107 protein-coding genes and 2 pseudogenes (1 of these 109 running past the window's edge) are annotated in these 115343 nt (G+C 42.8%); 59 read left to right on the top strand and 50 right to left on the bottom strand.

Annotated features, from left to right (window positions below):
- A protein-coding gene (gene bioH / locus KI742_RS18390) for a pimeloyl-ACP methyl ester esterase BioH (RefSeq protein ID WP_285385035.1) crosses the window boundary here: on the top strand, nt 1–204 show its end. The gene continues 564 nt to the left of window position 1, outside the view; only the last 204 of its 768 coding nucleotides appear in the window; its start codon lies beyond the left edge, outside the window; the stop codon is at nt 202–204.
- Between the two features lie 124 nt (nt 205–328).
- On the top strand, nt 329–793 hold the full coding sequence (locus KI742_RS18385) for a hypothetical protein (RefSeq protein WP_005379316.1): 465 nt from the start codon (nt 329–331) through the stop codon (nt 791–793).
- Between the two features lie 104 nt (nt 794–897).
- On the opposite strand, the gene KI742_RS18380 is transcribed toward KI742_RS18385, so the two are convergent.
- A complete protein-coding gene (locus KI742_RS18380; RefSeq protein WP_248487231.1) occupies nt 898–3219 on the bottom strand; it encodes a Tex family protein in 2322 nt (773 codons plus the stop codon).
- Nucleotides 3220–3448: 229 nt separating this feature from the next.
- On the opposite strand from KI742_RS18380, the gene KI742_RS18375 reads away from it, so the two are divergent.
- From KI742_RS18375 to envZ, 5 genes are all read left to right on the top strand, one after another.
- Nucleotides 3449–5329 (top strand): RimK/LysX family protein, encoded by a 1881-nt coding sequence (locus KI742_RS18375; RefSeq protein WP_005384728.1) that lies wholly within the window; start codon nt 3449–3451, stop codon nt 5327–5329.
- Nucleotides 5330–5446: 117 nt separating this feature from the next.
- Nucleotides 5447–5938, top strand: coding sequence for a transcription elongation factor GreB (gene greB, locus KI742_RS18370; RefSeq protein ID WP_005379321.1), 492 nt, complete (start codon nt 5447–5449; stop codon nt 5936–5938).
- Nucleotides 5939–6043: 105 nt separating this feature from the next.
- Nucleotides 6044–6439 (top strand): DUF1090 domain-containing protein, encoded by a 396-nt coding sequence (locus KI742_RS18365; protein WP_005379332.1) that lies wholly within the window; start codon nt 6044–6046, stop codon nt 6437–6439.
- Between the two features lie 129 nt (nt 6440–6568).
- Complete coding sequence (gene ompR, locus KI742_RS18360; RefSeq protein ID WP_005379333.1) at nt 6569–7288, top strand: two-component system response regulator OmpR; 720 nt, start codon at nt 6569–6571, stop codon at nt 7286–7288.
- Between the two features lie 102 nt (nt 7289–7390).
- A complete protein-coding gene (gene envZ, locus KI742_RS18355) occupies nt 7391–8683 on the top strand; it encodes a two-component system sensor histidine kinase EnvZ (protein WP_017820700.1) in 1293 nt (430 codons plus the stop codon).
- A 72-nt stretch (nt 8684–8755) separates the two neighbouring features.
- Here the strand turns inward: envZ and KI742_RS18350 are convergent, their stop codons facing one another.
- The 13 genes from KI742_RS18350 to KI742_RS18290 form a co-directional block, all read right to left on the bottom strand.
- Nucleotides 8756–10144, bottom strand: coding sequence for a uracil-xanthine permease family protein (locus KI742_RS18350; protein WP_047103752.1), 1389 nt, complete (start codon nt 10142–10144; stop codon nt 8756–8758).
- Between the two features lie 232 nt (nt 10145–10376).
- Nucleotides 10377–12458, bottom strand: a complete 2082-nt coding sequence (gene recG, locus KI742_RS18345) for an ATP-dependent DNA helicase RecG (protein ID WP_285385036.1) — start codon at nt 12456–12458, stop codon at nt 10377–10379.
- A 253-nt stretch (nt 12459–12711) separates the two neighbouring features.
- Nucleotides 12712–13395 carry a tRNA (guanosine(18)-2'-O)-methyltransferase TrmH gene (gene trmH / locus KI742_RS18340; RefSeq protein ID WP_017820702.1) on the bottom strand — a complete coding sequence of 228 codons (684 nt, stop codon included), beginning with the start codon at nt 13393–13395 and terminating at the stop codon, nt 12712–12714.
- A 52-nt stretch (nt 13396–13447) separates the two neighbouring features.
- On the bottom strand, nt 13448–15568 hold the full coding sequence (gene spoT / locus KI742_RS18335) for a bifunctional GTP diphosphokinase/guanosine-3',5'-bis pyrophosphate 3'-pyrophosphohydrolase (RefSeq protein ID WP_005379340.1): 2121 nt from the start codon (nt 15566–15568) through the stop codon (nt 13448–13450).
- A 39-nt stretch (nt 15569–15607) separates the two neighbouring features.
- Nucleotides 15608–15880: a DNA-directed RNA polymerase subunit omega gene (gene rpoZ, locus KI742_RS18330; protein WP_005379346.1), complete on the bottom strand. Its 273-nt coding sequence runs from the start codon at nt 15878–15880 to the stop codon at nt 15608–15610.
- Between the two features lie 181 nt (nt 15881–16061).
- On the bottom strand, nt 16062–16685 hold the full coding sequence (gene gmk / locus KI742_RS18325; protein ID WP_005379347.1) for a guanylate kinase: 624 nt from the start codon (nt 16683–16685) through the stop codon (nt 16062–16064).
- A 448-nt stretch (nt 16686–17133) separates the two neighbouring features.
- On the bottom strand, nt 17134–18357 hold the full coding sequence (locus KI742_RS18320; protein WP_047103757.1) for a lipopolysaccharide assembly protein LapB: 1224 nt from the start codon (nt 18355–18357) through the stop codon (nt 17134–17136).
- Nucleotides 18358–18366: 9 nt separating this feature from the next.
- Complete coding sequence (locus KI742_RS18315) at nt 18367–18999, bottom strand: energy transducer TonB (protein WP_005379353.1); 633 nt, start codon at nt 18997–18999, stop codon at nt 18367–18369.
- A gap of 4 nt (nt 19000–19003) precedes the next feature.
- Nucleotides 19004–19411: a biopolymer transporter ExbD gene (locus tag KI742_RS18310; protein ID WP_005379359.1), complete on the bottom strand. Its 408-nt coding sequence runs from the start codon at nt 19409–19411 to the stop codon at nt 19004–19006.
- A gap of 25 nt (nt 19412–19436) precedes the next feature.
- The gene (locus KI742_RS18305; protein ID WP_005379363.1) at nt 19437–19964 is read right to left on the bottom strand and encodes a MotA/TolQ/ExbB proton channel family protein; all 528 of its coding nucleotides are present in this window, start codon (nt 19962–19964) and stop codon (nt 19437–19439) included.
- 9 nt (nt 19965–19973) lie between these two features.
- Nucleotides 19974–21335 carry a MotA/TolQ/ExbB proton channel family protein gene (locus tag KI742_RS18300; protein WP_086046437.1) on the bottom strand — a complete coding sequence of 454 codons (1362 nt, stop codon included), beginning with the start codon at nt 21333–21335 and terminating at the stop codon, nt 19974–19976.
- 3 nt (nt 21336–21338) lie between these two features.
- The gene (locus tag KI742_RS18295; RefSeq protein ID WP_005379365.1) at nt 21339–22103 is read right to left on the bottom strand and encodes a DUF3450 domain-containing protein; all 765 of its coding nucleotides are present in this window, start codon (nt 22101–22103) and stop codon (nt 21339–21341) included.
- Nucleotides 22104–22168: 65 nt separating this feature from the next.
- Nucleotides 22169–24769 carry a TonB-dependent siderophore receptor gene (locus tag KI742_RS18290; protein ID WP_137281641.1) on the bottom strand — a complete coding sequence of 867 codons (2601 nt, stop codon included), beginning with the start codon at nt 24767–24769 and terminating at the stop codon, nt 22169–22171.
- An 820-nt stretch (nt 24770–25589) separates the two neighbouring features.
- On the opposite strand from KI742_RS18290, the gene KI742_RS18285 reads away from it, so the two are divergent.
- The 6 genes from KI742_RS18285 (at nt 25590) to KI742_RS18260 (ending at nt 31861) form a co-directional block, all read left to right on the top strand.
- A complete protein-coding gene (locus KI742_RS18285; protein ID WP_005384771.1) occupies nt 25590–26615 on the top strand; it encodes an ABC transporter permease subunit in 1026 nt (341 codons plus the stop codon).
- A gap of 1 nt (nt 26616) precedes the next feature.
- A complete protein-coding gene (locus KI742_RS18280) occupies nt 26617–27660 on the top strand; it encodes an ABC transporter permease (RefSeq protein ID WP_285385037.1) in 1044 nt (347 codons plus the stop codon).
- A gap of 38 nt (nt 27661–27698) precedes the next feature.
- Complete coding sequence (locus KI742_RS18275) at nt 27699–29525, top strand: extracellular solute-binding protein (protein ID WP_285385038.1); 1827 nt, start codon at nt 27699–27701, stop codon at nt 29523–29525.
- Between the two features lie 9 nt (nt 29526–29534).
- On the top strand, nt 29535–30392 hold the full coding sequence (locus KI742_RS18270) for an ABC transporter ATP-binding protein (RefSeq protein ID WP_005379371.1): 858 nt from the start codon (nt 29535–29537) through the stop codon (nt 30390–30392).
- A 35-nt stretch (nt 30393–30427) separates the two neighbouring features.
- Nucleotides 30428–31267 carry an ABC transporter ATP-binding protein gene (locus tag KI742_RS18265; protein ID WP_104975751.1) on the top strand — a complete coding sequence of 280 codons (840 nt, stop codon included), beginning with the start codon at nt 30428–30430 and terminating at the stop codon, nt 31265–31267.
- 168 nt (nt 31268–31435) lie between these two features.
- Entirely contained in the window at nt 31436–31861 is a 426-nt protein-coding gene (locus KI742_RS18260) for a phosphate-starvation-inducible protein PsiE (protein ID WP_025768316.1), read from the top strand.
- Nucleotides 31862–32036: 175 nt separating this feature from the next.
- Here KI742_RS18260 and KI742_RS18255 read toward each other — a convergent pair whose 3' ends face one another.
- Nucleotides 32037–33014 (bottom strand): hypothetical protein, encoded by a 978-nt coding sequence (locus KI742_RS18255; protein WP_285385039.1) that lies wholly within the window; start codon nt 33012–33014, stop codon nt 32037–32039.
- 446 nt (nt 33015–33460) lie between these two features.
- Between KI742_RS18255 and KI742_RS18250 the strand changes: the two genes are divergently transcribed.
- Entirely contained in the window at nt 33461–34117 is a 657-nt protein-coding gene (locus tag KI742_RS18250) for an inovirus Gp2 family protein (protein ID WP_238844888.1), read from the top strand.
- A 51-nt stretch (nt 34118–34168) separates the two neighbouring features.
- Here KI742_RS18250 and KI742_RS18245 read toward each other — a convergent pair whose 3' ends face one another.
- The 6 genes from KI742_RS18245 to radC (KI742_RS18220) form a co-directional block, all read right to left on the bottom strand.
- The gene (locus KI742_RS18245; RefSeq protein WP_285385042.1) at nt 34169–34669 is read right to left on the bottom strand and encodes a lecithin retinol acyltransferase family protein; all 501 of its coding nucleotides are present in this window, start codon (nt 34667–34669) and stop codon (nt 34169–34171) included.
- Nucleotides 34670–34770: 101 nt separating this feature from the next.
- The gene (locus KI742_RS18240) at nt 34771–35331 is read right to left on the bottom strand and encodes a tyrosine-type recombinase/integrase (RefSeq protein ID WP_213906802.1); all 561 of its coding nucleotides are present in this window, start codon (nt 35329–35331) and stop codon (nt 34771–34773) included.
- A gap of 418 nt (nt 35332–35749) precedes the next feature.
- Nucleotides 35750–36580 (bottom strand): hypothetical protein, encoded by an 831-nt coding sequence (locus KI742_RS18235; protein WP_285385043.1) that lies wholly within the window; start codon nt 36578–36580, stop codon nt 35750–35752.
- A gap of 220 nt (nt 36581–36800) precedes the next feature.
- Nucleotides 36801–37229: a DUF2787 family protein gene (locus tag KI742_RS18230; RefSeq protein ID WP_285385045.1), complete on the bottom strand. Its 429-nt coding sequence runs from the start codon at nt 37227–37229 to the stop codon at nt 36801–36803.
- A 26-nt stretch (nt 37230–37255) separates the two neighbouring features.
- On the bottom strand, nt 37256–37681 hold the full coding sequence (locus tag KI742_RS18225; protein WP_213906804.1) for a DUF2787 family protein: 426 nt from the start codon (nt 37679–37681) through the stop codon (nt 37256–37258).
- On the bottom strand, nt 37678–38154 hold the full coding sequence (gene radC, locus KI742_RS18220; RefSeq protein WP_285385046.1) for a DNA repair protein RadC: 477 nt from the start codon (nt 38152–38154) through the stop codon (nt 37678–37680). The genes KI742_RS18225 and radC (KI742_RS18220) overlap by 4 nt, the downstream gene beginning before the upstream one ends.
- Nucleotides 38155–38381: 227 nt before the next feature.
- Here radC (KI742_RS18220) and KI742_RS18215 point away from each other — a divergent pair, with 227 nt between their 5' ends.
- Nucleotides 38382–38819, top strand: a complete 438-nt coding sequence (locus KI742_RS18215; protein ID WP_285385047.1) for an RNase H family protein — start codon at nt 38382–38384, stop codon at nt 38817–38819.
- Between the two features lie 161 nt (nt 38820–38980).
- Nucleotides 38981–39166 (top strand): AlpA family transcriptional regulator, encoded by a 186-nt coding sequence (locus KI742_RS18210; RefSeq protein ID WP_285385048.1) that lies wholly within the window; start codon nt 38981–38983, stop codon nt 39164–39166.
- Nucleotides 39167–39734: 568 nt separating this feature from the next.
- Here KI742_RS18210 and KI742_RS18205 read toward each other — a convergent pair.
- Nucleotides 39735–40619 carry a LysR family transcriptional regulator gene (locus KI742_RS18205; RefSeq protein WP_285385049.1) on the bottom strand — a complete coding sequence of 295 codons (885 nt, stop codon included), beginning with the start codon at nt 40617–40619 and terminating at the stop codon, nt 39735–39737.
- Nucleotides 40620–40765: 146 nt separating this feature from the next.
- Between KI742_RS18205 and KI742_RS18200 the strand changes: the two genes are divergently transcribed.
- A complete protein-coding gene (locus tag KI742_RS18200; RefSeq protein ID WP_285385050.1) occupies nt 40766–41386 on the top strand; it encodes a glutathione S-transferase family protein in 621 nt (206 codons plus the stop codon).
- 322 nt (nt 41387–41708) lie between these two features.
- Nucleotides 41709–43403: an FAD-binding oxidoreductase gene (locus KI742_RS18195; protein ID WP_285385052.1), complete on the top strand. Its 1695-nt coding sequence runs from the start codon at nt 41709–41711 to the stop codon at nt 43401–43403.
- A gap of 129 nt (nt 43404–43532) precedes the next feature.
- On the opposite strand, the gene KI742_RS18190 is transcribed toward KI742_RS18195, so the two are convergent.
- From KI742_RS18190 to KI742_RS18175, 4 genes and pseudogenes are all read right to left on the bottom strand, one after another.
- Entirely contained in the window at nt 43533–44384 is an 852-nt protein-coding gene (locus tag KI742_RS18190) for an SDR family oxidoreductase (RefSeq protein ID WP_285385053.1), read from the bottom strand.
- 18 nt (nt 44385–44402) lie between these two features.
- A complete protein-coding gene (locus tag KI742_RS18185; protein ID WP_285385054.1) occupies nt 44403–45296 on the bottom strand; it encodes an AraC family transcriptional regulator in 894 nt (297 codons plus the stop codon).
- Between the two features lie 180 nt (nt 45297–45476).
- Nucleotides 45477–46370 (bottom strand): annotated as a pseudogene (locus KI742_RS18180) (amino acid ABC transporter substrate-binding protein); the annotation flags it as partial.
- Nucleotides 46371–46462: 92 nt separating this feature from the next.
- A complete protein-coding gene (locus KI742_RS18175) occupies nt 46463–47080 on the bottom strand; it encodes a cysteine hydrolase (RefSeq protein ID WP_171934530.1) in 618 nt (205 codons plus the stop codon).
- 163 nt (nt 47081–47243) lie between these two features.
- Between KI742_RS18175 and KI742_RS18170 the strand changes: the two genes are divergently transcribed.
- Nucleotides 47244–48134: a LysR family transcriptional regulator gene (locus tag KI742_RS18170; protein ID WP_285385055.1), complete on the top strand. Its 891-nt coding sequence runs from the start codon at nt 47244–47246 to the stop codon at nt 48132–48134.
- A 364-nt stretch (nt 48135–48498) separates the two neighbouring features.
- Here the strand turns inward: KI742_RS18170 and KI742_RS18165 are convergent, their stop codons facing one another.
- On the bottom strand, nt 48499–49803 hold the full coding sequence (locus KI742_RS18165; protein WP_285385056.1) for a hypothetical protein: 1305 nt from the start codon (nt 49801–49803) through the stop codon (nt 48499–48501).
- A gap of 1289 nt (nt 49804–51092) precedes the next feature.
- Entirely contained in the window at nt 51093–52154 is a 1062-nt protein-coding gene (locus KI742_RS18160; protein WP_064377016.1) for a LacI family DNA-binding transcriptional regulator, read from the bottom strand.
- A gap of 231 nt (nt 52155–52385) precedes the next feature.
- On the opposite strand from KI742_RS18160, the gene KI742_RS18155 reads away from it, so the two are divergent.
- The 7 genes and pseudogenes from KI742_RS18155 to KI742_RS23595 all read left to right on the top strand — a co-directional run.
- Nucleotides 52386–54488 carry an alpha-galactosidase gene (locus KI742_RS18155; RefSeq protein ID WP_285385057.1) on the top strand — a complete coding sequence of 701 codons (2103 nt, stop codon included), beginning with the start codon at nt 52386–52388 and terminating at the stop codon, nt 54486–54488.
- A gap of 130 nt (nt 54489–54618) precedes the next feature.
- The gene (locus KI742_RS18150) at nt 54619–56340 is read left to right on the top strand and encodes a solute:sodium symporter family transporter (RefSeq protein ID WP_140367273.1); all 1722 of its coding nucleotides are present in this window, start codon (nt 54619–54621) and stop codon (nt 56338–56340) included.
- 129 nt (nt 56341–56469) lie between these two features.
- Nucleotides 56470–57480: a UDP-glucose 4-epimerase GalE gene (galE, locus tag KI742_RS18145; RefSeq protein ID WP_285385058.1), complete on the top strand. Its 1011-nt coding sequence runs from the start codon at nt 56470–56472 to the stop codon at nt 57478–57480.
- 83 nt (nt 57481–57563) lie between these two features.
- Nucleotides 57564–58616 carry a UDP-glucose--hexose-1-phosphate uridylyltransferase gene (locus KI742_RS18140; RefSeq protein ID WP_285385060.1) on the top strand — a complete coding sequence of 351 codons (1053 nt, stop codon included), beginning with the start codon at nt 57564–57566 and terminating at the stop codon, nt 58614–58616.
- 112 nt (nt 58617–58728) lie between these two features.
- Complete coding sequence (gene galK, locus KI742_RS18135) at nt 58729–59889, top strand: galactokinase (RefSeq protein ID WP_285385061.1); 1161 nt, start codon at nt 58729–58731, stop codon at nt 59887–59889.
- Between the two features lie 187 nt (nt 59890–60076).
- Nucleotides 60077–60268, top strand: coding sequence for a hypothetical protein (locus KI742_RS23600; RefSeq protein ID WP_373417456.1), 192 nt, complete (start codon nt 60077–60079; stop codon nt 60266–60268).
- A gap of 63 nt (nt 60269–60331) precedes the next feature.
- Nucleotides 60332–60629 (top strand): annotated as a pseudogene (locus KI742_RS23595) (transposase); the annotation flags it as partial.
- A 291-nt stretch (nt 60630–60920) separates the two neighbouring features.
- On the opposite strand, the gene KI742_RS18125 reads toward KI742_RS23595, so the two are convergent.
- Together KI742_RS18125 and KI742_RS18120 are read right to left on the bottom strand one after the other, a co-directional pair.
- Entirely contained in the window at nt 60921–62144 is a 1224-nt protein-coding gene (locus KI742_RS18125; protein ID WP_285385062.1) for a site-specific integrase, read from the bottom strand.
- Nucleotides 62145–62347: 203 nt separating this feature from the next.
- Nucleotides 62348–63214 carry a YicC/YloC family endoribonuclease gene (locus tag KI742_RS18120; protein ID WP_005384776.1) on the bottom strand — a complete coding sequence of 289 codons (867 nt, stop codon included), beginning with the start codon at nt 63212–63214 and terminating at the stop codon, nt 62348–62350.
- Between the two features lie 184 nt (nt 63215–63398).
- On the opposite strand from KI742_RS18120, the gene rph reads away from it, so the two are divergent.
- Together rph and pyrE are read left to right on the top strand one after the other, a co-directional pair.
- Nucleotides 63399–64115: a ribonuclease PH gene (gene rph / locus KI742_RS18115; RefSeq protein ID WP_031780917.1), complete on the top strand. Its 717-nt coding sequence runs from the start codon at nt 63399–63401 to the stop codon at nt 64113–64115.
- A 104-nt stretch (nt 64116–64219) separates the two neighbouring features.
- The gene (pyrE, locus tag KI742_RS18110; protein ID WP_285385063.1) at nt 64220–64861 is read left to right on the top strand and encodes an orotate phosphoribosyltransferase; all 642 of its coding nucleotides are present in this window, start codon (nt 64220–64222) and stop codon (nt 64859–64861) included.
- A gap of 84 nt (nt 64862–64945) precedes the next feature.
- Here the strand turns inward: pyrE and KI742_RS18105 are convergent, their stop codons facing one another.
- The 3 genes from KI742_RS18105 to coaBC all read right to left on the bottom strand — a co-directional run bounded on the left by KI742_RS18105 (nt 64946) and on the right by coaBC (nt 67864).
- A complete protein-coding gene (locus KI742_RS18105; RefSeq protein WP_033905948.1) occupies nt 64946–65896 on the bottom strand; it encodes a Kdo(2)-lipid IV(A) acyltransferase in 951 nt (316 codons plus the stop codon).
- 6 nt (nt 65897–65902) lie between these two features.
- Complete coding sequence (gene slmA, locus KI742_RS18100; RefSeq protein WP_005379386.1) at nt 65903–66493, bottom strand: nucleoid occlusion factor SlmA; 591 nt, start codon at nt 66491–66493, stop codon at nt 65903–65905.
- A 171-nt stretch (nt 66494–66664) separates the two neighbouring features.
- A complete protein-coding gene (gene coaBC / locus KI742_RS18095; protein ID WP_285385065.1) occupies nt 66665–67864 on the bottom strand; it encodes a bifunctional phosphopantothenoylcysteine decarboxylase/phosphopantothenate--cysteine ligase CoaBC in 1200 nt (399 codons plus the stop codon).
- 193 nt (nt 67865–68057) lie between these two features.
- Between coaBC and KI742_RS18090 the strand changes: the two genes are divergently transcribed.
- From KI742_RS18090 to KI742_RS18055, 8 genes are all read left to right on the top strand, one after another.
- The gene (locus KI742_RS18090) at nt 68058–69731 is read left to right on the top strand and encodes a methyl-accepting chemotaxis protein (protein WP_186584539.1); all 1674 of its coding nucleotides are present in this window, start codon (nt 68058–68060) and stop codon (nt 69729–69731) included.
- Between the two features lie 114 nt (nt 69732–69845).
- On the top strand, nt 69846–70520 hold the full coding sequence (gene radC, locus KI742_RS18085; protein ID WP_025768320.1) for a DNA repair protein RadC: 675 nt from the start codon (nt 69846–69848) through the stop codon (nt 70518–70520).
- Nucleotides 70521–70822: 302 nt separating this feature from the next.
- Nucleotides 70823–71059 carry a 50S ribosomal protein L28 gene (gene rpmB / locus KI742_RS18080; protein ID WP_005384783.1) on the top strand — a complete coding sequence of 79 codons (237 nt, stop codon included), beginning with the start codon at nt 70823–70825 and terminating at the stop codon, nt 71057–71059.
- A 13-nt stretch (nt 71060–71072) separates the two neighbouring features.
- Nucleotides 71073–71243: a 50S ribosomal protein L33 gene (gene rpmG, locus KI742_RS18075; RefSeq protein ID WP_004410866.1), complete on the top strand. Its 171-nt coding sequence runs from the start codon at nt 71073–71075 to the stop codon at nt 71241–71243.
- Nucleotides 71244–71519: 276 nt separating this feature from the next.
- Nucleotides 71520–71996, top strand: a complete 477-nt coding sequence (locus tag KI742_RS18070) for a hypothetical protein (protein ID WP_025998646.1) — start codon at nt 71520–71522, stop codon at nt 71994–71996.
- A 102-nt stretch (nt 71997–72098) separates the two neighbouring features.
- Nucleotides 72099–72908, top strand: a complete 810-nt coding sequence (gene mutM / locus KI742_RS18065; protein ID WP_213915156.1) for a bifunctional DNA-formamidopyrimidine glycosylase/DNA-(apurinic or apyrimidinic site) lyase — start codon at nt 72099–72101, stop codon at nt 72906–72908.
- Between the two features lie 86 nt (nt 72909–72994).
- Nucleotides 72995–73477 (top strand): pantetheine-phosphate adenylyltransferase, encoded by a 483-nt coding sequence (coaD, locus tag KI742_RS18060; RefSeq protein ID WP_005379411.1) that lies wholly within the window; start codon nt 72995–72997, stop codon nt 73475–73477.
- On the top strand, nt 73464–74399 hold the full coding sequence (locus KI742_RS18055) for a glycosyl transferase family 90 (RefSeq protein WP_213915158.1): 936 nt from the start codon (nt 73464–73466) through the stop codon (nt 74397–74399). The genes coaD and KI742_RS18055 overlap by 14 nt, the downstream gene beginning before the upstream one ends.
- Nucleotides 74400–74429: 30 nt before the next feature.
- On the opposite strand, the gene KI742_RS18050 is transcribed toward KI742_RS18055, so the two are convergent.
- The 3 genes from KI742_RS18050 to KI742_RS18040 are packed head-to-tail and all read right to left on the bottom strand — an operon-like array spanning nt 74430 to nt 77073.
- Nucleotides 74430–75218 carry a glycosyltransferase family 2 protein gene (locus tag KI742_RS18050; RefSeq protein WP_138939696.1) on the bottom strand — a complete coding sequence of 263 codons (789 nt, stop codon included), beginning with the start codon at nt 75216–75218 and terminating at the stop codon, nt 74430–74432.
- Nucleotides 75215–75982: a glycosyltransferase family 2 protein gene (locus KI742_RS18045; protein WP_005395793.1), complete on the bottom strand. Its 768-nt coding sequence runs from the start codon at nt 75980–75982 to the stop codon at nt 75215–75217. The genes KI742_RS18050 and KI742_RS18045 overlap by 4 nt, the downstream gene beginning before the upstream one ends.
- A 35-nt stretch (nt 75983–76017) precedes the next feature.
- Nucleotides 76018–77073, bottom strand: a complete 1056-nt coding sequence (locus KI742_RS18040; RefSeq protein ID WP_213891703.1) for a glycosyltransferase family 9 protein — start codon at nt 77071–77073, stop codon at nt 76018–76020.
- 107 nt (nt 77074–77180) lie between these two features.
- On the opposite strand from KI742_RS18040, the gene KI742_RS18035 reads away from it, so the two are divergent.
- Complete coding sequence (locus KI742_RS18035; protein ID WP_005395798.1) at nt 77181–77588, top strand: diacylglycerol kinase; 408 nt, start codon at nt 77181–77183, stop codon at nt 77586–77588.
- Nucleotides 77589–77599: 11 nt separating this feature from the next.
- Nucleotides 77600–78319, top strand: coding sequence for a 3-deoxy-D-manno-octulosonic acid kinase (locus tag KI742_RS18030; protein ID WP_285385069.1), 720 nt, complete (start codon nt 77600–77602; stop codon nt 78317–78319).
- Between the two features lie 45 nt (nt 78320–78364).
- Here KI742_RS18030 and KI742_RS18025 read toward each other — a convergent pair whose 3' ends face one another.
- The 11 genes from KI742_RS18025 to KI742_RS17975 form a co-directional block, all read right to left on the bottom strand.
- Nucleotides 78365–79321 (bottom strand): polysaccharide pyruvyl transferase family protein, encoded by a 957-nt coding sequence (locus KI742_RS18025; protein WP_285385070.1) that lies wholly within the window; start codon nt 79319–79321, stop codon nt 78365–78367.
- Nucleotides 79322–79348: 27 nt separating this feature from the next.
- Nucleotides 79349–80230: a glycosyltransferase gene (locus KI742_RS18020; protein WP_285385071.1), complete on the bottom strand. Its 882-nt coding sequence runs from the start codon at nt 80228–80230 to the stop codon at nt 79349–79351.
- Nucleotides 80227–80952, bottom strand: coding sequence for a glycosyltransferase family 25 protein (locus KI742_RS18015; RefSeq protein WP_285385072.1), 726 nt, complete (start codon nt 80950–80952; stop codon nt 80227–80229). The genes KI742_RS18020 and KI742_RS18015 overlap by 4 nt, the downstream gene beginning before the upstream one ends.
- Nucleotides 80949–82220, bottom strand: coding sequence for a lipid IV(A) 3-deoxy-D-manno-octulosonic acid transferase (gene waaA, locus KI742_RS18010; RefSeq protein ID WP_285385073.1), 1272 nt, complete (start codon nt 82218–82220; stop codon nt 80949–80951). Before waaA ends, KI742_RS18015 begins: the two co-directional genes overlap by 4 nt.
- Complete coding sequence (waaF, locus tag KI742_RS18005; RefSeq protein WP_285385074.1) at nt 82214–83272, bottom strand: lipopolysaccharide heptosyltransferase II; 1059 nt, start codon at nt 83270–83272, stop codon at nt 82214–82216. The genes waaA and waaF overlap by 7 nt, the downstream gene beginning before the upstream one ends.
- Entirely contained in the window at nt 83269–84258 is a 990-nt protein-coding gene (lpxM, locus tag KI742_RS18000; RefSeq protein ID WP_005384797.1) for a lauroyl-Kdo(2)-lipid IV(A) myristoyltransferase, read from the bottom strand. Before lpxM ends, waaF begins: the two co-directional genes overlap by 4 nt.
- A gap of 126 nt (nt 84259–84384) precedes the next feature.
- Complete coding sequence (gene rfaD, locus KI742_RS17995; protein WP_005379462.1) at nt 84385–85326, bottom strand: ADP-glyceromanno-heptose 6-epimerase; 942 nt, start codon at nt 85324–85326, stop codon at nt 84385–84387.
- Nucleotides 85327–85474: 148 nt separating this feature from the next.
- Nucleotides 85475–87667: a YjbH domain-containing protein gene (locus KI742_RS17990; RefSeq protein WP_206970512.1), complete on the bottom strand. Its 2193-nt coding sequence runs from the start codon at nt 87665–87667 to the stop codon at nt 85475–85477.
- Complete coding sequence (locus tag KI742_RS17985; RefSeq protein ID WP_285385076.1) at nt 87664–88422, bottom strand: capsule biosynthesis GfcC family protein; 759 nt, start codon at nt 88420–88422, stop codon at nt 87664–87666. The genes KI742_RS17990 and KI742_RS17985 overlap by 4 nt, the downstream gene beginning before the upstream one ends.
- A complete protein-coding gene (locus KI742_RS17980) occupies nt 88419–89099 on the bottom strand; it encodes a YjbF family lipoprotein (RefSeq protein WP_285385077.1) in 681 nt (226 codons plus the stop codon). The genes KI742_RS17985 and KI742_RS17980 overlap by 4 nt, the downstream gene beginning before the upstream one ends.
- A 69-nt stretch (nt 89100–89168) precedes the next feature.
- Nucleotides 89169–89387, bottom strand: a complete 219-nt coding sequence (locus tag KI742_RS17975; protein ID WP_285385078.1) for a hypothetical protein — start codon at nt 89385–89387, stop codon at nt 89169–89171.
- Between the two features lie 404 nt (nt 89388–89791).
- Here KI742_RS17975 and KI742_RS17970 point away from each other — a divergent pair, with 404 nt between their 5' ends.
- The 19 genes from KI742_RS17970 to KI742_RS17880 all read left to right on the top strand — a co-directional run bounded on the left by KI742_RS17970 (nt 89792) and on the right by KI742_RS17880 (nt 109205).
- Nucleotides 89792–90310 (top strand): outer membrane beta-barrel protein, encoded by a 519-nt coding sequence (locus tag KI742_RS17970; protein WP_017820722.1) that lies wholly within the window; start codon nt 89792–89794, stop codon nt 90308–90310.
- A 64-nt stretch (nt 90311–90374) separates the two neighbouring features.
- Entirely contained in the window at nt 90375–93077 is a 2703-nt protein-coding gene (locus KI742_RS17965; RefSeq protein ID WP_285385080.1) for an SLBB domain-containing protein, read from the top strand.
- Nucleotides 93078–93301: 224 nt separating this feature from the next.
- On the top strand, nt 93302–94279 hold the full coding sequence (locus KI742_RS17960; RefSeq protein WP_285385081.1) for a Wzz/FepE/Etk N-terminal domain-containing protein: 978 nt from the start codon (nt 93302–93304) through the stop codon (nt 94277–94279).
- Between the two features lie 63 nt (nt 94280–94342).
- Entirely contained in the window at nt 94343–95962 is a 1620-nt protein-coding gene (locus KI742_RS17955; protein ID WP_285385082.1) for an aldolase catalytic domain-containing protein, read from the top strand.
- Nucleotides 95946–96605, top strand: coding sequence for an HAD family hydrolase (locus KI742_RS17950; RefSeq protein ID WP_050914464.1), 660 nt, complete (start codon nt 95946–95948; stop codon nt 96603–96605). Before KI742_RS17955 ends, KI742_RS17950 begins: the two co-directional genes overlap by 17 nt.
- Before the next feature lie 2 nt (nt 96606–96607).
- Nucleotides 96608–97354 carry a 3-deoxy-manno-octulosonate cytidylyltransferase gene (locus tag KI742_RS17945; protein WP_140333029.1) on the top strand — a complete coding sequence of 249 codons (747 nt, stop codon included), beginning with the start codon at nt 96608–96610 and terminating at the stop codon, nt 97352–97354.
- Between the two features lie 177 nt (nt 97355–97531).
- Nucleotides 97532–98569 carry a hypothetical protein gene (locus tag KI742_RS17940; protein ID WP_285385084.1) on the top strand — a complete coding sequence of 346 codons (1038 nt, stop codon included), beginning with the start codon at nt 97532–97534 and terminating at the stop codon, nt 98567–98569.
- Nucleotides 98559–99851, top strand: a complete 1293-nt coding sequence (locus KI742_RS17935) for a hypothetical protein (protein ID WP_285385085.1) — start codon at nt 98559–98561, stop codon at nt 99849–99851. Before KI742_RS17940 ends, KI742_RS17935 begins: the two co-directional genes overlap by 11 nt.
- Nucleotides 99848–101104: a lipopolysaccharide biosynthesis protein gene (locus tag KI742_RS17930; RefSeq protein ID WP_285385086.1), complete on the top strand. Its 1257-nt coding sequence runs from the start codon at nt 99848–99850 to the stop codon at nt 101102–101104. The genes KI742_RS17935 and KI742_RS17930 overlap by 4 nt, the downstream gene beginning before the upstream one ends.
- Nucleotides 101101–101736, top strand: coding sequence for a DapH/DapD/GlmU-related protein (locus KI742_RS17925; RefSeq protein ID WP_285385087.1), 636 nt, complete (start codon nt 101101–101103; stop codon nt 101734–101736). The genes KI742_RS17930 and KI742_RS17925 overlap by 4 nt, the downstream gene beginning before the upstream one ends.
- Nucleotides 101726–102700, top strand: a complete 975-nt coding sequence (locus KI742_RS17920) for a hypothetical protein (RefSeq protein WP_285385088.1) — start codon at nt 101726–101728, stop codon at nt 102698–102700. The genes KI742_RS17925 and KI742_RS17920 overlap by 11 nt, the downstream gene beginning before the upstream one ends.
- A complete protein-coding gene (locus KI742_RS17915; RefSeq protein WP_285385089.1) occupies nt 102687–103553 on the top strand; it encodes a glycosyltransferase family 2 protein in 867 nt (288 codons plus the stop codon). Before KI742_RS17920 ends, KI742_RS17915 begins: the two co-directional genes overlap by 14 nt.
- Nucleotides 103550–104611, top strand: a complete 1062-nt coding sequence (gene rfbB, locus KI742_RS17910) for a dTDP-glucose 4,6-dehydratase (RefSeq protein WP_285385102.1) — start codon at nt 103550–103552, stop codon at nt 104609–104611. Before KI742_RS17915 ends, rfbB begins: the two co-directional genes overlap by 4 nt.
- Before the next feature lie 32 nt (nt 104612–104643).
- A complete protein-coding gene (gene rfbA, locus KI742_RS17905; RefSeq protein WP_285385090.1) occupies nt 104644–105531 on the top strand; it encodes a glucose-1-phosphate thymidylyltransferase RfbA in 888 nt (295 codons plus the stop codon).
- A 13-nt stretch (nt 105532–105544) separates the two neighbouring features.
- Nucleotides 105545–106087, top strand: coding sequence for a dTDP-4-dehydrorhamnose 3,5-epimerase (rfbC, locus tag KI742_RS17900; RefSeq protein ID WP_285385091.1), 543 nt, complete (start codon nt 105545–105547; stop codon nt 106085–106087).
- A 7-nt stretch (nt 106088–106094) separates the two neighbouring features.
- The gene (locus KI742_RS17895) at nt 106095–106841 is read left to right on the top strand and encodes an NAD-dependent epimerase/dehydratase family protein (protein ID WP_285385093.1); all 747 of its coding nucleotides are present in this window, start codon (nt 106095–106097) and stop codon (nt 106839–106841) included.
- Between the two features lies 1 nt (nt 106842).
- Nucleotides 106843–107727, top strand: coding sequence for a dTDP-4-dehydrorhamnose reductase (rfbD, locus tag KI742_RS17890; RefSeq protein WP_285385094.1), 885 nt, complete (start codon nt 106843–106845; stop codon nt 107725–107727).
- Between the two features lie 79 nt (nt 107728–107806).
- The gene (locus KI742_RS17885) at nt 107807–108442 is read left to right on the top strand and encodes a hypothetical protein (RefSeq protein WP_285385095.1); all 636 of its coding nucleotides are present in this window, start codon (nt 107807–107809) and stop codon (nt 108440–108442) included.
- Nucleotides 108429–109205: a hypothetical protein gene (locus tag KI742_RS17880; RefSeq protein WP_285385096.1), complete on the top strand. Its 777-nt coding sequence runs from the start codon at nt 108429–108431 to the stop codon at nt 109203–109205. Before KI742_RS17885 ends, KI742_RS17880 begins: the two co-directional genes overlap by 14 nt.
- Before the next feature lie 57 nt (nt 109206–109262).
- Here KI742_RS17880 and KI742_RS17875 read toward each other — a convergent pair whose 3' ends face one another.
- From KI742_RS17875 to KI742_RS17865, 3 genes are all read right to left on the bottom strand, one after another.
- Nucleotides 109263–110072: a glycosyltransferase gene (locus KI742_RS17875; RefSeq protein ID WP_285385098.1), complete on the bottom strand. Its 810-nt coding sequence runs from the start codon at nt 110070–110072 to the stop codon at nt 109263–109265.
- 2 nt (nt 110073–110074) lie between these two features.
- A complete protein-coding gene (locus KI742_RS17870; protein WP_017820724.1) occupies nt 110075–111082 on the bottom strand; it encodes a sugar transferase in 1008 nt (335 codons plus the stop codon).
- A 239-nt stretch (nt 111083–111321) separates the two neighbouring features.
- Entirely contained in the window at nt 111322–112647 is a 1326-nt protein-coding gene (locus KI742_RS17865; protein ID WP_285385099.1) for an MBL fold metallo-hydrolase, read from the bottom strand.
- Between the two features lie 870 nt (nt 112648–113517).
- Between KI742_RS17865 and tviB the strand changes: the two genes are divergently transcribed.
- Together tviB and KI742_RS17855 are read left to right on the top strand one after the other, a co-directional pair.
- Nucleotides 113518–114798, top strand: a complete 1281-nt coding sequence (gene tviB, locus KI742_RS17860; protein WP_154204889.1) for a Vi polysaccharide biosynthesis UDP-N-acetylglucosamine C-6 dehydrogenase TviB — start codon at nt 113518–113520, stop codon at nt 114796–114798.
- Between the two features lie 43 nt (nt 114799–114841).
- Complete coding sequence (locus tag KI742_RS17855) at nt 114842–115216, top strand: four helix bundle protein (protein ID WP_047009463.1); 375 nt, start codon at nt 114842–114844, stop codon at nt 115214–115216.
- Nucleotides 115217–115343 lie beyond the last annotated feature (127 nt).

The raw sequence follows: 115343 nt of genomic DNA, 5'->3' as shown, positions 1-115343 counted from the left end.
CGCGATGCGTTGACGTCTCTTTCTGTTCCAATGTTGCGTCTTTATGGCCGTTTAGATGGGTTGGTGCCAATTAAAGTAGCTAACGATTTAAGTGAACAGTTGCCTCATACCCAGCAGTTTGTTTTTAATCAGTCCTCTCATGCGCCTTTTATCACCGAACATGACGAATTTTGTGTTCAAATCCGAGAGTTTGCTCACGATTGAGCAAGTACGAGCGGAAATACCTCAAGTTGTTTAAAAAGTGGTCGATATAAAGGCTGGTGAGGTTTTATTAGCCAATAAAGCTAAGCCATATTGACGAGTTGGGCGACTCTGAGGAGGGTTCGCAATGATTGTGTCACCGACCAACGTAAGTGTGCCACTGATCGCCCCATCCGTGAATGTGCAGACGGAACAAGCAGCTCGCGACAATAAAGTCCGAGAGCCTGTAACGCCAACGGTCGCATTGGCCAAAACCAATGCAGAGCGAAAAGTAAAAGGTGATGACAAGCGCCGACGTCAGTCTTCTTGGGATCCTTCAGAGCATCCTGATTATGATATGGAAACGGAAGTCGACACGCGTTATCAAGAAGAGCCGGAAGATACACTAGAACGGCTTTTTAGTTTGCTTGCGCTCAAATCGTATAGTGAAGACCAGGGGAAAGGCTACGCGATCCGCTTTCGCTTACCAAAGCGCATTTTGGATGCTGCGATCAATGAAGGATTAATGGAAAAGCGCAGGAAGGTGATCAAGTTTCATTATGGTCATGCAGTCGCTCCCCATACCCCGTCAGAAGTGATAGCAGTATTATGACGACTCAATATCCTACTCAAACAAAAACGCTCCAAGCAGGTTGACTGATTGGAGCGTTTTCTTTTTAGTTATGAAAGCTCGTTAGCGGTGAAGCCTAGGTAAGATTACTTTTTCGCTTTAGCAAACGCTGCAGCAAATGCACCGCCCATCGCGCTGTTCGATGACGAATCATCACGGCGAGGCTGACGACGCTGCGGTTGGTCATTACGACGCGGCGCTGCTGATGAGCGTTGGCTACGGTTGTCTTGACCCGGTTCGTCGTTCATACGCATCGATAGACCAATACGTTTACGCTGCACGTCAACTTCCATCACTTTCACTTTGACGATGTCGCCCGCTTTCACCACTTCACGTGGGTCAGACACATAACGATCTGTCAGTGCAGAAATATGCACAAGACCATCTTGGTGAACGCCGATATCAACGAAGGCACCGAAGTTGGCTACGTTAGACACCACGCCTTCTAGAATCATGCCCGGTTCCAAGTCAGATACCGAGTTTACACCTTCTGCAAAGGTCGCCGTTTTGAATTCTGGACGTGGGTCACGACCCGGCTTGTCTAACTCTTTGATGATGTCTGTAATGGTTGGAACGCCGAAGTTATCGTCGGTGTAATCGACCGCATGCAGACCTTTAAGGAAGCTTGAATCACCAATCAGTGCTTTGATATCTTTGTTGTTCTTCTCAGAAATCGCTTTGACCACTGGGTACGCTTCTGGGTGAACCGCAGACGCATCAAGTGGGTTCTTACCATCCATAATACGCAGGAAGCCCGCACACTGCTCGAACGCCTTAGGACCTAAACGAGGTACTTTCTTCAAGGTTGTACGTGCTTCGAAGCGGCCGTTCTCATCGCGGAAGTCGACAATGTTCTGCGCGATGGTGCTTGATAAGCCTGCTACGCGCGTCAGTAGCTCCGCAGAAGCAGTGTTCACATCAACACCAACCGCGTTTACACAGTCTTCCACAATCGCATCTAGGCGTTTTGCCAACATAGATTGGCTTACATCGTGCTGGTATTGACCCACACCAATAGATTTCGGATCAATTTTCACGAGTTCAGCCAATGGATCTTGCAAACGACGTGCAATCGACACTGCACCACGCAGTGATACGTCCATATTCGGGAACTCTTTTGCTGCAAGCTCAGACGCTGAGTAAACCGAAGCCCCCGCTTCACTTACGATGATCTTCTGAACTTTCAGGTTGCCACGTTTGATGACGTCTGCGACAAAGCTGTCGGTTTCACGTGAAGCCGTACCGTTACCAATCGCAATCAAATCCACATTGTACTTACGCACCAACTGATCAACGATTTGTGCTGACTTGTCGTATTGTTTTTGTGGTGGGTGAGGGTAGATGGTTTCGGTGGCAAGCACTTTACCTGTTGAGTCGACAACCGCGATTTTTGAACCTGTACGCAGACCCGGATCTAGGCCAAGTGTTGCACGAGGGCCAGCCGGTGCTGCCATCAACAAGTCTTTTAGGTTAGTGGCGAATACTTCAATCGCTTCGATTTCAGCGCGCTCTTTCATTGCGCCCATTAGCTCGGTTTCCATGTGCATCGATACTTTGATGCGCCATGCCCAGCTGATCACTTGCTTACGCCAGGTATCCGCCGGTGCGCTGCTTAGCGTCACGCCATAATGATCGGCGATAATCGTTTCGCAGTAAGACTGACGAGCGCCTTCTTCCTGTTCTGGATCAGCGTTCATTGCCAATGTCAGGAAGCCTTCGTTACGGCCGCGTAGCATCGCCAGTGCGCGGTGCGATGGCACTTTGCTTAGGGGCTCGTTGTGGTTGAAGTAATCTTTAAACTTCTCGCCTTCTTGCTCTTTGCCTTCAACGACTCGTGAGACCAGTTCCGCATTGCGATTTAAGTGGTTGCGAATTTTTTCCAGTAAGTTTGCGTCTTCTGCGATGCGCTCCATGATGATCGCGCGAGCGCCATCCAATGCAGCTTTGGTGTCTGCGATGCCTTTGTCTGCATCAAGGTATTTGCTTGCTTCGCTTTCTGGCTCGGTTTGTGGGTGATTCCAAAGCTGATCTGCGAGCGGCTCAAGACCAGCCTCAATCGCGATCTGACCTTTCGTACGACGCTTGGGTTTGTAAGGTAGGTATAAGTCTTCAAGACGAGTTTTGCTGTCTGCCTGCGCGATCTCTTGTTCTAGCTCTGGCGTCAGTTTGCCTTGCTCTTGGATTGATGTGAGGATGGTTTGACGGCGATCATCCATTTCACGAAGGTAAGACAGACGGCTGTCCAAAGTACGCAGCTGGGTATCATCAAGGCCCCCCGTCACCTCTTTGCGGTAACGTGCAATAAAAGGGACAGTGTTGCCATCATCAATTAGGGTGACAGCGGCGTTGACTTGCTCTGGGCGAACATTCAGTTCTTGAGCAATCATGCGACAGATAGCTTGGCTCATCCGTGTTTTCTCTTTTAATTCGGTTTTGGTTGTATAGAACATTGGGGTCATTCGAAGAATTTGCAATGTTTTAAATTAACGAGGCAAAAATTTACCGGGCGCTGGTGGACATCAGTCAGATTTATGTCAAAACTGTAATTAAATTGAGAACTTATATCCGCAGTTATCGACTAACCTAATTCCACGGTTGTTGATATCACTAAATGTACCTCGGCTTATACGGATAATCATGATGAAAAAAATGTCTTTGGCGTTAGCGCTTACGAGTGCCTTACTTGCCGCCCCGCTTAGTTGGGCGCAGTCTATCTCAGGAACCACACAAGCTCCCGTTTATCAACTCGATAACAAATTGGTACTAGGGCGTGTGGAGAGCGTCTATTACAGTGATATTCCGGAACTAAAAGCGGTGCCATTTATTGGTAAGATTGATACTGGTGCAGATACGACATCGATGCATGCGGAGAATATCCATGTCAGTAGCTCACACCCAGATTACCAAGATTTGAAAGATAACGAGTTACTTTGGGCGATTGTCGATGACTTAGGTGGTACGAAGGCAAAGTGGGACGCCGACAGCTTTAAGCCATATCAAGTAAAGGTTAGCTTTACGGTTCCTCACCCTTATACAGGGAAGGAAATACAGATTACCGATGATCTGGAAAGAGTGAGCGCGATTCGCAGTCGAACAAGCAAAAAGCCCATCCTACGCCCGACAATAAAAATGCCGATGACAATTGCTGGTCACACCGTTGATACGGAAGTCAACCTGACCAAGCGTACGCAATTCTCTTCTCCTATCTTGATTGGTAAAACTTATCTCGATGATAACGCATGGGTCTTCGCTGGTTACGATTATCTTCAAGAACAGCCAAGCGCAAAAATGATTGGCAAAAAAGAGACGGTTGAAGTCGAAGGTGTGCCATATAAGATCAGCATCTCAACTTCTAGCCGTTATACCAACGTCCATGCACTGGACATCAAGGTAGACAAAAAGCATAACGAAGTCTCTTTTATGTTAGAGGGCGAGAATGGCAAGCGTCACCCAATGACATTACCCTTGGTACGAATGCTGAAAACGACCAAAAGCGAGCGTCCTTTAGTCTATTTACCCGTCAAAGTCGGTGAAAATGAAACTCAACGTTGGTTGGTGTATCTGCGTGATCGCAGTAAGTTCAGTTCGCAAATTCGCTTAGGTCGGGACGTCGCGAGTCAGCACTTTGTTATTGATACGGACAGAGAAAATCTACTGGGTGGCGTAGAAAAAACGTTCAAAAGCGCACTCAAATCAAAACCTCTTGTCGTTTCACCAGAAGAACAGGTCACCATTGATGGTTATACCGTCCCTGCTTACCCCACTTTTACTGTGAAAACGCCATTACTGCGTGTAAATGGGTTTGAAGTAACAGAAAAAGGTAAGGATGAATCCGTCACGTTTTATTTAATGAACGATGAGGGGAAAGAAGAAAAAATCACCAAACCAGTGTTGAAAAAGCTCAAGGTTGGCAGCGCGGTTCGCCCTGTTGTCGAAGGAGACTTTCTTCTCGGTAGAAAAGACACATCAATGAAGTTTGCGCTCGATGTGCTTGATGAGGGTGACACTCAACCCTTTTTCGTCTTTGGTCATGACATAGCCAAGGGTGGTGTGTTGCTGAACACTCGCGCAGACCATCTACTAGATGCAAGGCCACTTTTCAAAGCTGGCCATATCGAAGTGGCTGAAGTTGAGGGGATGTCTTTCCCTGTGAAGTTAGACACGGGTGCAGATGTAAGCTCAATCAATGCTAAGAACATCAAGCAGTTTAAGAAAGACGGCAAAGACATGGTGAGCTTTACCTATGAGAACGATCTTGGCATGAAACAGGCGTTTACCAAGCCTGTTGTTGATGTCATGCGTATTAAAGCTAAGAAAGGCGAGAAAGCGAACGTACGCCCTGTGGTTGAAATGCATGTTAAGCTTGGCGAATTAGAGAAGAAGATCCGAGTCAACTTACAGGACCGAGGTCGCTTCCATTACAGCATGATTTTAGGTAAAAACTTCCTAAAACATGGCGCGGTTGTTTCGAGTGATACGAATTACATCGTGACGCAAAAACCGGATTACGAAAAGTAACACTCTGGCCGCCTTATCACCTTGATACCCAAAGCCTGAACAACATTGGATCTTTGGGTATATCATCTCCTTAATGCTGCCAAAGAGCAGCATTTTTTAGTTGAGATAGGAGTTAATTTGAAAACTAAGCTGATTACACGAGAAGGTTACAACAAACTCAAACAAGAGCATGATTACCTTTGGAATGAAAAGCGCCCGGAAATCACCAAGATCGTCACTTGGGCGGCGAGCCTGGGCGATCGCTCAGAAAATGCGGATTACACCTTCAATAAACGTTTACTCCGTCAGATCGACCGTCGTGTCCGCTTCCTTCGTAAATTCCTGCCAGAAGTCACGATCGTTGACTATTCTCCGCAACAAGAAGGCAAAGTCTTTTTTGGTGCATGGGTGGAAATAGAAAATGAGGCAGGAGAAGTGAAAAAGTTTCGTATTGTCGGGCCTGAAGAGATTTATGGCGATGCGAAAGACTACATCTCTATCGATTCACCTATGGCGCGAGCGATGTTGAAAAAACAAGTGGATGAAGAGTTCACGGTACGCACCCCAGAAGGTGAAAAAGAGTGGTTCATCAACTCAATTGAATACACTCAACCGGCCTCGGAAGACTGAGGCTTTATCACCGATTCAAGTCTCATGAAGTTCACTAGAAGTGACTTGGGTCTCAACGTCAGAATATTTGGTATAAAGGCATGGTGCCTTTCTCGGAGAAGTAAAATGAACAAAGCAGTCATGTGTAGTGCTGCACTAACAATAGGTTTCTCACTTTCAGTTTTTGCTCAAGATGAAGTGAAAGGCTGTGACGCTAAAGAGTTAGCGGTAGAGCAGCAGCTTGAGTATGCAAAAGCGCAAGGTAATGAGCATCGCATTAAAGGCTTGGAGCAAGCACTTTCCGCTATCCAGAATGAATGCTCGGAAGGTGAGCTGCGCCAAGAGCTGCAAACAGAAGTGGAAGAAAAGACTAAAGAAGTTGAGGAGCGAGAGGAAGAATTAGTCGAAGCTCAGCATTCAGGGAAAGCAGACAAAATTGAGAAAAAACGTCACAAGCTGGCTGAGGCACAGCAAGAGCTGCTTGAGGCCAAACGTGAACTGGAATGGAATTATGGTCAATAGTAGGTGCTGAAAATACCTGCTAGAGAGAGAATAAAGCGCTTAAGATAAAAAGAGTAACAATTTGCTTGAGCACGTTAGGAAAAACAGTGATACATTTTCGACAATAGACGCTTCTGAAAGGATGTTTCAATGCAAGAAAATCATAAAATTTTAGTGGTTGATGACGATGCTCGTTTACGTGCTCTATTGGAGCGTTACCTTTCTGAGCAAGGTTTTCAGGTACGAAGTGTCGCCAATGGCGAACAGATGGATCGCCTACTAACGCGCGAAAACTTTCACTTAATGGTGCTGGACCTAATGTTGCCAGGTGAAGACGGTTTGTCAATTTGTCGTCGTCTACGCCACGCGAACAATATGTTGCCAATCTTAATGCTCACCGCGAAAGGTGATGAAGTGGACCGCATCGTAGGTCTTGAGGTAGGGGCGGATGATTATTTGCCAAAACCGTTTAACCCACGCGAATTGTTGGCTCGCATCAAGGCCGTATTACGCCGCCAAACTGTAGAGTTGCCGGGTGCACCAAGCACGGAAGAAAAAGTGGTGGAGTTCGGGGAGTTCCGACTCAATCTAGGCACTCGCGAGATGTTCCGCGGTGACGAGGCAATGCCACTCACCTCTGGAGAGTTTGCTGTTCTAAAGGCGCTCGTGATGAATGCACGTGAGCCAATGTCACGAGACAAATTGATGAACATGGCGCGTGGCCGTGAATATTCTGCAATGGAACGTTCTATTGACGTACAAATCTCACGTTTACGTCGCATGTTAGAAGACGATCCGAGCAAGCCGCGCTACATTCAAACCGTGTGGGGCCTGGGTTATGTTTTCGTCCCAGACGGCAAAGAGGTGTAATCTCTTCACTCCATAGCCAGCACTTGGCTATAGCAACTTCAGCCTTCATTACCTTCCCTTTGAAGGCTGAAATTTCGCGATTAGGACCACTAGGAACGTTCCATGCGCATCCGAAGTTCACTGACACAATCTATTCTGCTGTTCATCTCTTTGCTTCTCGCGAGCCAAGTTTTCTCTTACTACGCCGTTTTTAACTACGCGTTGATGCCGAGTTTGCAGCAGTTCAATAAAATTCTCGCCCATGAGCTCAATTTGGTGCTTGATGATGAAGGACCTTTAAAGTCTGATGCACCGTTAAGGCGTCAATTATTAGAAAGATTAGGGGTGACGGTTCACAGCCTTGACAGCGATAAGGCGATTGAATTTCATCACGCAATGTCGATTGATTTGATGTCTGAAGAAATGAGCCAAGAGCTGGGTTCGCCTACAGAAGTACGCTTATTGCTTGGCGATGAAAGTTACATTTTGTGGATGCACATCGAAAAGTTGCCGAACTCCATCATTCGTATTCCGTTATCTGAGCTGCAAGAAGAAGATTTTGCACCGCTGTTTCGTAACAGTTTGATTATGGCGCTGCTGATCATTGCTGGTGGTTGGTTGTTTATTCGTTTGCAAAACCGTCCACTTTTGGCTTTAGAGAGAGCCGCGAAAGACGTCGGTCGAGGTGAGATCCCGCCCCCCTTAGCAGAGAAAGGCGCATCGGAGATTCGCTCTGTAACTCGAGCCTTTAATCAAATGTCGAAAGGTATTCAAGAGCTAGAAGAAGACCGAGCCTTATTAATGGCGGGGATTAGCCATGACTTACGAACACCTCTGACGCGTATTCGCCTAGCAACAGAAATGATGTCTCCTGAGGACAGCTATCTTGCGGAGGGGATCATTAGCGATACGGAAGAATGTAATGAGATCATCAGTCAGTTTATGGATTATCTCAAACCGGTGAACCAAGAATCGTTTGAAGCGGTTGATATCAGTACGATTGCCAGTGACGTCGCCAGTTCTGAAGGTGGTTATGAGGTTGAAATTGAAACAGATCTTAATCTTAACTTGCCGCCAGCCAAAGGAAGCGCGATTGCGATTAAGCGGGCTATCAGTAACTTAGTTGTGAATGCGCTACGTTATGGCAATGGCTGGGTCAAAATCAGCACTGGTGTGACAGCAGATAAGCAGCTAGTGTGGATTTCAGTAGAGGACAACGGACCGGGTATCGAGCATTCTCAAATCGCGAGGTTATTTGAACCCTTTACGCGTGGTGACACCGCTCGCGGTAGTGAAGGCACTGGGCTAGGGTTGGCGATTGTGAAGCGTATAATCAGCCAGCATTCAGGTTCTGTGGTGATGCGTAATCGCAGTGAAGGCGGTTTAATCGCTCAAATCAGCTTTCCTACCAAGTAAGTCGATGGCCCGCACCCTTTAAAACAAAAAGCCCAACCTAAATAGGTTGGGCTTTTCTTATTCTCAATAATCTTAAGACTCTTTCACTTCCTGAGGAAGTTCATCTTCGTCTTCCAGTTTCTCTGGCAGAAGTAGATTTAAAATGATCGCAGTGATACCACCTGCTGCAACACCAGTTGAGAAAATACTCTTAATAAATTCTGGCATAAATTGCAGGATCTCTGGTTTTTGCGCGATACCAAGTCCCATTGAGAAGGATAAGGCCATGATCAGAATTGCGCGGCGATCGAGCTCAACACGAGAGATAATACGTACACCAGCGGCAGCAATCGTACCAAACATGACAATTGTTGCGCCGCCAAGTACTGGCTCAGGAATCAGCTGAACAAAGCTAGCGACGCCAGGAAACAAGCCAAGAATCACTAACATGCCAGAAATAAAGTAACCCACGTAGCGGCTCGCGACTCCTGTTAGCATGATGATGCCGTTATTCTGGCTAAACGTTGAGTTCGGGAAGCTGTTGAAAACGGCTGCGATCGCAGAGTTTAAGCCGTCTGCTAACACACCGCCCTTAATGCGTTTCATGTACACTGGGCCTTTTACTGGCTCACCAGACACTTCAGATGTTGCGGTAATATCACCGATGGCTTCTAGTGCGGTAATAAAGAAAATCAGTACCAGCGGAATGAACAGAGACCAGTCAAACGATAAGCCATATTGCATTGGTACGGGCAGTGCTACGATCTCGGTTGCGCCTAGCTGAGAAGTATCTACCATCCCCATAAAATACGCCATGATGTAGCCCACTAGCATCGCAATCACGATTGAAGCCACACGGATGTATGGGTTTTTCGAGCGATTTAAAATCACAATTAATCCAAGTACCGTCCCAGCCAGAGCAAGTTTGTCTAAGCTGCCGAAGGTTCCTTCATTTAATGCTGCGTAGCCACCGCCCATTGATACTAAGCCGACTTGAATCAGTGTGAGACCGATAAGAGTGACGACGATGCCTGAAACGAGCGGAGTGATGATTCGGCGGGCATGCTCCAACACGCGAGATAGGAAAATTTCTGCAAATGATGCGACTAAAATCGTACCAAAAATGGCAGCCATCATGGTGCTGATGTCTGCTCCACCGGCTTTCAGCGATAGGCCTGCACCAATAATAGGACCTAAAAAGTTAAAGCTGGTACCTTGAACAGAGAGCAAACCAGAGCCAATTGGGCCAATGGTGCGAATTTGAATAAACGAAGACACGCCTGACGCAAACAAAGACATGCTGATGATGGTATTCGTTTGGTCTGCTGGTACACCCAAAGACTGACAGATGATCAGTGACGGAGTGATAACCGCGACGAACATCGCCAATAAGTGCTGAAGTGCGGCAAAAATGGTTTGAGGCAAAGGTGGTCGATCGTTGAGTTGATAGACCAGTTCCGAAGATCGGTTTGAAGTTGTCATTGTTTGTCTCGCTAGTCGCAATATTTCCCTAGTTCTCGCTGAATGGGAGAGCAGGGTGGAGTTGACGTCGTTACCTGTGATTGCTGTTAATCAGAGTCAACTCAGGTTGGTGGAGTGTGATCTAACACACTTAAAAATTTGTGCGCGATTATAGAGAGATTTACTCAAAAAGCAAACGTTTGCTTTGTTTTTGGCGCATTAAAAAACGAGCCATTTGGCTCGCTTTCAATCATTACGCTTTGGAGTAAATATCCCGCTCACCCAACCAGCGATCGATAATCGCTGTTGCGTTAGACGGGTAATTGTCATGAATATGACGCGCAATACGCTGAACTTCGGGAATCAGGCGTTGATCTCGAACTAAGTCTGCGATTTTGAAATCAGCAAGACCTGTCTGCTTTGTACCCAATAGTTCTCCAGGGCCACGAATTTCTAGGTCTTTCTGCGCAATGACGAAGCCATCGTTACTTTCACGTAGTACTCCGAGACGTTTTTGCGCGGTTTTTGACAGCGGAGAGTGGTACAGCAGCACACAATGGCTAGCAACGGAACCTCGGCCCACGCGACCTCTTAACTGGTGTAATTGTGCCAAACCAAGACGTTCAGGGTTTTCTATGATCATCAAGCTAGAGTTTGGCACATCCACACCAACTTCAATCACTGTCGTTGCGACCAGCAAATGCAGTTTATTGTCTTTGAAATCTTGCATCACCGCTTGTTTCTCTGCCGGCTTCATTCGTCCGTGTACTAGACCAATTTTTACGTCCGGCAGTTTACGTTGAAGCTCTTCTGCGGTATCTGCCGCGGCTTGCGCTTCTAATACTTCCGACTCATCAATCAGGGTACACACCCAATATGCCTGCTTGCCTTCGTTTAAGCAGGCATTTCGGACACGTTCGACGATATCATTGCGTTTGGTGTCTGGAATCGCGACAGTCTGGATTGGTGTTCGACCTGGCGGTAACTCGTCAATCACCGACGTTTCTAAGTCAGCATAAGCAGTCATGGCTAACGTTCGCGGAATCGGCGTTGCTGTCATGATGAGCTGATGTGGATAAGCGCCTTGTTTTGCACCTTTCTCACGCAGCTCTAAACGTTGGTGGACACCGAAGCGGTGCTGTTCATCAATGATGACCAAAGCAAGGTGATGAAATCCAACGTGCTCTTGGAATAGCGCGTGAGTACCCACTACCATTTGTGCTTCACCACTGGTAATACGAGCCAGCTCGGCTTCCTTTGCCTTACCTTTGAGTTTGCCCGCTAACCAACCGACTTGAATGCCCATTGTTTCAAACCAGTTTGCGAAGTTGATAGCGTGTTGCTCGGCCAATAGTTCGGTTGGCGCCATGAGTGCCACCTGATGGCCATGCTCAATGGCTCTAACTGCGGCCAAAGCGGCAACCAACGTTTTCCCTGAACCAACATCGCCTTGCACTAATCGCATCATTGGGTGCGGTTTTTCTAGATCGGCTTCAATCTCTTGTACGACTCGGGTTTGAGCGTTTGTAGGAGAGAAAGGCAGTTGGGCTAAAAGCTGCGTTTTTAGTTTATTACAAGGACCGAGAGGTAGCGCTGAATCCTTCTGACCTTTGCTACGCACCGCCAGCATCGATAAGTTTTGTGCGAGCAATTCTTCCATGATCAAGCGGATTTGGGCAGGATGTTTGCCTTCGTCAAACTCATCTAAATTAATGGTTGGTGGTGGGCGATGAATGGTGTGCAGCGCTTGCGACATCGTGATTTGATGGTCATACAACCCCGCTGGAAGTAATTCCTGCACTGCGGTTTTATCAAGCAGGGCTAAAGCTTGTTCGGTAAGGTTGCGTAATGTGATTTGACGCAATCCATCGGTGGTGGGATAAACAGGGGTTAAGCTCTGTTCTACATCGGGCTTTTGCTCGCTGACGTAAAACTTGTAGTCAGGATGAACAATTTCCAAACCCATGCCACCGCGCTTAATTTCACCGTAAGCATGCACTAACTTACCTTGCGTGAAATTGTTCTTCATGGCTGCGGTAAAGTTGAAAAAGCGCAGCGTGATAGTGCCATTACCGTCGCTGATTTTTACCGTTAGCATTTTGCGCTTACCGAAGATAGTGTCGACTGCCATGACCTTACCTTGCACGGCCGCCCAAAGGCCAGCATGCAGTTTGGCAATAGGGTAAATACGAGTACGATCTTCGTAGCGTAACGGAAGGTGAAACAGCAAATCTTGAACGCTATGTAAGCCAACTTTGGCGAGTTTTTCTGCGACTTTCGCGCCAACTCCAGAAAGGGAGGTTAATGGGACGGCAGATAACATTTGGGCGGACATAGAGGGCTCAAGAAAATGGTTAACATAGCAGTATGTTAACCATGGAGCTGTGTTTTTGTACAGGAAAAAATAGTCATGCTTTAGTTAGTGTCATGATTTGACTGATAACCTATCATTCCGGGGAGCTTTAGCGACATCAGGATTCTATTTCCAACAAGTATGCCGCTGAAGTTAACACTATTAGCATCTGTATATTTGAGAATTAGATCCTGAACCACGCTCCTTCGCCGCTGTTTAGAATGACGAAAGTCTTTTACTTGCTTTGCATCTCTTGCCACCACGCGTCATCGGCGATGATTTGACCTTCTTCATCGAGTGGTGGGTAAACAAGCCCTTTTCGTTTCGCGACTTTTGCCAGAACAGGGTGACCACGTTCAAAGAGAATACGGTTGATTGTCTCTTTAGGCAGAGCGCTTTCTTCTCGGTCGTACATACCTGCGGCTTCACGTTGACGTTGCGCTTCATACAAAATTACGGCACTGGCAACCGATACGTTTAGTGACTGCACCATACCCACCATCGGGATAATAATGTCTTGATCGGCAAGCTGTTTGGCTTGCTCCGAAGCGCCAACCTTTTCGCTGCCTAAAATGATTGCCGTTGGTTTGGTGTAGTCGATTTCGCGAAAATCGACGGCGGTGTCCGAAAGATTGGTCACCAAAACCTGCATACCTTGCGCTTTGAGTTCGGTAATCGCAGTTTCAATCGAATCGTGAGTATCCACTTCAACCCAGTTACGCGCGCCTGCTGAGGTATGGCTCAGCGTACGCATTTTGTCTGGCCAAATTGCGTGAACTTTGTGTAAGCCTGTCGCGTCAGCGGTGCGGATCACAGCAGAGACGTTGTTTGGCTTATGTACTTCTTCGAGACAAAGTGTCAGATCAGTTTGGCGAGTTTTTAGGACTTGGTGAATACGGTTGTAACGTTCTAGGTTCATATTTATTGAGGTATAAAAAATCGCCACCTAACAGAGTAGGTGGCGATAGAGGTTAGTTCTTTCTGCGTCTGACTCGGGTTGCTTGAGGCATTGCCTTAATCTTACGCATGATACCAGCAAGGTGGACACGATCTTTCGTCGTCAACAGCACAGTCACAGTGTACAAACGACCATCACGTTCTTCCGTTGAAAGGCCATGAATGTTTGATCCTGTTTTCGAGATCACGTTGGTCAGTTCTGCAAGAGCACCTTGGTTGTTAAGCATGTCGACTTTAAGTTCAGCAATGAACTCTTTATCGTAGTCTTCAGACCAAGCGACAGCCATATAACGGTCTGGCTCTTTCTGATAACCACGAACGTTCGGACATGTTTCTCGGTGAACAACCAAACCACGACCAGGCGATACGTGAGCAATAATGTGATCATCTGGGATAGGATGACAACAATTTGCAAACGTCAGCAATAAGCCTTCTGCGCCACGAATCGGAAGCTTCTTCTTCGAGTCCGTTGGGATTGAACTTGTTGTCGTGAGCTCTTCGGTGTCACCAAGGAGACGACGTGCGATCACAATGCTCATCAACTCACCCAATCCAATAGCAGCCAATAAATCATCGATGCTTTCTAGGCGAAGATCATTCAAGACTTCTTGGATATTTTCTGGATAAATTGAATCAATCGAGTGACGGCCAAGTGCGTGATTAAGTAGGCGACGACCTAAAGTAATCGACTCTTCACGACGCATCGTTTTCAGTACTTGTCGAATCTTAGTGCGGGCACGAGAAGTCACGACATAGTTTAGCCATGCCGCATTCGGACGTGCACCAGGGGCACTGATAATTTCCACCGTCTGACCGTTTTTCAATGCCTTACTCAATGGGTAAGGGTTACGATCAACACGAGCACCAACACAAGAGTTGCCTACATCGGTATGTACGGCATAGGCAAAGTCGACAGCCGTTGCGCCTAAAGGCAATTCAACGATACGACCTTTTGGTGTGAAGACGTAAATCTCATCTGGGAAAAGATCGGATTTTACGTTTTCAATGAATTCGAATGAGTTACCCGCGCTTTGTTGTAGCTCTAACAGGCTTTGCATCCAACGCTGAGCTTTCACTTGCGCAGTGGTGCCAGACTTGTCGCCTTTGTCTTTGTAAGACCAGTGTGCCGCGACACCTTTGTCCGCCATTTGATCCATATCTTCAGTACGGATCTGAACTTCAACAGGTACGCCGTGTGGGCCAACCATGGAAGTGTGTAGCGATTGATAGCCGTTCGCCTTTGGTACCGCGATGTAATCTTTCATGCGACCAGGACGTGGCTTATACAAGCTGTGTACTTGGCCTAAAACGCGATAACAAGTATCAGCGGTATCAACAACGACTCGGAACGCATAGATATCCATGATGGTATGAAAGCGCTGTTCTTTGGTTTTCATCTTGTTATAGATAGAGAACAGGTTTTTCTCACGACCAACGACGCGAGCATTCAAGCCAAAATCTTGCAGACGGCCTTCTATTTCGCTGTGAATGCGTTGGATCATCTCTTTACGATTACCACGTGCGGCTTTAACCACTTCTTTCAGTACGCGGTAGCGGTTGGGATATAGCGCCTCAAAGCCCAACTCTTCGAGTTCGGTTTTGATATTGTGAATACCAAGACGATGAGCGAGGGGCGCGTAAATTTCTAACGTTTCACGAGCAATACGACGCTTTTTATCTGGTCGAAGCGCGCCAAGCGTACGCATGTTATGCGTGCGGTCAGCCAGTTTGATCAGAATGACGCGGATATCTTGCACCATGGCCAGAACCATCTTACGAAAGTTCTCAGCCTGAGCCTCTTTCCTATCGCGGAATTTGAGTTTGTCCAGTTTAGATACACCATCAACCAATTCTGCGACAGTGTTGCCGAATTTCTCTTCGAGATCTTCTTTGGTTACATCACAGTCTTCAATGACGTCATGCAGCAAAGCAGCTTGGAGGGTTTCGATATCAAGGCGCATTTCGGCCAAGATACGAGCCACAGCGACAGGGTGGATGATGTATGGTTCACCGCTAGAGCGGGTTTGCCCTTCATGGGCATCTCTCGCTACCACATAAGATTGACGCAGAGCCTCAATCTGAGGCTCTGTTAGGTATTCTTGGGCAACGTCTTTGAGGCTATCGAATAGATACAAATTATAGGCCCGGGAGGTTGTTGAATTCTAAAGTCAGAATTAACGGTTGTGAGCGATGCTGCTTACTGCCGCTAGCTCTGCCGCTTCTTGCTCTTGCTGTTCTTGACGTTCACGAGCGTCTAGAACTTCTTTAGTAATTAAACCTTCTTCGATTTCGCGTAGAGCGATAACCGTTGGCTTATCGTTCTCTTCTGGCACTAGTGCATCTTTACCGCCAGTTTGCATTTGACGAGCGCGGCGAGCCGCAATCAGTACTAGGTCGAAACGGTTGCCAACTTTTTCAACAGCGTCTTGAACAGTTACGCGTGCCATGAGGACTCCAAATAGTTAACTAAAATTTTAGAATGACGAGAAAGTATACAACCTAACTACTTTATTTACTAGCAATTAGACAAGCCACCGTTTGTGGACTTTCTCAGGTAGTTTATTGTGTTTTTCGCACTGGGCAAAAAACGGGAAATTCTTTATGTTTTACAGCGTGACTTTTTTGAAGTTACTCTGCTAACAACGCGTCAAGCATACCTTTATATTTAGCAGCTTGCTTTTCTTCCTTCAATCTTTCAGCACGCAAGATTGCTTTAAAATCCATCAAAGCGGTATCAAAATCGTCGTTTACGATCACGTAGTCGTACTCGTTGTAATGAGAGATTTCCGACTTGGCTTCAGCCATACGCTTTGCGATCACTTCATCGCTATCTTGACCACGAGTGTTCAAGCGACGCTCTAACTCACCGTTTGATGGTGGTAGGATGAAGATGCTTTTGGCTTCTGGCATTTGTTCACGGATTTGGCGTGCGCCTTGCCAGTCTATATCTAGAAAAACGTCGATACCTTTATTTAGTGTTTCTTCAATCCATACACGAGATGTGCCGTAATAATTACCAAACACTTCTGCGTATTCTAGGAAGTCACCTTTAGCGATCAGGGCTTCAAACTCATCTTTCGCTACAAAATGGTAGTGGACACCATTTTCTTCACCAGGTCGCATGTTGCGCGTGGTGTGAGACACAGACACTTTCATTGCGTAGGTTGGGTTGCGTTCCAACATCGCTGAGATCAAGCTAGATTTACCTGCGCCGCTAGGTGCAGATACGATATAGAGAGTACCTTTGCCCATTGTACTGTTCCACTTTTGATTGGATTGATTGAGTGCCGAAGGGAAGTTCGACATTCTTATAACGATAGCACTGGCATTGAGAAATCAACCACCAAAGGGGTGGATATTGGTGATAATCCCGCCAGAAAAATGGAGGCGAAGAGTATCATGATCTCTATTTTGTTACCAGTTGATCTTTCTGTCTGTGATCGTCTCTGATGAAATAGTTACTTACGCCAGAGTGTTCCTAAACAGCGAAGAAGGAGCGTGATACAGGACTTACCATCCGCGCACTCTGTTATTAAAACCATTTCTACAACCGTTTAGTGTGCTGATTTTAGGTTTAGATTCCCGATTTGGCTTGCGTGAGTGACTCTGGTTAAAAATAGGGGTTAATAATGATAAGACGGAAAAAAGGGGAAGCTTTCACTTCCCCAGGCGTGCGACTGACTCACACTTAATCTTCGAATTATCCTTGAGACTCTAGGAAATTTATCCAAGGGCTAACGGTTGACCTGAATTTTGGCGATTGAGCAGCGCCTTTCATCGCCTGCAAGGCCTTTTGTGGCTGCTTAAGCTCGAAATAGGCCATCCCGCGAATGTATTCAAGTTCTGCCTTTTGCTCTTTAGAGGCACTGGATGCCGCGCTTTCTACAAAACGAGTTGCTTCAGAATACTGCTTGTCTTGTATCATTAAGCGAGCAATCTGAATTTGCGTTTTAGCAGAAGGAGCGAGGTTATATGACTTTTTATAAGCGAGAATTGATTTATCTAGCTCTTTAGCTTGCTGCCAGAAGCTGGCTAGGCGGTCATAGTTTTCCTTCGTCTTTTCAATGTTTCCAGCTGCCATTTCCTTTTCAAGAGTTTTGGCTGCTTTATATGGAATACCTTGATAAGCCAAGAAGTTTACAAAGCGTAAATATTCCTTCTCTCCTTCTAGTTTCCCCATTTTGTAAACCATTTCTAGGGTGGCTAGAGAGTTGCGCTCTTGACCTAGCTCCATGTAGACACCAGAAAGTTGCATCCAGTAACGCTTTTTCTGAGGGTACTTTGAAGTCAGAGTTTTGAGTACACTGGCAACGCTTTTCAGCTGGCCTAACTCGTAGTGAGATGCAACGAGAATTAAGTACCAAGACTCACTTGGGCTCTTGCTCATCGCGATGGCTTTTTTGGTTGGCGGGATTGCATTTCTGTAATCTTCCAACTGAACATAAGCGCTCGCTAACGTGATATAAGCATGAGCTTGAGGCTTCTCTTTGGTTGTTTCTGCAACCTTGAACCATTCCTTCATCGTTTTTACAGACAACGTATACTTTTCTTCAGCTAGGTAAAGCTGAGCCAAGCTGTAGCGAACTTGTTGAGCAACAGGAACGGGAAGTGCGTCGAGCTGTAATGCTTCGGCAAAGTATTTTGCTGCTTGCACATAATTGTCTTGTAGCGAATACAAAAAGCCAGTCTGCTGAAGTAAAACTGCTCGGTCGTATTTTTTCGAACTTGTGCTTTCTAAAGCGCTTGCTAGTTTTTCTTTCGCTGCTGAATATTTTTCAGTTGCGATCAACTCTTGCACTTTGTTAACGGTTCGAAATGTCCGATCTGATAACTGAGGAGCTTCTTTTGCCATCGTAGGAGCGGCCATTGCCACTCCTGCGAAGAGAATTAAAGAAGCCACTTTGCTTTTCCATAAACTTTTCATCGTGACTCCTTAATTGGTTGAGAACTCTATTTCTTGCGATAGGCGCGAGCTAACAGGTTTCCCGTCAACCAATTTTGGTTTAAATGTCCATTTAGAGACTGTTTTTCTTGCCGCTCGACCGAGGCCTAAGCGTCGTGGTTGCTCTTTAAGAACTTTGATGTCCTCTACGGCACCACGTGCGTTTACAGTAAACTCTAATAAGACGACCCCTTTTTCTATTCCTGCTTTCGCAGCCTTCCTAGGCATTTGAGGTTGGAATGTCGCTAGAGGTGTTGGACCTCCGCTACCCGCGAGTTGCGCACCTCCACCCTGGCTATAATGTCCAAGCACCGAACCACCTGTAACATTTACGGGTAGGTCAAGCTTTGGCATATCCATTGGGGTCTGCTCCATCACCGGTTTTACTGTCGCTGTCACTTTCATTTCTGGCGGCGGCGGCGGACGCTTAGGCGGTGGTGGCTTTGGAAGTTCGCGTTTTTTCTCCTGTATTTTTTCGTCTGGTTTAATGCGAATAAACTCGACCATACGCAGGTCATCATTCGACACTAACTCGTGGCGCTCTTTGTTTACTAGCTTGTCCATCCCCCAGAACAACCCGAGGGAGACAATGAGCGCCAGTGCAATTGAGGCCAGATACCGCATAAGCTTAATCCTTATTGGTTGCGGCAATGGAGATGCTTTCTACACCTGCCATTTTGATCTGGTCCATAACCTTCACTACTACGCCAGCATTTGCTTCTGTGTCGGCTTGGATAACAACTGCGCCATCAGGGCTTTCTGCACGAAGACGTTCAATATTCGCGCGAACCGCGTCCACTTCGATGCGGCGTTTATCAACCCAAACATCACCCGCCGCACCAACTGCGACCATGATGTTACCTTTTTTCACGGTTTGCGCAGAGCTTGCTGTCGGGCGGTTTACTTCTAGACCAGCTTCTTTTACGAACGATGTTGTTACGATAAAGAAGATCAACATGATGAATACGATGTCGAGCATCGGTGTCATATCGATAGCGGTTTCATCACTGCTATCACTGCTATAGCGTCTTTTCATGACCTATACCTCTAATTCCATTTACTCAGGCAATATGCTTTAGCTTATCTTCCAGCTTTTGCGTTGTGACTTTGGCTAAATGATCAAGACGTGAACTAAAGAACAGTCCTGATAGAGAAGCCACCATCCCGGCTAAAGTTGGGATTGTTGCCTTTGAGATCCCCGAGGCCATTGCTCGAGGGCTTCCTGTTCCTGTTACCGCTAAGATGTCGAATACTTGGATCATGCCAACAACGGTGCCGAGCAAACCCAGTAAGGGACAAAGCGCAATCAACACTTTCACGATTGGCAGGCCCTTTTTATTCTCAATGTCCTGACGAGAAACAATTTCTTGTCGGATCATCTTAGCGTTCCAGCTCTGGTGCTCTGATCGCCCCTGCCATGAGCCAACGGCTTTTTTCATGGCTTTTGGAGCGACGGCAGCAAAATAGAACCAACGTTCTAACAATACTGCCCACAGCATAAAGCTGAGGATGAAGATGGCGACGAGTACATCGCCACCCATTCCCAAGAAGCGCCTAATTGATTCAAGTTCTCCAACTAACCACCACATAACGCCTCCTTAGCTTTCGGCTTTATGTAGTTTTTCCTGATAGCGAGCGATGAAGCCTGCACTCTGTTCTTCAAGAGTTTGAACCAAACGACGACCTTTACTGTGTACGATGGTGTACAGGAACAGTAGAGGAATTGCGACAACCAGACCAAGCATCGTAGTAACAAGTGCTTCAGAGATACCGCCAGCCATTAGCTTAGGATCACCTGTACCAAATAGTGTGATTGCTTGGAACGTACCGATCATACCCATTACCGTACCCAGTAGACCTAGAAGTGGTGCTACAGAAGCGAACAGTTTGATTGAGCTGATAAAGCGTTCAATGCTCGGTGCGTTACGTAGGATGATTTCGTCCAGTTTCGCTTCAAGATCTTCAAGGTTGTCACCTTTGTGTTCTTGGTAAGCTTGGATAACTTCACCCAGAGGATTACCAGGAATCACGGTTTCTGATTTCGCTTGCTTACGCATTTTACCGCCAATCACTTGAAGGCGTAGGAAGCAAACTAGAGCAATGATAGCGCCAACTGCACCCATACCAAGGATGACGTAACCTACAATGCCACCTTGATCAATACGTTCTTGAACGGTAGGGCTTTGTACAAGTAGAGACAGAATTACACCACGGGATGGGTCAATAAACAGTGGCTCATAGCTGTTTGACGCTGACTCAAAGCCCGCAACATGACGTGTAATATTGGTGCGAGGCTGTCGAGAGAGTTCTTCGAACTTACCTGTTTGAGGTACATAAGTAACGTACTTACCATCGGCAATCGCGTTAAATTCACCGACAAGAGTAACATCGCGAACCGCTTCTTTACCTTCGCCATAAACAACCGTTGCTTGGGTTGTTACTGTCTCGCCTGAGGCAACCACTTGTTGAAGAATGGTATGCCAGAATGCTTCTAGCTCTTGTGTTGATGGCAGTTCTTTGCTTTCAGCCAGTTTCGTTAGTAGAGCGTCACGCTCTGGGAACTGAACAGCGTTTTGAGAGGCAGCAAATAAGCCCTTAAACTCGCCCGCATATTGGCGGACCACACCAAACATTTCGCCCAAAGTACCAGAGCGAACACGTAAGGTTTCTGTTAGTTCAGTCAGCTGCTTATCGTTTTCATCAAATGTCGCTTTAAGTTGATCGCCCAGTGCTTGCTGTGAAGCTAGCTCTTCACGAGCCTGTTGCAATAATGCCGCTTGCTTATCTCGGTTGTTCTTGAACTCAGCTTCACGGGCTTTGTTCTCTTTTGACTCAACGATGCTTTCTGATTTTACGTTTTTGAGTAGTTCAGATAGGTTTTTAGGCGTTTCTGCTTGTACGCCTGAAACCATAAATAAGCTCGCTAGTAGACCAGCGGCTAGAGTTTTGAATCCTTTCATCTCTTATTCCTCCCCAGCATATACAGGCAATTTGATTAGCGCTGGTGGCGCTTGCTTCTTCGCGATACGAAGGCCTTGCTGTACCGCTATGCGGTAGCTTTCCGGTAATGTTTCCCATTGACGTGTTTGTTGGTTCCACATACCTGTCTCACCACCGTCTGGAGATTGGAATAAAAGCGCCGTGCGACCAATACGTAGGAAGTCGTAAGTCACGGTTTCCCCATTTCTATCTAGGCTAGCTTTGTAAGATTCAATTGAGCGAGAGAAACCTTCTTCAATTTGGTAGGCTTCCATCACTTTACGGAATTTCTCAGAAGTCGTTACGTCGGCGCGATCCATGAGACGACGCAGTTCTTGGACACGTTTATTACGTTCTTTTTTCTGGAAAGGTAGATCGAGAGTCACAAACTCATCGAGTGCATCGATCATTTTAAGTGTTAGTGGCACTACTTCTGTTGCCGTTTGATCGATCTGAGCAATTTGGTTATTTAATGAGTCCAATTCACCTTGCTGTGATTGAACCATACGGTTAATTTGCTCGTTGTAGACTTTCATGCTGTCGATTTGACGTAGTAAGCCTTTGTATTCTGCCAACATGCCTTCAGTACTTTCGGCATAATTGTCGATTTTTTGTTGCGAAGCTTCTGAAGATTGATTTGCTTTTGCTTGTGTGGAAACGACAGCACCAGAGTTGGCCGCTATAGAGCTACTACTGATAGTAAGCAATGCTGCAGCTATGGCACTGAGACCAAATTCCTTGAATTTCATGGTTGCATCCTTGTCAGTGTTTTAGTCAGTCGAAAAGGGCGCGGAAAACCCGCGCCAAATATTTTTTAGAAGTCGTATGATGCCTCGACGTATAGCTGACGTCCGATTGGATCGTCATACCCAGTTGCATAGAATGGAGAGGTATCGCTTAGAGGATCTGCAGGCGGTACTTTGTCAAACATGTTGATAGCACCAAGAGTTACACGACCACTCTCGTTGAATTGGTAAGAAGCCGTTAGGTTCCACGTTGTCATACTAGCGATTTCTGCTTTGTAACCCGCTTTTTTAGCAGAATCACAGTCATCAAAGTAGTAACGGTTTGCGTAGCTTGAACACATACGGTCGCGGTATTTACCAAATAGGTTGATAGCGACATCTTCATATGCCCAGCCAAGATTTAACGTTGCGGTGTATTCAGGCATGAAATCTCTTTCATCCGTTACAGGCTCGCTGTCGTTTTCTTGATATTCAGCAATCAAGATCTTCGTTACAGCAACACGCGTGTTAAATGAACCGAACTCATTAGTGTCGTATGCGTATTTGATCGCTAGGTCAATACCAGAACGCTCTTCATACGACTGGTTCACTGGACCATAGGATACCGACTTGATGGTGCCATCTGGGTTACGAACGACTTCAGTACCTGGGTATTTACCTGGATCGTTAATTACGTCTTGGTAAGTTGGTGCTGTTACGACGTCTTCCATCTTGATGTGGTACCAGTCAACAGTTACACCAAGATCATCCACAGGCTCCCACGCTAGGCCCAAGTTAATGTTTGTACTTGTTTCTTCTTTCAGCTCAGAGTTAGGGCCATTAAGCGTATCGAAGTATTGAGTATCACACTCTGGGTACTTGTCTTTATCTTGTGGGCCGCTACCACCAGCGTTGGCACAAAGCTCTGGGTCAAAGCCAGAACCAAAGCCTCGAGTTTGATCACCAAATAGTCGCTTCAAGTCTGGAGCTCGGAAGCCTAGACCGTAGCTACCACGTAGCAATAGGGTGTCAGTAGGACGGTATGCTAGGGCTACTTTAGGAGTGAATGCGCCACCAGTTGCCGAGTCGTCGAAGTAGTGGTCGTAACGACCAGCGACAGTCATTTCTAAATCTTCAATGATAGGAATAAGAGCTTCAACACCAAGACCAATCTGATCACGGTCACCGCCGCCTGATGTTCCACCTAGACCAGAGAAACCACCAGCTGCTGTTGTAGCATCAATCGTCTCATTGTAGTCAGTACGGTTCCATTCACCATAAACAGCAAAGCCAGACATACCTGCAGGAAGTTCAACCAAATCACCAGCCAGTGAGCCGTTAACAGAGTAAAGCTTTGAGTAAGCTTCTTTGCTTGAAGTGCCGCTGTATTTGTCTACAACGTCTTGTGAGATAGGCCCTAGAAGATCGACATCACCATTTTGTACAGCTTGGTCGAGAGTTAGAAAGATTGCTGGGTTGCTTGTTTCAACGCTTTGCTCAGAGTAACCAGCGGATAGGTCCCAATCATACGTATCAGCAAGCAGGCCGTTCAAGCCTAAGGTTAAGCCAAAAGAATCGGCTTCAGTGTTACTTTCGCGTGGTCCAAATTCGACCATACGGCGAGTGTATTCGCCTTCGCCGCGGAAGTGAGTGGCATCAACTTCAACGCTGTAAGGGTTAGGTTCGAATTCAGATTCTGTAGACTTGTAGCCAAAACGGGCTTCTGCCATGGCAGTGACATTGTCGTTAATGTCCATTTCACCACGTAAAAGTAGGTCTACTTGTTTGTTTTCTGGTTTTAATGTTCGGTATGCAGAACGGTTAACACCACACTTTCCATCCGCTCGTTCAATCGCGGCATCACCAACGACTTCTTTACATGAAGAACCAGCATCAGCTGGTGTTAGAAGTGTTCCGTTGGCGCCTTCAAAGTTTGCACCGTAGCTAGAGTAGCCACTTAGCTGAGAACGGCTAGAACCGTCATCGCCAGCCCAATCATCTCGGTCAGATTGCTTTAGCATTTCGTTGCCCGCAAATTGGCCAACGAAGAGAATACGTTTGTCGTCAAAGTTTTTGCCAGCCACAACGTCTAAACGGCCGTTTTGGTAACCACCATCCGTCGCGTCACCCGCGCGTACTTTTACAGAAACGCCATCAAAGTCTTTCTTTAAAATGAAGTTTACGACACCACCGATTGCGTCGGAGCCGTAGATAGCAGAACCTGAGTCAGTCATTACTTCAACACGCTCAATGGCGGCGACAGGGATTTGGCCGATATCTTGGAAGTTAGATGTACCATTTTGTGCTAGCGGGTATTGAGGAAGACGACGGCCATCAATAAGAATCAATGTGCGTGACGCGCCAAGGCCACGTAAGTTGACTGACTGCGCTGCTGGTGTAAACGAGAAAGAGTCTGTTTGAGCCATTACACCACCTGTGTTTTGGGTCAAACTGTTCAATACGTCTTGCGCGCTGTTAAAGCCTTTAGACTCAATGTCTTTACTATTAATAACAGTAACTGGTGAAGGACCTTCCATATCCGTCGTGGAGATACGCGAACCAGTAACTTTCATCTTTTGAAGTTTTTCAACTTGCTGCTCTTCTGCCAGTGCTGTTGCTGGGGCTGCAACTGCTGCTGTCCCCAAAGCAAGGCTTATCGCAACAGATAAAGCGGTTGTGTTTTTATACATCCTTGTTGCTCCGATTATTATTATTTCCTATGTCTGGCCGCATAGCGGCCAAATGTGACGTTAATATTTCGTTAACGTTCGGCCAATGTATAACCGAGATGAAAAAAGGAAGTCAAACCAGTGGTAAACGGGGATGCTTAAATGTAAAAAAGATGTAAATAACCAGGCTTTATTTAAAAGGCGGAATAAAAAACCGAATAATGTTTATGAATCGATATTAAATTTCAATAAAACACCGTATTTTGTGTTTCTTATAAACTTTAATGACTTATCTTGCCTATGGTTTTTTAGTGGGTAATTGAATCTGGAAAAAGATATTTTTCCAGTGAATTGTTCTGAGATGAGTTTTATATCGAATCCATACTTTGTTAGCTCGAACTTATTAGGTGGTATCAAAATATGATACCCATTGCGGTTAAAGGGCTCACTCGTATTTTTAGGTCAAATATAACCTTGGATCATGTGTCTATTTATGTGTGTAGGGTGCATTTTTATGTAGGGTTTTGGCTCTAAACAGCCTAGATTGATATTCTGTATGAATTATTTTTGTGGTTTTTTATAATTTTTTACAAAAACATTTCTGTTTTTCGACATCGAAGGAAGTTTGTCATGTTTTGGTTTCAAACACTTGAAGCTGATGTGGATTCAAGATAAATATGACGCTGAAATTATTGCAGTAGTAGAAAAGTCTAGCTCTTGAGGCGCAGGGAGTGTGCTTCAACAGTTTTAGTTACTACGAGATAAATATGCACCATTTTGGGCGGAAAATATCCTCTTTCACTCCGTTTGAACTGGACAGTAGACAAGGAGCAAGTTGTATATGCTGTCGTACTTTTTACGCCGTTTGGCGTTGGTTATCCCAACGTTTCTCGGGATAACTATTCTCATCTTTGCTATCACTCGTTTCGTGCCTGGCGGACCTGTTGAACGCATGTTGTCACAAATGCAGTCCCAGGGGGACGGCGCCGCATCAATGACGTCTGCTGGTGGTAATACGGCCCTTTCTGACGATCAAATCGCGGAGCTGAATGCGTTTTATGGCCTGGATAAACCAGTAACGGAAGCGTACGTCGAGTGGTTAAGTCGTTTGGTAATGCTAGATCTTGGCGAGTCGACGCGTTACTACGAGCCTGTCTCGGACATGATCGCAGAGCGTTTGCCAGTGTCGTTGTTTTATGGCGGCATGACCTTCTTTATTAGTTATTTTATCTCGATTCCTCTTGGTTACTATAAGGCACTCAAGCACGGTTCTGTGTTTGATTCCGCTTCTTCAGTACTCATTTTCGTAGGCTACGCGCTACCAGGTTATGTGGTGGGTGTATTGCTGATCACGTTATTTAGTTATCACTTGGAATGGTTTCCGATGGGAGGTTTTGTCGGCGATGACTTCGACGATTACGAAACCTTCTTTGAACGCGCTAAAGACATTATGTGGCATGCGGTGTTGCCTTTGATCTGTTACCTCATTGGTGATTTTGCCACGCTGACGATGACAATGAAAAATAACCTGATGGAAAACCTTTCCTCAGATTACATCCGCACCGCAATTGCGAAAGGATTACCTTTCAAAAAAGCAGTTCGTAAGCACGCGTTGCGTAACAGCTTAATTCCAATCGCGAGTCACTTTGGTAACTCTTTGTTGTTCTTCATGACCGGTGCTTTCCTGATTGAAGTTATCTTCAATATTGATGGCATTGGCTTATTGGGTTACGAATCAATCATGGAGCGTGATTACCCTGTTGTTATGGGTATTGTCGCCATTAATGCGTTGTTACTGCTCATTGGTAACATCATTTCAGATATTTGTGTTGCTTTAGTCGACCCACGTGTGAAGTTTGGAGCGTAACATGATTAAAGTTAGTCCATTAACTCAAAAGAAAATTCGTCACTTTAAAGAGATCAAACGAGGCTATTGGTCGTTTTTTGCTCTTTCTATCATGTTGATCCTTTCTCTATTCGCCGAACTTTTGATCAACAGTAAAGCGCTAGTCGTCAAGTACGATGGTAGCTACTATTTTCCTGTTGTCAGTGACGTACGTTTAGGTAGCGAATTCGGCCAAGAGTCATCCAGTGAAGCCGATTATCGTGTACTGCAAAAAGCGTTTGAGGCTGAAGGGGGCGACAACTTTGTTATTTTGCCGCTTGTGCCGTGGAACCCATATGAACAAGATTTTAGTGGTGATTTCCCGCCAACAGCACCTAGTGCCGAAAATAAGCATTATTTAGGTACAGATGTGATAGGTCGCGATATTTTGGCGCGACTCGTCTACGGATTCAGAACGGCGATGGGATTTGCGTTGCTTACGATGGCCATTTCCTACGCGATCGGTACTGCAGTCGGTTGTGCTATGGGTTTTTGGGGCGGTAAATTTGACTTGTTTGTACAGCGACTTATCGAAATCTGGTCAATGGTCCCGTTTTTGTACGTCATAATGATTCTTGTTTCAATCGTTCAACCGACGTTTGCTCTCTTTGTCGCTATTAACGTGCTTTTCACTTGGATGGGGATGACATGGTACATGCGGACCATGACCTATAAAGAAGCGGCACGAGAATACGTAATGGCGGCACGTGCTTTAGGGGCATCGACTGGACGTATCTTGTTTAATCACATCTTGCCAAATACGATGGTGATTATTGTAACCCTAGCACCTTTCACTATTGCAGCTAACATCACAGCATTGACTGCTCTCGATTACCTAGGCTTAGGCTTGATGCCACCAACACCAAGTTGGGGGGAATTACTGCAACAAGGTAAGTCAAACTTAGATTCGCCATGGATTGTTGCGTCAGTAGTGACTTCTATAGTTCTGGTTCTGGTAATGGTGACCTTTATTGGTGAAGCCATTCGAGCGGCTTTCGACCCGAAAAAATTCACACGCTATGTTTAAGCGAGCATTGTGAGCAAAACATAAAAAAGGGAAGTTTTATGAAGAAATTATTTTTAGCGTCCACGCTGAGCGCCCTGAGTTTTGGTGCAATGTCAGCAACGCTTCCGACTGACTTAAACTGGCAAACAAACTGGGATGAGCCTCAATATGGTTCGCCAGAAGCGAAACGTGGAGGGACTTATCGCACCTTTATGTCAAGTTTCCCGCAGACGTTACGTAGTGTTGGTCCAGACGCTAATGCAGGGCTACGTTCTTTTATCTTAGATGAAACTCCAGGCTTGGTGGTCCGCCACCCAGATACTTTAGAGTTCATCCCTGAGCTTGCTAACGAGTGGGCGTTAGCAGGTGACAACAAAACGGTCTATTTCAAACTCAACCCTGAAGCCAAATGGTCGGACGGTAAACCTGTGACTGCCGACGATTTCGTGTTCATGCTGAAGTTTTATCGTTCCAAGGACATCTTGGAGCCTTGGTACAACGATTACTACAACAAAACGATTGCGGATGTTATCAAGTACGACACTCATACGTTTGCTGTTAAGGCGGCGAAAGAGTTCAATCCGGAAGAATTGCTGTTACGAATGGGGGCGCTGCGCCCACGTCCCGCACATTTTTATGCTAATCCTTCAAAAGATGAAAATGGTGACGGTATACATGACAACTTTGTCCGCTACTACAATTTTAAAAGTGAACCAACGACCAGTGCATACTACCTAGATGACATTAAAAAAGGTAAAAGTGTTACCTTCAAACATGTCGGTGAAGACTGGTGGGGTTACAGCAATAAGTATTATCAACATCGCTATAATGTCGACAAAATCCGCATCACAGTGATTCGCGACAGTGATATCGCGATGAAGCACTTTGAGAAAGGGAAGCTGGACGCATTTGGTCTTGTTTTACCAAGCTTATGGCATGATAAATCGAATACGGAACCTTACCAAAAGGGATACATTCAAAAGTTCTGGGGTTACAACCAATTTCCAGTTGGGGCTGGTGGTGTATGGATGAACACCGCGATGCCTATGCTGGATGATTTAAACATTCGCAAGGGCATTACTTACGCGATTGACTTTGATGGCATGATAGAGAATGTCATGCGTGGCGACTACTCCCGTAAACCGAACCCGACCGGTTATGGTCATGGTAAATACACCCTACCAGATGCTAAGGCACCGAAGTTTGATCCCGCAAAAGCGGCCGAGGCATTCGAAGCCGCAGGCTTTAACAAAATTGGTTCTGATGGTATTCGTGTCAATGATAAAGGTGAGCGCTTAAGCTTCGAGCTGACCTACGGAACACCTGTTCATACTCCTCGTATTGCCTTTTTGCGTGAGCAAGCCAAGCTAGCAGGGCTGGATATTGAGCTCAAGTTAGTTGATGGCTCATCCATGTTCAAATACGTACGTGAGAAAAAGCACGATTTGGCTTTCTTAGATATGGGTACGTCTGAGATCCCAACGTATTGGGAGTATTTCCATTCAGTCAATGCGAACAAGCCGCAAACTAACTCTTTCACAAACTACAGCACGCCTGAACTGGATGAAAAGATCATCGAGTATCGTTTTGGCATGGATATGGATAAAAAGATCCAGCTAGGTCATGAGATTCAGCGTGACATCATTGATGCTCACGTTATCGTCCCAGGCTACATGGTTCCTTATGTCCGCTATGGTCACTGGCGCTGGTTAAAGTTTCCAGATAAGCCAATGAATCGCATGACAGAGGCGCTGTTCAGTGGTGCAATCATAGGCGATGGCACTTACTGGATTGATAGTGATATCAAAAAAGAAACGAAACAAGCGATGAAGTCAGGCAAAGCTTTTGAACCTGTTGTTGTCGTAGATGACACTTATAAGCTGTAAGGATTGGTTATGGAAAACGATGTAATCCTAAGTGTTAAAGATCTCGAAGTTGAATTTACCACCGATGATGGGCCAGTGAAGGTTCTGCATGGTGTGAACTTTGATGTGAGAGCTGGACGTACACTCGGTCTGGTGGGAGAGTCAGGTAGTGGTAAGAGCGTAACCTCAATGTCGATCATGGGGCTATTACCTAAGCCATATGGAAACATCATTAAAGGTGAAGTGAATTATCGCGGCACCAACCTAGTTGATTTGCCTGCGGAAGAGATGTACGCCATGCGTGGCGATCGCATTTCGATCATCTTCCAAGACCCAATGACGGCGCTCAACCCAGTGCACACCATTGGTCGTCAAATATGTGAAGTGCTTGAGCTCCATCGACCTGAGCTCGACAAAAAGGAGCGGGAGGCGTACTCGATTGAGATGCTGGCAAAAGTAAAAATCCCAATGCCAGAGAAGCGATTGAATGAGTATCCCCATAACCTATCTGGTGGTATGCGCCAGCGTGTCATGATCGCGATGGCATTGGCCTGTAAGCCGGATATTCTGATTTGTGATGAACCGACTACAGCGTTGGATGTTACGGTTCAGGCGTCTATCCTTGAACTGATGAACGAGCTTCAGGAAGAAACAGGCATGGCAATGATCTTCATCACTCACGACCTCGGGGTTGTGGCAGAAGTGTGTGATGATGTTGCCGTGATGTATGGTGGGCGTATTGTCGAAAAAGCAGAAATTTTTGAGTTGTTTGATAACCCGCAGCACCCATACACAGAGCGTTTGATGGGGTTGATGCCGAGCTTAGATAATGAGCCAAAGCAGATGATCGATATCAAGCCTATTGATGCCAGTATGTTTGCCAGTTAACTGGGCAAAGTGAACCAGTCATAAAAGAGGATGTTATGGCAAAAGAAGTATTAAGAGTTGAAAATCTTAAACAGCACTTTGTTTCTGGTAAAGGGCTGTTCAAGAAAGGCTACACCATCAAAGCGGTAGACGGGGTTTCACTGTCTGTTTCTGAAGGTGAAACACTGGGGCTAGTTGGTGAGTCAGGTTGTGGTAAAAGCACCCTTGGTCGCACGATCTTAAAGTTATACGAGCCAACGGAAGGTAAGATTTTCTTTGAAGGTAAAGACATCACTAAACTGTCTGTCAAAGAGATGCGATCGCTGCGTAAAGACATGCAAATCGTCTTTCAAGACCCAATGGAGTCACTCAATCAGCGTCATACCATCGGTATGATTCTGGAAGAACCGTTTGTTATTCATAAAATTGGCACGCCAACAGAGCGTAAACAATGGGTAAAAGAGCTTTTAATCAAAGTGGGATTACCAGAAACGGCAGTAAACCGTTATCCACATGAATTTTCAGGCGGACAACGGCAGCGTATCGGTATCGCTCGCGCGATTGCATTGAAGCCTAAACTGCTGATTTGTGATGAATCGGTATCTGCGTTAGATGTGTCGGTACAGGCGCAAATCTTGAACCTATTGCTACAACTGCAACAAGAAATGAACTTGGCGATCATATTTATCTCTCACGATCTCTCGGTGGTGAAACATGTTTCTGACAAAGTTGCCGTGATGTATTTTGGCAAAGTGGTAGAAGCAGGCAGTGCTAAAGAAATTTATGCAAACCCGCAAAACGAATACACCAAAAAACTCCTATCTGCGATTCCGATCACTCACCCTAAATATCGGAAGAAAAAGCGCGTAGCTGAAAAAAAGCAGCAAGTGGCGTAAGTGATGCCACAGGTCCTATAACACAAAAGCGCTCCGCCAAATAAGCGGAGCGTTTTTATAAGCAAATGCCAGGACTTGGAGTCGATTCGCACTGATGTTTATTCTGATTGATTGAAGATCGTTGCATGCTAAACTCAAGGCCTATTTTCTTTGTTTGGATAATGGACCATGCCGTCGAATTTACCGAAATCCTTTAGTCGACCTTTCCTGAAAATCTTCCATATTTTGGAGGCGGTGTTATTAGTCTCTATTACCTTGGCGACGTTGTACGCCATGATGCAAGAGTTTGTGCACGTATTTGTAGAGAAGCGTGTCTTACTCACAGATATTCTTTTGATGTTTATCTATCTGGAAGTGCTCGCCATGGTGCAGCAGTTCGTGATGAACGGTAAAATTCCGGTACGCTATCCTATCTACATCGCGATGATGGCGATCGCCCGCTATATCACTCTCGGAATGAAAGAGCTGGATGCAGTTTTGGTTGTGTGGTTATCTCTGGCTGCGTTTATTTTGGCTGCGGCTACTTTGCTGATCAGAATTGGACATCATTATTGGCCCTACGTTGATAACAGTACCTTGGAAAAAGACGAATAAAAGAAAGCCCCGTATTAGCGGGGCTTTTTTGTTTCAATACTCGATGACTTTTAGATCATTCAATGTTTTGGATCTGAATGTTGATTGGTTTTAAAAAATTTATTTATATCAATGATTTAATTTGTTACTTGTTTGGGTTTTTCTTTTTTAACCACCAATATAACCACCAATTGGCTTATCGCAATTTCTCATATCTCTCATCGACGAGTTTCTTGATTACATTGCTAATATTGCTATCTTCTTGTCTGACTAACCACATCAATCGCTCTTTAGTTCTGTCAGTCATTGAAACGCTGTATGGCCTTTTGCCATTATTCTTCTCTCTGAATTTCTTCTGATTCCATGCAGCTTTCATCTTTCGAATTGTTAATTCAGTTTCTGCTGGATGCATTAAGAGTTGATAATCAAAGTATGCTATCAGTGCATGGTAGCTTTCATCTAAGTCAATGGGTTTCCAAGGTAATGAAAATCGGCGTAGGTTATTGTTTAGGTAATCAATGCATGACTCAATTTGATCTTGGTTCTTTCGGTCAAACCACTTCACAAGTTTTTTATGATTGTTTGATGAGTAACATCTGTGCCACAAATCATTGATTAAATCGATTAGGTATTCTTGTCCATTAAGGTCAATATTACTCTCAAAGAAAGCTTTTCTAATTAGGCGATAGCGTGATTTTTGCCCTGTTAATGAATGCACTTTCTTACGAGGCATTATTACTTTGATGTTGAAAGGAGTTCTGATAAAAGAATCAAAAGATGGCAAGTTGCGAGTGTTGTTATCAAGAGGCGTGAAGTTGTATTTCTCTCTATTTTTTCTGTCTGAGTTGCCAAAGATCTCTCTATTGTCTGCATGGCTCATTAATAATGTGATGCAGAATCCACAGGCCCTGTAACTATTCTTGAGGTATGTAAGCTCCTCATTTGCTAATTGATGCTTATTAGTGAAATCCGTTATGAGCCGATTGATCAATTCTTGTTTTTCTGAACCATTCTCTATACGTCCTATTTCATTGTTTAGGGCATGGTTTGCATCATCAATTGTTTCGCTTTCTTCAATTAAACCCCTTTTGATATTGAGGAGTTCTTCGAGCTCTTCTTCATAGTAAATAGCTTCTCGCCAAGAGTGAGCATGTAACGCTTTTCGATCATCCATTAGAACTGACTCATAAAAAAATATACAGTAATACTAATCAATTACATAAGTTTTTCACAGTGATTTATCAAAATTTTATGTTTGTTTTATGCTTGTTGTTTTTTGATTACACAGTAATTTAATGTTGATTTAATTGTCTTTGATTTAAATCTATATTATCGATATACCTAGGGTTGGATAGATTTTACTACGATGGTAGCTATACATTGTTATCTGCTCTAATTAGATAACTTCTGAGTGGATTACAGGATTTCCGTATTACATGCAGCATTGCCCTGCAACGTTTGTGACTAAGTAACGGAGTAGTAGAAGTGTCGGTATGACTATTATCTGAAAACAAGGGGAGCAACTATAGGAATTATACCTACCTTAAGTAGGTGGTAGAGCTAAGGTAAAAAATAAGGTGAGTAGGGATATCTGTGGATGAATTACACAGGAACCAACTCATGAAAGAATCAACTTACCATGGCCTAACTATTCAAGGTTCATTGGAGGAAAATAACCAGCTCTATCTCGACAGATTGCTCACGACAATGAACAACGCTCTAGAAGAGTACTCGAGAGTGTATGCTATTCGAGTAGATCTCAGGTTGCCAGTTGATGATAGCTTCTTCGATTGTCTTAGCCGTGATGAAATAGTCAGCTACAACCTCAGGCGAACAAATTTGATGAAGCGTTTTATAGAGTCCCTGAGCGCTAGAATGGATGCTCAGGCGCGAAAGAAGCGTCGAGAGGGAAAAAGAGTTCATTCATGTAATGTCAGATATGCCTGGGCAAGAGAACGAGATACATCATATAACGATCACTATCATGTAGTTTTGTTTCTCAATAAAGAACGATTTTGCAGGGCGGGTGACTATTCAGGGAAAGATAGTTTAGCCGCTTTAGTGATAAAATCCTGGGCGAGTGCACTTGGGTGTGAAGCCGAAGATTGTCATCGTTTGGTCTATTTCCCTAGAAATCATGGCTACTATTTGGACTCAAACCACAAAGATTTTTCTTATTGGTATAGTGAGCTGTTTTACAGAATTAGCTACCTGGCAAAAAGAAGGACCAAGAACTACGGTGAAGGAAATCGATGTTTTGGTAATAGTTATCGGTAATCTATCACTCACTTTTCGATTCCGACAAAAAATAAAGGGGAGAGAATCCCCTTATCCTTTATGACGATGCCTTAAATCCCATACACGCCACTGGCTCGCTTGAATGTGCGTACGAGCGTCACCTTTAAGCTGAGTCAATGTGAAAGTGTTAGAGAAGATATCACCGCTTAGACAGTGGCTACAGAACTGATGACAGTTTTCATTTAACAGGGAATAGTTTGTTTGTACACCTAGCATAGCTTCTGCTATTTGAGCGCATTGCTCATTACCAATGGAATGGCCCTGAGCATTGCAACTCACGTAAATGGAAAGGGCTGTGGTATCTGCTAGGAATTGATGAATTGACACAGCTTCGATAAGACCTTTGCCATTACGGTGGATGATACGTCCATTTCCCACGTAGACACCCGAATGCTCAGCATATCCAAACGCGAGATCGCAATACACAATGCTCCCTCTTACTGGGGTATCCGTTTTCCAGAATAAATTTTGGATTAAGCTTTTCGATAAGCTGCCTACAACAAAGCTTCCTATTGCGTTATATGGGTTCATGTTATTTGCTCTCAAATGTAATAATCGCGAAACTAAAAAAGGCTCTGAGCTTAATGTTTATAAGGGATTGACGGTCCCGCTCCCTCACTAAATGACCAGGCTTAAAGCTCAAGAGAAACAAAGTCTTTATCGACTTCATCTTGAGTGATACCGATATAGCGAAGGGTGACGCCCTCAGATGTGTGACGAAGCATTTTCATGACACGGCCTATATCCTTTGTAGATTGGTAAAGAAAGTAACCTCGCGTCTTTCTCATCGAATGAGTACCTAAAGCGATATTTAGCTCTTGGCCTACTTGTTGAAATGCCATGGACACAGCACGTCGCGTGATTGGCTGCGGTGGTTTGTTTTTCAACTGTTGGCATCGGTGGGATTGAAACAAATAGATGTGGTCGGGATGTTGCTCCCTTAATCTAGCAATATACTGCTGCGCTTTGGTATTGAGCTGAATGTTTGCCAGCTTGCCGGTTTTGCTTTCACGAATAATGAGTCGGTCACCATGAATGTCTTCAAAGCGGATCGATAACAAATCAGAAATCCGAAGTGCCAGGTTTAATCCGATATGCCACACATCGGCCATTTGTGGATTACAACGAATACTCAGTAAATGACCAATCAGGCGTATGGTGTCATCATCTTTGATTGCTTGGACCTCAGCCATAATCTGCTTCCTTTTTTGTCTGTATAAGGATGTTTTGGGAAGCACAGAGCCGACGATATCAAGAAACCCTTGTGCAATAAGGGATTGAAGCTTCCCGTTTTAACAATATGGGAAGCAGGCATCGGAGTAGCTCTATGCTGGTGGTTTTGTTGAATGCTTGGTTACTGAAAGTGCTAAGGTTTTACGAAGTGTCAAACCTCAAACAAGAGATTTAAACTCTTGCACAATAGGGGTGATTTAAGCTGTAAAGCATGGGGTTAGGTTGGTTTTGTCGATGAGAAAAAGCAGAGGTCTATGTTTCTAGCTTTTCTTGTTATGATGATGCAGTGAGCTGAGAGCATCTATGCTTTATGGTGAAAGATGATTTTAGTTGTTGTATCAAAAAAGCCCTGAGAACGACTCAAGGCTTATGAACATTTTACGTACGTTTACACTTTAGATCACGTAAGTGGATAATGTCGTTATTACTCAAGCCATTCATGCCTTGAGTCCAATGCAGTATCGTTTTGGTTAATGACATATAACTTAGTGCATTATTATCTTTGTAGATATTTTGGAGAGAATCAAAAAGGTCTATTTGACAGTCAACATGAGTACCGTCAGACATCTCTGTGCTAAAGCCATTGTAAGAAAATACATAAGTTTCATCTGGAGTGGTAGACCATTGATAAATTTCACTGATTTTCACTGGAGATATGATATCTGCATATTTATCATTGATCTCGTTGACTCTAGGTTCTAATCCTTGCGGAAACTCTTTCTTCATCTTCCATTCGGAACGTTCTACTCGCATAAGGCTGTCTTTGATCGGCCTTTCGGCTTCAAGCTTTTTAATAATGTTTTCAATCTTCGCTGTTTCTTCTAAACGTTTCTCTAGTGTGGATTTTAGCTCCAGATCTTTGACTAACTTTTTGTACTCTTCGGTTAGCCTTTCAATTTTCTCAGACCTCTCATCTTCAATCTGAGTGTTAATTGCTTTGGTTAATTGTTTAAAGTCACACTGGTACTGTACGATGGTTCTCTCGCGACTATCTTCGAAAGTTTCCCAGTTTACCTCTTCACATATCTGGCGATTGTTGAAAGCTTGATTAATAGTGAATGATCGTTCGTATTGGATAATTTCGTTATCTATATTGATGTAGCTAAAAGGTTGGTTTTGAAGTGACTCTATGTCACCCTCACAACCTGATAGTGAAATAGTGGCGGCGATAGCCGTTAAACTCAGTAGAAACTGCTTTTTTACTGACATTATTTATCCTTAGAATCATTGATTAATTGTTAAGTAGTACCTTCCTAATAAGTGGCATCACCAACCCAGTTAATAGCCAAGTTAGTGATGGATTGCCCGCCACGCTGAACGGATATACTTATATCGTTCGGCACTATACATATATAGGTATGGCTTTTTCTATGCGTCTGGTTGAATTTATTGATAAAACTTACATTTTCTATGAAATTAAAAGTTGGGTTTAGGCGCCGATTACTTTTATTGAGTCATATACGCCAATTGCTACATAAGCTAGAAAGTTACACTCCCACATTTCATACAGCTCCGTGGTTTCTTGTAGGTGCATGCCCAGCCAGCCGCTAAAGCGAGCGAAAGCGACGTTGTTAGCAAAATCAAAAGTCAGGTCGGGAACCAGTTCCGGTGTCTCGTCACCAACATAAACGCGGTCCGTTATCTCCCTAATGGCAATATGGCTGTCTTTAATATCGATAGTTATAGAGACAGGATGAAACCCTCCTTCTTTCGGGTGGCAACTGGTGTCCTTAAAACGGATAGTTAGCCGCCCTCGGTAATTAACATCATGAATAGAGCGTTTGATTAAGTCTTTGAGTTGGCGTGAAGGCTTGGCTCGCTTGCACGCGAACATAGCCAGGTTAGCAGCTTGATTCATAGTGACCTCTTTGAGGGAAATTGAGATTAGCGAATGGGGGTAATGTCGATTGAGATTGCAGAGTGTGCGATGAGCGAGCGAGTGACTGCTTTAAGCCAACTGGCGAGTAAGGTTTGTACTTCTGGCCGTTGTAAGCTGCACTGCTTAATTTCAGGGTGATAGAACCAACACCCTGCGAAGTTGAAATACAGCGATAACTCTTTTTGTGGCGTGCCAGTGACGACGACATCAAAGGTGGCGATAAAGCGAAGCCGCCAGGGCGAATCACTGGATGTGCGTTCTAATTGAATTTCAATCGGCTGAAATCGTTGGTCAGTCTCTTGAGAACGAATGTTTAACGCCAATCGTTCAACTGTATTAGGAATGGTGCTGTCCAATAGCAGGGCATCAAGAAAGCAATGCATTGGAGTAACGAGCTCATCATTAAGCCCGGAAACAATAAAATCACTCATATCCACCCCTTTTCAGCGAATGAGACACAGTCTTCACCAACTACGATGTGGTCTAAGACACGGATATCCACGAGCTTTAGAGCGTCGATAAGTCGCTGAGTAATGCGTTTGTCGGCTTGGCTAGGCTCAGCAATGCCGGAAGGATGGTTATGGGCAAAAATCACCGCGGCAGCGTTGTGGTTTAGTGCTGTCTTCAATACTTCACGGGGATAAATCGAAGCGGCGTCAATCGTGCCAAAGAACAACTCTTCAAAACTGATCAATTGATGTTGATTATCAAGAAACATCACGGCAAACACTTCACGCTCATGTGCTCCTAATTTGAGCTTTAGGTATTCTTTAACATTGGTTGGATTAGTGAACGTGCCTTCACGTTTGTATTTCGTAGCTAGAGCTTCGGCTGCACGCTCTAGCAGCTCATTGAGTTCTGAAGTCTCAAAGGGGTAGTCATGGTCAGTCTTTTGGGTACGCATAAGGGCTCCTTGGGGTATCTGTTTGGTTATGCGTACTGATGAAATATATCTGAAAGGGTTTTAAATCAGGCTTGTCAGGAATTGGAGGGGAGAAAGCAAGCGTGTCCAGAGACAGGTAAAAAATAACTGACTTGCCGTTGTTATGTAGAAATCGCTGTAAAGCAAGTTATTAACAATCAAGCCGAATCAGAGAATGTATCGGCTTCTAGTCTCTGGAGAGTATGACAATGAGTATAGAAATTTATGTAGAAGCTGCGATGGTGAGAAAGCAAAGAGGTCGTCTTGTTGGTGGTATTGCGTACATAGCACTTGATGCTAATGGGTGTATTGATCATGAAGATTGGGAGTATTTTGACTATGTCACAGACCGGGCTTATCTAGACCTATCGGCGCTTGCTTTTGGGTTAAAGCATGCAAAAGGTGGAGATATTATCTATTCAAGCAGCGATTATTGCGTTAAGGGTTTTAATGAGTGGCTAGAAGGTTGGAAGAAACGAGATTGGCGTAAGGCAAATAAAGAAACAGTAGCTAATGAAGACCTTTGGCGACTGGTGGATGAAAGAAGCGCGGAGATGCGTGTTGAGGTGAGAAAAGTCGCTGCCTGTTCCGCAGGAAAAGATGCAGCTTATAGATACGCTCTCGCAGCGGCGAACCGTCAGTTGTAATGAAAATGAATCACTTGCTGGTAGTGCCAGCAAGTGATTCATCTTTGTGTGTTGCTCTTTACAGGAATTGTTAGCTGTAGCCTCAGAGTAGGGTAGTAGGAAAAGTAAAAAATTACATAGGGGCCTTTGTTATGAGTTGAACTACATAACAAGGTTTTAAAATGTTGAATTTTCTTAATTTAGAGCAAGTGGAAACCAAAACAACACTATGCAAAAGTACCATCTATAAGCTAATGAAAAATGGGGAGTTTCCAAAAAACTTCACAGTATCAGGTAAACGTAAGGCCTGGGATGAAAAGGCGGTTGAAGATTGGATGATGAGTAAAATGGAGAACTCTGAACTGTAAATCAGATAGAAAATGACACAGATAAGGTTTGTATTATCTACAGGTTATCAATTTTATAAACCAAGACGTTGCTAGTGAGGAAGCCATGTTTGTAGTATGCCTAGAACAGAGCGCGCAAGGCTATCAAAGAGTGCATAAGCAACGTCATTAAAAACTGCGACAATGCCCTCATCTTCAGACTCGTTGAAGCTGGCACAAGAGCTCGATGTTCATACAGAGTATTTCTTTCTCCCACTCGGGTGAAGTTAGAAGGTGTTGAGTATTGTAAATTTGTAAGACGCTTAAGAAAAAGCTGGAACGAATCAATGGTGACCTACTGGGCCAAGCTGTAGAGCTAATTATTCAAATGCGTCACGAATGAGATCTTGACCTAAATTTTTATTCAAGATATTAGCGATACACTAGGGTGGCACTGTTGGGCTATTTGTATCGTAACTCATAGTTGGGGATTTAGTTTACAAGGATAATGTTTGCGAAGTTTCCTTTATATATTATTTATTGAAGAAAATTCAAGCTCAAGGCAAGACCTATTTCTTGAATCTTCTGCCTTCTATTTTCTGGCCAGTGTTTAGTCCTTAAACCAAGCAACAAGATGATCGATTAGGGCTCTAATTCTTGCCGTTAAATGTCGGTTCTCTGGATACACGGCGTATAACCCCATCGGTTCCACCTCCATCTCTTCGAAAAGCAACTCGAGATCACCTGATTTGACATAGGTTTCGACGGCGTAATACGGTCCAACTCCAATACCTAAACCACCACGCGACATATTGGTAATTGCCCTTGGCGAATCTGCATTAAAAGTTCCGGATACTGGGTAAGAAACGACTTGGCCATTGAGATTAAAATGCCAGTTTTTCGAATCAGTGGAGCTACGGAAAAGCAGGCAGTTATGATTGATAAGTTCTTCAGGATGAGAAGGCCGACCATTGATACTTAGATAGTCTGGGGAAGCAAAAAATACCACCCGCATATCCTTTAGTTTTCGTGCCATTAAGTTCGAATCTTGCAGCTTACCAAACCTTATTGCAATATCTACACCTTCTTCCACTACCGCGACATGCCTGTCTGACAGTTGAAGCTCGACTTTTACTGCTGGATGCTGCTTTTGGTAGCTTATAAGCGGCTCTATCAACTCTTTGCTTCCAAAACCCGTTGATGCTGTTAACCGGATAGTCCCGGAAAGCTCTTTCTGGCGATCTTGTACTAGGTCTTCGAGTTCATCAAATTGCTCTAGCATAGGTAGGCAGCGTTCATAGTAAGCGCGCCCTGTTTCAGTTAATGTCACGCTGCGTGTAGTTCGATAAAACAGTTGTGCATCTAATCTCGCTTCAAGTTGCCGAACATACTTACTTGCGAGCTTCGTACTTAGGTCAGATTGCTTTGCCCCTTGAGTAAAGGATTTTTGACGCGCCACATTCACAAAAACACGCATCGCTTCAATAGTGTCCATAAAACTCCCTTATCCCCGCTGACCTCAGAATTACATTTATCCACAAAATGTACATTATTATTGTATATATGGGTAGATTATAACCTATTAAGATCCTTATATACTCCTAACATACGCAAACAAACCAGTCAGTTTAGGAGTTTACAATGTCACATAGTATTCGAATTCACAGTTTCCCACTATCAGGCCACGCACACCGTGTGGAACTATTTGCAAGCATTGCCAACATTAAACACGAAATTGTTCATGTTGACCTTGCATCGGGAGAGCACAAAAAAGAACCATTCTTAACGTTAAACCCTTTGGGACAAGTTCCGGTCATTGAAGACAATGACGTTGTTATCAGCGATTCAAATGCCATCCTCGTTTACTTGGCACGCCGTTATGCTCCAGACTTTCTTCCTTCGGATCCTGCACTAGAAGCTGAAGTGCAAAAGTTCTTAACGCTGGCCGCTGGTGAAATAGCTTTTGGTCCCGCTGCAGCCCGTCTGATTACAGTTTTTAATGCGCCACTAGATGCCCAGTTTTGCCAGGTTGTTGCTGAAAAGGCACTGACCAAGCTCGATACTCTAATCGCACATAAAGATTTCTTGGTTGGTGATCGACCAACCATTGCAGATATTGCTGTCTACTCATATGTAGCTCACGCTCCCGAAGGCAATGTTTCGCTAGACAAGTACCCGAATGTACTACGCCTGCTAAGGAACATTGAGGATCTTGATGGTTTCAAAGCGATGCCTCGTACCGCAGTTGGGCTCCATGCCTAACACGGCCACCTTGTATTAGAACCATTAAGCAAGACAACCATAAAACAACGACTCCAAAAGCTGAAAAGTGACACCGCTCCCTTTCATAAGGGAAAGCGAACATTGCAGTATCGAGTCGGTAATCGAGAAGCCACTGGGCGTTATACTCGTCAGGTGGCTTCTCCCTCCCATGCCCGGACCGCTTCGCCAGTTTCTTTATCAATTACCATTCAGGATTGATAACTGTTCAGCTATAAAAAAGGCTCTTAGCAGTAAAAAGCCTTGATGGTTCTAAAGCAATAAAGCATCCGAATTGAATAACAGCAAAAAATAAGGGGGCTCTATGTCTGTTTTATCTTATCATCCGGGGGAGTTAGCTGCCCAAGACAAAGCGGGGACAAAAGGCGCTGCCGCTGAACTCGCTGTCGGCAAGCGCAGTGCTCTTAGCTTCTCTTCTAGTCATGATGCGTTTTTGGCAGCTCAATCATTTGCTGCTTTAGCAAGTGTTGATTTAAGGAGTCGGTCTGTGTGGGTGACCCCTTTGTTTGGCAAGGCTGGTGATTTGACGGCTATTTCAGAACACGAAATTGTAGTCTCCCAAAGTTGCATCCCAAACTCTGAAACAATTGAGTTTATTGAACCAGGCACGCCTCTTTCTTTGTTAGGTATTGATTTAAACCGAAGAATAAGACATCGCATTAACGGTGTCTCGATGTCCTCATTGAAACGAGAGAGCCATGGGTTGAAATTACAAGTTGAGGAATATAGTCCTAACTGCCCTAAATACATTAACCGCAGACAAATCATCCATGCGTCAAATAAAGCACCTGTGTTAAACAAAGATGCAAAAGCGGAAAGCCGGACTCAGTTAACTCCTGATGATCAAGCATTTGTCCGAAAAATGGATACTTTGTGGATCGGTACCTACGCACCTGGTGTGGGTGCAGATTGCAATCATAGAGGTGGGCAACCAGGTTTCATCCGGGTCGTATCACCATCCACAATAGAATGGCCGGAGTATCGCGGTAATGGCATGTTTTTTACCTCGGGCAATTTGGAATCCTGTAATAGAGCTGGGGTTACTCTGGTAGATTTTGAATCAGGTAGTATGATTCAAATGACAGGTCGAGCATCTGTAGATTGGGCACACGATGGCAGTTATGAAGGCGCTTCAAGGAAAATAGTATTTACTATAACAACTCTTGTCCGAACAGACAGTGTAACCAACCTTCGTTGGCAACGCTTAGATTACTCTCCTTATAACCCAGTAGTAGAGGGTGCAGAAATCTTAGACTCTGACAGTGACTATCCGCAAGTGGCAACATTAGCGAAAATTGTGGACGAGAACGAGTATGTCAAGACTTTCCGTTTTGTGGTACCGCGGCGCATAGCTTTTCTTCCTGGGCAATATGCTACTTTTGAGTTTACCGATATTCCCGATGGAGAACCTCTAGAGGTACGTACTTGGACCCTATCGGAAACACCCAATAGTATTAATGGCGACAATACATTAGATATTACAGTGAAACGTGTCCCAAATGGGTTGGTAACGAACTGGTTGCACGACTACGCGACAATAGGTATGCAAGTTCGCTTGCTGGGTGTTCAAGGTGAAATGACTGCGGTGCGATTGGGCATAGAAACACAAAAGCCGATTGTTCCCAAACATTTGCTGCTACTGAGTGCTGGTATTGGTATTACGCCTAATCTCGCGATGGTTCGTGGCATTGGCGCATTTTCATTACAAGATCAAACCGACATCACCATGATCCATATAGAAAGACATGAAAAGTACCTCATTAGCCAATCAGAGCTGTTACGCCGAGCAAGGAGTTACCCTAATTTCAATTACACAAATATCATTAGTAGCCGGGAGGGACGGTTAACAGAAGAGGCACTGAAAAGAATGGTACCTAATGTGACTAATCGCGAGGTCTATATATGCGGCCCGACTCAATTTATGAGAGATATGACTGAGTATTTAGTTTCCTTAGGCGTCCCGGCTGAACAAATACATACTGAAAGTTTTGAGTTTTGAGTTTTGAGTTTTAGTTTAGTTACTACTGGTTTGTTTATTTGAATACAGGAACTTTGGGTTTTTGTTAATAAAAAACAAAACCCTATGAGCAGGTCGTCGGGTTTTGTTGGTTATTGGCAAAGCTGAGTTTTAAAGTAACTGAGAAGCAATCTTCTGTTGTTGAATTTTGCCCGTTGGATCGCTCTGAGTTTTGATAGAGACAAACTCTCGTGACCAATCAGAAGTCTGGGAGCGAATTGGTGGCTCATCCATGAGTGCTACATTGACCACTACGTTAGCCACTTCATCTGCATCTTGGTAACTCCCATCAGCGGAGCGATCTTGAGCTCCACCAATATACTTCTCTAATATAGGGCGATATTCATCTTCTAACATGCCACCGGTTTGTTGGAATTGCGCTAATACATTATTGGCAAACTCGGTTTTGATGCCTCCAGGCTCTACGTTGGTGAAGTTAATACCAAAGTTAGGGGTAATGTAAGTAGCAACTGATTCTACGTACCCTTCAAGGGCAAACTTAGCAGCACAATAGAACTCGTTAAATGGCTGACCAACCATGCCACCAACCGATGAAACATTAATGATATGCCCAGTACGGTTTTCTCTCATGTGAGGGAGTACTGCTTTAATACAGCGAACAACCCCATGGAAATTGACATCCATAACCCAATGGATTTCTTCTTCTGTCGCTTGCTCTGTTGTTCGCACAAACCCTGCTCCAGCATTATTGACCAGTAAATCAATCCTGCCCGTTTGTTGCAGGATATCCTGAATACAACGATCAACGCTGTCGGTATCAACGACATCTAACTGCATGACATTGACGTCAACTCCAGCCTCCTTTACTTGGGTATCAAGCTGGTCTCGTTTGGCTAGGTTTCGCATGGTAGCGAAAACCTTATAGCCAGATTTAGCCAATTGGATTGCAATACTAATTCCAAGGCCTGTTGATGTACCGGTCACAACAGCAACTTTCGACATGTGTTCATATCCTTATATTTAGTGGAACTTGCGATACTCAGTAGGAGTTACGCCAACTTTCTTTTTAAATAAGCGTGCAAAATACTGCGGGTACTCAAAACCGAGTGAGTAAGAGATAGTGGCAACAGATTCCTCTGACTCCAACAGACGGCTCTTTGCTTGGTCAATCAGATGTAGGAGGATCCACTCCTTTGCGGATTTGCCCGTCTCCGCTCGTAGGCCATCGGTTAAGTAGCGACTTGTCATATTCATAACATCAGCGACATCTTGAATCTTAGGCAGTTCTTCTCTGTTACTTTGTGCTAAGAGCTGGTCCAGTGCGACGATAAACTTATCGTATAGAGAGCCGGTAGATTCTTGGCGCAATAAGAACTGGCGGCGGTAAAATCTATCGGCATATTTCAGTAGTGTTGTGATGTGAGACAGGATGATATCTCGGCTGAACTCATCGTAGTTACTATGACACTCAAGCTCGATAGATTCTAAAATGCTATCGACTAATGCTTCTTCTTTGGTAGAAAGGTGCAAGGCTTCGCTGACGGCGTAACCAAAAAATGAGGCTTTGTTAAGTAAGTTTTCTATCTCATGCCCTCGGACAAAATCCCGATGAAACATGATCACCTTACCTTCTGACTCAACCTTGATCCCGTTGGTAGCAAACACCTGATTTGGTGCGAAGAAAATCATCGTGCCATTTTGGAAGTCGAATTCCGTTTTGCCGTAGAGCAGCTTGCCGGAGACTACATTCTTTAGTGCTATGGCATAAAAGTCTGTTGTAACGCTGCAGTGACTGCCGAGGCAACTAACAGCTGACGAGTTAACTTTAGATATATTGAATAACGGGTGTAACGGCGCTGGCTTTCCTAGCGCTGTGCAGTAATCCGTGATGTTGTCATAATGAATTTTCTTCATCAAACTAGCCTTCTTAACCGAATATACTTAGTTTAGAAAAACCACCCTATTAGATCACTAAACAAACTCACATAAAGTGGATACAAATTGACACGAGGGGACAAGATATTACCTTGTTGTGCTTTGAGTTAATATTGAGAGCCACCGCTTTCTGTGGTGGCTGAGATGTACGGCTCAGCCCCTGAAGCGCCAATCATCATTCAGGCCCAGCCCTTTTCCTGTCAAACTTTCTAGCCCCAGCAGTCGTCGTACTCCCGGATGCTCTGATTTCAGCAGTTGGTCAACATTGCCTGAAGTCACATCCAACTCTTCAGCATTTATCATGGTATAGAAGTGTCCACCGGGCGATATTAAACCATTGATCATCTCCCTGGCTTACAACGGGCCCAAGAGGCTCTTTAGATATAATCTCCGGGAGTATCACCGTGGACTCCGGCTTCTTCAGGGTAAGCTTTAGCGCATAAAGGCCAGACTGATCCGTAGTAAGCACATCACACCGGCCTGCATCGAAGCCCTTCAGAATCTGGGCGTCGGTATCAAACACGACCGCCTGATAGGACATATCTTGGGAGCGAAAATAATCCGCAAGATTCAGCTCAGTTGTGGTACCGGATTTCAGACAGACAGTGGCACCGGCCAGCTCTTTAGCGCTGGTGATCCCGCTCTCCTTTTTGACCATAAAGCCCTGGCCATCATAGTAGTTGGTGCCCACAAAATTGAGCACCTGGCCGGTATCACGGTGATAAGTCCAAGTCGTACTATCTGCTAAGACGTCAACCTCTCCAGACTGGAGTGCCGTGAAGCGTTCTTTCACGGTCAAAGGCAGATAGTTTACTTTCGATGTATACCAAACACAGCAGCAGCCAAGCCCTGACAATAAGCCACATTTAAACCACTCCACTCACCATCAGAAGATACGTTTGAAAAGCCCGGCATGCCCGTACTTACACCACATTTTATATGCTCGGACTGCTTTATGTTATTTAGTTTACTCTCCTCAGCCTGGGCATGAGTCGATAATAAAGCTGTTGATGCGATAGCGCTAAAAGCCATCAGTTTTAAGTTACGTTTCATGTTTTACGTCCTGTAAATATCAAGTTTAAGAATTGATACATGATTCCCGCTGCATACTTGCTAGATATTTTCCGTTACTGGAACGTAATCTTTTAAATAGTATTCATGGCAGTAACGACTTCATCTAAAGAACGAACCGCTCCTGTCTGCAGGTATTCCATCGCTTTAAGGGATGCATCGTGAGCTTCGACTGAAGAGCCGGCAACACAATCCTCAATGACACGGCAGAAATAGTCTGACTGATGTGCATCAACAAAAGTGTAGTGAACACATACATCTGTTAGTCCACCAACCAGTATCAGGGTTTCTACTTTGAGCCCTCTTAACAGGATCTCTAAATCCGTGCCGAAGAAGGCAGAGTAACGACGTTTCTGAATAACATAGTCATCGGGCAGAAAACCCAGTTCATCCTTAGCAATCTCCGTTTCAGGGTTATTATCTAGGCAGTGAATATCTTCACTCCCATCCAGTTCACGCCCCATATCAATAAGGTCCGCCCTGTGGATTTCCTGAACAAACACAACCGGAATATTATTTTTTCTTGCTTCATCAATCGCGACTTTTGCTCTTGCCATACGGACGTCATACTCCGGCATATGATCAATTGAGCGAACTTCTTTCTCTACAAAAGTACTTTTTTGAATGTCAATAACGATTAATGCAGAACGACCTTCTAGCAGATCTCTTTTCGATCCATTTGGAACTGGCATCTTGTATACCTCTATAATTTATTATTCACTCGTTTTGTTAGTGAATATTTGTTCATGCAAAAATCATATATTGAAGGGAGCCGGTCGAATATTAGTTAAAAGTTGTCTCTAGCGTTGCTTTTAACTACACTCAAACCACACTGATAGAACAAAAGGAATTGTTTTGTCTAACTCATTAAGACACCTGAACGCACTAAGAGCCTTTGAATCCGTCGCCCGGAACAGCAGTGTATCTAAAGCTGCGAATGAACTTAAAGTTAGCCATAGTGTTGTTAGTAAGCACATAAAAAATCTGGAAGAAGCCTTTGATACTAAGCTGTTCACCAGAAGCGGAAACCGCATTGAACTGAATGAAAATGGATGGAGGCTTTTCCCACGGGTTGCCAATGCATTTCAAATCTTAAGGGATGCAGTCGAAGAGATTGAACACAAACCACACTACAACAAGGTGACGATTCTCGCCGAGCCGGCGATCTCTTTTCGTTGGCTTAGGAAAAAGATATCCCTGTTTAATCATCAGTACCCATCGTTTGAAATGCACCTTATTCCATCTCTCAATGTATCAGGTCAGGATGATCAGCATGTTGATATTGTGATTCATTTTGAGGAGCGACTTTTAGCTGATACCAATACGCTCAGACGACTTTTTCCAATCGATGCTTTCCCGGCATGCTCACCGAAGATGCTGGATAGAATTGACGCGGAAAATGAACTTTCTGACATCAGCAGCTTACCCTTGATTCATGATAACGGGCGTCAGACCTGGCAGCAGTGGTACCAGCAATATATCCCTGGGGATAACTCCTGGACTCAGGGTAAGGTGTACACGGACTTTTCTATGGCGATTGATGCGGCGATCGATGGGGAAGGCATTCTACTCGCTGACGAGGTAATCTGTAGGCGAGAGTTAGAAAACGGAGATCTGATCAAACTGGATGACCGGGTTTTAAGGTGCACCTGGTATACGATGTCATTAAAACCGAACCTTCCCCCTGCTGGGGCAACCATGGTCTTTTATAATTGGCTAATGGACCAAAGTCCCTCATCTCCCTGAGTTCGTCAACTAAGAATACAAAAATCAAATCAGTATCTTAAACCGCCTTGACCAACAAACATATCATTACCTTTTAATAAGCTCACAGTAATCATAGGAACGTAGCCTTCAGGTTAAAAAATCGTAGGGAAACTGGCGACTATCAGCTATGTATTGATAGATTTAACTAAAAGATAATGGGAGACTTCTGTGTTACGAAGTGCCAACTGTGAAGACTCTGGACAGAACCTTGCCAATGAGTTTACTAAATTAGCAACTCATTAATAACTATTTGTAAGGCAAAAATGGCAAGTTAATGCGCCTTATTAAGGTGCGAACTTTGTCTCTTTAAGTTATGAGAAATGACTCCTTTGGAGTCATATATCTAGTTTTCTTCTATAGGGTTAGAAATATCGTCTAAGATTTCTTCGCGATCACAGTGCTTGAGGAAGAAATATAGAGATGAATCGATTACCTTAAGAACTTTTCCGCCTCGGTCATAGTCCACGAAAGGAGGTTGGATCTTTTTAGATACTTGGCTTTCTGTGAGATTATGAAGGAATTTACCCAAATCACTAGACCTAACATCATCTGGTCTGTGATGAATTTTACGAATTTCATCCAAAAGAACAGTACGCTTTAACCCTTTTTCTATGTTCTCGAAGTTTTGCGTCAGTAATAATTTTATAAAGTAATATGGGTACGCTAAGGATGGTTTACCACTCTTACTACTTGTACGTTTTGTAATATCAACAAAAGCTTCAAAGTTTCTTATGTGTCTAACCCCATATTCTTGCGCTTTTGTTTCTAGTGCGTCGTCTAAATGCTTTTTAGTTATAACAACAAGCTCAGGAGAGGTCTCTTCAACACCAGCGTTCAAACAGCATTGTTTACATATTTCTTGGACAACGCCAACACTGTCGAATGAATCCGAAATCAATCTATCTTTGACTTCAGAAAAATCGACATTTAGTAACTTTTGACCTTTAGCGATGACTTTCTCGAAATCTGCAGAAGACCACGGTTCGACAGGCACCTCTGTCACACGATCTAACAAATCACCGTTAAACTGAACAAGACGGTTTGCTTCTCTCCAAATGCCTAAAATAATAAAAATCAAATGGTGATCTTGAAAAACTCGCAAATCATACGCTAGTGTTTCCTGCACACTAAGCTCAAGGTAGTGGAAGTTTTCAATGACGACGTACTTGTTAACATTAAACTTTTTTAGAAGTTCTGATACATCTTGAGCAAGTTCTAAGTTGTACTCAACATACGTTTTATGAGATGTGACTTTATCCGATTTTTTGTCTGATAAGTCGGCGCTGACACTAGTATCACCAAAGAAAGGGATCTTAATTTTAAAGCCCGTACTGAGTTTTCCGCCATGCTCGTAAGCATCTTCACTAGACTCAGATTCTACGTATGAGATATTTGCTTGGCGCAAAATGGACTTATAAATATCCACAGACTTTGTTTGAGGTGAGCATTCAACCTTGATGTAATCACTTTCGGATAGATGGTTGAGGATTAGAGACGTTTTACCTTGTTTAGAAGAACCATAAACTATTACTTCATTACCATCTTTAATAGCCTTTTTAAATTTTTCATCAACGGAGTCACGTTCAATATAAGAGCGGATTAGTTTGCTTCTTACCCCAAATACATCTGCGGTTAGATAAGTTGTCATTAAAAGTTCCCTTATGATTTTTATGCAACTCATTTTTTGGCGTTGCGCACGAATGATATACCGTGACACATGCTACATCAACTGCAAGGGTATTAAGAAACAGAGTACCTTATACATGTAGATCATAAAGTTAGGCTTTCAGCCCTGTACTACTTTACGAGGTATACGAATAGCTATCGCTCAAACACTGGCGGACTATGCTTGCGGGAGATCATAGCGGACAGCATGAGTAAAATGGATAACTTTTACTAGGGCAAAAGTGCATGAACAGGATGTGAATGAGTACAAAGTCTAGCCAATAACGGGGCAGAAATGTGTTAATGATTTTACTAATTTAGTGAAAGGTGAATTACCTGAGGTGTGGAAAATCTTAACTCCAAAAACGTAAGATCTACCTCTACTGTTTCGCTACTTCAATTGATACACGCCTAACTACTTAAGTAAGTCTCTGATAAAATTGTCTCAATCTTTCAGTTTCATAACTTCTAAATCAGTTGTAGATAGATCAATCAACCTTTTCAAAAAACTGGTTATGACTAGTACATAAAGTGGTAAATGTCGTAGTAATTACTGGATTTCCTTCCTTTAGCACTGAATAAACGTCAATACTGTCTATCTGCGTGTATTTGAGGTAGTCATCTGTGAATTTTCTACTTCGACGTACAAAGACATGAGCTGACTATTTTAAATTGCTCAAGTGCCTATTAATTCAACATGTCAAAATCAAGATTTAAGCAAACCAGTTCGAACCTTTTGGGGAAGGTTCTCTTAATCAAAGTAAGGGTAAAAAACAGGTTGTAACTCATGGTTTGACCCTGCTACCACTGCTTTATAATTTACTGGGTGTCAATAGGGAGCTTAGTGGATTTTGAGCTGTATGAGTGAAAGTTAGACGTACGGTTCTCAGGAGGGAGATCTGATAACAGGTGTTGCTTATCCGACAAAATCAACTTGTTATAGTAGTATGATTAATTTCTCAATAAATGTATATGAGATCAAATGAAGCTCTGTTCACATTCGATGAGTCAATCAGTATCACTAAATTAACCCATTAGAATGAATCCAGTTGCTAGCCTTGCAAGATAAGAACGTTGGCACTTACCATTTGAGTAAATTGAAAAAGGGTAAGTCTACGATAATGATACAATCGAGGTACTGTATAAGGTTGGTAGCAAGCTGTCCAAGAGGGCGCGCTTCCACTCTAGTGGCTCGGTCCGCTCTCTGTACGTTTGTCCGAGCTTTTTCTCAACATAAAAACACTGCTAGGTGGTTCTTCATAAAAATTTTATCTACGGCAGTAGGCGACGAATATTTTCAAGACAAGCGAGCACCTCTTGTTTGTCATATAAAGAATCTGCTTTTTCACTTGTACTTTGTCTGATGACTAAATTGACAGGCAGCACCTCAGAGATTGTTCCCTCTGGTTTTTCCATTTGGCTGAGCATTAATTTAACGGCTTTACGGCCCAATTGGTCGAAGTCTTGTTTGATCGTGGTTAAAGGCGGTGAAAAATATTGACTGTCCTGAATACCATCAAATCCAATGACAGAAACCGTCTTTGGCACATTGATGCCTGCTTCTGACAGAGCGCATAAAACACCGAGTGCCATTTGATCATTGGCGACTAATACCGCATCAAAGTCTATACCTTTTAGCACAAGGTCTTTAATCGCTTTGTGGCCACTAGCTGCTTGCCAATCACCTTCATAACAAGCAACTTCTTTGGCTCCATGTTTTTGGAGTTGTGTTTGCCACGCGTCGTAACGAATTTTAGAGGCGGTCGATTCAGATGGGCCAGAAATACACACGAAGGAATCGCGTTTTTGTTCAATCAAATGTAATACCGCCAAGTTCGCTCCTGTATGATGATCACACCTAACATGATTGACAGGGGTCCCTTCAGGAACATCAATGAATACTAATGTTAGTTGGCTGAACTGCTCAATCAGACACTGTGCTATGTCTTGATTTACGGGGGCATTGATAATAATAGCATCGACTTGTTGTGCAATAAGCTCTCTAATCGCATCGCGAAATTCATCAATAGAGTTGTTTGCTAACACGGTTAACGCTGTCCCGTAGCCCATCTCATGCGCTTGGTTGCGAATTCCGTTGGCAATCAGAGCCACACCGTGCAGAGAGATATCCAAGGAAACAATGCCGATGATCCGAGACTTAGCTCGGCTCAGCATTTGTGCACCTTTGTTTGGTACATAGCCAAGCTTTTTTATCGCATCGTTGACTCGTTTTCGCGTTGCTTCCGCGACGTTATCTGCGCCATTGGTTACGCGGGATACGGTTTGAGTTGAGACCCCAGCTAACCGCGCAACATCTTTAAACGTGACTGCCATTGCATTCTCCTATCCAGATTTTCGATTCATTCTACCAGGTTCATTCAAATGTTCTCGTGATTAATGTCGTAAAAACATGAATAAATGTTTCCGGAAACATAAGATCGACCACACAAAAAACACCCTATTAAAATGATCTTAATCACACTAATTAGGCTTTTTTGTCGCAATGGAGCTGAATAAGCGCATCATTATTTATAGATTAAATGTTTGCGAAAACAGAGAAGCGGTATGCAAAAGTTTGTTCACTTAAAATCTAAGAATCACAGCATGATCATTAAAGTAGATCGTGTTCCTGAAATCCTTCATTGGGGAGCGAAAATTGCTCAGGTTGACCCTGATTTAATCCTCTCGACCGAGCGTCCTATCTCTCAGGCTCGCCTTGATGTCGACGTGCCGTTATCACTATGTCCAGAGCTTGGTAGTGGTCACTTTAATGCGCCTGGTATTGAAGGACACCGAAATGGCGATGATTGGGCGCCCGTGTTCATAACCAAATCTATCGAGCAAAATGATGGTAGTGCAACATTTATACTTCAAGACGACATCGCTGGGCTTGAGTTGGTCATTGAGCTGCACCTTGACTTCAATAGCGACGTGGTGCAAAAACGCATCTCAATAAAGAACATCGCGTCAAGCGAGTATTGTTTAGATAAGCTTTCGTCCACTTTACCGTTGCCTAATCATGCCAACGAACTAATGACATTTCACGGACGTTGGTGTCATGAATTTCAAACTCAACGTTTGCGCTTTGAACATGGTGGCTTTATGCAAGAAAACCGCCGTGGCCGAACCTCTCATGAAAATTTCCCTGGTCTGTTCGCTGGCACGAATGGCTTTAGCGAGCAGTTGGGTCACGTATGGGGCTTTCACCTTGGTTGGAGTGGTAATCATCAACTGCGCGCTGATGTTCGTAGTGATGGTCGCCGCTTTGTTCAAGCCGGCGAGTTGTTACTCTCTGGCGAAAAGCGTTTAAAAAGTGGTGAGACATACCAATCCCCGTGGCTTTATGCAACATACAGCAACTCGGGTTTGAACGGTATTTCACAACGATTCCATGAGTTTGTTCGCGCCAATATTATCCAGTTTCCAAGCGGTAACCCCCGCCCGGTTCACTTAAACACATGGGAAGGTATCTATTTTGATCACAACCCTGAGTACATCATGCAGATGGCAACCGAAGCCGCTGAGATGGGGGTCGAGCGCTTCATTATTGATGATGGTTGGTTCATTGGTCGTGATGGTGAACGTGCCGCGCTTGGTGACTGGTATTTGGATGAAACGAAGTACCCAAATGGTCTTGAACCAGTGATTGAGCACGTAAACAACAAAGGTATGGAATTTGGTCTTTGGGTTGAACCCGAGATGGTCAGCCAAGACTCAAACCTATATCGCCAACACCCCGATTGGGTATTGAGTCTACAAGGCTACCACCAGCCTTCAGGTCGTTGGCAATACGTGTTGGATTTGCAAAACAAAGATTGCTTCAACTACCTGTTTGATCGTTTGAATGATTTACTGACTCGATACAACATTGGGTACCTAAAGTGGGACATGAACCGTGAGCTGGTACAGCCAGGTCATCAAGGTAAGCCAGCTGTACATGGTCAAACGAAAGCGCTTTATCGTCTGTTAGATGAACTTTATGCGGCACACCCTGAAGTCGAGATAGAGTCTTGCTCTTCAGGTGGTGGTCGTATTGATTTTGAAATCCTTAAACGCACTCATCGCTTCTGGGCTTCTGATTGTAATGATGCGCTCGAACGCCAAGCTATTCAACGTGGTATGAGCTATTTCTTTCCGCCTGAAGTAATGGGTGCGCACATTGGCCCTGCGGAATGTCATTCAACTAATCGTCGTCATGCAATCAATATGCGTGGAGTGACGGCGTTAAGTGGTCACATGGGCGTTGAACTCGATCCAGTAAAAGAGAGCGCTGAAGAAAAACAAGCCTTCGCCCATTATATTCAATTGCACAAACAGTATCGCGACTTGCTTCACTCTGGGCGTGCTTTCCGTATTGACCCAGCAGATCATAGCCAGAACATCTATGGTGTTGAAAACGGGAAAGAAATGCTGATTACGGTCTGCCAACTGACCATGCCAAATTACGCGCTATCATCTCCACTTCGAGTGAGTTGCGCAGATGAAAAAGCCAGTTACGAAATCAAGATTGTGGAAATGCCACAGACCAGCTTTCAATTGATGAAACAACGTCCGAAATGGCTAGACAAAACCCTGACGCTAAGTGGTGATAACTTGAAAGAAATTGGGGTGACGCTTCCGATCCTCGATCCCGAATCAGCGCTTATTGTTCACCTCAAAAAACGTTAAATCTCTATCTGCCTCCTCTGGCGACCAGTTTCAACTTACGTTGTTCCTGATAAAACACTCCTATACTCGCTAGAGGGGCACCCTACAACCAACAAGCAAGTTGAATTGCTTAACTTGTTAAGGAAACAAAATGTCTATTACAGTATTACTTTCGTTTTTGCTGTTTACGGGCTTTGTTGTGGTGTTCACTTACAGCAAAGTTAAAAATGATAAACACACCTCTCAAGATGGTTTCTTCCTTGGAGGACGAAGTTTGACGGGCGGACTGATTGCCAGCTCGCTAATTCTTACCAATTTGAGTGCAACCAGTTTTGTCGGTATGAGTGCTCAAGCCTACACCCACAATATGAGTGTAATGGGGTGGGAAGTTGCCTCTGGCGTTACTCTGGTTGTCATTGCGCTGCTGCTTGTACCGCGTTACCTCAAGCAAGGTATCACCACCATTCCAGATTTCTTAGAAAGCCGTTATGACATGTCGGTGAAGAAGTTCGTTACTTTGTTGTTCTTGTGTCAATACGTCATCAACATTCTTCCTACTACTCTTTACGCTGGCGCAGTGGTACTAGGCGAAATCTTCGATGTACAAGGTTTATTGGGTATTTCTGAATTTAGCTCCATCGCACTGATCTCTGCCACGATAGGTTTGTTAGGTTTCTTTTACGCTATTTATGGTGGTCTAAAAGCTGTCGTTATTGCTGATACCTTCAATGGTGTAGGACTGATTCTTGGTGGCCTAATGATTCCTGTATTTGGCCTGATGGCATTAGGCGGCGGTAACTTTATAGAAGGTTTGGACGTGTTGCTCACTGCCGCACCAGAGAAGCTGCAATCCGTAGGTAAAGAAACGGATCCACTGCCATTTTCTACTCTGTTCACGGGCCTATTATTGGTGAACTTGTATTATTGGGGCACCGACCAATCCATCATTCAGCGTGCGCTTGGCGCAAAGAACCTGAAAGAAGGTCAAAAGGGTGTCATTCTCGCAGGTGCAATTAAGGTTATCTCTCCATTATTCCTTATCATTCCCGGCATTATTGCCTTCCACATGTTTGGCTCTGATGCCGGTAATCCCGACACAATGTATACGCGCTTAGTGAATGAAGTGTTACCCAAGCCTCTTGTTGGCTTCTTTGTTGCGGTTATGTTTGGTGCCATATTAAGTACGTTTAATGGTGTGTTAAACAGTTCTACGACACTATTTGCATTGAACGTTTATAAGCCATTATTTGGTAAAGATAAGTCCGATGAAGAGTTAGTCGGTAAGGGGCGCCTATTTGGAGTCATCATTGCCATTATCTCTGTTTGTATTGCACCGTTTATCCTATATGCACCAGAAGGTTTATTCCAATATTTACAAATGGTTGCTGGCTTTTTCAGTGTGCCTATCTTCACCATCGTGTTCGTTGGTTACATTTCAAAACGTGTACCAGCTATTGCAGCCAAAGTTGCACTAACGATATTTGTGAGCTCCTATGCTGCGATGCAATTAATCTTTGACACCCCAATCCACTTCTTACATCAATTAGCGATTTTATTTGTAGTTTGTACTTTATTGATGTTTGCGATTGGTCATTTTATGCCACGTGATACGGATTATGTGATGCCAGTGAATGAAAGCATCGACGTGACGCCATGGTCTTTCCGCTTTGAAGCGTCCGCGGTCATTCTCTATATGGTGTTAGGAGCGTATGTGATGTTTTCGGACGTAGGTTTTGTTTCAAGCGACCCAACGGTCATGCAAGTGTATGGTTTTTGCGGTGTTATCTTAATGCTTGGTGTGACCTTTAACTATTTATTGAAACGTAGGAAAAGCAAACAGGTAACCAAGCTTAATGATATGTACATGCCGTAATCAAACCACACTAATTATTTAATCATTAAAAACGGACAGCAAGTAGATAGATCGGTATGCCCGAATATTGCGCATGATGCGGGTATACCTGATCTAGAGATTTTTACGTTGAAAGGTGGAAAAGTATTTATGTCAGTTCTTGTCACAGGCGGAATGGGGTATATCGGTAGTCACACATGTGTGCAGATGATCAAAGCTGGTATGGAACCAATCATCGTAGACAACCTATGTAATTCCAAAATAGAGGTATTAAATCGTATAGAGGCACTAACAGGGCAGCAACCAGCTTTCTATCAAGGCGACATTCGAGATGAAGCCTTTTTAGACTCAGTATTTAACAAACATGATATTCAAGCTGTGATTCATTTTGCTGGTCTAAAAGCCGTTGGAGAATCCGTTTTAAAACCATTGGAGTATTACGATAATAACGTTAATGGTTCATTGGTGTTGGTGCGCAGTATGCGCAAAGCGGGTGTAAAAAGCATTGTATTTAGCTCATCTGCAACGGTTTATGGTGATCCTAAAGTTGTGCCTATTACGGAAGAGTCACCAACAGGTGGAACCACTAACCCCTATGGTCGCAGTAAATACATGGTGGAAGAGTGTTTGAGTGACCTGTTTCAAGCTGAACAGGATTGGAGTGTGACTTTGTTACGTTACTTCAACCCCGTTGGCGCACACCCGTCGGGCACCATGGGCGAAGATCCACAGGGGATTCCAAACAACTTGATGCCGTTCATCGCTCAAGTCGCGGTTGGTCGCCGCGAAAAATTGTCGGTATTCGGTAGCGACTATTCCACACCGGATGGTACTGGTGTGCGTGACTACATCCACGTAATGGATTTGGCTGAAGGCCATATCGCTGCCCTGAAATCGGTCGGCGAAAAAGCCGGCTTGCATGTGTACAACTTAGGCACGGGCAAAGGTTCGAGCGTGCTTGAAATGGTCGAAGCGTTCTCAACCGCATGTGGTCATCTAATCCCTTACGAGATTTGTCCTCGGCGCCCTGGAGATGTTGCAGAATGTTGGGCCAGTACTACAAAAGCACAAAGAGAGCTCGGTTGGAAAGCTACCCGCAGCATTGCTGAAATGACGGCAGATACGTGGAATTGGCAATCGAGTAATCCTGACGGGTATTAATGTACTCGAAACTTCTTATAAACAAATTGATGAGTTTGGTGTGTGCCAAATCGAATACAGACTAAAAAAGATGAGCAAGTAATATGTCAAATGTTGAATTCAACCCAGTAGAACATCCCCATCGTCGTTACAACCCATTAACCGGGCAGTGGGTTTTGGTCTCTCCTCATCGTGCTAAACGTCCTTGGAGTGGGGCTGATGAGAAACCAGATATTAACGAACAACCAAGCTACGATGAAAAGTGCTTCCTTTGTCCAACTAATGCGCGTATTTCAGGGGATGTTAACCCAGATTACCAAGGTACATACGTATTCCAAAATGATTTTGCAGCATTGATGGTGGACTCACCAGATGCACCTAAGTCAGATAATCCGCTCTTCAAATCTCAGGGTGTGCGTGGTTTGAGCCGCGTCATCTGTTTCTCGCCTGATCACAGCAAAACCTTACCGGAATTGCCAGTTGATAAAATTCGCAGCGTGATTGATACATGGAATGATCAAATCGAAGAGTTAGGCAAAGACTACATTTGGGTTCAAGCATTCGAAAATAAAGGTGAAACGATGGGGTGTTCTCAACCTCACCCGCACGGCCAAATCTGGGCAAATAGTTTCTTACCAAACGAAATTGAGCGCAAAGAGCGAAACTTAAAAACGTACTATCAAGAGCATGGCAGTAACTTGCTGATTGATTACGTGCAAGCTGAACTCAAAGACGGTTCACGTACAGTGGTTGAAACTGAATATTGGATTGCTGTTGTACCGTACTGGGCTGCATGGCCGTTCGAAACCATGCTTCTTCCGAAAGTACACATACGCCGCATGAGTGAGCTAACTGATGAGCAACGTGATGACCTTGCCGTTGCTATCAAAAAGCTGACGAGTCGTTACGACAATTTATTCCAATGTTCTTTCCCTTACTCGATGGGTTGGCACTATGCGCCATTCTTTGAAGAAGGCACCGATATCGACCATTGGCAATTACATGCGCTGTTCTACCCACCACTACTTCGTAGTGCCACGGTTCGCAAGTTCATGGTGGGGTATGAAATGCTCGCAGAAAGTCAACGAGACCTAACAGCGGAACAGGCTGCACAACGTTTACGCGACTTAAGTGATGTGCATTATAAAGAGTCATAAACTCTCGAGAACCATTGATAACGAACAAAATGGGGAGTACCGCCTTGCGATGAAATATGAGGCTCAAAGTGCTTCCCCAACCCCAAATTTATATCTTAAGAGAACGCCACCTATGTCTGATTTAATCCAAAATGTTGAAAACTCTTTTGAAGAATTGCTGGGCTATGCACCGAGTCATATTATTCAAGCTCCTGGCCGTGTAAACCTCATTGGTGAGCATACTGACTACAATGATGGTTTTGTGCTGCCATGTGCAATCAATTACCAAACGATAGTCGCTGCGGCGAAACGTGAAGACACCCTAGTACGCGTGGTATCCGTGGATTATGGCAATGCAATTGATGAGTTCGATATCAGTCAAGAGATTGTCTTCCAATCTAACCAAATGTGGGCAAACTATATTCGCGGGGTGGTGAAAAGTCTTCTTTCTCGCGGTTACCAATTTACTGGAGCGGATATTGCGGTTGGTGGCAATGTTCCGCAAGGAGCAGGTTTAAGCTCATCGGCTGCATTGGAAGTGGTGATAGGGCAAACGTTTAAAGTACTGTTTAATCTAGAAATCAGCCAAACAGAAATAGCCCTAAATGGTCAGCAAGCAGAGAACGAGTTCGTTGGTTGTAACTGCGGTATCATGGACCAAATGATTTCGGCAGAAGGTCGTGAAAACCACGCAATGTTATTGGATTGCCGTAGTTTAGAAACTGAAGCGGTACCGATGCCAGAGGACATAGCGGTTGTAATAATCAACTCGAACAAAAAACGTGGCTTGGTAGACAGCGAATACAACACGCGTCGTAAGCAATGTGAAGAAGCGGCACGCACGTTTGGTGTGGCAGCGTTACGTGATGTTACTATTGAGCAGTTTGATGAAAAAGTGTCTGAGCTGGATGACATGGTCGCGAAGCGAGCCCGCCACGTGATCACAGAAAATGACCGCACTGTTAAAGCGGCGCAAGCACTTCGTGCGCACGACATAAAGCGTATGGGCGAACTCATGGCGGAATCACATGTTTCAATGCGTGATGACTTTGAAATCACAGTTAAAGAAATCGATACTTTAGTTGAAATTGTGAAAGATACGATTGGTGACCAAGGTGGTGTGCGAATGACTGGCGGTGGTTTTGGTGGTTGTGTTGTTGCTCTGGTTCCTATGCATTTAGTTGAGCGTCTAAAACTCGCCGTTAAAAATAAATACGAGTCCGCAACTGGACTTAAGGAAGATATATACGTTTGTAGAGCAACCGATGGAGCTGGAATCCTTAAAGGAAAATAAGCTACGGAGCTGCTCATCTTACTTGTGTGCTTGCTATGCCAGCATATGGAATATGCTGGCATAGCAGAGAAGGAGACGAGTCAAGCAACGGAAACTTGGCGTAGTTGACTTTTAATTAGTCGGAGACTGTCCTGATTTCTGTGTAATTGTCTAAGCTTAAGCCTTAAAAAGGCTAAGGATAAACAACATGGATAAGAAAGCACTTGAAGCTTTTTCTCGTAAAGCTGCCAAATCAATCATGACAGAGTCCGATCTTGATGATAACCCTGGCTACGAAAAGCACGCTACTAAACTCGGCTCAAACTCCCGTAATGGCTACTCATCTAAGTCGATTCTCACTGATGATGACGAGGTTCCTATTGATGTGCTGTGCGACTGAGGTGCGAACTTTGAACCCAAGTTGGTTCGTAAGCACCAGACTCGATTCCAGCCCAAGACCAAGACCGAATATGAAGCCTTGTTAGCGCTAGAAATGTTCTCTGATAAATGGGACGTCAAATACCCTCAAATCAGCCGTTCCTGGACAGCCCACTGGGATAACCTCAATACATTTGTTTAATTACCCTGAGGACATCAGGAGAGCGATCTACACGATCAACGCTATCGAGTCATTGAACTGTGTGATTAGAAAAGCCAAAAAAAAACGTAAGCTGTTCCCAACGGATGAATCGGCAAGGAAAGTGATCTTCTTAGCGATCCAGGATGCTTCCAAGAAGTGGACGATGCCCATCAGAAACTGATTACAAGCCCTGAATCGCTTTATGATTATGTTCGAAGATAGACTGACAGATTATATTTAACTGTAACCTGGTAACCATACGCAAGATAAAGGAGTTATTGCAGATGGAAAGGTGTTTTAGCTTCACATAAAAAGTCCAATCCATCTACGCTTGGAGCAAGTTAATGATGTTCAGATAGTTTCTGTTTGAATTGCGTGCCCACAACACTCTTCATCTTTGATGAACTTAACTGCTTTTCTGCTTATAGTTCAGATAGCAGAAACGAAGATATGACTCGATCGGACCGATAGTTTAAAGAGCTGCAAATTCAGAAATGTGCAGGGCTAGCATATTTAACGCATCTCTCCGCTCTTCGAAATAATCATGTCGGTCATAAATCCCTTCAACACCTTTTAACTTGTGATTCAAGCACCTTTCGGCCACATGGCCGGGAGTGCCTTGTTGTGCCAATAAAGTGCGGCACGTACGGCGTAGATCATGAATGGTAAAGTGAGGCATATCCCCCATAAGATTCGGCGGCTGTTTCTTTTTACCTGGTTCATGCCCGAATAGTTTGGTAATCGCACGATTAAGCGTATCTGGCCCCATATGTGGATTTTTACTGGATCGGCGGCTAGGGAATACATACTCAGAGCCTAAGCTTCTCACTTTCAGTTCTTCAAGCCACTCTAATACTGGTGTCGCTAAAGGGATAGTAAGAGCGACATTGGTTTTGCTGCGTTCTTTTGGGAGTTCCCACACTGCTTTTTCTAAATCAAACTCTTCCCATCTGGCTTCGCACAGCTCGGATTTACGCACACCTAAGCACACTAGTAAGGCGCATGCTAAATAGTTGTCACGGGTAAAGCTCGTCGGTTTTTGTTTAGCGGTATTAAAAAACTGCTTGAGTTCTTCGGTAGTTAAGGCTCTATCTCTGCTCTTTTCCACACCCCCAGCATCCCGAACCGTAAATGCAGAAGCAGGATTACCTTGCATGAGGTCGAGCTTCATTCCATGGTTGAATAGTTGTTTACAATAGTTAAGAGCGTCATTCGCAATTGCGGGTTTTCCAGCAGCAGTGATGGCATTAATAGTGGTACGAATATCACGAGCGTTGACTTGCTCAAGCGGGATATCGCCGATATGAGGGGCAATATCTTTTAAGAAGACACGTTTAGGAATGTTAGGGTGCTTTAAACGTTTTTCTAGGGATGGATACCAGTCTGAAAATAAGTCGTTAACGGTTTTTATTTTTTCTTGCTCTGCGCGCTTGCGTTGTATGAGCGGATCAAACCCTTCACGGACTTGTTTCATTTTTTCGGCAGCTAGGAGTCGGGCGTCACGCAAAGATATGTCACTGACTTTGCCGAGTGTCATTTCGCGGCGCTTTTTGTTAGATGTGAAACGTAGCATCCAGCTAGGATAGCCAGAATGGGGAACAACCAAATACAAACCACCACCATCACCATAGCGCTTTGTTTTATCCCCACTAGTTTTAATTAATGCTTCCACTTTCTTAACTGTTAACTGAGACATCCTAACCTAACTCCACACCCATTAAATCGGCAGAACCTTACTTTACCCACCATGATAATCTAATAGTAGTGTAACATACCCACCACTTTAACCACCAGTTGGTGGTGGTTAAAGGTGGTTCTCTATGGACCTGTATGGAATTTTATTATAGTTAAGTTTTTGATATTAAATGCTTTAAATAACAATATGGAGGCGTGTGGAAATCATTCAATATTCTGGATCTGCTCACGCATCTGTTCAATTAGAACTTTCAGTTCAACGCCCGATGCGGTGATGTCGGTGCTGATGGATTTCGACGCTAGCGTGTTCGATTCACGGTTGAACTCTTGCATCATGAAGTCCAGACGACGACCGACTGCGCCACCTTTTTTCAGAATGTTTGTGGTTTCTTTTACGTGAGAATCAAGACGGTCTAGCTCTTCTGCTACGTCTGATTTCTGTGCCAGAAGGATAAGCTCTTGCTCAACGCGAGATGGGTCTAGCTCTACTTTCGCATCTTCAAATTTAGAGAACAGACGCTCACGTTGCCACTCTAGTATTTCTGGCATGCGTGCGCGCACTTTCACAACTTCTGATGTGATCGCTTCTAGGCGTTGCTCAATCAGCGCCTTCATGTTCTCGCCTTCACGAGCGCGCGCTTCAATAAATTCATCCATTGCGCCATCAAACGCTTCTAGTAGCACTTTATTTACCGCATCCATGTCTTGCTCTGGCGTTTCCATTACCCCCGGCCATTGCATGACTTGAAATGGATTGATTCGGCTCAGTTCACCAGTCATGTGCATGACTTGTTCAGCGGCTTTAATTACCTGGCTAGCAAGCGCTTCATTGATGCTAAGCTCACCTTTTGCGGCAGGGTTTGCTTCAAAACGCAGATTACATTCTACTTTGCCTCGCGCTAAGCGCTTACGAAAGCGCTCACGTAAAACGGGCTCTAACCCGCGAAATTGTTCTGGCATGCGGAAGTATGTTTCTAAATAACGCTGGTTCACGCTGCGGATTTCCCATACCGCAGAACCCCAATCGCCTTTTACTTCTTTGCGTGCATACGCTGTCATACTGTAAATCATCGAATTTTCCTGTCTTCATTTTTTGAAAATTACTTCAAGAGTGTATCACGCTGCGTCGATAGGTGCGCGGGATGTATGGATTGTTTATGTTGTGCCAGCGGCGTAACCTATGAATCCGGAATCGATTCCGTTATAATCTTCGCCCAACCAAATCGTCTTCTCCTCATATTTAAGGTAGATGCCCATGCGTCCAAACGATCGCAAGGCGGATCAAGTTCGCCCTATCAAAATTACTCGTAACTACACAGCTTACGCTGAAGGGTCAGTGCTAGTTGAGTTCGGTAACACCAAAGTGTTGTGTAATGCGACCGTCGAAGAATCTGTGCCACGTTGGCTAAAAGGTCAAGGTAAAGGCTGGGTTACAGCTGAATACGGCATGCTACCTCGAGCAACACATTCTCGTACTCGTCGTGAAGCGGCAAGTGGAAAGCAAGGCGGCCGTACGATGGAAATTCAGCGTCTTATCGCGCGAAGCCTACGTGCAGTTGTCGATCTAAAAGCCATGGGTGAGTTCATGATCACCGTTGACTGTGACGTTATCCAAGCTGACGGTGGTACGCGTACTGCATCCATCAGCGGCGCAAGTGTTGCAATGGCCGATGCATTCCAACACCTAGTAGATAGCGGCAAGCTAAAAGCGAATCCAATGAAAGGCCACGTAGCGGCAGTTTCTGTCGGCTTGCTAGGCGATGAAGTATTGTGTGATCTTGAATACGTTGAAGATTCAGCGGCAGACACAGACATGAACGTAGTAATGACCGAAGAAGGTAAGATGATTGAAATTCAGGGCACCGCAGAAGGTGAACCGTTCAGTCACGAACAGCTGATGGCATTGCTCGAGTCGGCGAAAGTCGGCATTACGGAAATTGTCGCAGCGCAGAAGGCGGCGTTAGCCAATTGATTTAGATAGCTCCCATTATGGGGGCTATTTTTTTATCTCGACAATAGATAAATGAATGATTGTCGAGAAGAGACACAAGAAACCAAGGATATAGAGAGAAAATAATGAAAGCATACCAGCGTGAATTTATTGAGTTTGCACTTGAGAAAGAAGTTCTTAAGTTTGGTGAGTTTACTTTGAAATCTGGCCGTAAAAGCCCGTACTTCTTTAACGCTGGTCTTTTCAATACTGGTCGTGACCTAGCGCGTCTTGGTCGTTTTTACGCAGCCGCGCTCGCTGATTCTGGCATTGAGTTTGATGTGCTGTTTGGCCCGGCGTACAAAGGTATCCCAATCGCGACGACAACAGCAGTCGCGCTGGCGGATCACCACGATATCGACACGCCTTACTGCTTCAACCGTAAAGAAGCGAAAGATCACGGCGAAGGCGGTAAGCTTGTAGGCTCTGCGCTTGAAGGCCGTATCATGCTAGTAGATGACGTAATCACAGCAGGTACTGCGATTCGTGAATCGATGGAAATCATTCAAGCAAATGGCGCAGACCTTGCTGGTGTGTTGGTTGCGATTGACCGCCAAGAAAAAGGCAAAGGTGAGTTGTCTGCGATCCAAGAAGTGGAGCGTGATTTTGGTTGTGCAATCATCTCGATCGTTAGCCTGACTGACCTTGTGACTTTCCTTGAAGAGAAAGGCACAGACAAAGAGCATCTAGAAGCAGTCAAAGCGTACCGCGCAGAATACGGCATTTAATTCGTTACTTTTTCTGAAAAAGTAAAAAGGGCAGATGGATATTCATCTGCCCTTTTTTGTTTTTGGATTTATCGCCTTGACCACTTACTTATAGCGAATGCCTTTCTCGACATGCTCATCTTGCATGGTTTTATAGCGTTTATGGAGCCACATCCATTGCTCTGGAGCGCGTAGAATGACTTCTTCCACATACTTGTTCATATAAGCGGCAGCGGCGACTTCGTCTTTTTGTGGATAATCGGCTTCAATGCACTTATCGGCGATGATGTCGTATTTTCCTTCGTCATTGCGAAACCCTGAGCCTGGGATGATCGCACATTTTGAGGTATACGCCAGAATGCTCGTGCCTGTTGTCGTACACGCATCGTCTACGGCAAAGAAGGGCACAAATACTGATTTTTTGCGACCGTAATCGTGATCCGGTAAATAGAACAGACGCTCACCGCTGCGTAAAACACGAATCATCTTTTTTACATCTTTACGATCAATCAGTTTATTGCCGTTATGTGTTCGTCCCCAATACTGGATAAAGTTATAAGCAGGATTATTATGCGGACGAAACGCGCCGTACCCGGCCACGCCTAACACGGCGAAAGCACGCGCAGTGATCTCTAGATTTAGAGCATGGACACAACAAAGTAGGACGCCTTTACCTTCTTTGGCTTTTTCACGCAGTGCGCCGAGATCTTTCTCGACGATCAGGTTTTTAAAGCGCCAAGTCGGCCAGAACCAAGTGATTCCGGTTTCTATCAGTGCCATACCAGTATTTTTGAAGTTCTCTTCAACAATATGTTGAATCTCTTCAGGTGTTTTGTCTGGAAAGGCCAATTCTAAGTTACGCTGAGCAACGTGGACACGCTTTTTACCGTAGCGCATGCCAAGTTTACCGAGTGAACGACCTAATGAAAGCAGCAGCCGATAAGGAAGAATATTGACGAGGATGGCCAACAGACCAAAACCAAGCCATACGCCCCAGTTACGAGGGTGAAGAAGTGAAAGAGAAAACTCGGGCTGCGTGTATTTGTCTTTACTCATAGTCTTTTACTTTATTTGTGCACTCAAAAGCGCCCAGTACTCGTCAAAGTTTGCAGTCGGCTGGTATTTAAAGTCGCTACGCACAAAGCGGTTTAGGCTCCCCTCAACTTGTCCCAGAATTTGCGCGGCTAGGATGCGCTCTTCGACAGGGAAAGACTTCCCTTCACGAATCTTACGTTCACGCAGGATTTGGCGCAATTGTGTTTCTATACGCTCAAAGAGTTGATTGATGCGTTCACGTAGACGTTCATTTTCAAACATTAGAGCATGACCCGACAAAATGCGTGTCAGACCTGGGTTACGTTCAGAGAACGCCAAAATAAGGTGCATCACCATACGAATACGCTCTAGTGTATCTTTTTCGTCGTCTAGAATACGGTTGATACGTGTCATCAAGGCCTCTTCAATGAACTCAATCAACCCTTCGAACATGCGCGCTTTACTTGGGAAATGACGATACAGCGCGGCTTCTGAAACGCCGACTTGCTTGGCCAGTTTTGCCGTAGTAATGCGTGAAGCGCCATCTGTTGATTCAAGCATTTCTGCCAATGCTTGTAAGATCTCTTCACGACGGTTGGATTTTTTACTGCCGGCCATTAGTTACTTCCTTTCAAAATACAAAGTTGAGCGGAGGGGATTATAAGACGCTATTTCGCCTCAAACTAGACCACTAAGGGTGGAATGGGAGATTTAACACCCTTAGTTGTCATTTTTGTACCAAATTTATGCCAGCTTTTGTAAAAAATTGGCAGGGTTTTCAAACGTTAGTTACATCAATTGATGCATTTTTTCGAGAATTTTAAAGCTCAATGCTTCTTTTGATTCTAAAGCGAGCGCAAGTTCACCTTCAGGCCAGTAAAGGGTAATTGCGTTGTCGTTGCTATTAAATCCTTGCCCTGCAACCGAAACGTCGTTTGCACAGATCATATCGAGGTTTTTCTTTGTTAACTTGCCTCGAGCGTAGGTCTCTACATCATTGGTTTCAGCCGCAAAACCGACGGTAAACGGACGCTTCTCCGTCATTGCTGCCACAGATGCAACAATATCAGGATTTTTAACCATATTAATGACCATTTCGTCGTTGTCTTCTGTCTTTTTCAACTTTTGAGACGCGATCGTTTGTGGGCGGTAGTCGGCAACGGCAGCGCAGCTAATAAACGCATCATGCCTGTTTGCATGTGTCATAACGGCTTCGTGCATCTCTTGTGCACTGGAAACATTAATGCGCTCAACACCTACGGGCGTATTTAAACTGACAGGACCGCTCACGAGGGTGACTTTTGCTCCCATCTGCGCTGCGGCGCTCGCCAATGCATAGCCCATTTTCCCGGAGCTATGGTTCGTAATGTAACGCACTGGATCAATCGCTTCGCGAGTTGGTCCGGCGGTAATGAGTATCGACTTACCTTCTAGCAATTTTGGTTGAAAGAACTGTTCACATAGATGTACTAGCTGCATTGGTTCCAGCATTCGACCTGGTCCTACATCACCACAGGCTTGCTTTCCTGCCGCAGGGCCCCAGATGTGCATACCACGACGCGCTAACGTAGCGATGTTCTCTTGGGTTGCGATATTGCGATACATCTGTTGATTCATCGCAGGAGAAACAGCAACAGGGGAATCCGTCGCGAGCACGAGCGTAGTAAGTAAATCGTTCCCCATGCCTGCGGACATGCGCGCGATTAAGTCCGCGGTCGCGGGCGCTAATAGCACTAAATCTGCCCATTTGGCCAATTCAATATGGCCCATAGAGGCTTCCGCTGCTGGGTCTAGTAAACTGTCCGAGACAGGACGGCCCGAAACGGCTTGCATGGTTAAAGGGGTAATGAACTCTTTTGCGGCTTTCGTCATTACAACTTGAACTTGCGCTCCTCTCTCTATGAGGCGACGGGTTAGCTCCGCACATTTATACGCGGCAATACCGCCACTGATGCCGAGTAGAATTTTCTTTCCTGCTAGTGTTTGCATGTGAGATCTCCAATTTGATGACCGGATTTTAACACAATTCAAAGTCTGACCGCCCGAGCATATATAACGAGAAGATAATTCACATCAAACTCCAGAGTATTAATCTGACCGAGGAAGGGAAAATTCTCGCCTACCTCACAGACAAGTTGCGCGGAGTTTGCAAGTCTGAAAAGAAAAAGAGGTAGTGGAAACCATGGTGTTGAAAAGTCGAAACAAATTGCTGCTGATAACCCTAATTCCGCTGTTGTTGATCACTACATTGATCTCAGTGGTGTATTACATCAACAGCAGTAAAAGTTTGGAGGCGGAGCTGGCAAGAGACAGGCAAGAGCTCATCGAAACGAAAAAGAAAGAGTTACAAGCCTATATGATGATGGGCGTGACGGCGATAAAACCGTTATACGACACGGATGTAAATGGAAGTAATAAAGAGGCAGCAAAAGAAATTCTGAAAGCCATGCGCTTTGAAAGCGATGGTTACTTTTTTGCCTACGACTCTCAAGGTGTGAATACGTTGCACGCTATCAAACCTGCATTAGAGGGTAAAAACCTTTACGACTTAAAAGATGAAAATGGGGTCGCAGTTATTGCGGGCTTGATTGACGCTTCTCAAAAAGGGGATGGGTTCCTCTATTTCTCGTGGCACAAACCGACCATTGACGCACAAGCTCCTAAGTTGGGCTATGCAGAATATCTATCGAAATGGGACTGGGTTTTAGGTACTGGCGTTTATATTGATGACATCGACCAGCAAGTTGCGATGCACAGAGAGTTAAAGACTCAAGAGCTAAAAGAGCATACATTATCTGCCGTGTTGATTTCCGCTATTGGATTGATCATTACCAGTGTTCTCACCAGTATCGTGGTGTCTAAAGGTATTCAGCCATTACAACATGTCGCGGCTTCATTAAAAGATGTTGCCGCAGGCGGCGGTGACTTAACGGCTCGTTTAAAAGTCGAAAGTCAGGATGAAGTCGGTGAAGTGGCGGCCGCGTTTAATGAGTTTATGGATAAGCTGCACCCACTGATGCAGGACATTCATCGCTCTGCGACGACAGTACAGACCGTTTCCCAAAGCCTGAACACTCAGACCAGCCAAGCGAGCGGTCAAATGCAGGATCACTGTTTAGAGACGGACAAAGTCGTGACGGCAGTGACGCAAATGAGCATGACTGCCAAAGAAGTAGCCAGCAATACTAATGCGACCGCGCAGGCAATTGACGATGCCAACAGTCAAGTCACCGCCGCTCAGCATGAGGTCGAGCAAGCAATAGAAGGCATTACCGAACTCGTGACGGAGATAGACAGCACGTCAGATGCAATTTCTGAGTTGAGTTTACAGACCGAAAAAATAACCAAAGTGCTGGATGTGATTGGCGAGATAGCCGAGCAAACGAATTTGTTGGCCCTAAATGCGGCGATTGAAGCGGCTAGAGCCGGTGAGCAAGGTCGAGGGTTTGCCGTCGTTGCGGATGAAGTGCGCTCGTTAGCCAGTCGTACGCAAAATAGTACTCATGAAATTGGCGACATGCTCAAGCAGCTACAAAATGGTGTGTCAAGAGCGGTCAGTACGATGTCGGTGAGCCAAAAACGAGGTGTCAAAACGGTTGAAGAATCGGCGCTCATTCAGCAATCTCTTTCTGGTGTTCATCATTCTATCGGAACAATTCGAGATATGGGTATTCAAACCGCGTCTGCCGCAGAAGAACAAAGCGCGGTTGCAGAAGACATCAACCAAAACTTAGTAGCTATTCAACAGATCGTGAACAACATTAATGAGACGTTGCAGCATGCCGAGTCAATCAGCACGCAGCTATCACAGTCTGGAACGGAAATTCACGGCTTGGTTGGCAACTTTAAACTCTGATGAACTGTTAAGTTGCATGGAAAGCACTGATGGTACGAAGAAAGCGAAAGTCATACTCGACTTTCGCTTTTTGTTTTGTGGAATAGGGACACTTTCCATATAAAGAGACATCAGATGATACTGAAAGCTTTGCCAAATGAGTCCATGCCCAGAGAGAAGCTACTGCAACGAGGGCCGCAAGCTTTGACCGATGCTGAGCTACTGGCCATCTTCTTGCGCACAGGCACCCGCGGAATGAACGTGATTGAGCTTGCAGACTTCCTTATTCAAGACTTTGGTTCGCTCAGACAACTATTTTCAGCATCAGAAGAAGAGTTTTGTCGTCACAAAGGATTGGGGCAAGCCAAGTATGTTCAGTTGCAAGCGGTACTAGAAATGACACAACGTTACTTGGCGGAGACGCTAAAGCGTGGTGATGCCTTAACCAGCCCCGACCAAACTAAGTTATATCTGTCTTCTATTTTAAGGGATCGGCAAAGAGAGGCTTTTTATATTCTTTTTCTCGATAACCAGCACCGAGTGATAAAAGATGAAATTTTATTTGAAGGAACGTTGGATGCAGCGTCGGTGTATCCGAGAGAAGTCGTCAAGCGTGCTCTGCATCATAACGCGGCGGCTTTGATTCTAGCGCACAATCATCCTTCAGGCGTCGCTGAGCCGAGCCAAGCTGACAGAAGGATTACAAGGCGTCTCACCGACGCATTAGCATTGGTGGATATTCGTATTTTGGACCATTTCGTCATCGGAGATGGGGAAAGTGTCTCTTTTGCTGAAAGAGGCTGGATATAACTGTGCGTTTTTTAGGTTGTTAGTTGCTAAAAATCTGCTATCATCCACGCCACTAAATTTTTAACTGAATTCAGCTTGGACTGCTAAAAAAATCTGCTGTCTAAAAAAAGATCACGAAAACCTGTAAAAAGGATCTGTTCGGGTCTTGAGCAATGCATATCAAGTTAGTATAATGCGCGACCTTTGATAGCCTTGTATGGATTTTCCATAGCGGTTCTTAACCTCTAACTTCTTTTCGAGAGATAGAGAGGTTCGGCCACCAAGGTTGATATCGAGCTGAAACGATTTTGGAGAAGACATTCATGTCACGAGTATGCCAAGTAACTGGTAAGCGTCCAGTAACGGGTAACAACCGTTCACACGCACGAAATGCTACTAAGCGTCGTTTTCTGCCGAACCTACAAACTCATCGTTTCTGGGTAGAGAGCGAAAAACGTTTTGTTAAACTACGTCTATCTGCTAAAGGTATGCGCATCATCGACAAGAAAGGTATTGATACTGTTCTTGCAGACATGCGTGCACGTGGCGAAAACGTTTAAGAGGAAATAAGCAATGGCAAAGAAAGGCGTTCGTGAGAAAATCCGTCTAGTATCTTCTGCAGGTACAGGCCACTTCTACACAACTGATAAGAACAAGCGTAACATGCCAGGCAAATTTGAGATCAAAAAGTTTGATCCAGTAGTTCGCCAGCACGTTATGTACAAAGAAGCAAAAATCAAATAATTGGTTTCAGTCTCTTTGATGAATTGAAAAACCCAACTTTCGAGTTGGGTTTTTTATTACCTGAATAAAAGTGCTGAAGATAAAGTGTTCAGTACGTCATCGGATTGTAAAGTACTGCTGAAGTTATTTTACTGGTCCGACTCTATACTCGAATTTTTGATTGATCGCTCTCTGCCGCTTAGTTACAACTTCCCTACACACTTGCACACCGTTGTTCTAGTCAAGCTCAATACTCTTTGGTAATTTACTCATAACGATAAGAGAGTAGAGATGGTTATGCGTGTGAGTCCGGCTCGTCGCCGCCGATGGAACAATATTCTTATTCTGGGCATTATCGCATTTATAGTGATCTTAAATGCGCCGATGTGGATCAAAACTTACCTATTAACAGATCAAGCAGACCCTTACCCAAATGTACTTCGCTCCGACTATACGGTGGAGTCTTTGTACTATAGTGGCTGGGAGTTCGAGCTGCATGATGGACGGTGGCAATCCAACATCAAAGTTGATGCACCGATCAGTGAACTTGTATCACGCTGGCAATCATTGGAAGGGACCGAGCTCACCTCAGAACAGTACGATCATTTAAAACCTAACCTGGCGGTACCTGAAACGGTAGAAGTTTGGTATCAGGATCTCGAAGAGCCGCAGCGGGTGACTTTCTTTCGTTTACCTGATTTTTGGCTATTTAAAACCTGGCAAGACAAATGGGTCGCTATCTCCGTCGATGAAAACTACCTTATGCCAGAGTAGAGCCTTTTTTCGCCTATACCCCTAATAAGCTTCCCTATTTATCGTTTTTCTTTTCGATTATGCTAGCAGCGAGAACTATTAGCCGGTGAATTGGAGAATCTAATGCCTGAGTTGCCAGAAGTTGAAGTCAGCCGTATGGGGATTAGCCCCCACATGGTTGGACAAACGATCCAGTCGTTTACTTTTCGAACGCCTAAATTGCGCTGGGATATTCCTACAGAGCTTAAAAAATTGGAAGGGCAGGTGATCCGTGCAATTAGCCGTCGTGCGAAATACTTACTGATCGAGACAAACACAGGTACAGCCATTGTTCACTTGGGCATGTCTGGGTCTTTACGTGTCCTAGATGCTGACTTTCCGCCAGCAAAGCACGATCATGTGGATCTCAAACTAAGCAGTGGAAAAATACTGCGTTATAACGATCCGCGTCGTTTTGGGGCATGGCTGTGGTGTGCTCCTGGCGAGTCACATGCTGTGCTAGCAAACATGGGGCCTGAGCCTTTAACTGAAGAGTTCAATGCGGAATATGTAGCGGAGAAAGCTAAAAATAAGCGTGTCGCCGTCAAGCAGTTCATCATGGACAACAAAGTCGTGGTTGGTGTTGGGAACATCTACGCGAATGAGTCGTTGTTTAAATCTCGAATTCACCCTTCAAGGCCCGCAGGTAAGCTTACTTCTCAAGAGTGGGGGGTACTTGTTGAAAATATCAAAATGACACTTGAGATTGCCATTACGCAAGGTGGGACTACGCTGAAAGACTTTGCGCAAGCCGATGGAAAGCCGGGTTACTTCGCACAAGAGTTATTGGTTTACGGAAAAGCCGGAGAGCCATGCCCAGCATGCGGCGAACGACTTCAAGAGCTAAAAATAGGGCAGCGTAATACCTTCTTTTGTAGTGAGTGTCAGAAGTAAGACGAGCTAATATCGAGCTTAAGTTGTTGTAATCTTGCGTTCGAGCCTCAATAATTCAATCAGTTTCGAATAACTTAGTAAATTATATGAAAGTCATTTATCCGGGCACTTTTGATCCAGTGACTAATGGTCACCTCAATCTAATAGAACGTACTCACGAAATGTTTGATGAGGTTGTGATTGGCGTAGCCGCAAGCCCATCGAAGAACACTATGTTTTCATTGGAAGAGCGCGTTGCACTGATGCAGGACGTTGTAGCGCATTTACCTGGTGTGACGGTAAAGGGGTTCTCCGGGTTATTAGTGGATTTCGCGAGAGATGAGAAAGCTAAGGTTCTTATTCGTGGTTTACGAACAACGGTAGACTTTGAATACGAGTTTGGACTGACCAACATGTACCGAAAGCTATTACCAGGAATCGAGAGCGTATTTTTAACTCCTGAAGAAGAGTTTGCGTTTTTATCGTCGACTATCGTGAGAGAAGTAGCGATTCATGGCGGAAGTATCGAACAATTCGTTCCCAAGCCAGTAGCCATCGCGATTGGGGAAAAACTGAATGAAAGACAGTAAGTTCCCTTATTATTTCTCAAACGCTCTCTCGATACTTATCCCTCGCTTTGTATATCGAGCACAAGCCAAGCGTTTACTTTCGAATCTGACCGAAGCAGAGCAGCAATGCTGTCTTGAGCGGGTGAACTATTACAATAAGTGTGAAACGCCGTTTTCAGTTGATATCCGAGAACAAAGTTACTCGACCATCGATACATTCAAAAAAACGAAAGGCTGGACGTATTTTTTCGATCTTCGCCAAGTTGTACGCTATTTCCCTTCCAGTTTTGCGTTTAACTACATCAACGGCGATGTTACACACATCCCCAATGTACCGAGCTTTATAAAAAGCCGCCCTATTTTTGGTAACAACCAAAATTCAGTGGTGTTGAAACTTAATCAAGTTCGTCATTTTAAATTTATTGATGATCCTGTTCGCTATCAAGATAAAAAGGACATGGTAGCGTGGCGCGGCGTGGGTTTTCAGCCGCATCGTAAAAAGGTGATTCATGCGTTTTACAACCATCCGCAATGCAATATTGGCCAGACCCGCCCGGTAGAAGGGAAACCATGGGAAAAGGGCTTTATGAGTATTGAAGAGCAACTGCAGTATAAGTTTTTGCTCTGTATAGAAGGCAATGATGTGGCCACCAACCTTAAGTGGGCTATGTCGTCTAACTCCTTGGTTATTATGTCAAAGCCAAAATATGAGACTTGGTTTATGGAAGGTAAGTTAGAGGCAGGCGTCCACTATGTTGAAGTGAAGGATGACTATTCGGATTTGCCCGAAAAGATGGATTATTACCTAGCGAATGAGCAAGAAGCATTAGCGATCATTGAAAATGCGCATCAGTGGGTTGAGCAGTTCAAAGATAAACGTAAAGAGCGTTTGATCTCATTGATGGTTGCCGATAAGTACTTCGCTTTATCTCAGCAACAATAAAAAAGGGGCGAAACGCCCCTTTTTATAATCTTAAGCTTCTAGAAATTGATCAACACCATTCTCACAGCGTTTAAGCTTGTTTTTAATGGTGTTTTCTAAAATCTCGTCATTTTGTCCGAGTGACGCGCGCGAGTTTTCTACGTGGTACAAGTGGTAGCCTACACCTGCGAATTTTAGGTAAAGACGTGACTTGCCCGCATTCAACATACGGTGAACAAACTCGCTATCTTCACGTCCCCAGCCGACAAAATCTTGGTTGAAGCCATTGACCTCAAGTGCATCCTCTCTCCAGAATGCCATATTACAGCTGCGTGTTGAATTAGCATTATTACGTTTACGCGAGAACCATTTTGATAGCAGTATATTGGTGATACAGTTCTTGCGATTGCGAATACCTTTGCTAAAAATAGAAGGTACTAGGCTGCTTTCCATAATCGCTTTACTGCAGTTTTCATCTGTTAGCACACGTCCACCCTGCACAAACCAATTTGGCTTTGCGACGCGTTTATGTGATTCAATAAATGATGGTGATAGCACCATGTCACCATCAATAATTATGATATAACGACCAGAGGATTTTGCGATGGCACGGTTGCGGCTCATCGCAGCACGAAAGCCATTATCTTCCTGCCAGCTATGAATAAGTGGAACCGGAAAGCCGTCACGCAGTTGGTCGATCATTGCTTTGGTATCGTCTCGAGAACCGTCATCTGCAACGATGACTTCATCAGGCAAAACGGTTTGACGTTTCACGCTTTCTAACACCGCTTTTAATGCTTCTTTCCAGTTGTAAGTGGTGATAATTAAAGTCGTTTTCATGATTTTTTTGCCTGTTCACGTAAGTAGAGATCGATATATTTTACAAAAGTAGAGTGCATGCTTAGCCAAGCTAGAATGAAGCCATGTTTGCCATCAAGGAAGCCTCGTTTGAGAACATACATCTTCAAAAAGCTAGCAAGAGCGTGAACGATAGCGGTCGTTAAACCTGCTTTCTTTTTACCTTCACGTTCATCCGTCCAGGCCTTGAGGTAGCCAGTGGTTTTATTGATGTAATGATGAAGGTGCTCGTAAGTGTAGTGATGCAGTCGACCATCCAGTTTTTCAGTTTGATAGTTTTTCTCATCAACTTTTTCATGAACGAGCGAATCATTATATTGTGTATATTCGGTGCGATATAAGCGCACAATCCAGTCTGGAGACCAACCAGAATGGTAGATGAACTTACCAAACGCTGAGCTTAGTCGATTAAGTTTGTACAAAACGTTCGGCTTATTGGCTGATACCGCATGTAAGATACTTTCTTTTAGCTCTGGAGTGACTTGTTCGTCCGCATCAAGCCACAAAACGTAGTCTGCCGTAACGTATTGCTGCGCAAGTTGGCGTTGTTTACCGAAACCTGGCCAATCTAGGTTGGTGTAAAACTTATCTGTGTATTGTCGGGCGATTTCTTCAGTGCGATCAGTGCTGCCCGAGTCTAGAAGGACAATCTCATCGACCCAATCTTTTACTGTGTCTAGACAAGCTTGTAAGTGCTTCTCTTCATTTTTTACAATTAAGGCAACGGCTAAGGTTGGTTTGGACAAGGTCATTTCCTTCTTAACAAATCAAGACAGTAAGTTTACTGGTATTGAGGATACAAATCTTCTAAGACTTGATCGAACATGCTCATTACTTGAGTGCTGGTAATGCGGTTCATTGCCGTTTCATCTTTAGCGCGAGTTCGCCAGCTTAACTCGTGACTGTTTTTGCCTGTTTCCGCAAAGATTGTTTCTTCATACACTGAGACAACGTATTTTAGATAACGGTAAGGTCCCACTCGCAGCGGATTATGGTGTGCATAGAGCCCGATGATTGGTGTTTTCATTGCATTCGCCATGTGTGCTGGTCCGGTATCGGGGGCGATGACCATTTCAACCTTATCTATTAACGCAAGCATTTGCAGAATTGAACTTTGTCCAACTAAATTTAGACACGGTTCTTCCAAGCGAGATTGAATGGCCTCTGCCAAGTCCAATTCTACCTGAGCAGGGCTGCCTGCCAGAATCACGTTCCAGCCTTTTTCTCTGGCGTGATGAATCACATCCACATAACCTTCCGAGTTCCAGTTTTTATAAGCTTTGCTCGCACCAGGCACAATCAGCAGGTTAGGTTTACTACGAGAAATATGAGACTCTGCCCAAGCTTGGTCGTGGTCTGAATAAGAAAGTACCCAGTCTAGTTCTGCCTTTGGTACCCCAATTTGATGGGCAAAGGCCATTAAGCCATCTGCGACATGCAGAGATTGCGGGGAAGGCACTTTGACATTGGTAAATAGTGTTTGAAAGTCCTGGCTTCTATCAGAAGAGAAACCAAGTTTGTATTTTGCTTTAATGCCCAACGTTGCGACACTCGCTCGAATCGCGTACTGCATATGCAATAGCGCATCAAACTCTCTGCCTTTCAGCTGTCGCCAAAGTGATTTGTAGCCATCAAGTCCCGCTTTTTTATCAAAAACAATCACTTCTACACCATCGATGGCGGCTAATAACTGGGCTTCAAGTTTACCCGTTATCCAAGTAATCTGGGTCGAAGGCCAGTGTTTCTGAATAGCTTGAATGCTGGCGATAGTATTGCAAACGTCTCCGATAGCGGATAAACGCAAGACGCATAGTGACGATGGGGCAGAAGTGAACATAATTATTGTCTGATTCGATGAATAGAGGCAGGTAAATTATGCAGACATCCCCAATAAATGTAAAATACACGGCTCGAATATAGCTAAGTACTGATAAGTGTTCTGCAATGTCAAAGACAACACCACATCAATCGCAAGAATCTGGCAAGCCGGGTAATACCGGACTAAAGCGCATCGTTAAAGCGACGGGTTATTCGATCCAAGGATTAAAAGCGGCTTTTAAGCATGAAGCTGCCATTCGACAAGAGTTGGCTCTGTTGAGTATCGCCGTGATTTTGGCTTGGCTAGTGGATGTCGGCATGGTTGAGCGTATCTTAATGATCGGGGTCGTGGTATTAGTCTTGATTGTAGAGCTTGTAAACTCAGCGATTGAGGCGGTAGTGGATCGTATCGGTATTGAACGGCATGAACTCAGTGGTCGAGCTAAAGATATAGGCTCTGCTGCCGTTATGGTTGCTTTGGCGTTTGCTGCATTTACTTGGTTGTATATATTAGCCAGCCGGTATTTAGGCTAGAGGGTGAGCGTATGACTCGACAGTATAAAAACAACAACCAAGTGATCTGGTTTGATGACGAGATCATTACAGACCCTAGCCAACCGATATTTGATGAGGAATACTGGCAGTCCTCCGACAAGGTGGTTGGCAGTGCGACGGGGCGAGGCACGACATGGTTTATCCAACTAGAGAACATGCAAGCGGCACTACGTCATTACCGTCGTGGCGGTTTGTTTGGGAAGTTAGTTAACGATCATTATTGGTTCTCTGGCTGGGATAACACCCGTTGTGCGCAAGAGTTTCAGCTTTTGTTGGCGCTAATTGAGGCTGGGGTGCACGTTCCTCGTCCTATTGCAGCAAGAGCCGTAAAGTCAGGACTCTTCTATCAAGCTGATTTATTAAGTGAGCGAATCCCAAACGCCAGAGATCTGGTTAGTATCTTGCAAGAACAGTCTTTATCGGTAGAAATGTATCAGAAAATAGGGAAAGAAATTGCCAAGATGCATCAGGTTGGCGTTAACCATACTGATTTGAATATCCACAATATCTTGATCGACGACAAAGATAAGGTATGGATTATCGATTTTGATAAGTGTCGTTTTGAAACTTCTGGTGACTGGAAGCATCAAAATCTAAATAGACTTCTGCGTTCATTTAATAAAGAGCTTTCTTGTAAGAGTATTAATTGGAACGAGAAGGATTTTAAATTTTTGAAAGAACACTATGATATATATTCTGATAAAAATTAAATGTAGGAGTATAGTTGATCAAGTAATTAACTATACTCCTTAATTCTATTTACTATTAGAACAAACAGTTATATTAGGGAGGCCAAAAAGCCACTTATTGTAATAAGATGTGTTTTTACCATAGGAATTATCAAAGAGATGTATATTCTTTCCTAATAAGCATGAAAAAATCAGTCCGTGTAGTCTATCAGTATGAACTTCATTATGCATATGAAAGTAATTCTCTGAACGAAAGACTATCTCTTTTGATAGTCTATACCAAAGGTCATTAGCTTTCTTTTGTTTAAATTTCCACTTTTCTAGCGATGAATACTTTTTCTTGATATTAATATCTGAAATTGAAATAAGATCATCCCAGTCAAACCCTTTTTTTTGTAGTCTCAAGTCATTATTTTTTGACTCAATATCCTTTCTAATCAGATTTAAAATTCGTCGTTGTTGAGGAAGTTCATCACAAAGTTCTTCTTTTTCGATCATCGGATGAAGACTATGAGCCATATCAGGAAGCAAATGATAGTTATTTGTGAATTTTTTCGATATTTCGTAACTTCTTTCATCGCGAGTAATAAAGTGGAAATCTTTATGTTTAGAAAAAATTTTGGCGCTAGACTCCTCATTTGATATATCTTCAAAAAATATTGTTTGTGGAAGACATATAATTCTTTTAGTAGGGAATTTAGATATGATATTTTCTCTTAGATTTTGGTGAACTTTATAAAGATCTCCAAAGTTGCCGCCACCGTGTAAAACTATGACATCAGCTTCTTTAATCTTCTTAAAATCTAAATTTTTACAACCACTACGATATATAACATTAATATCATGTTCTTTAAAAAATTCTTCCGTTCCAAGGTATATAAGAAGATCCCCAACATTAAAATGTATCGGTATGTCTATATAAGCAATGGACTTTCCGTTTATCAGAGATGCAATAAGATTATGCTGAGATTTTGCGCTATCCATAATCTCAAGCCACTTGTTTTCTCTTCTACTTCTACTCATAGCTCCTCCGGCTATATGAAACGATAATTAACCACTAAATACTTTGTATATTTTCATTTTTATTCTGAATAAAAATGAATCACTAATGTTGTACATTGACTTTATATGTTTTTCATATTTTTCATATGGTATTGATTCATTTTTTAGCTTTCTTAAATATTTAATGGCTGTTTTGTAAAAACTATACTTGAGTTTGTTACTGCCTTTCATAGTAGAATATGCAGAGTCAATGATTTTCACAAAATTATTTTGGTAATTAACATCATTAACTTTACTATTCATTATAGAATTTTTTCTAATTCTGTAAAATATGACATTGTCACAGATAGAGTATATTCTTAATTTTTTAGTAAATACCTGCCAATAAAACTCTTCATCCTCATGAATTAATCCGGGTACGAACCATATATTGTCAAGCACTTCTTTTCGATATAATTTATTCCAAACTACGAACTCTAAGGAGAAAAATTTTTTGTCCAAATCTAATTTCCCTATAATTCTTCTCTTTCGATAGTCTTCATATCTTTTATCTTCTTGATAAAACTTAGTTACTCTTCCTGAAACAATATCGTATCCAGTAGAATGCAACAATAATTTCTCAATTGCATCTTTTTCTAACCAGTCGTCTGAGTCTAGAAAAAACAAAAAATCTCCACGAGAGTTTTTGATCCCTGTATTCCTCGCTGCTGATAGCCCTTGGTTAGTTTGCTCTATGACTTTTATTCGAGGATCCTCATCTCGATATTGCTTAGCAATGTTTATGCTATTGTCTTGAGAGCCATCAATAATAGCAATTATTTCTATATTTCTATATGTTTGTTGTACAGCGGAATCTAGACATTCAGGTAAATACTCTTCTACATTATATATAGGAACTATAATACTGACTAATGGATTGTTATTACTCATTTTTTATTCTCAAGGTTATATAGAAAATCAGAAAGTTGCTCGTATAACCTAAATATTTCTATATAGAGCTTATTCCATGAGGTGATACCAGATTTATCTTTTCGAGAACTGCCTATTGTTGAGGGAATATCGGCTCTTTTGACAATATCTGGTCTTAAAACATACGTGGATACACCATGTTTATACGGTTTTTCCATGTAGTCATCTACAGGTTCTATAAACTGAGTTGCGTTTTTTATGAATTTCGAAGCAGCATGTGGAGTTAGAATATATCCCATAATGCCGCATGTGCGTTTGTTGAAGCGTACAATATTAAGTTTGTTATTAACTGAAGATATGACTTTAAATGATTTAGGCTTGGTTGCAGCAAGTTTTAGAAAGTCGTATTGTTCCGCTAATGTGTCGAAATGTGAAAACACGTCAAAAAACTCAGGTAATAAGTCGCAGTTATCTTCTAGAACCAGTATTGGTTCGTTTAGCTCCAAGCACTTTTCCCAGGCTAGGTGGTGACTAGAGAAGCAAGCAATTTCGTTCTCAACTAGCCTATAGCCAAATCGTTTTCGAGTAAGATCATCATTGCTACGTTCAGAGTATAGAAAGTTTGGCGCAGAGGAATCTATCGCTTCTATAAATTCGAATGGTATGTTGGCTTTGTTGAGTGCATTTTCCATACGAGCTCTTCTATCAACTGAGCGTTTCATGTTAATAACAAAAACTTTCATTTTATACTCTCAATACATCTAATTGTCTTAGTTAGCGCACCAACATTATCTTTGACAAAGCTAAGGAGGTTTTCTTGAACGATACTTTTTGCTAACGCACCTTGAAACATAGCTTCAACCTTTAGACTCATATCGTTAGGTGACTCAATCAGTTTGATAACTTTCTTATGAAGCATCTTAACAACCAGATCTTGGAAGTTGTAATAGCTTGGTCCCGTGATTACTGGTACTCCCAGTGCTGCGGGCTCTAGCACATTATGCCCACCGACTTTATCTCCAACTAGGCTACCGCCCATAAAGCAGATGTCCGCTGCGCCCATCAACGTTAGCATCTCACCCATTGTATCGCCGAGATATACTTGAGTATTCGTCTTTACTGCATGCGTTGAAGTACGACGCACAGTTTTAAATCCTTGCTGTTGGCAAAGCGTGAATACATCATCAAATCGTTCTGGATGGCGAGGAACCAAAACGAGTAAAGCATTTGGATGAGATTTTAAAACTTGTCTATGTGCATCTAATACCTGTTCGTCCTCGCCTTTGTGGGTGCTAGCTGCAATCCAAATTGGACGATCCTTTCCAAGCTGGGCTCGAAGCTGCTGTCCTTGCTGTTTCACTTGCTCTGATATATGAATATCGAACTTAATCGAGCCAGTAACGGATAGTTTCTTTTTCTCAACGCCTAAGCGTTCGAAGCGCTCTGCATCTGAATCCGTTTGGCAGAGTACTTGGGTTAGGCATGGATGAAGCTGGTTAAAAAGCCGCTGTATTTTGGCGTAGTTCTGACACGATTTTTCAGATAGGCGCGCATTCACGACAGTTATAGGGATACCCGCTTTGTGAACATTGTGAAGCGTGTTTGGCCACAGCTCAGTTTCAATGATCAACATCTGTTTTGGTTGCACTGCTTTAAGAAAGCCTTTGATAGCAAACCCAAAGTCAATTGGCATATAGCGGTGTTCAATTAAATCACCCAACTTAGCAATCTGTTCAGCTCCGGTACTTGTTGTTGTAGTAACTAGAATAGATTGTTCGGGGTTTTGTTCCTTAAGGGCTTTAATTAAAGGTGTTGCTGCTATGCTTTCACCAACAGATACGGCATGTATCCAAATAGGTTTGTCGTTGCTTTTTAGCTTGGGAGTGATACCAAAGTGCTCTTTCCAGCGAGAGCCGAACTTAGGCTTATTTGGTTTGCTCTTGTACAAACCAAATAAAAGCAGCGGTGACGCTAGAGCGAGTAGTAAGGTATAAACAATACGAACTAACATGAGCTTATCGTAATGGCGTCAAGTTTTTGGATACTATCTAGCACTTGCTTAGGCGAAAGTTCTGTCAAGCACTTAAGGTGTTTGTACTGACATTCACGCTGGAAACAAGGGCGACAATCAATATCGGTATGAACAATCTCCACTTTTTCTGCGAGTGGGGGGGTGTACTTCGGTGAAGTTGAGCCATACACTGCAACAACATTACAACCAACCGCAGCTGCCACATGCATTAAGCCTGAGTCATTCGCGACAACAGTCTTACATGCAGCAAGTAAGTCGACCGCTTCAATTAAGCTGGTTTGGCCTGCTAGAACGTGAATGCCCTCATGGAATTGCGTCGGAACAAGTGCGCGGATATTGTTACAAGTCTCTAAGTCTTTTTGAGAACCAAACAACCAGATTTGATGCCCAGATCGAGCCATTTGCGTCGCAACTTCAGCGTAGTGTGTTTCGGGCCATTTTTTTGCGGGACCAAACTCTGCTCCTGGGCATAGTCCGATAATTGGTTGGTCTTGGGCTAAGTTGAACTTTTTGATCGTGGCTTGTTGCTCTGCCGCGTTGATTGCAAGGCGTGGGCGAGGCAAGGTTTCAAGCCCGCCGAGAGAGTTAGAATCCACCATTTCTGCTTTTGGATAAGCTAACGCTACATAGCGCTCTACCATGTACTGAAAAGACTTCATGTTAGGGCGTAAGTCGTTCAATAAACCATAGCGCATTTCTCCCTTCCAGCCAGTACGAAGAGGAATGTTGGCAAACCATGGGATCAGTGCCGATTTCGCTGATTTAGGCAAGATATAGGCGTGGTCATATTGCTTTTCACGTAATGATTTGCCAATTTCACTGCGGCCTAATAAGTTAAACTCACCATGACCGATAGGCATTTCAATCGCTTGATGGATTTCTGGCATACGCTCAAGAATCGGTTTACACCATCCTGGAGCGATAACGTCAATTTGGCTATCTGGATGGCGTTGCTTTAATACGATATATAACGATTGCGACATTACCATATCGCCGACCCACGCAGGGCCAATAATTAAAATCTTTTTCATTTATTTACTTGCCAATCAGTATCATATCTAGGCTTGAAGATATTGTAATAGTTATTGCCGTCTTCTTGAGAGTGCAGCAACTGTAGTACCCACATATATTGTTCGGGTTTATCACCGACAAAATATTCAATGGCTTCATTACAGGTACGAGCGTCTTGCTCTTCGCCTTTATCCAGCTCAAACGCTGGTAAAATCTCAATATCAAACGTACCATCTTCAGTGTTCATCGACGCAAATAGAGGCAGTACTTTTGAGCGTGATAGTTTCGCAATTTTGCCTAAACCAGGTAGTGTTGCTTTACGTGTGGCAAAAAAATCTACAAACACACTATGCTCTGGGCCGTGATCTTGATCGGGTAGATAATACCCTACATAGCCATCTCGAATAGACTTCAGAAAAGGCTTAATGCCACCTGAGCGTTCATAAACACGACCACCATATTGAACTCTTTGCTTGTGCATCAGCCAGTCAGCAACATCATTCTTTTGTTTCTTTGCCATCGCAGAAACCGGCATTCCCATTGAAGCGAGCAAGATAGCAGGCACATCAATAGCCCAAGAGTGGGGAACCATTAAAATTACATTTTCGTTGCTATCAATGTGCTGTCGTAAAATGTCTAGGCCGCGAATTTGGCAACGGTTCTGAAGCCATTTTGGTGAGCGTAAACTTAGTAACCCGAAGCGAAAAAAGAACATGGCCGCTGTGTAGAGTGTTTTTTCTATCAAAGCTTCACGTTCTTGGAACGATTTTTCCGGAAAACACAGCTCAAAGTTAACCCTCGCTCGATGAGCTGGACCTTTGTGGGATTTAGACAGTTTTTTGGCTATGGTTTTCGCCAACCACTTTTGTAAACCCAGTGGCATTAATGATAACGGTAAAAATAAGATAACACCTAACCACGTGCCCCAGTACTTAGGCGACAGAAAGTGGCGCTTAAACTCAGGGTTATATGCTTTGGGGTCGAAGTCATCACGTTTTATGGTCATGGCGTGTCTAGTTACCTATTCGTGTACGGGCGAAGTAGTTTAAATGAGAAAAAGATAGTTAGGAATGATACAGGCTATTGCACTTGAGTAAAGGTGGCAGGTTATGGTTCTACCACCTTGTGGTGCTTAACTGTTTTGGATAGTTAAGTATTCGGCAACGCCTTCTGCAACTGTTTTGAATTCAACATCACAACCTGCGGTGCGCAGTTTGGTCAGATCCGCTTGTGTGAATTCTTGGTAAGCGCCTTTTAGGTGCTCAGGGAATGGGATGGTTTCAATTTGGCCTTTGCCATGATGCTTGATAACTGCTTTTGCTACCTCTTCAAAAGATTCAGCACGGCCAGTACCACAGTTAAAAATGCCTGATACGCCGTTTTCTAAGAACCACAGGTTAACTTTACATACATCACCAACGTAAACGAAGTCGCGTTTGAATGATTCGCTGCCCGCGAACAATTTAGGATTTTCACCTGCGTTAAGTTGGTTGTTTAGGTGGAACGCAACTGATGCCATGCTACCTTTGTGGTCTTCACGTGGGCCATATACGTTGAAGTAGCGGAAGCCAGTGATTTGAGAAAGGGTCTCACCATGTTCTTCAGCATCTTGCCATAGGCGACGAACGTAGTTATCAAACTGCTGTTTCGAGTAACCGTATACATTCAATGCGCCTTCGTATTCGCGTTCTTCAACGAAAGTCTCTGTATCGCCGTAAGTGGCTGCTGAAGAAGCGTATAGGAATGGAATCTCGCGATCTAAACAGTAATGCAGCAGCTCTTTAGAGTACTCGTAATTGTTTAGCATCATGTACTTACCATCCCACTCAGTCGTTGCAGAACAAGCACCTTCGTGGAAAATTGCCTCAATCGGACCAAAATCATCGCCCGCCATAATTTGGGTCAGAAAGTCGTCACGATCCATGTAATCTGTGATGTCCAGATCAACTAAGTTCTTAAACTTTTTGCCATTTTTTAGGTTGTCGACAACCAGGATATCGTTAATACCAGCTTCGTTTAGTGCTTTAACAATGTTGCTGCCGATCATGCCAGCGCCACCAGTTACGATGATCATAGAACTTCCACCATAGATTAAAATTTTCTCAGGAATTCTAGCAAGAAACGAAAAGTAGCGCTATTGGAAGCAGGAAGATAGGTTTGAGTCTTCTATGACTCAGTATCTAGATATGAAAAAGGGAGCCGCAGCTCCCTTGATTACTTTATTATTCCACATCCGAACGGTTAGGCCTTTGATACCAAGGATTTCGCTCGTCGGTCAACTCAATCAAGCTGTATTTACGTCCGAGTTTCTGTCCTCCGTCACGAGTAAGAGGCTGCCAACTAAAGTTCGCACGATTGTTGCTTGGCTTAACGGTCATGATGTCAAATGGAATCGACAAGTAGAAACCTTTGGTAAAGCTACCTTCACCAAATTCATCCGCAGACAAGTCTGTAAATGACGCAAAGGCACCAGCAATTACGCCACTCTTGAACTGCTTAGAAACATTGATTTGTGTACCAACATCTCCAGCTAGGAACTGACCAACATCGACTTGGATCATCAAATCTTGTAGGAATTCCCATTGAGGGTAGTAGTAACCAGATACAAAACCAGTGAAGCCTTTATCAATAACTTGGAACGGACGTCCATATTCTGGCACGTTTTGCCATTTCTCATCGTAAACACCGAAGTAACTTTGTGGATCACGTTGAGAAATTACGTTGACGTCAGCGCCAATCGCCCAGTTAGCTCCTTGTGGACGGTAAAGAAACTCGGTACCGACTCCAGCAAACATACTCTCCAGATAGCCCGCGTAGAATTGCTGATCCATCGTATCGGAATACTCTTGGAACCAAGTCAATTGTAAGTTTGACATGGTTACAGCATGTTCATTTTGGTAAGCGCGGAACATGGTGCGAACACGAGGAACAGTAGTGCCATCAGGTGGAGTGACATAAATAAACTTATCGTAGTTGTTATACCAATCCCAGTATAACGAACCGCCAATTTCAAGGTTGTCCGTCAGCCAATATGAGGCATTACCGCTTAGCCCTACACTAAAGAGATAGAAATCTTCAGCGTTTCCGAGAGTTTGAACTAGTTTAGGTGCAAAGCCCCAATCAAAACGTTCAAAACCATCGTAGACAGATTCTCCCATTGGCTTAGTAGTAGCCCTTGAGGTTGCATCTTCTATTTTCGGATTGATGTAATTAACTTGGGCAAAGTCGCGATATTTCTCTTTGGAAATAATCGTTTGTTCGCCGACTAAGCCTCGGCTACGTTCATTGATCGCATAGGTATCAATATCGTCAGGCATTTCATTATGGAGTACAGCTGCCGCTTTTTCGTGTGCCTCTGTACGGTCACGATATTTTTTCTGCTCACCAACGACAGTTACTGTATTGTTATCAACATAAACACGCGTGTTTCGATAGCCAGCAATTTTGTCTAAATCTTCTGTTACACGTTCCCAATCAACATCAGACAGTTCTTTGGGTTGGTTATCTTCCACTTCTGGGGTTGGTGTGTCTCGCCAGAATGATGGCATGTCATTGAAATTAGTGTTTAGCGTTAAGCCTGCTACTAAAGTATCGCCGCGTTCATAACTTAAACGAAAATCGGCCATGCCTAGACGGTAGAGAACACCGAAGTTCCATGGTGTGTGGGGAGACATATCTACACCGGCCTGAACAACTGGGTAGTCTGTGCTGTAATCGTTACCGTCATATTCAAGCTTGAAGCGAAGTGGTTTATGAAGAGTTTGATATTCAATACCACCAAAAAGTGCAGCAGGGCCTTTAAAGGCTCTATCGAAGTTAGTTGTTCCTCCTGTAGATAGAAATTCGGAAGGCCTATCACAGAATTTGTCTGATGCTTTACAAAAAGGATTTGTGACCGTATCTCTAGTTCCCAGGTAGCCCCAGCCCATACCCAAAGTAAAATCAAAAGTACCTAATTTCGAATTAGAATATCGTTTTGTCGCTGCAATAAACTCAGCATCAAAAAGGCCTGTACCAGCAAAGTCTCTCACTCCTAGGGCAATTTCTGGCATGTATTCAGATTCTTCCCATAATCTAAATTTAAAATCTATCCCCTTGTCTGTATATTCATTGTCAACATCGGGGAAGGATGACGAATAAGGAAGATCGTGGACTCGTGTGTACCGGATGGTTGTTTCTAACCACGGCATGAGTTGCAGAGTCACATTGTAAAAAAGGTACTCATCACTACCTGTTACAGAAAAGTTGAATTCCCCTTCAGGAGCCATACGTCCGGTTGGCATCTGCATTAAACCAACACCACCAAAATCAGATTGAGAAGGCTGTAACGAGGGAGCCTCAAAGGGTATATCTTGAGCCCAAACCAATGCAGGGCCCATTAAAGAAAGGGTTAAGCTTTTTCTAATTGGCATCATTGTGGTCTCTTTTTGGAATTTGGTATCAATTGAGTGAGTAGGCGGATAATATCTTGGTCCATTTCGGAGTATTCAAGATCACCAAACGGAATATATACCAATGTCAGAGGCGGTAAGTAATATTGTGCTGTTAACCAAGCTCCATGATGTGGCTTAACTACGTGACCATCTGGGTAGATCAACACTGGTGGTGTTGATAATGTACCAATGCTACTTTTCAAATTCTCTATTTTTTTCTGCAAAGGGATGCCTGCTTGCTCTTTAATAGAATACACGCTATTTAGGTTTCCCAAGAAATACACTTTCTCTTCGCGCAGAGGGCTTGCGAGCAGGAAATTGCCGCGCAACAGTGGGTTGTCGAATTTATTTAGTCGAATTTTATCAACATCTATCGCAGACAGTAAACGCGGTGCAAAGCTTTGCTGCTGAATGAACTTGTAGAATGGATGTGCGACCAAATTGTGTTGAATCATTTGATTGAGCACCGAGTTCTTTAAAGCGGTAGAGGTTTTCTCGGCGCGTTCCGATTTATCAAACAAAGTGGTACCAAGAGAGTATTGCAGAGAGACGCTTTGCTCCCTAGCAAGTGCTAACACACTTTCTAAACGAGCCGGCCCTTGAAATTGTAGCCGTTTGCCTGCTTCTAGCAATTCAACATTTAATGGTTGCATAGCAGAGGTTTCTGTTTGAGCGAAGCTAGGCATGCTCAAAAGCGGCATGACCAAACCGAATAATGTGAGTAGTTGCTTGCTCATGATTTGCTATATCCCTTCAAAATGGTTAACTCAACCGGAATCATATTTGGCCCTAGGTGTTGTAAGGTTTTAACGACCTGACCCTGTTCATTGACCCAATAGTAGTTTTCGACCGATTGAGAAATACTGCTAAACTCAACAACTTCTTTATATACGTTGGTCATAGTGCTAGAAATAGGTGTTGTTAACGTTTCTTGGCCTGAGTAAGAACGCGTTATATTTGCAGGAAAGCCATAACGGTATTGTGTTACCCAATCGTATGAAAGTGTGTATTTGACAGAGGTTGAGTCTAAAGAAAAATCTGGAACGTCACCGTAAACACCTGCTAAGTCCCCACTCTGTAGACCAATCGTTTTGACGATGTGCCCATTCTCTGTAACGATCATAGCTTTATCGGCGCTTACCCATTTCAGTTGTTTTTTGCCGCTGAGTTGGTTTTGTTCCGCAAAAGCTAAAACAACAAACACCTGTTTTTGATTTCCAAGTTTCAAATAGGCACTGGCATATGGAATAGCATTGATTTCTTCTGGTGTCATCTCGACATCAATGTAGTTACCGTAGGCTTCTTGGACGGTTGCTGAAACATCATTGAATTTCTGTGTGCAGCCAAAGAGTACAAGGAGTAGTGGAAGAATGAGGAGTTGGCGTATCCATTTAGGTATTCGGAAGATATTCATTATTCCCTCTTACAAATAAAATCGCCCTGAGTCATTCAGGGCGATTGGCTTCTGTTCTACAAAACGAAATTAGTTAGAAGTAGAAGTAGAAGTAGATGTTGAAGTAGATGTTGAGTCGCTATCTGACGCTGCAACTGCTACTACAGTTACTGCTGCTGCTGCGCCTACACCTACAGCTGTAGTGCCAGTTGCTGACGCAGAAGCTGTGCCTGTTGAGCCTGCTTCATCTGCTGCAAATGCAGTTGTTGCGCTTAGAGCCATAAGAATAGCTAGAGCTGTATTCTTCATTATTAATCCTTGTGTATCCGGTATAAAAACATCGATGTTTGGTAGCATAAAAAATGCTCCAAATTATATTCTAGATAAAAAAGCCTTAGCATGTAAATAGTTTCTTATTTTGCCATGGCTTTCGATCTCATTTCTAACACCAGCGTGACATTGCGCGGTTATCTTGCTCCCTTGCTTGCTGATAAACTATCAAGAGTGCATAATTTGTCGACCTATTTCCTCCAGAACTAGAGGTTTGGAGGAAATAGGTCGTTTTTACTTACACCATATAGAAAGCGATACAGTGGCTTACGCTCAACGCCTCAGGGCGGTAGCGTGCCAACTCTTCAGTATTTAATGGCCTGCATAGCACGCTTAACTTTGCTTTGGCAGCCCATATTATTACCAGTACTAGGGACTTTTACGTGATAAGAAAGCAGCATTGTTTGGGAATACTTGGTGCACTGGGCTTGAGCCTGAGTTCTTTTTCAGCGTCAGCCGATTTTTATGCTGGTGCGTTAGTGAGCTACTCAAATGCAGAATTGAAAAGCTCGTCTTCTGAGTCCGTAAAAGAGGGGAGTCCTTTCCTTCTTAGTGCGCAAGCAGGGTACTTCTTTAATGACTACATTGGTCTCGAAGGACGTTATGGGACATCAGTTCAACGTGACAGTGGTCTTGCCGTTGATAGCGCTTTGAGCGGCTTTGTTAAGTTGAATATGCCGGTTTCAGAGCGAGTTGCACTTTATGGTTTAGCTGGGTATTCAAGCGTTCAGCTTGATCTACAAAATGTAGGTTCTCACAAAGAACAAGGATTTAGTTTTGGGTTAGGTATGCACTACGCTTTAAATAACCAAAGCGCGGTGATATTTGAGTTCGTTGATAACGTCTCTGAAGACCAAGTTCGCCTTAACTCGATTACATTGGGTTTTCAGCACCGTTTCTAATTTAAATACCTAGAGCTCAAACTTGGGGCTAGGGTCTTTTATTCAATTATTATAGTGACATACCATGTTTAAAGGATATTTCTCTATTGCCGCTTTTATATTGGCAAGTACGTTTGCGTCTTATTCAATGGCACAAACACCCACTCCAGAACAAATGAAAATGTTTCAAAATCTACCCGCCGACCAACAAAAGGCCTTGGCGAGTAAGTATGGTTTCTCCATTCCTTCTAGTTCATCTTCAAACAAGTCTCCTTACGAAAATCCGCAAGTAATCCAACCTAGAACTGAAGCTAGTAGCGCTGTATCTTCCAATGTCGAAGAACAATGGCTCAAAAAAGGTGAGCAGGGAGAGCTTAAACGCTTTGGTTTAGATCTTTTTGCTGGTTCTCCAAGCACCTTTGCTCCGATCAGTGATGTTCCTGTGCCAGCAAATTACACTGTGGGGGCTGGTGATGAAATCATTGTGCAGTTGTTTGGTAAGGAGAACGAGACACATCGCTTACGTGTAAATCGCGCAGGCACAATCAACTTCCCTTCACTTGGACCAGTAAACGTTGCTGGCATGCACTTTTCTGATGTTCGAGACTCTCTTACGCAACGTGTAAAAGAACAAATGATTGGTGTGCGCAGTGATATCTCATTGGGTGAATTGCGCACCATGCAAGTGTTTGTCATGGGTGATGCATATAAACCAGGAGCCTACACGGTTAGCGCATTGACGACAATTTCACAAGCTATCTATTACAGCGGCGGCTTTGGTGAAAGTGGGGCTCTGCGAGATATTCAGCTAAAGCGTGATGGGAAAATTATTCGTAAGTTGGATATGTATGACCTTTTACTAAAAGGTGATGCAAGTAATGATGTGCGCTTGCTACCGGATGATGTTGTTTTAATTGGTTCTGTTAACGATACAGTGTCTGTAGAAGGCGAGATCAACCGTCCGGCAATTTATGAAGTCAAGGCAGGTGAAACTTACCAACAACTCATTCAGATGGCCGGTGGTTTTACTGCGAATGCCCATGTCGAGCAATTGGAGATAAAACGCTATGCTTCACATGGCGCTCGTGAGGCTCTGACGCTTGATTTCAATAAAACGCAAGATCGACAGAGTAAAGTTAAAAATGGCGATGCCATCAAGATCTTGAAAAAAAGCGAAGAGCTTACTCGTTACGTACAGATAGAGGGAGATGTTCGTCATCCTGGCTATGTGGAATGGCGCAATGGTCTTCGTGTTGCTGATCTTTTTAAATCTGTTGACTCAGCGTTTAATTCTACAGCTGATGTTAACTATGCCGTTGTGGTAAGAGAGATTAATCCGCAACGTGATATTGAAGTGTTCCAGCTAAGTTTAGCCAACGCAATTCTATCGCCAGGTAGCCAAGATAACCTTAAGTTACACTCACGAGACCGTATATTAGTTTTCAACCGCTTTAACAACGAAGACTTGGATACATTAGCAACGCAAGAGTCTTTTTCAAAAGCAAAAACGCTAGAACAAGCGCAAGAGCAAGCTGAACTAGAACAACAGAAAGAACAAGAAGTGATGAGTTCTTCTGTTGCCGTTTCGCATTCAGAAAACGGTATGCTGAACAACCAGAACGCCAAAGAGCAGGCGAAACCAGCTAAAATCATTTTCCGTGGTAAAGAGATTACAGAGGAATACTTTGAAAAGCTGAAGCAAAACACTCGTCGCACTTTACTTGCCCCTGTATTGTTACAACTTCAGCAACAGTCTCGTTTGGGGTTAGCTCCTCAAATTGCTGAAGTCTTTGGTGAAGTGAAGCATCCAGGACGCTACCCGATTACCCCAAGAATGACGGTTTCAACGCTTATTGAAGCAGCAGGTGGTTTGACTTACAACGCATTCACAATTAATGCAGAACTAGCGCGAACCGCGATTAATAGTACGGATGAGCGTGCGTATATTGATGTTGAACGTATTGATTTGCGTAAAGCAATCCAAGGCAGCGTTTCGGACGATGCAATTATTGTAGGCCGAGATCGTTTGAACATCCTAGAAAAGCCTAATGTGAAGCTACAAAGCACAGTCACTTTACAGGGTGAAGTTCGTTTCCCTGGAACCTATACCGTGCGCCAAGGTGAAACTCTGAATGAGTTATTGGAGCGAGCGGGCGGTCTAACCGAGTTTGCTCATCCTCAAGGAGCAATATTTACGCGTGAAGCATTGCGCTTACAAGAGCAGAAGCTCTTAAATCAATACGCAGCGGATATGCGTAAAGAAACCGCGAAGAAAACGTTCCGAGCAGATAGCAATATAGGTTCTGTAATTTCAGATCCAGAAAAAACGTTAGCATTTGTTGAGGAAGCAAGTCGCAGCAAAGCACTTGGCCGTATGGTGGTACAGTTAAACCGTATCTTAAAGGGAGAACGCTCAGCAGACTTTATGTTAGAAGATGGTGACTTCTTGTTCGTTCCTACTTTCCGAAACACCGTTTCAATTATGGGCGAAGTTCAAGTTCCAATTACATACTTGCTGGATAACAAGTTAGATGTGAATGACTACCTAAACAAAGCTGGTGGTGCCAAGAAGCAAGCGGATGAAGATCGTATCTTTGTTGTGCGTGCAGACGGCTCGGTTTACAAGCCAACGTCTGGCTACTGGTTTGGTAACAATAATGAAGAGCTAAAAGCGGGCGATACCATTGTTGTTCCAATAGATACTGATTACCGCGATGCATTAAGTACTTGGACGGCAGCGACGCAAATCTTGTATCAAACAGGTGTAGCGATCAATGCTCTGAAGTAAATCGAAGACCCTAGATAGCTTCTAGGGTCTTTTTCGTAATTGCCGTCGCAAGGAAGTTAACTGTCAGTAAACATAAAACAATTACTATGTTTGTCGTTTTAAATATTTAAATCTTGCAAGTATCGTTAAAGGTTCTTGCTACTTTGATTTTTATTGAAAAAAATTAGCGCTTTATGGTTAGTTTCATGAAGAGTACGATTTGAGGAAATAGGAAAATATTTTCAATGGAGTTAAAAAAAGATAAGTCTTACAAATGCTTACCATATCCTCCAGAGCCAATGCCAAAAATGAGAGACGAAATCGACCTCAACGAGTTGCTCAGAGCCGTTTGGCGAGGAAAGTGGATGGTCGTTGCAATATCATTTGTTTTTGCTCTAGGCGCTGTGTTCTATTCATTGAGTCTTCCTAATATTTATAAAGCTGATGCTTTGTTAGCCCCAGCTGAAAACTCTAATGGTGGCGGTTTATCTAAAATGGCTGGTCAGTTTGGTGGCCTTGCAGCTCTTGCTGGAGTCAACCTAAATGCTGGGGAAAGTTCTCAAACAGAGCTTGCTATTCAGGTCATGAAATCAAGACAATTTGTGGATTCATTTGTCAAAAGGCATGATCTTCTCGTTCCGCTAATGGCCGCGACAGAGTGGAGTTTGAATGATAATAAGTTGATTATTGATCAGGACTTGTTTGATTCGAAGACTCAACAATGGTTGAGAAAGCCTGAAGGCCTAAGAGGGGCTGAGCCGACCTCTCAAGAGGTTTATGAGGTTTTCACTAAAGAAGTCCTCTCAATTGTCCAAGATAAGGATTCTGGTTTATATACATTATCCGTTAAATCTTTATCTCCTTACTTAGCGCAAAAATGGGTCTCTTGGTTAATAGATGACATTAATAAAGTAATGCGAGAGCGGGCGATCAACGAAACCTCCCAGAATCTTATGTACCTAAATGCTCAATTACAAAAAACGGCAGTAGCAGATATGCAGAGTACGTTTTACAAACTTATTGAAGAGCAAACTAAAAGCTTAATGTTAGCTGAGGTACAAGAGGAGTTTGTTTTCAAGGTTATAGACCCTGCAGTTGCTCCGGAGTTAAAGGCGGAGCCGAGCAGAGCTTTAATATGTGTCTTTGGTACATTGTTAGGTGGCTTATTTGGTATTGGGATCGTCTTGATTAGATTTATATTTACCAATGATAAAGACGTTTGAACCATTGATATGTATCGTTAAATTTCTGACTTCATCAAATTAGTTTAAAAAAGAGAAAATGCTATGAACTTTTCCATTCTTGACTGTACCCTTCGTGACGGTGGCTACTACAATAACTGGGATTTTGACCCAGAAGTCGTAACCCAGTACCTAAACAGCGTAGCAAGCGCGAACATCGACTACGTTGAACTAGGTTTACGTAACTTCGCTAAATCAGGCTTTCTAGGCGCATTCGCCTACACGACAGAAGATTTCATCAATACATTGACTCTGCCAGAAGGGCCAACGTATGGTGTGATGGTTGATGCCAAGACTATCCTTGAATCCGGCATGCCAATTGAAGAAGCAATTGATGCGCTATTCGTGCCAGCAGCTCACAGTAAAGTTGACTTAGTCCGTGTTGCTGCACACTTCAATGAGGTGGAGTTTTCAGCACCTATCGTTGCTCACCTAAAAAAACTGGGCTACATCGTAGGTTTCAACCTTATGCAAGCGGGCGGTAAGCCTGATGACGTAATTGCAGATAAAGCCCGTCAAGCGGTCAGCTGGGAAGGTCTCGATGTCCTTTATTTTGCGGATTCACTAGGTAACATGGATGGTCAAGAAGTCCAACGTATCGTAACAGCGCTTCGTACTCATTGGACGGGTCCTATGGGTATCCACACTCACAACAACATGGGTAAAGGCTTAGATAACACTCTTTCAGCAATGGAAGCCGGTGTCTCTTGGCTAGATACAACCGTGACTGGCATGGGACGCGGTGCAGGTAATACTCAAACGGAAAGTCTGTTAGCTTACCTAGATAAAGGTGACTCTAAATACCAACCAAAGCCAATCTATGAATTGGTGATTCGCCACTTTGAGGCGATGCAAAAAGAATATGGTTGGGGCAGCAACTTGTTGTACTTCTTGGGTGCTCAAAATGATGTGCATCCGACTTACATTCAGAATTTATTGTCTAGCACCCACTATGGCACTGACGAAATCATTGGTGCGATTGACTACCTTAGTAAACTAGAAGGTACAACATCGTACAACGGTGCGGTACTTGATACGGCGCTGAGCTTCTCTGACAGTAAGGCTGAAGTGACTGGAAGCCAAGACGCACAAGGTCTCTTTGATGGCAAAGACGTTCTCATTATTGCGAATGCGCCAAATACAGAGAAGTACGCATCAGCGATTGAGATGTACATTAAGAACACTCAACCGGTTGTAATCTCAATCAATACAACAGCGCATATTGCCCCTGAGTTAGTGGATTACTACGCTATTTCTCACAACTCAAAGTTCTTGTCAGAGTCAAAGCTATACAAAGGGTTAGATAAACCAATCATCCTTCCAAAGTGCCGCTTTACGACTTCTGAGTTGTCAGAGCTTGAAGGTGTGAACTTAATTGATTACGGACTTGAAGTGGTAAAAGAGACGTTTGCAACTCAAGGCACTTACACGACGACCCCTTATGACATTACTACGGCCTACGTTCTTGGTGCTTTACTGGAATCCAACGTGAATGCGATTTCAGTGGTTGGTTTTGATGGCTATGCTCAAGATGATGTCCGTCAACAAGAGATGGTAGACATATTGAATCTTTACCATGCTCATGAGAAAAGCCTAGAAATTACCTCTTTGACTCCAACTAGCTACCCGATTGCTAAAGGCTCTGTTTATGCCCCTGTTAAGTGAATACGAGGTATACATTTTTGATTGTGATGGCGTCATTTTAGATTCCAATCAATTGAAAATCGAAGCTATGAAAAATGCGCTGGAGGCGCATTTTTCAGCTCAAGACCTCATTGCGGAGTGTGTTGATTACTTCCGCCATAACTTTGGAAAGTCTCGTTTTCACCACGTTGCTCACTTTCTAGATAGCATCCTAACGATTGAAGAAGAAAAAAGAAGTGAGCTAGAGCAACGGATTTTGGCAGACTTCTCCAAACAGTGCCGTACTTTATACTTAACGGCGCAGCTGACGCCCGGCTTTATGTCGTTTCTTGAGCAGTGCCAAGGTAAACGATACGTCGCAAGTGGCTCGGAGCAAAGTGAACTCAGAGACGTTTTTGTCCAGAGAGGTCTTGATACTCACTTTGATGGCGTGTTTGGCTCACCAACGCCAAAAGCTGAGCTTATCCGCAATATTCTTAAGCAAGAAAACAGCACAAATGCCGTCATGTTTGGAGATGCTGAATCCGACATGTTATCAGCCCAACAGAACCACATCGACTTTGTGTTTTACGCGCCTTATTCCAATGTAAAAGAGAAGATGATTGAGCAATGTCACTTGCAACAGCACTTGATTATCGATGACTTTTCAACTGTGAGATTCTAATCATGAGTAATGAGAAAACCTTTGCTGTTGTTATTCCAGCACGTTACGAATCAAGTCGATTCCCAGGTAAACCATTAGTTGATATTTGTGGTAAACCAATGATACAGCACGTCTGGGAGCGTTGCTGCTTAGCTGCGGGACAAGAAAAAGTATACGTGGCAACCGATGATGCTCGTATCCAAAGTGCCGTTGAAGCTTTTGGTGGTCAGGTTGTGATGACAAGCTCGGAATGCTTAACGGGCACCGACAGACTGGCAGAAGCCAACTTGCAGCTTAACTGTGATTTCATCGTTAATGTCCAAGGTGACGAGCCACTCATCAATCCAGATGATATCAATACGGTAATTAAGGCTTTCTTGAAGAGTGGCAATGTAACCAATGCTATGTGTGCCATTACTTCAGAGCAAGAGTTTCGCTCTTTTACTGTGCCAAAAGTTACTTTTAGTCAATCTGGTAAGTTACTTTACATGAGTCGAGCAGGCATTCCTCAGACGAAAACGGGTGAATATCAATTTGGTTACAAGCAAGTGTGTATCTACGCTTTCTCAAAAGAGCAGCTGGCCTTCTTCTACAGCAACAAAGCGAAGACTCGCCATGAGCAAGTAGAAGACATTGAGATACTGCGCTTTTTGGAGTCAGATTACGTTGTAGATATGGTAGAAGTTGAAGCTGGCTCTCTTGCCGTTGATGTACCTGCTGACTTGACCAAAGTTATCGATGTAATTACCAATATCAATAACGCAATGTAGAAAAATTCCACCGTACTTATGACCTTCGGTAAATACATGATTAATACACGTCGTGTTAACACTTTATCAGTGATAGCTTTCATATTTCTTCTGGTTTGTTTAACAAGACAAGTACCAATATCGTTCTTATCTGGCTTGATCGCACCATTATTAATATTAACGTGTTTGTTGACTCTAATGAAAGGAGTTTATCGTGAGTCTATCAAACCTTTCTTGATATTCTTTGTTTTGTTAATAAGTGCTTCAATATATTCAATTTACCAAGGTAATGAAATTACTTTAAATATTAGATTTTTTATAATACTTCTTTTGATAAACTTGATACCGATATTAAAGTTTGAAGAAGTATCATTCATAAAAATATTCAATATAATTTTTATTATTCAAGCCCTAGTTGTGATAGGTCTTGGTATTGTATTACCGATTATCTTTGATATTGACAACTATCTTGTTTTGAGGCATGTGGTTATAAATAATGGATGGGGTGATATATATACCTACAATGGTTTGGTATACAAAATCCAAATAATTGGTAATGCTCTCCTACCATTTGCTTTCTTCGTTAATTTTTTTCTTTATAAACAAGGAAAGAGCAAACGGATATATTTAATAATATATCTTATCGCGATAGCATTTTGTGGTAACCTCGCCTTTTACTTGTTCACAGCACTCTTTCTGATATTGTATTACGCATTAGAAAATAGGGTTAAATTTAAAATATCACCTAAGTTCTACTTATATTCGATATTGTTTGGTGGGTTTTTTGTTGTATTTCTAGTTTATGTTGTAGAGACAATACATATGAAATCAACAGGGGATGTAAGCTCAATAGGGACGAGGTTTGACCAAGCTAGTGTATTACTAAGTGACATGTCAGGAAGTATTAATTTATTGCTATTTGGTAATGGGCTAGGGCATACACTATCCATTAAAACCATGTCTAGAGACTACACTGGTGATATTTATTTTGAACTTCAATTTCTATACATTCTAAATCAAATTGGATTTATGGGAATGACTGCTTTTATATACTTACATATTAAAATAATATCACCTGTGCTCAAAAACATAAAGATATTATTAATATATGTGTGCTACATAGGTTACGCTATGATAAACCCATACATGTTCGACTCAAACCATGGAATTGCATTAATAGTTCTAATGTCTTTAGCTAGTATTAATTCGTTAGGTAAGAAAAATAATGAAAATTAATGAGTTCATGATTGCTTTCCAAACCATGGAAATGAGAAATAATCTATTTAATGTTGAATATAATGGCGAAAATGTATGGGATATAGTCAGATATAATGTGTTTCAAGCACTTCAGGAACAATACGAACCTATAGCAACTAAAAATTTCATAAAAAAAACCATCAAGTTTTCACTTTCTTTAGTTTTAAAGCTTACATTCTTAACCAAAATAAAATTTAAAAAGAATGATATTCTTTTTTGTAAAACTTCGAGGACATTAAGTAATGGAAATTATTTCGATGAATATAGTAAACCCGTATTAGATCGTATTGACAAGAAGCGTGTGGCTGAAATTGAGTTATATCATTTAGCAAATTCAAACGCTAATGCGAGGTTTTTATTTAATTATTCGTCAAAGAAACACCTCCCAGAAACCATAGTTGAAAGTTTTTTAAAAGCTATAAATGAAAGCTTTCATTCACTATGTCAAGAGGAAATTATTATATCGGCTATGCAAGAGGCTTACTCAAAATATCTTTCTGAAAGAAGATTCTATGAATTGCTTTTTAGGTGTAGTGGTATAAAGAAAGTTTTCTTAGTTCAAAATGGCATTCAAAAAGGATTGATAAGTGCGGCTAAGTCTAGAGGCGTTAAAGTTACTGAACTTCAGCATGGTTATGTTGGCTTTACTCACCCAGTCTATTCATATCCAGCACTCACAAATTCGCATAGTGTCTATCTTCCTAAAGAGTTTTGGGTTTTCTCTGAGTTTTGGACTAAAGAAATCAATATGCCTAGTACACAATTTAAGGTGATAGGGCATGAGTTGAAAGATGTAACACTAGCAAGTAACGATACTATATTATTTATCAGTAGAAATAATCACCACGAAGTATTAAAAGATTATTTATATAATTTAGATCAGGAAGTTAGCAGGAAGATTATTTACAAATTGCATCCTAATCAGTTTTCTGATTCTCACTTGATAAAAAATGAGTTCTCTAACTGTAAAAACGTAAAAGTTATAACAGATGAGGTTGCTTTGAGTGACTGTATAAAAGAATCATCTGACATAGTTTGTATTCAATCAACAGTTGTTTATGAGGCGCTTCAATCCAATCGAAAAGTCATTTGTATTAAAGAGTGTGATTTTATACAGTCCTCAACGTTAGAAAAAATTGAAAATTACTATGTTGTAGAAGATAAAAAAAGTATGATTGATATTATAAATAACAATGAAACACAAGAGCTTAAAGTTCAATTTTTTGATGTTATTAACAATGAGTTAGTGTCAGAAATATGAACTTATTAAAATCATTATCTATTTACACAATATCATCATTACTAAGTAGAGCTGTACCATTTTTCTTATTACCAATCATGACTAAGTACTTGTCTCCAGATGAATATGGTCAAGTCTCGGTATACATCGTACTTATGACATTTTTGTCCACTATTATGTATTGGGGCAGTCATGTACACATTGGGATTGAGTACTTTAAAGTTGAGGAAAAAGAGTTTGCTAAATTATTAGGTAGTTTATCTCTCATTCCTGTATTTATGCTTATTATCAGCTTTTTAGTTATTTACGTTCTTGGAAAGATAATAACTTTAGAATCTATATCTCATGGTTTATTATTGACGGTCCCCTTATCTGCCTTTTTAGGGTATTTATATCGTATAATGACAGTCTATTATAGGGTTTCAAACCAACAAGTTAAGTTCGCTGTTACTGAAGTTAGTAGCTCAATACTTCAAGTGATGTTTAGTATTTTATTTGTAGTGTTGTTATCTTACAATGTCGAGGGAAGAGTGCTGGCGATTATCCTTTCAGCTCTAATCGTTGCGTTATTTCTAGCGATATATATTAAAAGAAATAACGTATTTAAATTTGATTTTAATATTGAGTTTTACTTTGGATATGCAAAGACAGGATTGGCTTTTGTATTTAATGAACTTGGAAATCAAATAATTAGAATTGGTGACAAGCTTTTAATCTTACTTTTCTTAGGTGCAAACTTTGTTGGTCCTTATGCTGTTGCTGCGCAGGTTGCTAGTATTGCGTTAATACTGAACTCTGTTTTTACTCAAGCATGGCAACCTTATGTTTTTAAAATCCTTAAAAATGATATTCCAAATAGTAAAACAAGACTTAAAAAGTTAACCTTCTATGTATCTATAGTATTTTTGATAATTTACTTCATTCTGCATATTGCCAGCTATTTAATTTATGAGTGGTTTATTGATATTAGATATCATAGCTCATTACCGGTTGTAAGTTGGCTTCTTGCTGGGTTCTATTTTACATTCATATACGGATTGTTTGCTGATTATATGTTCTTTTCTAAAGAAGTTAGAAAAGTTCTATATGTTACGGTGTTTAACTTAATTTCTTTCATAACGTTGTCCATTATTTTTATGGATGTCTATGGAACTTTTGGTGTGGCATATTCCTTCTGTTTGTCATCTGGTCTATCTGCCGCTTTGTGTGCATTCTTATCTAGTAAGTGTAAGTATTCATTGTTTAAATTAGCTAAAGTAAGTGTTAATCTATGAAACTAAGATACAAAATAGTAGCTCTTATCAATTATATTAGTATTTATTATCATAAGTTGAAAGGTGCTTTATTTTACACAAGAGTTTTTGATAGTTTTCTGAATGGAAGTATAATTATCTCTCCAATTAAACTATCATATTTTGGGACCAATATTGGTGAACGAGTTTATATAGCTCATCACTCAAGAATTGAAGTTATCAAGCAGAATCACGACGATTTTTATGATCCCAAGATTATAATTGAAGATGACGTAAGAATTGAACAACGCCTTCATCTAACATGTGCAAATAAAGTCAAAATATGCAAAGGAACTAGTATTCTTTTTGACGTAATGATTACTGACATAGATCATGACTATAGAAAGGTTGGGGAATATATCAAAGATCAGAGCTTTATTGTAAATAGCACTACAATTGGCGAAGGTTGTTTCATTGGTTCTGGAGCTAAAATAAATGCAGGAACCACACTCGGTAAGCAATGTATTGTTGGAGCTAACTCTGTGGTTAGGGGAGAGTTTCCAGATTATTCGGTAATTGTGGGGGCCCCTGCTCGTATAATTAAGCGCTATTGCTTTGAAATGAATGAGTGGCGAAAAACAGACAGATACGGGCAATTTATAGATGAAAATTAGTTCCGACCTAAAAGGAAAAAAGATCTTATTCATAGGAATTGGATTTTATGACTATGATCAAGCAATAATTCAAGAGCTTGAAAGAAATGGTGCTGAAGTAAAATATATTATCGAAGGCTTTACCAATCGTAAACTTAGAATAAAAAATAGACTATTACCAAGTTTCAATGTTTCAGTCCACCATCAGAATCTAATAAACGATTTACCTTCCGGATTCTTTGATATTATTTTCGTAATTAAAGGTGCTTTTTTATCTGAAGATAATATGGCTCTACTCAAGGAAAGTCAGAATAAAGCTCGTTTCATATTGTACCAATGGGATTCAATAAGCCGAGTTCCAAATGCTCGTAAAATATTATCATACTTTGATGATATACATTCTTTTGACCGTGAGGATTGTAATGTTTACGGTTTTAAGTTCAGACCATTATTCTTTCGGGATGAAGTGGCTATCAAAAAGCAGGATAATAAAAAGTATGATCTTAGCTTTGTTGGGTGGTGTCATGATGGTCGAATTGATGTAGTTTACTCCATTTTAAAAAAATATGACTGGCTGAATTTTAAACCCTATTTATATGCAACGCCAAGAGAGTGGATAGCATTAATATTAAGTGGGTATAAAGAACACATATCAAGCAAACGAATGAAGTTTGATGATTATGTAACTCTTTCGGCTCAATCTAAATGCGTGCTAGATATACCACATAGGCAACAAACTGGTCTAACCATCAGGACGATAGAGACGATTGGTCTTGGTGTAAAGCTCATTACAACAAACAAAGATATTGTGAACTATGACTTTTATAATCCAAACAATATTCTAGTGCTGGACAGAGAATCTCCTTGTTTACAAGAAACCTTCTTTGAGAAAGAGTATATGCCAGTGGCAATGGATACAGTGGAAAAATATTCACTATCTGGTTGGGTTAATGCTATTTTCGGTGAGAAAAATGATTTCACATAAAAATGTATCTGCAGTTGTTATTACATACAATCCTAATATCAACATATTGAATTCACTCATACAGTCACTTTTGATGCAAGTTCAGGAAATTATCGTTGTTGATAATTCCAGTGCAGAACTTGACTTGAAGAACAAAATTGTACAATCAAGTGAGATTATTTATTTATCAGATGGAATTAACAAAGGGATCGCTACGGCCCAAAATATCGGAATTTCTCATGCCATAGATATGGGAAGAGATGCAGTTTGGATCTTTGATCAAGACTCTGAACTTGGTGAGTTGTCATTGGTCGCTATGGTTGACGAACTAAATACTTTTGATGGTAAAGCCGCTTGTATAGGGCCTTCCATAGTTAATTCATTTAATGACCAGGTTGAGTTACCTATTAAAAAAGTCAAAAATCCTAACGGTACTTTTTGTGTAGATCAAATTATAGCAAGTGGCAGTTTAACCCCTACCAGTGTATTTAAAGATATTGGTGTTATGGAAGACGAATTGTTTATTGATGCTGTTGACTTTGAATGGTGCTGGCGCGCTAGAAGTCTGGACTACTCTGTTTTAATCTCTACACAAAAAATGGTTCACTCCGTTGGTGATGGTGATGAAACCTGCTTGGGTGGCCTTTTAACACTTAAAGTATCGTCACCTTTTAGATTGTATTATCAAGTTAGAAATTATCTAATACTGCTGAGAAGGTCGTATGTGCCAATTCGCTGGAAAATAAGGCACTCAGCTTTCTTTGTGTTCAAATATTTTTACTTTGGTTTTGGTCGACCCCAATCTAAAGATTATAGAACTAACATTACTTCCGGATTTCGAGACGGACTCAAAATCGGCTTTAGGAGAAAATAATGATATTGGTAACTGGTGGTGCTGGCTTTATAGGAAGTGCAGTTGTGCGTCATATTATCGAAAATACAAATGACAGCGTCGTCAACGTTGATGTTCTTACTTATGCCGGTAATACAGATTCTTTATCGTCAATCTCTGAATCTGAACGCTATCACTTTGAACAAGTTGATATTTGTGATGCTGTAGCTGTAGCCGCATTATTTGAAAAATATAGACCTTCAGCAGTCATGCATCTTGCTGCTGAATCCCATGTAGACCGTTCAATTGAAGGACCTGGTGCGTTCATTCAAACAAACGTCGTTGGTACATATGTCTTACTAGAAGCTTCCCGAACCTATTGGAATACACTAGATGGAGAAGAGAAAGATACTTTCCGTTTCCATCATATTTCTACAGACGAAGTATATGGTGATTTGGAAGGTACAGATGACTTATTCACTGAAACGACACCTTATGCTCCGAGTTCTCCTTACTCTGCGTCAAAAGCATCCTCAGATCATCTCGTTCGTGCCTGGTTAAGAACTTACGGCTTACCAACGATAGTCACTAATTGTTCAAATAACTATGGTCCTTTCCATTTTCCAGAGAAATTGATCCCACATGTAATTTTGAATGCATTGGATGGTAAGGCACTCCCTGTCTACGGTGATGGTTCACAAATTAGAGATTGGTTGTTTGTAGAAGATCATGCCCGTGCGCTATACACGGTGGTTAAAACTGGCCAAGTTGGTGAAACATATAACATTGGCGGCCACAATGAGAAGAAAAATATCGAAGTGGTTAAAGCGATATGTTCACTATTGGAAGAGTTAGCTCCCAATAAGCCAGAAGGCGTAATCAACTACGAAGACCTTATTACTTTCGTGAAAGATCGTCCTGGTCATGATGTTCGCTACGCTATCGACGCTTCTAAAATTGAACGAGAGTTAGGTTGGGTCCCACAAGAGTCTTTTGAATCTGGCATTCGTAAGACGGTAGAGTGGTATTTAAATAACCGTCAATGGTGGGAACGTGTTTTAAATGGTGACTACCGTTTAGAACGCCTAGGTGAAGAATAATATCCAAAATTAATAATGAGTAAATGAACGTCATGGAATATAAAGGTATCATTTTAGCGGGAGGCAGTGGCTCTCGCTTACACCCAATTACACTAGGTACTTCTAAACAGTTACTGCCTATTTATGATAAGCCAATGATCTATTACCCTCTTTCAGTATTAATGTTAGCTGGGATAAAAGATATTTTAATAATCTCTACACCTGAGGATTTACCTAACTTTGAAAGAATGTTAGGAGATGGAAGTCGCTATGGCATATCGTTGAAGTATGCTGAGCAACCATCGCCAGACGGCTTAGCGCAGGCATTTATCATTGGTGAAGAATTCATTGGAAACTCTAACGTTGCGCTGTGTTTAGGGGACAATATCTTCTACGGGCAACACTTTAGTAACAAGCTATTGGCGGCAGCGAAGAAGGGTAAAGGAGCAACCGTATTTGGCTACCACGTTTCTGACCCTGAACGTTTCGGGGTCGTAGAGTTCGATAAAGAAGGAAAGGCTCTTAGTATCGAAGAGAAACCAAAAGCGCCAAAATCGAATTATGCGGTAACAGGTTTATACTTTTACGATAACGACGTAATCAATATTGCCAAATCAATATCTCCATCTCCTCGTGGTGAGTTAGAGATTACCGATGTTAACAATGCATACTTACAGCGTGGTGACTTAGGAGTAGAACTATTAGGTCGAGGGTTTGCTTGGCTAGATACTGGGACCCATGATTCTCTGTTAGAAGCTGGGACGTTTGTACAAACGGTTGAGCATCGCCAAGGCTTAAAAATTGCCTGCTTAGAGGAAATTGCTTTTAACAATGGTTGGTTATCAGAAGAGCTTTTATCTGTTCAAGCTGATGCATTAGCTAAAACAGGTTATGGCCAATACCTCATGCAGATACTCAGTGAAAGCAAGAAAGCCATCTGAAGTGGAGCTTAAGATGAAAGTTGTTAATACAAATATCATAGATGTAAAGATTATCGAGCCTCGAGTTTTTGGCGATGAACGTGGCTTCTTTCTAGAAACGTTTCAACAAGAACGTTATCAGAGCATGTTAGATATTGATTTCGAATTTGTGCAAGATAACCACTCTCGCTCAGTGAAAGGTGTTTTGCGTGGTTTGCATTTTCAAAAATCGAAACCTCAAGGAAAATTGGTAAGAGTTGTACGGGGTAGAGTATTTGATGTGGCTGTAGATATTCGACCTGATTCACCAACCTTCGGACAGTGGGCTGGCGTTGAGTTGTCTGAAGAGAATAAGTGCCAATTTTGGGTACCTCCTGGTTTAGCTCATGGCTTTTTAGTTCTCTCTGACACAGCAGATTTTGAATACAAGTGTACGGATTACTACGACCCAACCGATGAAGGATCATTGATTTGGAATGATGTCGATGTTGCTATTGAATGGCCGCAGATTGATGTAGAAATCCAATTATCAGACAAGGATAAAAACGCATCTACATTAAAAGATTTATTTAAATAGGTAATATATGAAAAGTGTACTGGTAACAGGCTCAAAAGGGTTTCTTGGTAAAACATTGATATCCGAGCTCAAGCGTGACGGTAAAGTGAACGTATTAGAATTTGATAGAAGTTCGTCTTTAGATTCATTGAGTGATGCTTTAGAGCAAGCCGACTTTATTGCGCACTTTGCCGGAGAAGTTCGCCCTAGTTGTTCTGATGAGGAGTTTGTTACCAGTAATGCTGGCTTGACAGAGTTACTGATTGAAAGGTTGGAAAAGTCAAAAAAGAAAACTCCTATTTTATTTACGTCTACAATCCATGCTATTAATCCTAAGAATGCATATGGTGAAAGTAAAAAAGCTGCAGAACTTGTTTTAGCGGAGTACGCCCAGCGCAATGAAGCGTTAGTTTGGTTATATCGTCTACCACACGTCTTCGGTCCAGGCTGCAAGCCCAACTATAATTCAGTGATCTCCACTTGGATTTACAATAGCATTCATGATCTAGAAATTAATGTATTTGACAGAAGCATTGTCATGAATTATTGCTACGCGCCGGATTTAGCAGAAGAATTTTCAGCATTGGTTGGTACAGAAGCTGAACGTGCTGGTATTGAAAATATGCAACCTAGCAAAGTATACCCAACAACGTTAGGTGACGTAGTTGATTCACTTAGCGCTATTAAAAATGGTTGTTTTGATGCCACTGATGAGTTCGGTCAACATTTGTTGACAACTTACAATAGCTATCTCCCAAACGGTAAAAGGCTTTGATATGAAAATTCTAGTTACTGGTGCAAAAGGACAATTAGGTTGTTCTATACAAAGCATCAGCAACCGTTATGATGCATCTCTAATGCTAACAGACTCTGAACAGTTGGATATTACTTGCTTGGAGTCTGTTAGAAAAGTTATTGAGCAGTCTAAACCTGATGTTATCGTAAATGCGGCTGCCTATACTGCAGTAGATAAGGCTGAAGAAGAAGAAACGCTTGCGACAAAAGTTAATGCAGATGGGCCGTATAATTTAGCTATCATAGCTGCTAAGTACGACATTCCTCTTATTCATGTTTCAACGGATTATGTTTTTGATGGCTCAGAAACTAAACCATACCTCCCGGATGCCCATACTAATCCACAAGGTATATATGGAAAGACCAAGTTAATGGGGGAGCAGGCTGTCAGAAGTAACCTCAGTAAACATGTTATTATTCGTACTGCTTGGGTCTTCAGCGAATATGGTAACAACTTCGTCAAAACAATCCTAAGTCTATCGAAGCGCCATGAAGAAATAAGCATTATTGCAGATCAGTATGGAAGTCCTACATATGCTGGAGACCTGGCAGAATGTATATTGGAAATTGCTATGAGAATTAATAGTAAAGATGATATACGTTGGGGGACTTATCATTACTGTGGTGATATGGCAACAAGTTGGCATGGCTTCGCTAGGGCTATCGTTGCTGACGCACTAGAGTATGGATTTATCAGACAGGCTCCGGCTATCCATGCGATTAAGAGTTCCGACTATACGTTTAAAACGCCACGTCCAGAGTACTCTATACTTGATTGCGATTCGACAGAGGTTTATTGGGACGTTAAGCAAAGTAGATGGCGGGACCGCTTAGCAAAAATAATTGAAAAGTTAGCTGTCCAATAAACATTTCTTTTATTTTGATAAATTGACAAGAATGCAGTGTAAAGACGCTGCATTTTGCTTTTAATAAAGTAATAATTTTATGACTACCAAAATATTGCTCGTAGATATCTGTGATACATTATATCCAGTAAATACGACAGTTGATTTTATTAATTATATTATCAATAAAAAGGGAGCCAAGCCATCTTTGATTCATAAAAACAAAATAGTTAAGATTTCTAATGCCATATTGTATAAAGTCTTTGATATCGATTTAGTTCGAGTCGCTCTAGTAAGGCAACTGAAAGGCATGACCAAAGTAGAGCTAAACTCACTGGCAAGAGAGTATATTGAACAGCTGCCACTTAACAACAAAATTGACAGTTTTATAAAATCATATGTCAATCAAGGTTATGAGGTTCAATTTCATTCCGCTTCGCTGGAGCCTATTGTATCGGCTGTTAATGATAAATTTAATGGCTCTGGCTTTTCATCAACAACTTTGCAATTCGATCGTTTCGAAGTATTTAATGGCAGAATTCTTTTCGATAACCTAGGTAGAAAGAAACAAGTTATTAAAGAGATAGCCCAACAATACCATGAAGTTGTTTTTGTGACTGATAATAAAAGTGATAGTGATTGCATAGAATTATGTGATGAATTTTTTGCTGTTATTCCAAAAGGGAAATCCTCAGATTTTTGGAAAACAAAAGGTGTCAAAATTGTTAGACTATAAGTTTTTTTATACTCCATTCTTGTATTCCATTCATACTCGATTTAAAAGTATCGAGAAGCTCGTTTCTTGGGTTTTGATCTATATCGTACCGGTTCTATTATTGATTTTGATGCCAAATGGCTTTGAATCAGAACTTGTGTTTCTATCTTTTATATATCTGACCGGTGTCTATGCTGCTTATGAGATGGGATATATATGGAATGATGCTGAAACGATTAAGAATGAGAAAAAACCTACGTTAAGGTTGAGTAGGGAGGAGCTTCGCTTCTACGAAGAGAGTAAATACTCGATCTATTTTGGAAGAATTTTGTTAATCACTGTATTAGGGGGAGGTATATATTTCTTTAATAAAGAAATATCAATGTACTACCTTGCGAATATTGTAATTATCTTGGCATTATATGCGGTATACAATAATGTCCGCAGTTTAGCTAACTTGCCTTTACACTTTATGTTAGTGCTTTCTCGTTATGTGTTACCTATTATTGTTTTATCACAGGCATCTTGGGCTTCAGCTGCGTGGCTAATCTTAGTCTTCCCATTAATTAACTTGATCGAGCGATGTTCTGAAAAAAGATTTAATTTAGAGTTCTTTTCTAAGTTTTATCTTGCTAATAAAGGACGAGGCCGATATGTTTATTATTTTATTGTCAGTGTTCTATGTGTTTTATTTAGCGCGCCAACTTATATATCTATTGTAGTATTGTATATGTTACTTTATAGGTTGTTGTCTTTTGAAGTGCTCGCTTTTGTGAGAAAATGATAAATAAGAATACAGCTTTAGTTTCAAATTTTGTGATAACTAAAGCTGTATGTATTTTTACCGAAGCTTGTAAGAGTAGACTTTACTTAATAGATGAGCTGGTATTAATCTAGATAAGGCTCTTACTGAAAAGTAAACAGCGGTTTTGGGACCCTTCGCGAGCTTTAAATTATACATTTTTCGCATCATTCTTAGTTCGCTTAACGCATAGGACCAACCACGACGTCGCTCTAGCATACCATTTCCCACGCGAGCACTAACAAGTACTTCCGAAATGTTACTGATTTTGTAGCCATTTGCCTGTAATCTCAACCATAAATAGTAATCTTCCATGTACAAATGGTGTTGGTAATTACCAACTGCTACGATTGCCTGCTTACGAAAGATAGTAGACATATGGTTTAATGGATTTCTCTTGAGACTGTACTCTAAAACACTATCTGAGTGAGGCACTTTTTTTACTCTGCTCGGTTCATTAGGGTCAGTTTCAAACTCGTTAATGTCACTGCTTGCAGCAAAAACATCGATATTGGAATCCATATAAGCAACTTGTTTTTCAAAGCGATCAATATGGTTAATGTCATCAGTATCTACACGTGCTACGAGGTCATATCTACAAGCTTCCAATCCCTTGTTTAGTGCCTCTCCTAGGCCAACGTTTTTCTCAAGTTTTACTTGTTTTAGAGGAAGTATTTTTTCCCACTTTTCTAATACTTGATACAAAGCTGGCGTTAGGGGGCCGTCGTGAACAACAACAATTTCGTTAGCTTCCAAAGTTTGCCACTCTAGACTCTCAAAGCATTGTTCTAAATAACTAGGTTGCTCTTTGTGGTACAAAGAGCAAAGAACGGAAAATTTTGATGTCATTGTTAACGCCCCATACCAAATAGCACCGTTTTGACTGTAAGGAAAAGAATCTTTACTTCCATCATCCAGTTTTGGTGTTTGATGTAATAGACATCGTATTTATGCTTCCAAATAGCATCTTCTACCGATGCACCGTAGGGGTATTTTACTTGAGCTAGGCCAGTGACCCCAGGTTTAACGGCGTGACGAAAGCGATAGTAAGGAATGGCTTTTTCCAACTCAGAGATGAACACTTCACGTTCTGGGCGAGGGCCAACCATCGACATCTCTCCCTTTAGTACGTTGATTAACTGAGGGAGCTCATCAATGCGAGTTTTACGAATAAAACAGCCGACTTTCGTTACGCGCGCGTCATTTTTTGTTGCCCATTGGGCTCCGTTCTTTTCTGCATCGTTCCGCATAGAGCGAAACTTAATCACTTCAAACTCTTCATTATACTGACCGGTACGACGCTGTTTAAAGAATACCGGACCTGGCGATTCAAGCTTAATGAGTAGTGCCGTAATAAGCCCTACTGGAATAGCAACCCATGACAGCATGAAAACAAACAACAGATCGATGAAGCGTTTTTGCCAGCTGTTCTTACGATTAGAAAGGATAGAAAAAGCTTTTTGGTGTAAGAAGTAGCCGCTGTGCAAAAGCTCAGTTTCAGTATATCCGAGTGAACGGTCAAAATAGCTCACTAATGGCTCAACCCAAGCACCTAGCTCTGTCGCCGCGACAAGAAACGCTTGCTGTTCAGGATCTAGATGCGAGCTTTTGAAGTGGCAAAGCGTTTTGCTCTTGAAGTCTCTAAGAGAATAGTTATTAACCTGAGCGTTAATCTCAGGATGCCTCTTAAGTACTTGAGCAATTTTTGCTTCGTCTTCTTTTGGACAGTAGATATAAAGGCAAGCATTTGATTCACTTGCGGATAACTCGTCCAATGCTGATGTTATGCTGATAGAATTATGCTTAGTTAATTCAGAAGCTTCTCGTTCTTGAAGCGTGTCGCTCATACTGTCTGTCATAGGAATGGAATAAGTTGTTATCGACTAGCCAATTGCTTACAAGTCGGCGATTATAATTTATTTCGTATAGAAATTATATCCCTGAATCCAGAACATGCTCATAACTTTGTTAATTTTCTTGAACCTGAGTCCTTGTTCATGACTTGTTTTTGAATCTTAACGTAATTATATCAATGAATTCGAAAAACTATGTTTGCGATATATTATATTGTCTCGAAATTAAATGATTGTTCATTTCACTATATAACGCAGTTATATCCGAGGGTTATCAGTTGTTGATAAAGCGATCTTTTCGAATCTTCCTCACCATGTATAAGGTGAACCTCTTTAGGAGGAGTAGGAATGGCAGTTACAAATTGTAGTAAGTCGTTCATATCTGCATGAGCAGAATAGCCAGACATCGTATGTATTTGAGCTTTCACTTTAATTTTCTTTCCTTCGATATCAACCTCACTCGCACCCTCTTGAATTTCTCTCCCTAGCGTTCCCTCTGCTTGATAGCCAGCAAACAGCACATCATTACGACTATCTGGTAACAACGCATTGAGGTAATTCACCACTCGACCACCTTCACACATCCCAGAAGCCGCAACCACAATAGCTGGCTCAGACGTGCTCGCCAGACGATTCACCAGTCTCATGTGTTCAGCATGAGTCTCAATCGTAATACATTGTTCAAACCCGAGAGGATGACGATGTTGCTCCAAACGCCTTTTTGCTTCTTTACCCCAAAGCTTTTTAAAGCGCCGATAAGTCTTTGTCACCTTTCTTGCTAAAGGCGAATCAAGAATAATCGGTAGGGCTCCATGTAAAGACTCCTGGTACAAAAGCTGTTCAATATCGAATAACAGTTCTTGTGTTCTACCTACACTAAAAGCAGGAATAACAATCACACCACCATCTTCCAGTGCATGTTCGACAATAGAAAGCAGCCGAGCACTTCTACTTTTCACACTTTCATGGTGCTTATCACCATAGGTCGATTCAATAAACAAATAGTCCGCTTTTTCTGGCGGCTTAGGATCAGGGAGTAAAGGCGTATCACTTGGGCCGAGATCGCCAGAGAATACAACTACGTCATTATTTGAGAGTTTAAATTCCAAATAGGCAGAGCCTAAAATATGGCCTGCAGGTTGAAAGCGTAAATAAGCCAACCCCTTAAGAGGAAGCCATGTGTTGTACTGGCACGGCACCAATCGCTGCTTAATTAGATTTAAGATGTGCTGCCGTTGATGCTTGCCTAAACCCAGTTGTAGCTTTAATCCATCCTCTAGCATAAGAGGGACCAACTCAGCAGTAGCTTGTGTGCAGTAGATTTTACCTTTAAAACCCGCAGCGAGTAACCACGGTAATCGGCCTATGTGGTCAATATGAGCATGAGTCAGCACCAGTGCTTTTACCTTGGCTAAGGAAAACTCTATCGCCATCGAACGGTCATGACGGCCGACCAATGCATCTTTACCCTGAAATAGCCCACAATCGATCAAAATGCTCCCGTGCTCGAGTTGCAGTTCGTGACAAGAGCCTGTCACCGTATTCTTCCCACCATGATGAAGTACTTTCATAACGATCTCCTTTTCATGAGCATCAATGTAATGAATTCAAGAAAGAAGAGGGAGAGGCAACCAGCCAGATAAACACAAAAGTAGGAGTCAAAATGCTAGGAGAGTGTCAAATGGTGTTTTTAGTTGCACTAAATTGTGATGCATATTCCACATAGTCAACTTTTTGCATTTTGTAATAAATAAAAATGAATAAATGCGTATTATAAAACGCGTTTTAGGTAGGCAGAATTTACGATTTTCTGGTTAAACTGACAGTTTGCATTTTGGCCAGTTGTCATAAGAAAGCCATTTTTTTGTCAGTGTTGTGCTTTTCGTTGCAACCTGTTTGCTATACAATCCTTTGCCTTGAGCACAAATGATAAAAAAACAAATGCATTGCCTTTAGGAGCCAGACCTAAGGGCGGTAGCGTGCCAAAAAGCAAAAAAAAGTTCTCCGAGTGACATAAAAATGTCGCCAAACAATAAATACAATTAAGCACACTGTTGCATTTCTGGCAAGGTCGGCTTTTATAAAAAGTGCGCTTAAACAAATAATTAACTAAATGTCCCATAACGTCAGAGGGACAATTCAAAGCTGCGATGGCAGTTTTTGAGTGATAATTGGCTAGGCATAAGGTTTCTCCCTTCTATATACCATTCATGTATCTAGTTCCGTAGCGCGTTCTCGTTGCACATATACTCATGTGCCATATCAACGTGTCTACGGCATGCCTAAAACATCTATATTCGCTATTCGAATACAAATCACTCTAACAAGTATTAAGAATTTTTAAGGGTGCCTTGAGCGTCCTTAGTCTATCTACGCCTTTGGTTATCTTAACTAACCATACCCAAAGGCGTTATAAAATCTAAACTTGCTAGGAACTAAAAATGAACTTTTCATTAGAAAACGCCAGAGTTGGCATCATTGGCTTAGGTTACGTTGGGCTGCCACTTGCAGTGGAATTCGGCAAAAAATCACCAACGATCGGCTTCGATATCAATCAAGCCCGTATAGATGAACTCTCTGCCGGACGTGATAGCACATTAGAATGCAGCGATAATGAATTAGCAGAAGCAAAATACCTTTCTTACACTTCCTCTCTTCAAGAACTTAAAGAATGCAATGTTTACATTGTTACTGTTCCTACCCCAATTGACGAACACAAACAACCGGATTTAACCCCTCTTATTAAAGCTTCAGAAGCATTGGGTACAGTAGTCAATCAGGGTGATATCATCGTTTATGAATCAACCGTATACCCAGGTGCAACAGAAGAAGATTGCATTCCGGTTGTTGAGCGTGTTTCTGGCCTTAAGTTTAACCAAGACTTTTTCGCAGGCTACTCTCCAGAGCGAATCAACCCAGGTGATAAAGAACACCGAGTTACGAACATTCTTAAAGTAACAAGTGGCTCAACGCCAGAAGTGGCAGAGTTCGTCGACCAGCTATACAAAACCATCATCACTGCAGGTACACACAAAGCGTCATCTATAAAAGTGGCCGAAGCTGCAAAAGTCATTGAAAACACACAGCGTGATGTAAACATTGCATTAATCAACGAGCTATCAATCATCTTCAACAAGCTTGGTATCGATACGCTAGAAGTATTAGAAGCGGCAGGCACCAAATGGAACTTCTTACCATTCCGTCCAGGCTTGGTAGGCGGTCACTGTATTGGTGTTGATCCGTACTACCTAACGCATAAAGCGCAAGCAGTAGGCTACCATCCTGAAATGATTTTGGCTGGCCGACGCCTAAACGATGGTATGGGGCAATACGTTGTTTCTCAGCTGGTGAAAAAAATGCTGAAAAAACGTATTCACGTAGAAGGCGCAAACGTACTTGTTATGGGCCTAACATTTAAAGAAAACTGCCCAGACCTACGCAATACCAAAGTGGTGGATATTATCTCTGAGCTAAAAGAGTACAACATCAACGTCGATGTTATGGACCCTTGGTGTTCAAATGATGAAGCGCAGCATGAATATGGCTTAACACTTTGCGAAAAAGAAAAGCAAGGTCATTACGACGCGATCATCATGGCGGTATCTCATAACGAATTTAAAGAAATGGGTGTCGAGAAAATTCGTACTTTGGGTAAACCAGAACATGTATTGTACGACCTGAAATACGTTCTAGATAAAGAAAGCGTAGATATGCGTTTGTAAGGAAGGTCCTAGGGCCTAGAAGTTATAACCTCAGAGCCGAGCCATGAAATTCGAGCAATTAGACGTTTGGAAGCGTTCATCACGTTTGGCGAGTAACGTCTATAAACTCATGCGAGATTGCCAAGATTATGGCTTTAAAGATCAAATAACGCGATCAGCTTTATCTGTTCCCTCTAATATCGCAGAAGGTCTTGAAAGAGAAACTGCGAAAGAAGAATCAAGATTTCTCTATTACGCAAAAGGCTCGTTAGGTGAACTCCTTACGCAAACCTATATTGGCATCGATATAGGTTACATCGATAAAGAAAGTGGCTTATTCATTGTTGCAGAATGCAAAGAGATAGCAGCAATGATCGCCGCTTTGATTAAAATCCGGAAAGGTTTTGTTAGGGAAGAAAAGGGAGATTATGTTTCCTAGACCCTAGACCCTAGACCCTAGACCCTAGACCCTAGACCCTAGACCCTAGACCTTCCCCACACGGAAAAACACAATGACCAAATACGAACAAATCCAACAAGAACTAGTTGAATCACCAAAGACGTGG

It is taken from the genome of Vibrio sp. D417a (assembly GCF_030248595.1).
Classification (GTDB): domain Bacteria; phylum Pseudomonadota; class Gammaproteobacteria; order Enterobacterales; family Vibrionaceae; genus Vibrio; species Vibrio alginolyticus.
The sequence above is the reverse complement of the archived record's forward strand: the minus strand, read 5'-3'. Positions and strand labels throughout refer to the sequence as shown.

Coding starts and splice junctions, on each gene's coding strand:
- ompR (WP_005379333.1), top strand. CDS start 6,569: ATGCAAGAAAATCATAAAATTTTAGTGGTTGATGACGATGCTCGTTTA.
- pyrE (WP_285385063.1), top strand. CDS start 64,220: ATGAAAGCATACCAGCGTGAATTTATTGAGTTTGCACTTGAGAAAGAA.
- KI742_RS18245 (WP_285385042.1), bottom strand. CDS start 34,669: ATGAACCCATATAACGCAATAGGAAGCTTTGTTGTAGGCAGCTTATCG.
- coaD (WP_005379411.1), top strand. CDS start 72,995: ATGAAAGTCATTTATCCGGGCACTTTTGATCCAGTGACTAATGGTCAC.
- KI742_RS18375 (WP_005384728.1), top strand. CDS start 3,449: ATGATGAAAAAAATGTCTTTGGCGTTAGCGCTTACGAGTGCCTTACTT.
- KI742_RS18150 (WP_140367273.1), top strand. CDS start 54,619: ATGTCTATTACAGTATTACTTTCGTTTTTGCTGTTTACGGGCTTTGTT.
- gmk (WP_005379347.1), bottom strand. CDS start 16,685: ATGGGCAAAGGTACTCTCTATATCGTATCTGCACCTAGCGGCGCAGGT.
- KI742_RS18270 (WP_005379371.1), top strand. CDS start 29,535: ATGGAAAACGATGTAATCCTAAGTGTTAAAGATCTCGAAGTTGAATTT.
- waaF (WP_285385074.1), bottom strand. CDS start 83,272: ATGAAAAAGATTTTAATTATTGGCCCTGCGTGGGTCGGCGATATGGTA.
- KI742_RS17965 (WP_285385080.1), top strand. CDS start 90,375: ATGTTTAAAGGATATTTCTCTATTGCCGCTTTTATATTGGCAAGTACG.
- KI742_RS18020 (WP_285385071.1), bottom strand. CDS start 80,230: ATGAGTAATAACAATCCATTAGTCAGTATTATAGTTCCTATATATAAT.
- KI742_RS18125 (WP_285385062.1), bottom strand. CDS start 62,144: ATGTCTCAGTTAACAGTTAAGAAAGTGGAAGCATTAATTAAAACTAGT.
- rfbC (WP_285385091.1), top strand. CDS start 105,545: ATGAAAGTTGTTAATACAAATATCATAGATGTAAAGATTATCGAGCCT.
- KI742_RS18240 (WP_213906802.1), bottom strand. CDS start 35,331: ATGGCTGAGGTCCAAGCAATCAAAGATGATGACACCATACGCCTGATT.
- rpmB (WP_005384783.1), top strand. CDS start 70,823: ATGTCACGAGTATGCCAAGTAACTGGTAAGCGTCCAGTAACGGGTAAC.
- KI742_RS18265 (WP_104975751.1), top strand. CDS start 30,428: ATGGCAAAAGAAGTATTAAGAGTTGAAAATCTTAAACAGCACTTTGTT.
- KI742_RS18300 (WP_086046437.1), bottom strand. CDS start 21,335: ATGAAAGGATTCAAAACTCTAGCCGCTGGTCTACTAGCGAGCTTATTT.
- radC (WP_025768320.1), top strand. CDS start 69,846: ATGATACTGAAAGCTTTGCCAAATGAGTCCATGCCCAGAGAGAAGCTA.
- KI742_RS18320 (WP_047103757.1), bottom strand. CDS start 18,357: ATGAAAAGTTTATGGAAAAGCAAAGTGGCTTCTTTAATTCTCTTCGCA.
- coaBC (WP_285385065.1), bottom strand. CDS start 67,864: ATGCAAACACTAGCAGGAAAGAAAATTCTACTCGGCATCAGTGGCGGT.
- KI742_RS17920 (WP_285385088.1), top strand. CDS start 101,726: ATGAAAATTAGTTCCGACCTAAAAGGAAAAAAGATCTTATTCATAGGA.
- KI742_RS17960 (WP_285385081.1), top strand. CDS start 93,302: ATGGAGTTAAAAAAAGATAAGTCTTACAAATGCTTACCATATCCTCCA.
- KI742_RS18030 (WP_285385069.1), top strand. CDS start 77,600: ATGACTCGACAGTATAAAAACAACAACCAAGTGATCTGGTTTGATGAC.
- KI742_RS18185 (WP_285385054.1), bottom strand. CDS start 45,296: ATGAAGAAAATTCATTATGACAACATCACGGATTACTGCACAGCGCTA.
- KI742_RS17990 (WP_206970512.1), bottom strand. CDS start 87,667: ATGATGCCAATTAGAAAAAGCTTAACCCTTTCTTTAATGGGCCCTGCA.
- KI742_RS17865 (WP_285385099.1), bottom strand. CDS start 112,647: ATGAAAGTACTTCATCATGGTGGGAAGAATACGGTGACAGGCTCTTGT.
- KI742_RS18255 (WP_285385039.1), bottom strand. CDS start 33,014: ATGGATGATCGAAAAGCGTTACATGCTCACTCTTGGCGAGAAGCTATT.
- rpmG (WP_004410866.1), top strand. CDS start 71,073: ATGGCAAAGAAAGGCGTTCGTGAGAAAATCCGTCTAGTATCTTCTGCA.
- KI742_RS17875 (WP_285385098.1), bottom strand. CDS start 110,072: ATGACATCAAAATTTTCCGTTCTTTGCTCTTTGTACCACAAAGAGCAA.
- KI742_RS18050 (WP_138939696.1), bottom strand. CDS start 75,218: ATGAAAACGACTTTAATTATCACCACTTACAACTGGAAAGAAGCATTA.
- KI742_RS17985 (WP_285385076.1), bottom strand. CDS start 88,422: ATGAGCAAGCAACTACTCACATTATTCGGTTTGGTCATGCCGCTTTTG.
- KI742_RS18210 (WP_285385048.1), top strand. CDS start 38,981: ATGTTGAATTTTCTTAATTTAGAGCAAGTGGAAACCAAAACAACACTA.
- KI742_RS18225 (WP_213906804.1), bottom strand. CDS start 37,681: ATGAGTGATTTTATTGTTTCCGGGCTTAATGATGAGCTCGTTACTCCA.
- KI742_RS18140 (WP_285385060.1), top strand. CDS start 57,564: ATGTCAAATGTTGAATTCAACCCAGTAGAACATCCCCATCGTCGTTAC.
- KI742_RS18035 (WP_005395798.1), top strand. CDS start 77,181: ATGTCAAAGACAACACCACATCAATCGCAAGAATCTGGCAAGCCGGGT.
- KI742_RS18350 (WP_047103752.1), bottom strand. CDS start 10,144: ATGACAACTTCAAACCGATCTTCGGAACTGGTCTATCAACTCAACGAT.
- KI742_RS17855 (WP_047009463.1), top strand. CDS start 114,842: ATGAAATTCGAGCAATTAGACGTTTGGAAGCGTTCATCACGTTTGGCG.
- KI742_RS17955 (WP_285385082.1), top strand. CDS start 94,343: ATGAACTTTTCCATTCTTGACTGTACCCTTCGTGACGGTGGCTACTAC.
- KI742_RS18055 (WP_213915158.1), top strand. CDS start 73,464: ATGAAAGACAGTAAGTTCCCTTATTATTTCTCAAACGCTCTCTCGATA.
- envZ (WP_017820700.1), top strand. CDS start 7,391: ATGCGCATCCGAAGTTCACTGACACAATCTATTCTGCTGTTCATCTCT.
- recG (WP_285385036.1), bottom strand. CDS start 12,458: ATGTCCGCCCAAATGTTATCTGCCGTCCCATTAACCTCCCTTTCTGGA.
- KI742_RS18015 (WP_285385072.1), bottom strand. CDS start 80,952: ATGAAAGTTTTTGTTATTAACATGAAACGCTCAGTTGATAGAAGAGCT.
- galE (WP_285385058.1), top strand. CDS start 56,470: ATGTCAGTTCTTGTCACAGGCGGAATGGGGTATATCGGTAGTCACACA.
- KI742_RS17935 (WP_285385085.1), top strand. CDS start 98,559: ATGAAAATTAATGAGTTCATGATTGCTTTCCAAACCATGGAAATGAGA.
- slmA (WP_005379386.1), bottom strand. CDS start 66,493: ATGGCCGGCAGTAAAAAATCCAACCGTCGTGAAGAGATCTTACAAGCA.
- tviB (WP_154204889.1), top strand. CDS start 113,518: ATGAACTTTTCATTAGAAAACGCCAGAGTTGGCATCATTGGCTTAGGT.
- KI742_RS18380 (WP_248487231.1), bottom strand. CDS start 3,219: ATGAGCCAAGCTATCTGTCGCATGATTGCTCAAGAACTGAATGTTCGC.
- rfaD (WP_005379462.1), bottom strand. CDS start 85,326: ATGATCATCGTAACTGGTGGCGCTGGCATGATCGGCAGCAACATTGTT.
- KI742_RS17885 (WP_285385095.1), top strand. CDS start 107,807: ATGACTACCAAAATATTGCTCGTAGATATCTGTGATACATTATATCCA.
- KI742_RS18215 (WP_285385047.1), top strand. CDS start 38,382: ATGAGTATAGAAATTTATGTAGAAGCTGCGATGGTGAGAAAGCAAAGA.
- KI742_RS17940 (WP_285385084.1), top strand. CDS start 97,532: ATGAAAGGAGTTTATCGTGAGTCTATCAAACCTTTCTTGATATTCTTT.
- KI742_RS18070 (WP_025998646.1), top strand. CDS start 71,520: ATGCGTGTGAGTCCGGCTCGTCGCCGCCGATGGAACAATATTCTTATT.
- rph (WP_031780917.1), top strand. CDS start 63,399: ATGCGTCCAAACGATCGCAAGGCGGATCAAGTTCGCCCTATCAAAATT.
- KI742_RS18275 (WP_285385038.1), top strand. CDS start 27,699: ATGAAGAAATTATTTTTAGCGTCCACGCTGAGCGCCCTGAGTTTTGGT.
- mutM (WP_213915156.1), top strand. CDS start 72,099: ATGCCTGAGTTGCCAGAAGTTGAAGTCAGCCGTATGGGGATTAGCCCC.
- KI742_RS18280 (WP_285385037.1), top strand. CDS start 26,617: ATGATTAAAGTTAGTCCATTAACTCAAAAGAAAATTCGTCACTTTAAA.
- KI742_RS18310 (WP_005379359.1), bottom strand. CDS start 19,411: ATGAAAAGACGCTATAGCAGTGATAGCAGTGATGAAACCGCTATCGAT.
- KI742_RS18305 (WP_005379363.1), bottom strand. CDS start 19,964: ATGTGGTGGTTAGTTGGAGAACTTGAATCAATTAGGCGCTTCTTGGGA.
- rfbA (WP_285385090.1), top strand. CDS start 104,644: ATGGAATATAAAGGTATCATTTTAGCGGGAGGCAGTGGCTCTCGCTTA.
- radC (WP_285385046.1), bottom strand. CDS start 38,154: ATGCGTACCCAAAAGACTGACCATGACTACCCCTTTGAGACTTCAGAA.
- KI742_RS18295 (WP_005379365.1), bottom strand. CDS start 22,103: ATGAAATTCAAGGAATTTGGTCTCAGTGCCATAGCTGCAGCATTGCTT.
- KI742_RS17975 (WP_285385078.1), bottom strand. CDS start 89,387: ATGAAGAATACAGCTCTAGCTATTCTTATGGCTCTAAGCGCAACAACT.
- KI742_RS18105 (WP_033905948.1), bottom strand. CDS start 65,896: ATGAGTAAAGACAAATACACGCAGCCCGAGTTTTCTCTTTCACTTCTT.
- KI742_RS18290 (WP_137281641.1), bottom strand. CDS start 24,769: ATGTATAAAAACACAACCGCTTTATCTGTTGCGATAAGCCTTGCTTTG.
- KI742_RS17945 (WP_140333029.1), top strand. CDS start 96,608: ATGAGTAATGAGAAAACCTTTGCTGTTGTTATTCCAGCACGTTACGAA.
- KI742_RS23600 (WP_373417456.1), top strand. CDS start 60,077: ATGGATAAGAAAGCACTTGAAGCTTTTTCTCGTAAAGCTGCCAAATCA.
- rfbD (WP_285385094.1), top strand. CDS start 106,843: ATGAAAATTCTAGTTACTGGTGCAAAAGGACAATTAGGTTGTTCTATA.
- galK (WP_285385061.1), top strand. CDS start 58,729: ATGTCTGATTTAATCCAAAATGTTGAAAACTCTTTTGAAGAATTGCTG.
- lpxM (WP_005384797.1), bottom strand. CDS start 84,258: ATGACCATAAAACGTGATGACTTCGACCCCAAAGCATATAACCCTGAG.
- rpoZ (WP_005379346.1), bottom strand. CDS start 15,880: ATGGCACGCGTAACTGTTCAAGACGCTGTTGAAAAAGTTGGCAACCGT.
- KI742_RS18025 (WP_285385070.1), bottom strand. CDS start 79,321: ATGAGTAGAAGTAGAAGAGAAAACAAGTGGCTTGAGATTATGGATAGC.
- trmH (WP_017820702.1), bottom strand. CDS start 13,395: ATGAACCTAGAACGTTACAACCGTATTCACCAAGTCCTAAAAACTCGC.
- KI742_RS18200 (WP_285385050.1), top strand. CDS start 40,766: ATGTCACATAGTATTCGAATTCACAGTTTCCCACTATCAGGCCACGCA.
- KI742_RS18190 (WP_285385053.1), bottom strand. CDS start 44,384: ATGTCGAAAGTTGCTGTTGTGACCGGTACATCAACAGGCCTTGGAATT.
- KI742_RS18235 (WP_285385043.1), bottom strand. CDS start 36,580: ATGTCAGTAAAAAAGCAGTTTCTACTGAGTTTAACGGCTATCGCCGCC.
- KI742_RS18315 (WP_005379353.1), bottom strand. CDS start 18,999: ATGCGGTATCTGGCCTCAATTGCACTGGCGCTCATTGTCTCCCTCGGG.
- KI742_RS18155 (WP_285385057.1), top strand. CDS start 52,386: ATGCAAAAGTTTGTTCACTTAAAATCTAAGAATCACAGCATGATCATT.
- KI742_RS17895 (WP_285385093.1), top strand. CDS start 106,095: ATGAAAAGTGTACTGGTAACAGGCTCAAAAGGGTTTCTTGGTAAAACA.
- KI742_RS18160 (WP_064377016.1), bottom strand. CDS start 52,154: ATGGCAGTCACGTTTAAAGATGTTGCGCGGTTAGCTGGGGTCTCAACT.
- KI742_RS18175 (WP_171934530.1), bottom strand. CDS start 47,080: ATGCCAGTTCCAAATGGATCGAAAAGAGATCTGCTAGAAGGTCGTTCT.
- KI742_RS18205 (WP_285385049.1), bottom strand. CDS start 40,619: ATGGACACTATTGAAGCGATGCGTGTTTTTGTGAATGTGGCGCGTCAA.
- KI742_RS18250 (WP_238844888.1), top strand. CDS start 33,461: ATGAAAGAATCAACTTACCATGGCCTAACTATTCAAGGTTCATTGGAG.
- KI742_RS18165 (WP_285385056.1), bottom strand. CDS start 49,803: ATGACAACTTATCTAACCGCAGATGTATTTGGGGTAAGAAGCAAACTA.
- KI742_RS17930 (WP_285385086.1), top strand. CDS start 99,848: ATGAACTTATTAAAATCATTATCTATTTACACAATATCATCATTACTA.
- KI742_RS18195 (WP_285385052.1), top strand. CDS start 41,709: ATGTCTGTTTTATCTTATCATCCGGGGGAGTTAGCTGCCCAAGACAAA.
- KI742_RS17925 (WP_285385087.1), top strand. CDS start 101,101: ATGAAACTAAGATACAAAATAGTAGCTCTTATCAATTATATTAGTATT.
- KI742_RS18040 (WP_213891703.1), bottom strand. CDS start 77,073: ATGTTCACTTCTGCCCCATCGTCACTATGCGTCTTGCGTTTATCCGCT.
- KI742_RS18120 (WP_005384776.1), bottom strand. CDS start 63,214: ATGATTTACAGTATGACAGCGTATGCACGCAAAGAAGTAAAAGGCGAT.
- KI742_RS18260 (WP_025768316.1), top strand. CDS start 31,436: ATGCCGTCGAATTTACCGAAATCCTTTAGTCGACCTTTCCTGAAAATC.
- KI742_RS18090 (WP_186584539.1), top strand. CDS start 68,058: ATGGTGTTGAAAAGTCGAAACAAATTGCTGCTGATAACCCTAATTCCG.
- KI742_RS18365 (WP_005379332.1), top strand. CDS start 6,044: ATGAACAAAGCAGTCATGTGTAGTGCTGCACTAACAATAGGTTTCTCA.
- KI742_RS18230 (WP_285385045.1), bottom strand. CDS start 37,229: ATGAATCAAGCTGCTAACCTGGCTATGTTCGCGTGCAAGCGAGCCAAG.
- KI742_RS17980 (WP_285385077.1), bottom strand. CDS start 89,099: ATGAATATCTTCCGAATACCTAAATGGATACGCCAACTCCTCATTCTT.
- KI742_RS17915 (WP_285385089.1), top strand. CDS start 102,687: ATGATTTCACATAAAAATGTATCTGCAGTTGTTATTACATACAATCCT.
- KI742_RS17950 (WP_050914464.1), top strand. CDS start 95,946: ATGCCCCTGTTAAGTGAATACGAGGTATACATTTTTGATTGTGATGGC.
- KI742_RS17870 (WP_017820724.1), bottom strand. CDS start 111,082: ATGACAGACAGTATGAGCGACACGCTTCAAGAACGAGAAGCTTCTGAA.
- KI742_RS18285 (WP_005384771.1), top strand. CDS start 25,590: ATGCTGTCGTACTTTTTACGCCGTTTGGCGTTGGTTATCCCAACGTTT.
- KI742_RS18385 (WP_005379316.1), top strand. CDS start 329: ATGATTGTGTCACCGACCAACGTAAGTGTGCCACTGATCGCCCCATCC.
- waaA (WP_285385073.1), bottom strand. CDS start 82,220: ATGTTAGTTCGTATTGTTTATACCTTACTACTCGCTCTAGCGTCACCG.